Origin of the sequence: Bifidobacterium aquikefiri, assembly GCF_002259795.1 — a bacterium.
GTDB lineage: Bacteria > Actinomycetota > Actinomycetes > Actinomycetales > Bifidobacteriaceae > Bombiscardovia > Bombiscardovia aquikefiri.
In genome coordinates this window covers 57,672-139,193 of sequence record NZ_MWXA01000009.1, presented here as the reverse complement: position 1 = coordinate 139,193, position 81,522 = coordinate 57,672, and the positions used below count along the sequence as shown (strand labels likewise).

Genomic DNA, 81,522 nt, shown 5'->3' with positions numbered 1-81,522 from the left:
TCTCGCGGCTGATGCTCGACGTGCTACGGCCCAGCATGGCGGCGATCGCCCGGACCGTGGCGCCGTTGCCCACCTGGATCTGGATGACCTGCCTTTCCTCCTCACCGATATGCGAATACACTCGTGACATGGGTGCGACACCTTCCTCCCGCGGAAACCTAGACAATCTCCAATGGTATAAGGTGTTGCACTTCAATCTAGACAACGGGGAGCGCTTTGTACTCACAGATGTGGGATAATGTAGAGTCAGGCAGTCGATTCTCGTTCAGAAAATGTTCAGCGTTTTCCTCTAGAGTCTTCTAGAGTTGAATATGGCAATACAACGACTGATATATAAGGGGAACTGGTTGTGAAAGGATTTTTCCACAATATCTCGTGGGCGCAGATATTCGCAGGTGCCTTGGCTGCTGTCACGGCGTTTCTGCTTTCTGCAAAGATTGGTATTGCGGGCTCGGTCATTGGCGTTGCTGTTGGCTCCATCGTCTCAACGGTGGCGACGCAGATTTATCAGCGCGTACTTGATGAATCAAGCAAGAAAATCCAAAAAACGGTTGTCAGCGTACATTACAACCCGAATCGTTCCGAAAACAATGATGGGAATGATCAGACCGCTGGGAATGATCAGCCAGATTTGGAAGAAACGCGAGTAATTTCAAGTGCCGATGAAACGGCGCAGGTGAATTCTCTCAATCCCCAGCAGACGCAGACCATGCCTCGTGTGGAAGAAAAGGATGTAGACAGCGATGCTACGGCACCGCTCGCGTCTGCCGCACCACAACCAAGGACCATAAGTGGCAAAGCGCATACAGCGCAGACCACGAGTGCAGCATCGAAGAGTGCTGGAAAGCAGGCGATCAGCAATTCGGCGCATGCGAAGGGGGCAGACACATCGAAGATTTCGCTTTTCGACAGGCGAAAGCGAAAGGTATTGATTGTTGCCATAGTCAGTGCAATCTTGGCGTTTGGTGGCACGGCTGGCATTATCTATGCTGTGACGAATGGCCAGGGTACCGATCAGGTGGTTCGCAACATCGTGAGCCCAAGCAAAACCGCTGCACCAACACCTTCACAGTCAAATACGAATTCGAGCAGCCCCAGTGCAAGCCATTCCAGTGGAGTAACGAGTGAACCTGAACCATCACAAAGCTCGCAGTCAAGTGATGCAGGGGATAGCGGTGAATCTACTTCCTCGCCGTCTTCAAGCTCATCTCAGAGTTCTGGAAGCACATCATCCCCATCGGCATCTTCCAGCAGTCCAAGCTCATCAGCATCATCGAGCAGCTCGAGCAGTGTTTCACCGTCTGCGTCGGCAAGCACATCGACCGCTCAGCCCGAGGCAGGATCAACCAGCTCTACCGACTGAAATATGATGTGCAACATAGTCATGTTGCAGTGATTCATGGTTGGCGATACGCTCTGTGTGTATGTGAGAGAGTACAGCGGTTTCGCAGAGATCACTGCAGGGAGAATCATGAAGGTTGCCTTAGAGAGTAATGCCATTTTTATGGGCATAGAATATCTTGCGGTATTCTGCTCGGGGCTGGCAGGTGGTCTTGCGGCCGTTCGCAAGCATTATGACATCTTTTCCATTCTCATAATCGCATGGGTGACTGCATTGGGCGGCGGCATAGTCCGCGACATTCTCTTGGGGGCGGTTCCACCGGCTGGTATAACCGATAGAGGACTCGTCCTTTCAGCACTCGCATCTGGAATCGTTGTGGCGCTTGCCTATCTCGAAATCAGCCATTTTACCTGGACTCTGATCATCGTCGACGCGATGGCATTGGGCCTTTTCGCGGTCAACGGTACGGCAAAGGCCATGGCATACAATACTTCAGGCATGACAGCGGTGTTTATGGGAATGATTACCGCGCTCGCAGGAGGGCTTATCCGCGACATTCTCATCAACGAAGTTCCCATCATCATTCGAGACAAGCACTGGTATGCAGTTCCGTCGTTCTTCGGCTGTGTGCTGACCGTCATCGTGGGCAAGTTTGTCAAGGCTCATATGCTGAACATCACTCAGGAGATGGTATTCGATATTCTTATCGTCGTGATTGTGGTGGCAATGAGAATTCTTTCCATAAAGTTCAACATCGTGCTTCCCGGAGCTGCAAAGCGTACTCACATGCATCTCATCACGCAAACCCGCTATCTTCGTAGACCTGTTATTCATCCCAACGTTTCGGTTCGCGAAGCTCCTGATGATTCTTCCACAGAGGCGCACACTTCTGCGCATCCATCACAGAAGTGATGGATGCCGCGTGCACCGCTTGTAGAGCGTTCACATCTCAGCAAGATATAAAGGAATCAACGTGTAGACAAGTGCTGGGGAAATCAGCGCTATTATGTCCCTGCAACTTTTCGATTGCGTATTTCCACAGCTCTGCACCCTATGACTCTATGCTTCGGGCCACTTCCTGCGGAAGAGGGATTGAGGGATCAATATAAGGATTATTCATGTGGGTATGTGTGAAGGCTGCGCGATAGCTAGTAGGGGTCATTCCGATGGAATGCTTGAACTGCTTCATGAAATTGCGAACATCTTGGAAATACGCATAATGGGCGACCTTGCTGACTGGATATTGAGTCCTGGTGAGCAGCACTTTTGCGGTTTCCATGCGAAGATTGATCAGATATTGCCTTACGGTCACGCCCTGCTCCTGTTTGAACACTCGGGTGAGATAGTCTGGATTCATCTCAAAATGCTGGGCAACGGCGGCAACGCTCATATCGGTTGACATGTGTGCACGTAGCCATTCAACGATTCGCCCGGTTTTGACATCAGGGCTTATCGCGTTGGTTGTCTGCGCCAAATAACTGTTGCTCAACTCTATGAGACACACCTGTGTCAGCAGATCATTCTCGTGCTGGCTATACCGGTATGAGTTTGCGCAGGAGAGTAGGTTGCGCACGGAAAGCAAGACATTGTTGAACTCTTCAAGATGAAAGCGTTCGGGCAGAATCACCAGATCGTTGAATTCACGGCAGAATTCGCGTCGTTTGACTTGCAAGAGGCTTTCGGCAACTGAAGGTCGGATTGTGACACTTAAATCAGGTACAATGACACTTCTATGCCATTCGGCGATAAAGTGAAACCACAGAAAGTCAATCGAATCTGAACTCTCATTCACGCCTTCAATCGTGGTGTTGGGAGGTATTACCACGCATGTTGCTGGCAGTATCAGAACGACATGGGTGGGTTCATTCGCCGTCGAGATTTGTATGTTGAAAGATCCTTTAAGACCAATAATTATCTCAAAGTCGTCGCTATGGTGCATGCTCTTATGCTTCCAGCCTGCCTTGGCTGCAAATTCGCCGGCCTTGTAGTAATAGAGCGGATGAGAAAGTTCGATGGCAAAGCAATCGGTCAAGATGCACCCCCAAGTTTGTGCTGTCCAAGAATGTTTGACCAAATTTGTTACCTATGGTAACGCAAAGTCGGAAAATGACACAATTGTCATAGATTAATCGATCTTTTTGACAAAATTATGAGCCTACCATCGAACCAACGAAGAGATGGAGCTCTTCGATTCAATGTTTTTTCGAAAAACCGTTGATGCCCAAAACGGTGCTTTCGAAAATGATCATGCAATATGAAAGGCTGTGTAAAGATGCACACCAATGAGACGCCGACGCCTGTAATAGCGCGCTCAATGAGCTTACCATTTCGTCGAAAAGTAACCTATGCCTTCACTGATTTATCAGGAAACCTGCTGTACTGCATCATCAGTTCCTATGCACTGTATTATTTCACCGAGGTATATGGGCTGTCAGTCGGTGCCGCAGGAACAATCCTATTGGTCGCCCGCTTCTTCGATGGTTTCGATGCCCCAATTTGGGGCATCATCATTGATCACACTCGTACCAAATGGGGGCAGAGCCGACCATGGTTCCTCTGGATGGCTGCGCCGTTCGCACTCTTTGTTTGGCTGCTCTTCACCGTTCCGCCCATTTCGGATCCCACGGCACGAACCATCTATGCAGGTGTGATCTATGTGCTTGCGGGCATCTCATACACGGGTATGTCAACGCCAATCACTTCCGTGCTGCCTAACCTGACCTCTGACACCAACGATCGAACCGTTGCCAATACCTTCCGCATGGTTGGTGGCAATATCGGCAACTTCTTCGCTGTGACCTTTATTCTGCCTCTTGCAACGAAGATTGGTGGAGCGAGCAACTCACGATTCGGCTGGTCTGTGGGTGTCGGCATCTATGCAGTGATTGCCGTTGTGTTGCTTGTCATTGCGTTTGTGGATATGCGCGAGCAGAACATCACCAAGATCAAGCCAATTACGATTCGTGAGAGCTTCAAGGCTGCGAAGCGCAATTGGCCGTGGATGCTCATTGTGCTTGCCAATTGCATCTTCTGGATGGGATTGACGGCTCGTACATCGACCCTGCCATATTTTGCGCAATATAATCTGAACAATAAGAATCTGATCTCCACGTTGAACGGTATTTCCATCATTCAGGTTGTTGGCATGGCAACAGTGCCCTTCCTGGTGAGGTACATGCATAAATTCGGCAGCACCATATTTGGATTTGCCGTTGCCATTGTCGGTCAGATCGGCCTTGCCGTTTCCACTGGGAACCTGGCGCTGTTCATAGTCTTCTGGTGTGTTTCCTGCATAGGTACGGGCATTGCATGCTCGCTCTTCTTCGAGATGGTCGGTGACACCGTTGACTTTGGCGAGTGGAGAAACAATGTTCGCGCATCAGGATTTCTCACTGCAATCGGAAGTTCCTTCTGCATCAAGATGGGCGCCGGCATTGGTGCATTCATTCCTGCACAGATTATGAATGCTTTCGGATACGTCGATAACAAGGCACAGACCGCAACCTCGCTGAGTGGCATCGAATTCTCATTCATTTGGGTTCCTCTCATCATCTTCGCCTTGGGGATCCTCCCGATGGTGATCTACCGTTACTTCGAACGTAATGAAAGCAAGGTGACTGCCGATTTGAAGGCTCGTCACGCCATCGGTGCATGAGCCAGAGGGATCGAGAGAGATCAACGCAACGAAGAATCGATATAGAGGTGAATGATCAGATGAATACCACGTTTATGAAGCATGCAACCACGCCGAGCAGCCATCAGCCGACTGTGAGGTTGAAGTCAACCTTCTGGAAGCATTATCAGGAGCTTATTGCCCAGGAGGTTCTGCCTTACCAGTGGGCAGTTATGAGTGATGAGACAGGTGTCAGCATGGCTGACGATCCTGGCGGCAACAATGAATTCGGCAGGGAAAAAAGTCATGTTCTCGCTAACCTTCGCATTGCAGCCGGCCTGGAGACGGGGGAGCACTATGGTTTTCCCTTCCAGGACACCGATCTGTACAAGTGGATTGAAGCTGCCGCCTATATCATGCGACAGCGTGAGGAGCCGCAGTTGCGGCGATTGGTCGACAGCGCCATCGACCTGATTGCGAAGGCCCAGTGCAGTGATGGTTATCTCGACAGCTTTATTCAGATCACCGCGCCCACTCGGCGATTCGCTCGATTACGCGAATCGCATGAACTCTATACGATGGGACACTTCATCGAGGCAGCCGTCGCCTGCCACGAGTCAACGGGGTATGACAAGGCGCTGAATGTCGCCATTCGCATGGCAGATTGCATTGACAGGGCCTTTGGGCCTGAAGATGGCAAGATTCATGGAAGCGACGGTCATCCTGAGATTGAACTGGCACTTTCCAGGTTGTATGAAGTCACGGGGGAGCAGCGCTATATCGATCTTGCACGGTATCTGTTGGATGTTCGTGGTCAAGACCCCGACTTCTACGACAGGCAGGACAAGGCAGACGGCTCAAAACCATTCATTCCCGGGATGTCTCAGTTCCCGAAAAGCTACTATCAGGCAGCTGAGCCAATTCGTGAACAAAAGCACGCTGATGGCCATGCAGTAAGGGTCGGCTATCTTTGCACAGGTCTCGCAAATGTTGCGCGTTTGACCGGTGACGCTGAGCTAGCCGATGTCGCCCGACGATTGTGGGATGACATCATCCGCAAGCGCATGTATATCACTGGCAATGTCGGCTCGACCAGAGTCGGTGAATCCTTTACCTACGATTATGATTTGCCGAATGAGACCATGTATGGGGAGTCCTGCGCATCGGTTTCCATGGCATTCTTTGCTCGCAGCATGATGAACCTGCAGCCAGCCGGTCTCTATGGCGATATCGTGGAGAAGGAGCTTTTCAATGGTGCATTGGCTGGAATGTCACTCGACGGCAAGCATTTCTTCTATGTGAATCCACTGGAGGCCGACCCGCAGGCCAGCGCCATCGACGGAAATCCAGACAGACACCATGTATTGTGCCAGAGAGCTGACTGGTTCGGCTGTGCGTGCTGCCCTTCGAACATTGCACGTTTGATTGCGTCGGTTGAGGACTATATCTATACGACTAAGCTCAGCCACAACGGTGACATTCTGACCATATATTCCAGCCAGTTCATCGCAAATTCTGCGAGTTTCGAAGACGGAATTGCTGTGGATCAGAGGAGTGATTTTCCATGGAACGGTCACATCGAGTATTCGATCAGCGTTCCAGCAGCAGCGACCTCTGTTGATTTTGCCATCCGCATTCCTCAGTGGTCGCAGAGTGAAGCGTCTGCTGTAGTGAGCGTTGATGGTTCCGTCATTGACGCTACTCCGGGGATTGATGGTTTTGTCCACGTTTCCGTTGCATCGGGCGCCACGGTGCATATCGAATGCGATGTTGACATGCGTGTGAAATTGATGGAGGCATCAACGCGTGTTCGACACGATATAGGCAAGGTTGCAGTGATGCGCGGACCGATTGTATTCTGTGCCGAAGAGGCAGACAATCAGGGCCCATTGTGGCTGCACAGGATTTCTGTTGATTCGTGGGCAAAGATGCTGGAAACGAATAAGGTCGACGAGCATTATGATGAGGATCTTCTCGATGGAGTGGAGGTGATCAGCATGCCAGACCAGATGAGAACCTTGAGCTCGACAGAAGATGACCTGTATCAGCCTGTGAGCAATGATACCGATTCTGAGACCTCGTTTGCGGATTCACGACTTACTCTGATTCCATATTATTCATGGGCGAATCGTGGCAGGGGCAGGATGCAGGTCTGGTTTGATTCCAATCGTTGAGAAGAGGACTAGGAATTCCAAGAATCAGGAATCACAAACCAACCTGGCAATGACTCTGGGAATGATTGAATCAGGCATCCGTCATATTGAGCACACCTCAATCCGACGGATGCTTGATTCGTTGCTGACATGGATCATATGTGTCAGTCGGCTCATGCATGAGGCTTATTTGATCAAGCGGCAGCACGCACCATTTCAATACCTGGATGTGCACCATGGTGGTGGGATAATGAGAGCACTCGGTGTAAGTGCAGGTAATCAATGCAGCAAAGCGGGGGGGAATTATGCCAAACGTATGGAGCCGTAAAGATGAAAAGCAATATAGGCATGTCACGGACAGCGAGCTTGATAAAGGGCATGACAAAGATCGCGCGAAGGAGATTGCCGCTGCAACGGTGAATAAGCGACGTGAGAAAGAGGGAAGAACGGAGGGAGAAAAAAAGAAGAAGGGCTGAAGAGAAGAATAGGTGAGCGCTACGCCATCGAATGATGTCGACGGACATTGCATCATTGCGATTCTCACGGCTTCGTCAGACATGCGGGGCGGTGGGTTTGCCGCATCTCCTATTGAATCATTGATAACGTGAAATGAGAGATGCCTCACAATACTCACGAAAAATGGTACTGAAGCAAAGAACAGGGATTAAGATGACCGTTCGGTATCACATCAATTCGAGATAGGTACGGTAATGAGGTTCATTGAAAACTGAGACTTCGGCACTGCAGTCTGCACGCAGGTGTGAAGACATGGTAGGATCGAATGTTGATTTTTGTTCCTATACGGTCGAATCTGGGGTTTATGGGTACTCAAATCCGGGATCTATTTTTTGCGAAGGGGTTTATTGTGAAAACGATTGCAGTCCTTGGTGGTGGTTACGCAGGCCTACGCTTAGTGAAGTGTCTGACTCACAGAAAAGTCGATGCACACATCGTGTTGATCAACAACAACAAATATCACTATGAATCCACACAATTGCATGAAGTGGCCGTTGGCAACAAGGAACCTTCAGACATCAGCTTTGACATTCGTGCAGTGTTGCCGGATTCAGTTGATTTCATCGTCGATACCGTTACCTCCATCGACAGGGAAAGCCAACAGGTCAAGCTCAAGAATTCTCAGCCTGTGGCATACGACTATTTGGTGAATGCATTGGGCTTTGAAAGCGAAAGCTTCGGTATCAAGGGCGTTGAAGAATACTCACTTTCATTCAATAACATTGATTCTGCTCTAGCAGTGCGAGACCGGATTGAGCACACGCTTGCCAATTACGCGACAAGTCACGATGAGAATGACTTGCACATCATCGTCTGTGGTGCTGGATTTACTGGCATTGAACTGCTCGGTGAATTGGTTGAGCGCATTCCTGTGTGGAACAAACAATATAACCTTCCCGAAGATGGCATCACCGTGGATTGCATTGAAGCTGGAAAGGCCATTCTTCCCATGCTTCCCGATAATCTTTCTGCGTGGGCGGTGAAATTCCTTACCGATCATGGCATAAGAATGCATAGTGGCACACCAATAACCGAGGTCAGGCAGCATTCGGTGATGAGCAGCGACAAGGAATTCGGTGGGAATATCATTATCTGGACGACGGGTATTCAGGGCAGTCACGTTATCTGCGAATCTGGCTATGCTCAGAAGCGTAATCGTGTCGTTGTCGAGAACAATCTGGCCGTGAAGGGACATCCCAATGAATTCTTGATCGGTGATGTTGCGGCTGTGCCAAATCCCGATTCTGGACGTTTTTACCCAACAACGGCACAGATCGCAGTCGCACAGGCTGACTGTGCAGCGAAAAATATCGCAGCGCTTCTGCTCGGCAAGCCGACGCATGACTTCCAATTCTCCAGTGTCGGAACCGTCTGTTCACTTGGATCCGGTTCTGGGGTAGCGCAAATCGACGAGATGGGTCACTGGAAGTTGAAGGGTCACAAGGTTGGTCTACTCAAACGTCTGGTAAATGATCGTTCTGTGTTGGAGTTGGCACACTTTAAGGAAATGCTTGCCAGTCGTTGAGACTGGCATCATTACGTAATTGATGTAAGTGCAAGAAAGGAAGTGCACACGTGAATATCTTGGGTCTATCTCGTTTTCAGTTCGCGATGACAACGATATTCCACTTCTTCTACGTGCCGTTGTCGATTGGCCTAGCCCTGTGCGTGGCTGTCATGGAGACAATCTACGTGTTCAAGAAAGATGAAATTTATCTGAAAATGGCAAGGTTCTGGGGCAAGATCTTCTTATTGAGCTTCGCCGTCGGTGTCGTAACAGGAATTATTCAGGAATTCCAATTCGGCATGAACTGGTCCAATTATTCGCGCTTCATGGGAGATATATTTGGCGCTCCTCTTGCAATCGAGGCGTTGCTCGCGTTCTTCCTTGAATCCGTGTTCATTGGCGCGTGGATGTTTACGTGGAACCGTTTCAAGCCAGGCATTCATGCAATGTTCATGTGGCTTACCTGCCTGGGTTCGATTCTTTCAGCAATCTGGATACTTGCTGCAAACAGCTTCATGCAGCATCCGACCGGATTCGAGATCGATACCAAGACCGGCCATGTTCGACTGAGAAACTTCTGGGATGTGCTGGGCAACCCTCAGTTGTGGAGGCAGTTCCCGCATGTCCTTTTTGCTGCAGTCTTGACTGGAGCCATGGTCATTTTGGGCATGGCCGCATTTGGTTTGCTCCACAAGAAGACACAGAGCAGTGAGTCTGATCGTGTCTTCTATACAAAGTCGGTGAGATTCAGTGCAGTGGTGGCGCTTATCGGTGCCATACTTTCCATCTATGCCGGGGACTTGCAGACTCAGTTCGTCGTTCATGATCAACCAATGAAGTTTGCTGCCACCGAGGCGTTGTACAAGGATTCAGGCGATCCTGCATCGTGGTCGGTGATATCGCTGATCAACGAGAAGGACAAGACATCCCATGGCATCGAAGTGCCATACATGCTTTCGTTGCTGACATATCACCAGACAACCGGCTCGGTTAAGGGCATGAATACAATCAACAAGGAACTGCATGCGAAGTATGACAGCAAATTCGGCAAGGACATGAACTATTATGTTCCCGTCAATGTCTTGTTCTGGAGCTTCCGATTCATGGCTGCTGTTGGTTTTGCCGCCGCTTTGGTGTCGATACTGGCGCTATGGGGAACGAGAAAGAACAAGAATACCTTGTACAAGACGAAGTGGCTGCTGTGGATCATTGGTGTCTGTACGTTCCTGCCTTTCATTGGCAATACCGGTGGTTGGCTGATCACTGAGCTCGGGCGTTATCCATGGTTGGTCTATGGCATGTTGACCATTGCCGACGGCGTTTCACCAACGGCGACCGTTCCCAGTCTTTTCTTCACCAATCTTGTCTACTTCCTGCTGTTTCTGGTCATTGGTGCCGTTATGATCACATACTCCCGCAGAGTGTTGTATCAGGGACCAGATGGCGATGGAAAGATTCCGGCACGGAAGGGTTCGTTGATCTCCGATGTGGAGTCCGAGCAAAGCAAACTTGCCAATAGGAGTGTGAGCCTCGCATGAGTGTGTTACAGATTATATGGTTCTGCGTTGTAGCGCTGTTGTTTGCCGTGTTCCTTCTGCTCGAGGGATTCGATTTCGGCGTTGGCATGGCTACCCGCTTCATGGCAGAGAATGATACGGAACGTCAGCTCTATCTGAGATCCATTGGTCCTCACTGGGATGGCAATGAAGTGTGGTTGATCACTGCTGGTGGTGCCATGTTTGCGGCATTTCCCATGTGGTATGCAAGCCTGTTCTCAGGATATTACATTCCGCTTTTCCTGGTTCTGGTTGCGCTGATTCTTCGTGGTGTATCCTTTGAGTTTGCCAGTCATGCACTCACTGTTCGTGAACGGAGCCTGTGGCAGTGGGCAAATTTTGTGGGGAGCATGTTTGCACCGTTCTTTCTCGGTATGATGCTGACGAGTCTGATTCAGGGTGTACCGATGGATGCACAAGGTAATGCCTGGCTCGGATTCTTCGATATCGTGAACGGGCTTTCCGTCGTTGGTGGCATTGCCGTTGTGTACTTCTCGCTCCTGCATGGGCTGCATTTCTTGAGTCTTAAACTGGAAAAGGATCATGCACGCCACATGCTCAACGCATCCAGCAAGCTGTATTGGATTGCGTATCCTGCCCTTGTTGCCTTTGTTGTGCTGGCACTGATCTTTACCGACTTCTATCGCGTTCATTCCATCACGACGTGGCTGATCACGGCAATCATTCTGGCATCCACTATCTATGGCCATTACTCTGCCGTGAAGGACGATGGAGTATCTGCCTTCATTTCTTCGGGCGTGACTTTGGTGGGCATCATCGCCTTCATCTTCAATGGCATGTTCCCAAGAGTCATGGTCTCTGCAGGTGGTGTCCATGATCTTCTTGTCAAGGATGCGTCGGCATCCCCGTTGACCTTGGAGATCATGACTGGTGTCTTGTGTGTATTGCTGCCCATTGTTCTTGGTTACATCATCTGGAGCTATGTCATGCAGCGAGGCCGCGTGAGCACACAGACACTTGAACACTCTCCTTATGTCGGTTAGGTTCTGATTATTGTATCGAGTTGAAGTCCCAAGAATGGTGGATTGACTGTTGTGATTGACAAAAAACTATTCGAATTTCAAGGATTCCGTACCAGAATGGGGTTTCTGGCGCTCCTATCCACGATCCAGGCGGTGGCAACGGTTGGTCAGGCTTATGGGCTGACTCGCGCCCTGGTCCAGATATGGGGTCTTCGTTCCTTGAACTCAATAGCAATGCCGGTGATCATTTTTGTCATGGCTTTCATTGCTCGACAACTCTGCGAGGTGGGCAAGAAACAGGTTGCTTCGCATTTTGCCGATCAGGTTGTCAATGATCTGCGTCCACAGGTGCAGAACAAGCTTTTCAAGGCAGGTCCGGCTGCCATGGCGCAACGGGGAACTGGCGCGACCGTTACGATGTTGCTCGATGGCCTGGATCAGACCAAGACCTATATTCAAACCATCATGCCGAAGATGCTGGATATGGGCATTATTCCCGTGGTGATTCTTGTGGTCGTATGGTGGGAGAATACGCTTGCAGGAATTGTACTGCTCGTTGTTTTTCCCATGCTCATGTTCTTCATGGCAATTCTGGGAATCGCAGCTCGCGATAAATCCGATAAGCAGTATGGTGCATTCCAGAATCTCAACAATCGTTTTGTCGATACGATTCTTGGCCTTCCCACGCTCAAGATGCTCGGTGTGAGCGACAACTATGAAGATGAGATGTATCAGGTCAGCGAACGATTCCGCAAACGTACGATGAGTGTCATCATGGTTGCGATGTCTTCGTCCTTTGCCCTGGACTTTTTCACCACATTGAGCATCGCAGTGGTCGCTGTGTTTCTTGGTGTCAATCTGATAAACGCGAGCGTAACGCTGTTCCCGGCATTGTTCGTATTGATTCTTGCTCCAGAGTACTTTCTGCCAATTCGACAGTTTGGCAATGATTATCATGCCACGCTCAATGGTAAGAATGCCCTGGGCGACATTACTGCCGTTCTGCAAACACAGGATCCCGCTCGCGATGAAGATCTCATCCTCAATGCATGGAACGAAAGCAGCGATCTCGAACTCTCTCATGTCAGCTTTGCATACGATGTATCGCGCGAGCATGAGTCTGACGGGAAAACCCAGTCACAATCCAAGAAGTCTCGGCGGTCACGACAAGACACACAGGTACAGGGCAAGGCAAAGCATGATGCCAGAGCGACTGAGGAAATACAGGCTGGAGTGGATTCAGAAAAAACGGACATGTCACAGCCTGCACTTCAGGATATCTCATTGGATTTCCAAGGTTATGAGAGTGTTGCCATCGTAGGCCGGTCAGGTTCGGGTAAATCAAGCCTTATCGATATGCTCGCGGGTTTTCATGCACCTCAGGCGGGAAACATCGTTGTGGATGGTATCTCGACGCAGCACTTGAACATTGCATCCTGGCAGGATCATATTTGGTATATTCCACAGAAGCCATACATTTTCCATGGCACCATCGCCGATAACATACGCTTCTATATGCCAACCGCCTCTGATGAAGAGATTCAGTCAGCCGCCATGAAGGCTGGCCTTGGTGACTGGCTCAGCACCTTGCATGATGGCCTGGATACGTCTATCGGCGAGGGCAACCGGGCAATCAGCGGCGGTCAGGCTCAGCGCATTGCATTGGCTCGTGTGACACTTGATAGCAGTCGTGAAATTCTGCTCTTTGATGAGCCAACTGCTCACCTTGACATTGAGACGGAATATGAGTTGAAACAGACGCTCGTGCCGATAATGCGTCACCATCTTGTCATATTTGCCACCCATCGTCTGCACTGGCTTGACAGCGTTGACAAGGTTATTGTTTTGGACAAGGGCAGGGTCGTACAGACCGGAGTTCCCAGGGAATTGCTGACGAAGGCCGGACCACTGCAGGCTTTGATCGGTGAGATGGGTGGCGATCACATTGACGACTGATTCAAATGGCGACGATGGGCGTGCTGTGAATGTCGGCATGAACAATGTCATTTCCGCGAGAGGCTCTGAAACGAATGAGTCATCGGCGCATCATGGTCTGGGAAGTTATCTGGAGGCGTGGCATCATGACCACTGGTTCTGGCCGTATCTGCGACAGAATCGCTGGCATCTGGCGTTGATCTTCTGTATGGGTGCACTCACCTTCGTGTGTGCCGCAGGACTGATGTTTACCTCCGGGTATCTGATCAGCCGCTCTGCTCGACATCCATACAATGTCTTGATGGTGTATGTGCCCATTGTGCTTACACGTGCCTTTGGATTGGGAAGGCCGACCTTCAGTTACCTGGAGCGAATACTGAGCCACGATTGGGTGCTGCATGTTGTTTCGAAGCTGAGAGTCAATCTATACAAGACTCTCGCCAAGGATGCCTCATTCCTCAATGAGCATGAGCAGACTGGCAGTGTGCTTGGAGTGCTTGCCGATGATCTGGACCATCTGGAAAACTTCTATCTGCGCACCATATTTCCAACAATCGTCGCATTCATAGTCTGGCTGCTCGTCGCTATCTCCATGGGCGTCTTCTCATGGCAGACATGCCTGCTGATTCTGTGCATCTTTGCCTTGGTGCTGCTGCTTGCACCCAGGGTCTCGCTGCAATTTGCCGATATCCACTATCATCGCGAAAAAGCCGCCCGCAACGCCGAATACACCAAAGTGGCGGAGGAATATCTTGGGCTGAGCGACTGGGTGATCACCCACCGTTCAGAGCAATTTGTGAGCACAGGAGGGCATGAATTCGACACGATTGCCAAGAGTGCCCGTTCTCGGGAATCGTTTGAGCGGTGGCGTGACTTCTGCATTCAGCTAGCCTTTGCGGGTGCCACCGTGGTACTCATGATTGCGTCCATGCTGGTGTTGACCACATCAACGTCTCTGGCGAATTATGCCGCCGCGGTCGTACTCTCGATCTTTCCCCTCATTGATTGCTTCATCGTAGTTGCTCAGGCCGTTGAGGAGGTGCCATTGTATAGCGAATCTTTAGCGCATCTCAATGGTTTGAGTGCTCGAGTTGAAGCCGATCAGTTGCCTGCATTGCCGCAGCAGCCGCTTGACGATGAGATAGAATCCATTGACTTCGATCATGTCACCTTCCGGTATGGCCCGGAGGAGACGCTGCTCCTTGATGACTTCTCGCTGCACATCACGGCAGGTCAGAAGGTTGCATTGCTGGGTCCGAGCGGTGAGGGCAAGACCACGATTCTGCAATTGCTTCTTGGCGATTTGATTCCTACGAGTGGCGAGATCCGCATCAATGGAATTCCCGTTCGAGCCCTGCAGGATGCAAGAAAACATCTCTTTGGCTACCTCAATCAAGATCCATTCATATTCCGGGCCAGCATTGGCAACAACATTCGTCTGGGCAACGCAAAGGCAACAGATGAAGACGTTTGGAACGCATTGAAAACCGTGGAATTGGATGAAATGGTCCGCCAGCTGCCTGATGGGTTGAATACCCTGGTCGGCGAGATGGGAAGCACCCTCTCGGGAGGGCAGCGTGAGCGGCTGGCATTGGCCAGGATCCTTGTCAAGGACACACCGATTGTGCTGCTCGATGAGCCAACGATTGGATTGGATCCGATTACCGAGCGACATCTGATGTCGACGATATTCCAAGCGAATGAGCGCAGGACGCTATTGTGGGTCACACATCATCTGCAGGGGTTGGAACATGCCGACTGGATGGTCTTTCTTGAGCATGGACATATTCTGATGCAGGGTCACCCCAATGAACTCTATAGAAGCAACACAAGATTCAGAACACTCTACCGCATGGATATAGCCGATATGTGAGCGCATGGCTCGATTGTTGGGCAGTAGCAAAGGAGCGGCAGCATCGCTAGATGACTGCACTGAAACGGTTGAGCATGGACACGAGAAGCTCTCGGATTCCCTGCTCTATCGACATCTCGTCGAGGAGCTCTTCTGCCTGCGCAACGTGTTTCTTTGCCACGGATTTGCTTGCGTCCATAACCTGCGGGTTATTGTGCAAATAATCAAGAACGGCATACACGTCATTATCACGAAGCATTTGCGTGATTCGTGGATTCTCATCTCGCGCGATGAGAACAGGAAGTGTGAAGATACCGTCGGAAATGTCTTCGAGCTTGGGCTTGCCGGTGTCATCTGCAAGATTGAAATCCTCAATGTCGTCGGCAATCTGGAACGCAATGCCGAGATGTCTGCCAAACTTCGCGGCTGCTTCAATCATTGATTGATTCGGGTGATTATCGGTGCTCAGACGCAATCCCGTGATGCATGAATGTTCAAACAATACGGCAGTCTTGCCCGTGATCGAACCGATATAGTGATCGATGGTTGTTGCTGTATGGTGTCTTGCCGATTCCTGACCGAGTTCGCCGTTGAGGATCTTGCCGAGAATCGATGCCTGCTCGTGCATGAAATCCAAGTCAGGTGCAATCTCGGTCATGATTTCAATGTACCGAGACAAAATCAGGTCACCCAGATAGATAGCAGCCTTGTTGCCGACGATGGTCTGCACTGTTGGCTTGTTTCGGCGTATATCTGCATCATCCACGACATCATCGTGAACCAGTGTAGCCAGATGCAGCATCTCGATGCATGCCGCTCCAGTGATGACTGAATCATCGAGACGAGTCGCCGCTCCACGCTGCATTCGTGCAAACAGGATTACCAGTGAGCCTCTGAGCATTTTGCCATGGTTATCAAGAAGGGCACGGTATTGATTGGCATATGGTTCAACGGCACTCTGCTCGTCATGGAGTCTGCTTTTGACCCGTTGCAAATCCTGCGCGAGTATGGCTTCCTGCTTCAATGGCATTCCCTTTTTCCCAACCTCAAGTAACAGTCCCACTAAAGTGTACCCATATTGGCTTACCTGCGGGAGTATCGAGTTCCGTTACATGCGTCACATACGTCACACGCGTCATAATGACTGCGCAAGGGGTGCCCACTGATGTCATCGTGAATCTGAAGTGCAGGGAATTGACGCATTCACCCGTTTCTGCCATTACATTGGCGTTTGGTTTATTACGGGACTTGCTGAGAGCAAGCCTGTGCAGACCTAGGGCAAGGGATGGGACATGGTCTACCGGACTACGGTTGGCGCATCCTTTGTTGAAGGATCGGCAATGCCGATAGTTTCGCGTTCATACAGAGTCGGTGTTTCCACTATCTTGAGAATCGCGTCGGCCATGCTTTTTCTCGATCCTGAACCGCCAACGAACAGTTCACCCTTCTTGGTGATTTGGTATGCAATCTCATCCCTGTCGTTCAACCAAGCAAAACGAAGAGTAGTGAAATCGATGTCAGATTTGCGCAGCATCTCATCTTCAATCCGAATTGGTGGTAGATAGTCCTTCAAGGTTCGCTGATTCCATTCCCGGAACTTCTGGTTTGGCTCCTCCTGATAAATACCGATTGAGCTTGCAGCGAGCAGCCTATGTACACCTTGAGCATGCATGGCATCGATGACATTCTTGGTTATCACGTTTGTCGGGCTTGTGTCGACTGTTGCCAGAAAGACCATGTCTTGGCCGGCTAATGCTGCGTTTGCAGCTTTTTTATTTTCAAGATCGCCCTCAATGAGGGTGACTCTCGGATTGTCTTTCATATCGTTCAACCGAGAGCTGCGTTTCAGTAGAAGCGTCAGCTCTATGTCTTGGAAACGATCCTCATTGAGGATTCGTTCTTCCACGATTCGTGCAATCCGCCCATGGGCACCAAGAATTGCTAATTTCATATGAAACCTTCTCTGGCTTAAACGTTGACTGTTTCAACAGCCTTGAACAATTTCAGCCTAACTGCGTTCAAGGTAACGGCATGGAAGAAACCCCATAATTTAAGCGCTGAGAACAAGTATCTCCTGAGATGGCGCATTCGAAGCCAGTGGTGGCAAACTCAGCAAGCTCGCCGTGTGATGTACCATGGCTGAGCTGGAATAGGCAACTGCATGGGACTGCACGCCGACAAGGGGAAAATATATGAGTAGAAGGCATCGAGTGCCGAGACGCAAGAACAGTCCGGTATCTTGGCTCGCGGCCCTCATTATCGTGGTTCTGATTGCCGCTTGGCAAGGCTTTGGGCATACAGGCAGTGCTTCGAGTGAAGCCGGTGGATCGTCGAACGAATCTGCCTCTCAGCACGCGGCTCCAAGCATCTCAGACACATCGTCTGCGCATGCCGAGAGCACTGTTGCACCGGCATTCAAGGCACCAGTCTCTTATGCAATCGCTCTTGGATATGCCAGGCAAGAGGTCGTAGCAGTGCCGCATGTACAGGGTTACAGCCGAAACAGTCAATTTGGGGACTGGCGGCAGAGCGGTTCCCTGTGTGGGTATGGAACAACGCGAGATTATGTGTTGAAACGGGATTTGACCAATGTCGCCATGAACCAATATTGCAAGGTAGAGTCCGGCGACTTCAGCAATCCATACACTGGCAGGAGCATGCATTTTCTCAAAGGGCCACAGACGAGTGATGAAGTTCAGATTGACCATATTGTGGCCGTTCAGGATGCTTGGGCATCAGGTCTATGGCAATCATCCAGAGTGGGGGAGCGAGTTAGCTATTACAATGACCCACAAGTGCTGCAGGCATCTGACGCGTCCAGCAATGAGGCAAAGGGTGCGGGTGTAGATTGGGATGCTGCCACGAATCCTGTATGGCTTCCGTCGAACGTAGCCTGGCGCTGTGATTACATGGCCAAGCGCGCCTACATCAAGCACAAGTACCAGCTCACCATGAGTCAGGCAGAAAAGACGCAGACGGTGAATTTCCTGGCACAGTGTGCACATGGATGAATGGGTTATGAGATTCTGTCACGATGTTGTGCGGATTCTTTTGAAGCTTGCTCATGTATAATTGCAATCGAATGTTTTCATCTGACTTTGTGAAAACTCAAGGATTATGATATTGTTAACTGTGTTAATGTGTGCGACCTGTTAACATATCAAGATTGTTAACATTAACATTGTTAATTTGATTTTTTTGCTCATTGTGACATGAGATCGAGGGGGATCATTATGGCGATTCGCGATTATCTTAACGGTGTTCAGCATGTAGGTATTCCGACTACTGACCTAGATGGAACAATCGAATACTATGGAAAACTAGGGTTCGAAACAGCGGGGATTTTCCCGAACGGAGATAGCAGATGTGCATTTCTTCGGCTCAAGAATCTCACCCTTGAAGTATGGACAGTGGATTCAACTCCTGGCACTACGGGAGCCATCAATCATTTTGCACTCGATACGCCTGACATTGAGAAGGCATTCGAGGCGGCGAAGCAGCTCGATCTGAATTTCGTGGAAGGTTCAATCCAACACATTCCAACATTCTGGAAGCAGGGCATTAAATACTTCAATGTTCTCGGACCGAACGGCGAGACCATCGAGTTCTGCCAGATACTGTGACGCAGTGATTTCACGGCAATACACACAGGGCTTATGCCGACGTCATAAGCCTGGCTTCGCTTTACCTATGCTCTGAACACCCTGGGTTTTTCGAGAATTCAGCCATAGCGCAAGCAGTGAGGAAAATCATGACAAGTAAAAAAGAAACACATCCTTGGATAGAACTTCCCGATGGATATTTGAACCGTACTCCAGTCTTCCAGTTCATCTTGGTTTCAGTGTTATTCGCTATGTGGGCAATCGCGTCAAGTCTGAACGACATACTCATTACACAATTCAAGGCTGTGTTTAATCTAAGTGATCTTGCCACGGCTTTCGTGCAGAGCGCCTTCTATGGCGGGTATTTCATCATTGCAATTCCCGCCTCGCTATTCATCAAGAAGTCAAGCTACAAGATGGGCATCATCGCCGGACTGGCGTGCTTCGCTGCAGGATGCTTCATCTTCTTCCCAGCTTCGACCATGGCGACCTATGCTCCATTCCTCTTTGCCATCTTCGTTGAAGCCATTGGCCTGAGTTTCTTGGAAACCTCCGCCGACACGTACGCGACCTTGCTCGGACCGAAGCGACTCGGAACAGTTCGCCTCAATGTTGCACAGGTGATGAATGCGTTCGGTCTGATTGTGGGCATCCTCCTGGGCAAGTATCTGGTCTTCCAGAATTCGAACCTTAAGACAGAGATGGCGAAGATGGCACCCGCTGCAGCTCATGCGTACGGCGTGCAGCAGCTCGGCAGAACACTTGCACCATACAAGTATGTGCTCATTGTGCTGGTGCTGCTCATCATTGCCTTTGCCGTCACCAAGTTCCCCTCAGCGCGTCCAAAAACGGCCGTGGGTACGGTTGATCGAGCGACCTTCGGTGAGACCATCACCTATCTATTGCATAATCGCCGTTACTGGGGTGGGGTTGCCAGTCAGTTCATCTATATTGGAGCGCAGACGGGTATTTGGTCATTTACCATGAGACTCGCCCTCAACATGTTCCCGGACTTTACAGATAGAGATGCCTCCGACTTTATGCTTTGGAGTTATGGTCTCTTCCTTGTCGGCAGATTTATAGCCAGCTATCTGCTGACAAAATTCCGAGAGACCCGACTGCTTGCCGTCTACATGGTTCTCGGAACGATTATGCTTATTGGAACGGTTTCACTCCATAGCATTGCAGCGGTATGGATGGCTGCTGGAGTAAGTCTGTTCCTTGGTCCTGGGTGGCCAACGATTTATTCCCGCACTCTGGAAACTGTCGAGAACCGTCGATACACCGAAACGGCAGGTGCCATCATCGTCATGGCGATAGTTGGCGGAGCAGTTCTGCCGATGTTGCAGGGTGCCTTGTCGGATGCGACGAACATGCAGCTCTCGTTCATTCTTCCAGCCATTGAACTCTTCATTGTGGCAATGTACTTCTGCACCGAGATGAAGCATGACAAGAAGACACCAAAGCAAAAACGCATTGAGGCTGAACGAGAGGTAGTGGTTGAATCTCCAACCGTGTGAGTAATTCCGTCGGGCGTGCTCATAGTCGGCGTGCCCGTTCACTTCTCAAGAATCCGTGAGCGTGTGGTGTGAATGATGATTCACACCACACGCTCATTCAATTCGTGAGGAGCTCTGATAGATAAATTGGGCCGAATCACGTTCGACGATAGAGCAATCTATGGTGGTTCTTCGTGCTGGACCACTGTAGCCGTGTATTCGCTCAATAAGCATGTCCAGGACTCTCTCAACGTAGTCATCCAGATTGGGATCCACCGTGGTCAATGAGGGAGTGGAGTATTCTGCCTCAGGAACATTGTCGAATCCCGTTACCTGTACGTCCGCCGGCACTTGTAACCCCTTGCGCTGCAATTCATGAATGGCGGCAAGGGCCAATGCATCATTCATGCACAATATGGCATCTGGACAATCATGCACAGCCAGAAAACTCCGCAACGACTCAATGCCGTCTCGTTCACGCAACTTTTTGCAGGGGATAAGCATCGACCAATCCACTGCAACATGTAATTCCTTCAAGGCATCGAGATACCCTTTGATACGGAGCCAAGCCGTGCCTTCCTGGGCTGATTCGAAGTCTTCGCGGCGAGGATTGCCCGTTGGACTTCCCAAAACCGCTATTTTGGTACATCCTGAAACATGGAGTCTTTTTGTCACGAGTTTGATCGGTTCATAGTTTTGCATGGTGACGGAATCGACTTTGTCGTATGTCAGATAATCGCCGGCAACTACAATCGGATACGGCTGTTCGAGAATTTCCCCCTCATGGGTCAGAGGTTGATCATTGAAGTATATCCATCCTGCTGCTGACACTTCCTGGTTCCTTCTGATGATTTCGGCAATGCCGCTTTCCTCACTTTCATATGTACTGATGATTACTCCATATCCCTTCCTTCTTGCGGCTTCAATGACCTTGTCCGCGAAGTATGGCGCAAAAGGCTGGGCGAAGTCGAATATGCCGAGACCAATCAGATTGGTGACGCCAGTTTTTAATGAACGCGCGGAAATGTTGACCTGATAACCAAGATGCTTCATTGATCTCTTGACACGTTCACGCGTTTCCGGTCGCATGCTTCCGCTGTGATTAACAACATTGGAAACGGTCTTTATGGAAACATTGGCGTCTCGCGCCACGTCCTTGATGGTCACTCTGCGTGTCATAGCTCTCACTTCAGTAAATCAGTAATCAGGCAAACCTTGATCTGAACGTATAAGGTTTATGTGCAATTTCTCAAGTAAAGTATCGCGAAGTTCGTACGATATCGATCCAAGGCTACACCACGATGACGGTTATACGTGAAGTCACATCAAGCATACTGCGTCACGCTTTTACCGATCCTGTTGCCAGACCTCCAACCCAGTAGCGTTGCAGGAAGATGAAGGCGAGAACCATAGGTATGACTGAAATGAACGCTCCCGATGTCAGGAGGTTCCAGATCTGTTCGGCCGCTGAACCGGCAGTGCTTCTTGCCTGCCATTGGGATAGGCCAACGGTGATGGGGAAGAGATTTGGATTCGTCAGTACGACTGATGGAAGAAAGAAGTTGTTCCATGCCCCGACAATTGAGAGCAAAAACACGGTCGTTATGGCAGGTGTCATAATGGGAAGCGCAACCTGGAAGAAAGTTCTGAATTCACCGGAGCCATCAACTCTGGCGGCTTCGAGCATCTCATCAGGCAGCGATTGCGAACAGTAGATTCTCATCAGATACACGCCAAATGGGTTGAGTAGCACTGGCAGCAACACCGCCCAGTAGGTGTCCGTAAGATTGATATCAGACATCAGCAGGAAAGTTGGAATCACCAGAGCGGTGGCTGGAATCATAAGTGCGCCGAGGATGATGTTGAAATAGAGTGTCTTCCCACGGAATCTGTACTTGGCAAAGCCATATCCGGCCATCACGGATATTGCCGTTGCACCGAAACCTCCGACCAGAGCGTAGAGAAGCGTGTTTGCGAACCACCTCCAGTAGATTCCATCCTGGTACGTACCCAGTTGCTTGAGGTTGTCCCAGAAAGCATTGGTGCTGTCAAACCACATTGAGCCATGAATGCCATTGAATAGCCCACTGTTGGTCTTCGTCGAAGCGATGATAAGCCACCAAACTGGCAGCAGAAAATAGCAGCAGCAGAGGATAAGCACAACATAGGTGAAAATTCTAGGGTTACCTTGAATGCGATGCTCCGTGCCCTTACGAGTGTGTTCAATCGTTGTCATGTTAATCACCCAATCCATTCGAACGACGTGTTAACCTCATGAATATTATTGAGAAGATAACGACGATGAGTCCAAGAGAGAAAGAAACGGTTGCGGAATAGTTGGTCTGGTTGTATCCGAATGCCAAAGCCTGGGCATACATGTTTGGTGTGTATTCGGCAGGTATTACCGTCGGAGCCTGATTGCGCAGGATTGTTGGTTCAGTAAAGAACTGCAATGTTCCGATAAGTGAAAATATCGTGCACATGATCATCGACCCAGAAACCATGGGAACCTTGATATGCAATGCTATCTTCGCCTCATTCGCACCATCGATCCGTGCAGACTCATAGAGTTCGCTCGGGATGGATTGCAATGCAGAATATAGGATAATCATGTAATATCCTGTCCACTGCCATGTCACAACATTGACGAGCGAGCCGAATATCCCACCGGCACTCAAAAAGTCGGGTGCCTGAAGCCCGAATAACGAGAACAGGGTCGTAAATGGTCCCATAAGTTTGGAATACATGAATCCCCACATCAATGCTCCAATCACCGCAGGGATTGCATAGGGCAGAAATATTACCACTCGGGAGAATGATGCAAACTTCTTCTTGAAAGAATCAAGAAGCAGAGCGAGTCCCAATGCCAAGCCAAGTTGAATCGGTACCATAACCGCTGTATAGAGAATGACGCGTAACAGGCCTGTCGCGAATACGGAATCCTTTACTACTCTGATGTAGTTGGCGAAGCCGGAAAAATATGTGCCAGAGATCTGTGTGTATGTAAACAGTGACATGTAGAAAGCGTAGACAAGGGGAATAACGAGAAAAAGGATGAATATGACGGCGAATGGCCCTGTAAAGATCCAGCCCCAAAGATTATCCTTGCCGATTCTTCTTTTGGGTTTCGACTGGGTTGAACGGTGCGACATAAGAAACCTCCTTGTGGTTGGAGAGCATATGGAACGCTCTCCAACCACAGATTCTTTAAACGGATTATTTCACTGATTCGATGGTGAAGCCCTGCTGCTCTGCATAGCTTCGGAGTGAGGAGGTGAGTGAAGAGACACCAGAATCAACCGAGGTCCCAGATTTCACCATGCTTGCGAATGCCTTTTGCTGGGCATCATAGGCATAGGTTTGGAATGGAAGGAACTGATCACCTTTCCATCCTTTTGCCACCGGTGCGATGATTTCATTGGCCTTCTGATTGTTCAGATAAGGGTAGGTCTGGGTGATGAATTCAGAAGACGAAAGCAGCTTCGTCCATGTGGGGAAGAGACCACCATCAGTGACGCCACTGTTCTGGGCATAATCATCCCCATACAATTCTCGAGCGACAGATGCGGCCGCTTTCGTATCTTTGGCCTGATACGTCACGGCGAACGCTGAGCCTCCTTGATTTACATCGGGAGTAGAGTCATTCCATTTCGGAGCTTCATAGATTTTAAATGGAGAATCTGTGGCGGTCTTGAAGGCACCCTTGACGTAATAACCAATGAACCAGGATGCCTGCACATATGTCGCATAGTCACCAGCCCCAAACTTCTTCATGGTGTCAGTCGAGCTCTGATCGGCTGTGTCGATCAACCCTTCCTTTGCAAGATTCTGCCAATACTTCAGCACCTGCTTGACGCTGGTCTGGTTGAAGTCGATTCCCACCTTTGTGGGATCAGACGCTGTATATTTATATACCTGTGCACCCTTCTGAGCGAAGAGTGCGATGTTCACGGCAGTTCCATCCGTTTGCCAGTTGGTCAGCTTTCCCGTATAACCCTTTGCCTTCAGATCCTTCCCTGCCTGTTCGAATTCTGCCCAGGTCGTCGGCACCTTGATGCCATATTTGTCGAATACGGCCTGATTGACATACATGACAAACGGCCCTGCGTCAACTGGGACTGCATATATGGATGAGGAACTGCCAAACGTGACCGAATTCCATGCGCCTGCAGTGTAATCGGACTTATATGCCTTCATGCCGTAATCGGCGAGGTCAACAAGATATTTCTGCTTTCCGGCAACAAATTGCGGCATTGCTTCATATTCGAGTTGTATGACATCCGGAGCGCCCTTGCCGGCCTTGATCGTATTCTGGAATCTGGTGTATTCGGATCCACCCTGGCCCCCGTTGTTCCAACAGACCTGAACGTTGCTATGTGTCTGGTTGAAATGATCGACTATCTTTTGGAAGCCTGGATACCAGGCCCAGACTGTAACCTTCTCTGCACTTGCATGAACAACCTTGTTCGTGCAGGATGCGTTATCGTTTGCGTGCTTATCGGCACTTGCGCTTGCAGTGCCAGTGCTATTTGATCCTCCGCAAGCCGCCAGGCTCATGCTCACAGCAACGGTGGCTAGAACTGACAAGATCTTCTTTGCTTGAAACATCGTTCACCTGTCTCCTTTGACAATATGTATTGGTTAATTAGATGGTTGCAATGTGGCTTATGACGAATTTCAATGCATTCCCTTCTGTGTGTTGATGGTGATTGCCGACCACGATGTCGGTGGAAGCTCTACCACGACGACATCGTTTTCAAGAACTATCGTGTTGTTGGTATGGAGTGCAACTCTGTTCTGATGTTCTTTCGTGTTTGTTGCAAAAATATCATCCTCATACAGTGTGCTCGCTGAAGCTTCGGTAAAATTCCCCTCTGGCAGCTTTATGACGAAATTGGCAGCGTCATGCAGTGATCTGTTCACGGCGAATACAGCAAGTGAACCGTCCTCTCGTTGCACTGCCACGGCATTGACTGTGTCAACCATTCCATATTTCTGGGTATGGTGCTGCATTGATGCCTGTTTGGGCTCGAATACGGTTCCTCCCTTTGCCAACTGCGCTGTGAGTGCAAATGGGAAGAAGGTTGTCTGCCGCCATGCTGGACCTTGAGGCTCGGTCATGATCGGTGCGATCACATTCACCAATTGAGCGAGCGACGCTGCATGCACGCGGTCCGCGTTCTTCAGCAGCGTTATCAATAAATCGCCAAATACGACCGCATCGAGCGCAGAATATGTGTCTTCCAGCAGGTGGGGCGCGATTGGCCAGTTGTCTATTCCCTCCGGGCTGTGCGATGGCTCTGCACCTTGATACCAGACGTTCCACTCATCGAAAGATATGAAGACGCTATGCTCCGATTTCAATTGTGCAGCTGTGGCATCGATTATGCTGGCAACATGTTTGATAAATGAGTCCATATCTGCGCCTGAGGCGAGGAAACTTTCCAAATCACCGTCTTCGGGTTGATAGTATGCATGACAGGAGATGAAGTTGATGTCTTCGAAGGTCTCCTTGAGAACTGTCTGCTCCCATGTTCCGAAAGTTGGCATTGAATGCGATGATGAACCGCAGACCACGAGCTCAAGATCAGGATCGATCTGCCGCATCCCCGCTGCTGTCATTGCCGCCAATCGTGCGTATTCATAAGCTGTCTTATGACCAAGCTGCCAGGGGCCATCCATCTCATTGCCGAGACACCACATCCTGATATTGAAGGGCTTTGGCGCACCATTCTTACGTCGTTCTTCCGATAAGGCGGTGCCGTTGGCAACATTACTGTATTCCAGTAGTCGCAATGCATCTTCAATGCTCCGGGTTCCCAGATTTATGGCTTCCATAAGTTCGTTTCCGCCGAGTTTTTCCAGCCAATGTGTCATTTCATGGAGGCCGAATTCATTGGTTTCCGTCGAATGCCATGCGGTGTCCAGACGGTGGGGGCGTTGCCTGCCTACTCCGTCTTCCCAACGGTATCCCGATACAAAATTACCCCCCGGGTAGCGAATCGTGGTGACTCCAAGCTCCTTGACCAAATCAATCACATCTTGGCGAAAACCCTGCTCGTCCGCTTGAGGATGACCGGGCTCATAGATTCCCGTGTAGACGCATCGGCCTAGATGCTCAACGAAGGAACCAAAAATACGATCATCGATTGGTGTGCTCAAGAAGTCCCTGTCGGCCGTCAATCGAGCTGTCACGGCAAGTGGCTTGGTCATGAATTGTCTCCATTCATATCGATATGTGCTGTGTGTCATACGTTGATACAACGATAAACTTTATGAAGAATAATTATCTTAAAATATACTGCAATTATTGGGGTACAACTTAGTACTAAAGTTACTATACATCATCATGAAGCTTTCATCAACCGAGTGCAGGTAACCTAGACTTGCGATGAATCAGATGCATCGTTTCATCCCGTTCTGATGTAGTGAGTTCCTCAACGGCATACAGGCTCTGGCGAGTGCATCGATGCGCTGTTCTGCGAACAAGCTCGGAGAAGAACGTTGTCATCGGGCAATATACAATGAGACTGAAGAATCTGGATATGCCGAGTTGCAGGAACAACCTGTTTGGGAAGATTGAAGAGTCTTTTGCCTTTTCGGATTCAGTGAATCCAACACGATCAATTATCAAGGGCAGTGGTCGGGTATGGGTTTGCGATTCACATTTTTTTCAGTCAGCACGATCTCGAAGAAGAGAAGGATTACGAGCAATGAGTGGAGCAACAATGCCTGTAGACAATGCAATCGATGAATTATCGGAAACATTGTTGAAGAATTTTCGGAAGAGTCAGGGACAATTCGCAATGTTCGGTCATCAAGACGATCTCTCATGTCACAAAAATGACAAGATGCCTTCAGATGTTTTGCAGGCCACAGGAACATATCCTGCCGTGTTCGGCTTTGACCTAGGAGGAATCGAGAAATATGGGAGGGCTGGTTACGATTCGCGCTATTTCTCGGAGCAACGCGAGCAGATCATGTACGCCTTTTCAAAGGGTGCGGTTATCACATTGAGCTGGCATTCGGTAAATCCAATAACCGCGGGCGGCTACGGTGACAATTGTGCTCCTGACTCCGTTGCAGCCGTGTTGCCGGGTGGCAACAGGCATGAGGACTTCATCCGATGGTTGGATGGAGTCGCAGCGTTTGCTCACAGTTTGGTCGATCCCGATGGGCGCACCATTCCTGTAGTGTTCCGGCCTTTTCATGAGCACAATGGTGATTGGTTCTGGTGGTGCATCGGCAGCCGTGACGGTCAGACTGATACGAGCGAAGCCATGTTTATCGAGTTGTGGCAGTTTGTTGTGTCATATCTGCGCGATGAGCAAGGGGTCCATGATTTCCTGTACGCATATTCGCCCGACCGGAGCTGCTTCAGCATCGAGGATTTTGACACGGCATATTACCGTGGGTATCCAGGCGATGATTTCGTTGATATATTCGGTCTTGATGATTATATCGACGTTGGTCGCTTCGACAATCTGAAATCTCCTGAAGCGATTGTTGCAGACTTTCAAACAGTGCTGCGCAAGCTGGTTCACAACGCCGACGGACGAAACAAAGTGGCGGCGTTCACCGAGGTCGGCACGCCGAACAAGCTGGCAGGTGCTGAGCTTCATCCCTGGACTGACTTTTTGGAAAAGTCGGCTCGTGCCGATGAATGGACTCACAGAGTATTGTGGTATTTGACATGGCGCAACTCCATGACCTCGGAAGAAACCAACGTGTATGGAACGCCGCTATCGGAAGATGTCACGGGAGCAGACTTCAAAGAATTTTCGAAAGGATACATACGCTTTTTGAATCGGATAGAGCCTATGTATGTCTGAGACGGCAGTTTCTGGCAGTGTTTCGTCGCTCATCTGAAAACGTTGATTTCGTTGGGTTGCGTTGATGCGATGGCGACTTGTAGACAAAAATGTGTGTCTGTTTTTGGCTGTGGGGTGTTGTTGGGCGGTGTCCAGGCCCTCACGCGTTTCCTGCAGCCGTCCCATGAAACGCAATGGCATAGCCAGTGCGGGCATGACTCGCTGGCGAACGAATGTTGCTCAGGTTGTGCTTTTGAAGTCGCTTTTCACCCAGATTTTCTCGAAAAACGACTTCCAAAGCGTAACCTTCGCAACCTTCAGTGGGTAACGACCGGACACGATTTTGAGGCTTTGGAATGTTCCGCGTCAGTGCATACGCTGCCACATCGTCAGTTCATGCAGTGCCTTGTCAAAAAGAGTTTCGCGTTTGGAATCTACAGTGATTGCAATCTCTGGTTCACGTATGACATCGCCCGAGCATAGGCATCGTGGTTGGGAAGATGCTCGACGAACACGGTAGTGTCTTCCGGCAATTTGGCAATGTGCCGAACAACCATGTCGCAATCAATCCCGCCCTCGCCGGGTTGAACTTCGACGATTGCAGTGGGAAGGCTGGCCAGCAGCTTGGCATCCTTGACATGTACGCTGAGTATGCGATTTCCCAGAAGGCTGAAGCATCGTTCGATGAATTGGTCTCTACTGCGCCAACGTTCTATCCCATTCATCATGTTCGTATAGTCAAGGTGAACCGAGAAGGCTGGCCGATCGACATCGTCAATGAGCTGCAGATACTGTTCAGGAGAGTCTGGGATCATCCAAGGCATGCACTCCATTGCGTATGTGGTGTGCTGGGGATTGACGGCATCGATGATGCGTTGTGTAGTTTCGACGATGCGATCGTAGGTTTCAGGAAGATAGCTCTCTGCACTATATTGGTCCCAATCCCCGAAACCGGCATTGCCTGAGATGTTCACGCAGCAACGGGCATGGATGTCTTCTGCCAGGGCGAGTTGTTCCTGCACGTATGCAATGTTTGATTCACGCTCGCTGATCTGCGCAGACATGACGTTTTTCCATGCGCCAACTTCACCGATACGCAGATCGTGCGATTGTGCCTGATCAAGGTATGCTCGTCTGAGCGCCGGTGATGTTGTACAGTCGAAAGGGCTGACTGCAGCGGTGCACCCCATGGCTACGAGGTCATCAGCCCATTCCTGAGGGTTATCATGATCGAGCGTGGTTCCAATTCCTAGTCTCATGTGTATCAAGCCTCGCTCTCGGCATTGTCGCAGACACCACTCTCCACACTGCGTTCAATGGCTGCCTTCGCTGCATTGATGGAGCGAATGGCCACTATGTCGACCTTGGGCATGCGATCGTAGTTGTATATTCCATTGCACTCCTGCTCTACATCGTAGAGCTGCGTAAAACAGAAGCCAAATATCCTGGGGTTGCTTAGCAGTGTGTTGGTCAAACCACGATACCTGCTGATAAATTCGTCCTCGCTGTTGGCCTGCTGCCCATACCCCCATGCCGAAGACTCCTCGGCGTGCGAGGGATCCCACTTTATTCCTCCATATTCGCTGATGAAGAAGGGCATTATTCCTTCGCAATGCTGGCGGTCTGGATACAGCTCCGGGATAGGAGCATTCCCGGCCCCCCAGTCATCGTAGCGTTGAGAAAAGTTATCGATGTCCTGCTCATAATCGTGCAGATCGTAGATATCGGTGACGACATGATAATGACCACTGGTATCGATGCAAGGTCGTTCGGGATCGTATGCCTTGGTGACCTGATAAGCAAGGCGCAATACATCATCGTTTTGACGTCTTCCATTGAAGTCCCATGTTTCGTTGAAGGGGCACCATCCAATGATGGCCGGGTGGTTGACATCACGTTGAAGAATCTGCAACCATTCTGGTATGAAGATGTCAAAGCTGGATTCCTTGCTGATATCGAAACCCCAACTCGCCATTTCGCCCCAGGCTAGGTAGCCGTGCAGATCGCAGTAATACAGATATAACGGTTCAAATGCGCGCTCGTGCAAGCGTGCACCGTTGAAGCCTGCCTGCTGGGAGAGCATGATGTCTTGTTCGAGATCTGCAGCAGTGGGTGCGGTATATATGCCACGTGGATAAAATCCCTGGTCGAGAACCAGGCGCTGGAACACGGACTTGCCGTTGATCAGGAACCGGTATCCATCGAGTCGGATCTCACGTAGACCGACGTAGCTCTTGACGTGATCGTCACCATAGCTCAGGGTGATGTCATACAAATTGCCGATTCCTGGCTCCCACAGATGCGTTTGAGAGAGTGGGAGAGTAAGCGTGCAGGTTCCGCCATCACTTGCAACGCTGACGGAGCCGCAGAGCGCACCTTTGAAGGAAGCTGCAACGTGCAGTGTCGCAGTGCCGTGCAACGTGGCTTCGATGGTGATCGTGGCATTGTGAATATTCGTGTGATACCTGGCCTGTTCAATATACGTTTCAGGTACGAATTCCAACCAGACTGTCTGCCAGATTCCGGTTGTTCGCGTGTACAGGCACGAATACGAACTGAATTGGTCGCACTGCTTTCCGGTTGGCTGCTGCTGACCTCTGGTATCGTCTGTGGCACAGACCACAATCACGTTTTCCCCTGTGTGAACGCTGTGCGTGATGTCGAGTGAGAACGATGCGTATCCGCCCTTATGGGTGCCCGCCTCTACGCCATTGACATAGACGTGTGCAAGATAATCGACTGCTCCAAAATGGAGCAGTACCCGACCCGTGAGCTCGGTTTCGGTGAGCGATACGGTGCGTCGATACCAGCAGCACGGAATGAAATCGGTGAATCCAATCCCGCTGAGCTCGCTTTCTGGACAGAATGGGACGGTTATGGTGGTCGAATAATCGTGCTGATCGAACCAACGCTGATCTATGCCGCTCGCTGACATGTCGAAATCAAAATCCCAGCTGCCATTCAGATTCATCCATGTCGATCGCTGCCATTGTGGATTGGGATGTTCTGGGCGAGGAATGTCAATTGCTGGGTATGTCTGTTCTGTATTCATATGTTGATGGCACCTTCCTTGTGTCGAGCATCAAGATGGAAATTATCCCTTCGTGAATACGTTATAGTATAAAAACAACGCAAAAATTAGGATAAAATTCGATTATCCAATCACAAATGTGAGGAATACGCGCATGGAACATGTGGTTAACGTTCTTCCGGGAGCTTTTTCCCGCCCTGAACGATTCCGTATTCAGATGGCAGGCATCACCTATCCCGATCGGTCATATCATATCGTGCGTGAAGACTCGGATATCTATTGCATGGAATATGTGATCGATGGCAAGGGCGACGTCACCTGCGACGATCGCCGTGTGTTTCCCGTTGGGGGAGATGCATACATATTGCCACCGCACACTGCGCACGACTATCGCTCTTCGATGAATCAACCGTACAAGAAAATCTGGGTGAACATGAGCGGTTTGCTCTGTGATGCCCTGTATCGCGAATATCACCTCAATGATTCGATTCTGTTCGCACAAGTTCCTGTTCGTCCACTGTTTCAGGAGCTGCTCGAGCTGTGTGAGCGTAACAGCGGTTCGCAACCGCAAGACATCGAACGAGCTTCATCGCTCTTGATCCATGATATTTTTGCCCGACTGGCTGAGAGGCACATTGATGAGCAACTGTCTTCAACGCAAAATCGCTATGCAAAAATAATCAAGGACATGCTTGACCGCAAGGTGGAAGACAACATCACTCTTGATAATGTTTCACGAGAAATCGGGATATCCGTCTCACAGATATCCAGGATTTTCAGACATGCGTATGGGCAGTCAGCGTATCGCTATTACCTCATGCAACGAATGCAGCTTGCCAGAGAGCTCTTGAACAATACTGGAATGCGAATCAAGGAAATAGCTTCTCGCTTGGCGTATGCGGATGCTCATTACTTCTCGACGCAGTTTCGTATGTTCACAGGCGAGTCCCCAAGGCACTATCGCAATCAACACGCAACCGATTAAGTATTTTCAGAGATTGACATAAAGTTTTCGGGGCTTTTTTCTATGGTACATCTCCAATAAAAATGGTTGTATTCCAGCATTCCTACTCGTTCTGAGAAGGCAGGCTCTGGAGCATTGCTTCACTGAAATCAACTTAACCGGTTGACATAACGATTCAGTGACTGTTTTCTAAAGTTGAACTTGCTTAGAGGGGACTCACACATCGGCGAGCTACGGGCCGTGCAACGAAATTCAACAACGACTGTTGAAACGTTGCACGAGCTTCGACATACATTGTTTTTTCAATGAGGCAATACAAGGTATGAGGAGATTGGAACTATGAAAGCGTTACAAAAAGTTGCCGCGATGGCCATTTCGGCTGTCTGCGTCGTCAGCATGGCTGCATGTGGCGGAACTGGCTCATCCAGCAAGGCCACTTCGTTGACGTATCCAAGCATCAAGCTGGGCGATACAGGGAAGGACATCACCGCGTCGATCAAGTTGTTCTCAAACCGGACCGACATGACCCAGGCATCCTATTCGGGGAAGAACTGGAAGGCATACATTGCCGATTTCAACAAGATGTATCCCAATATCAAGGTCACCATTGAAACCAGCACCAATTATGACAGCGATGCCCTGACTCGTATCCAGAGCAAGGACTGGGGCGATATCATGCTCATTCCAGCCGTCGACAGTACAGAACTGAGCAATTACTTCATTCCCTATGGAACATACTCAGCGATGAACAAAGTGGTTAACTTTGCAGCCGTTCAGCAATATGACAACACGGTATATGGTGTCTCTGGCGGTGGCGATGCCGGTGGTGTCGTGTATAACAAGGCTATTTTCAAGGAGGCGGGGATCACCAAGCTGCCAAAAACGCCTTCTCAATTCATTGCCGATCTCAAGCTGATCAAGGAGAAGACGAGCGCCACACCACTGTATACGAATTATGCCGCAGGATGGACCATGGGTGCGTGGGACGCATACATTGGCGGCAATGCCACGGGCAATGCAGATTATATGACCTCGATTCTTCCTCATACAAAGGACCCGTTCTCAAATCCGCACGATGGCACGCATGCCTACAACGTATACAAAATCCTATATGATGCGGTTGCCGACAAATTGACTGAAGACGATTACTCCACAACGGATTGGGAGGGGAGCAAGTCTCAGATGAACCAAGGCAAGATCGCGACCATGGTGTTGGGTTCCTGGGCGGTGCAGCAGATTCAGGCAGCGGGTGATCATGCAGATGACATTGGATACATGCCATTCCCGATCAGTATCAAGGGGAAGCAATACGCGGCTCCTGGTGGCGGATATGCGTATGGCATCAACAAGAATTCCTCGTCAGACAACCAGGAGGCTGCAATGATCTTCGTCAAGTGGCTTACCGAAAAATCGAAGTTCGCATACAACGAGGGTGGCCTGCCAGTCGCCAAGTCAGAGAAAAAACTGCCGGCATTGTTCAGCGAATTCAACGATGTCACGTTCCTGGAAGGCAAGCCAGTGAGCAAGGATGAGTCTGATCTTTTCAACGACTTGAATACCGATTCCGAGCTTGCGATCAACAGCGGTGGCGCTTCACGAGTCCAGGCAATCGTCGAGGCAGCCGCGACAAAGAGCAAAGCATTTAACGAAATCATGAATGAATGGAACGATAAGTGGAATGCTGCGCTGAAAACAGAGAATGTCGACATCAAGTACACCACGGTCCAGAAATAATCGGTGAATGTTGATTCGGCGTTGCAGATGCTCATGCCTCGCACACTGTGCGACGGGGAGCGGGCATCTGCAACGCGGTTCTACTGCCGAGCTTCTGGCAAGGCATGCAAGACAATCCATGGTTCGAAAAGGGTGAGGAAATGACAGCAGCAACGAAAGGTGTCGTAGATCTTCCAGATACGATACCTGTCAATAGACAGCCAAGGAATTGGCGTAAGGCCGGGATAATTGTTGCTTTTTGCGCAATTCCCGTAACGATACTCGTTGTTTTTACATACTTTCCATTCGCAAGTATGGTCGGGTACAGTTTTTTCAGAATGAAATATATCGGCCCACGTGAATGGGTTGGTCTGCAGAATTACATAGACGTCTTTTCAAGGCCAGGTACATTGTCATCGCTGAAGCTGAGCCTGTATTATATGGTTGGTGCAATTCTCCAAGTCGTCGTGGCATTGTATCTGTCAACGGTTCTTGCCTTCAAGGTTCGTGGTGGCAATGTCTTCAAGGCGATCTATTTCTTCCCATATTTGATCAATGGCATTGCAGTTGGCTTTATTTTCAAGTTCTTCTTCACCAGAGGTTTCGTGTTTGATACCGTGTTGCAATGGTGCGGTTTCCAACTTAACCAGTTGCCCTATTGGCTCAGGGACCAGGCTATTAACAATTGGTCGTTGGTGGGAGCCTCAATCTGGCGATACTTGGGCCAAACGGTAATTTTATTTATCGGATCGATCATGTCTATCGATCAGTCGCTGTACGAGGCGGCAGAAATCGATGGCGCGAACAAGTTCCAACAGTTCCTGCACATCATTCTTCCCGGCATCAAGACCATTCTTGTTTTGAACATCATTTTATCCATAACCGGTTCTCTCTCTGCCTTTGAAGGTCCGTATGTCATTACCAGCGGTGCAAATGGCACAGCCACGTTGTTTGTACTTATGGACCGTTTGGCACATGTGAATCAGAAGGTTGGGTTGGCATCTGCGATGGCAATCGTGCTGCTCCTCATCATTCTGGTGTTTGCGATCCTCCAGCAGGTGTTCTTCAAGTTCGTTTTCCGGGATGCTGGCGATGGCGTTGCCGAGGCGAGGAAGAAAGCCAAGCGAATGCAAAGGCAGCGCAACCGCGTTGCCGTGAAGCGGACTTCGGTGTTTCGTAATGGTTCGCGAATTGGGAAAGAAAGGTCAGTGAAATGACAGCAAATTCATCTTCTCCCGCGCATGGTGCGATTGTGAAGAAGCCACATGTTTCTTGGTACAGTGCAAAAAACGGTTTCTTCACGCTGTTCAAATATCTCAGCCTGATTTTCATTTCATTCTGGATGCTGCTGCCACTGGTCATCAATTTTGTTACTGCAGCCAAAACCAGCGATGAATATCAGAGCACCAATGTCATGGACATGCCAAAGAACTGGTTGAACCTTCATAATTATGTCGAAGCCTTTCAAGCATCAAACATGGCGGTTGCATTCCGCAATTCGTTCATCATCCTGATTGCCGTCCTTTTTGTGACGACCATCATCGGGACACAGCTGGCATATGTTCTTAGCCGTTTCACGTTTCCTGGCAATGGGTTGATCCGCGGTCTGTTCACCATGGCCGCATTGCTCCCCGGCATCGCCATGCAGGTTGCATTATATAAATTGATGGTTGATCTCAACGCAGTGAACACGCTCTGGGGTTACATTCTGATGATGTGTGGCACCGATGTCATCTCGATATATGTCTTCATCCAGTATTTTGAGAACATCCCGATCTCTCTGGACGAATCGGCGATCGTCGATGGAGCTTCATATTTCACCGTCTATTCGAAGATACTGCTACCCCTCTTGAAACCGGCAATCGTGACATGCATGATCTTGAAGGGAGTCGGAGTCTACAACGAGTACTATGCCTCCAATCTGTATCTGCAAGACAACGATTTAAAGACAGTGGCCATAGCGTTGTATTCCTTTACCGGACCAATGGGCAGCAAATATAACCTCATCTGCGCAGGCGTGATCATCACCCTGCTGCCCATGCTCATTCTCTTCCTCATATTCCAAAAGCAGATCTACAACGGTATTGCAGCAGGATCCGTGAAGGAATAGGAACAACCAACAACCGTCACCGTCTCAGCATCGCACTGGTGAGACTACATAATTTCGTCATCAAACAAAGGAGTCCTGATGACAGCTTTACCGCAAACATTCGTATCACTCGACGAGAAGTGGACCGTCAGAGCGCTCAATACGGGTGCAGTGCCCGAAGCCTTGCGCGAGCGACTTGGACTCGGTATCCCTGCTCAGGTGCCAGGTGAGGTCTCACTCGATTTGCTGCGCGCTCGCCTGATCGACGATCCTTTCGATGGCGACAATGAGACACTGCAACAGTGGATTGGCGACGTTGACTGGCAATATCAATGTGAATTTGTATGGCACGATGACAACGAGGAAAGGCATGATCTTCTTGCGTATGGCCTTGATACCGTCACCCAGGTTCTCCTGAATGACCGGCCAATAGCCTCGACGAACAACTATCATCGATCCTATCGTTGGGACGTCGATGGCATATTGCAGGAAGGTGAGAATAGACTCACGATCAATCTTGCCTCACCAGTTCGCGAATCGGATGTGCGAGAACACCGACTTGGATATTATCCGCATACGGAACACCATGCATTTAACCAAATACGCAAGCCCTCCTATCAGTTTGGATGGGATTGGGGCATAGACGTCGCCGGCGTGGGTATATGCCGTCCGATAGGCATTGACTCGTGGTCAGGGTCCAGAATAGTAGAGGTCAGGCCGCTCGTTCATGTGGATTCTCAAGGCGTTGGCATTGTGGATACGACCATCGTTATTGAAAGAGCCGATACCAGCAGGGTCACATCCCCATCCGCCGCGCATACAGGCAGTGCAGTTCCCATAGAGATCATGCTTGAGGGGCACGATGCGCATGTGAGCGTAACGGGGGAGATCAAGTCTGACCGGAACGCAGCCGAACTTCGTGTGACAATTCCCGATGCTCATCTTTGGTGGCCCGTGGGATACGGCGATCAGCCGCTCTACCAGATTCGAGTCACTATTGGCGATGGTCGACAGGGACTGTGGCAACGATGCATCGGCTTCAGGAACGTCAGGGTCGATACGACTGCGGATGCGATAGGCAGACCTTTCCAGATATATGTCAACGAAGTGCCGGTGCATTGCCGTGGTTACAATTGGGTTCCGGTTGATGCCTTCATGTCTCGAGCCGGCCAAGCGCAATATGACCACCTGTTTGACGATCTTGTCGAATCCCATTCCAACATGATTCGCGCCTGGGGTGGCGGCATTTATGAATCAGACCATTTCTACGAACTTGCTGACCAGCTGGGAATCATGGTCTGGCAAGATTTTGCCCTGGCTTGCGCAGCATATCCAGAAGACACCCAGACGCAGGCAGAGATTGAAGCTGAAGCGCGCGAACACATCGCTCGACTGAGTTCACACCCAAGTCTTGTGGTGTGGAACGGATCCAACGAAAACTTCGTTGCATACGCGGACTGGGCTGGATTCAAGCAGTCATTGCGCGAGAACGACGGCAAGCCAAACGCGTTCGGATATGGCGAAAAGGGGTGGGGAAACTACTATTACTCAACCATGTTTCCCAAACTGCTCAAAGAATTGGACCCTACGAGGATTTATCTTCCAAGTTCTCCCATGAGCTTTACGCCTCATGTCGATGCGAACAGAGACACCGACGGAACCATGCATATTTGGGATGTATGGAACCGGAGTGATTATCGCGATTATGCAAGATATACCCCCCGGTTTGCCGATGAGTTTGGATATCAGGCGCCTCCTGCATGGAGCACATTGACAGCGGTGGTCCATGACAGGCGACTTGAGCCTTTTGGCGCACAGATGCTCGTGCACCAAAAGGCTGCAGGCGGTAACTACAAACTTGCGCGGGGCATGCGCTCGCATTTGACGCCAGGGCATATCAATGATGTGAGCTACCGTTCAGATGGGTCTCGGGACTGGCTCATTGACAGTGACCATTGGGATGACATTGAGGATTGGCATTGGGCCTGCCAATTGCAGCAGGCTCAAGCCATTCGTTTCGGCGTGGAACATATGCGTTCACTCGAACCTGTGAACGCAGGCATCCTGATCTGGCAATTGAATGATGACTGGCCTGTCGTTTCCTGGTCCGCCGTCGATTACGATGGGCGCAGAAAGCCATTATGGTATGCGTCGCGCGACTTTTTCTCACCGCAATTCGCCACAATACAACCAAGGGTTTCACAACAGGCCATGGATGATCTCTCATGGGAAGGGGTCAAGCCAGCGTGCGATGCACTGGCATTGATTGTCTGTAACGATACCTTGGAGACATGGAAGGGAAGTTGGAGCATCGAGCGGCGCACGCTTGAAGGTGAAGTGCTCGCCTCGCAGCACATTGATCTGTCACTTTCAGCTCTTGAACACAGGAGCATCGTGATTGATGAACAGCTTGCATCATGGGGAGACAATAGACGCGAGATAATCGTGGCAACACCTTCCGATAGCCATTTTGAGCGGGTCATATGCAACGGATGCGACGTTGTGGATCAGTACCTCGATCCCGAGCCATTCGACGCCAGTATCCAACCATCCGGCTCTGGTTATGAGTTGACGCTTCATGCGCGTTCGTATGCGAGAGACATTTTCTGCATGGTTGATAAAGTTGATTCAGCAGCTACGATTGATTGCGGAATGGTGACATTATTACCTGGTGAAAGTGCGACCTGGCATATCACTGCACGCAAGCACTGCGATGTTCGTGCCCTCATCGCTCGCAACGTGCTACGATGTGCCAATGATCTCAGGCGATAACCGACAATAAGGCATCGGGTTATTGACGATTCGGTGCCACATTGCAGACCGTCTGTAGGATTTGCAACGCTATCGAGGGATGAGGATGCAATCATGAATTCTGAAAGAAACAGAGTCACCATTTCAGATGTTGCGAAAGCCTCAGGTGTTTCCAATAGTGCCGTATCGTATGCCTTAAACGGTAAAGCCGGAGTCTCGTCTGATACGCGCCAGCAGGTTCTTGCTGTAGCCCAGCGCATGGGATGGCGTCCAAACAGCGCTGCAAAAGCCTTGTCTGATGCTGCAACGCATAGCGTGGGAATGATTCTGACATACGCCATGAGCGTTCTTTCCGTTGAATCGTATACGACGGAACTGATGGCAGGCTTGACCGCTGAGTTGGAGAGAAAAGGCTATTCGCTGCTGATCCGATCATCATCGAGTCATGAGTATGAGCTCACTGTGCTGCAGGAGTGGATTGCTTCTGGGGCGGTAGATGCAGTGTTGGTGCTCAACGTTGAACTTAATGATCCAAGAATCTCTTTGTTGCAAAGCCAGCATCGGATTCCTGCGCTAGCACTGTGCAACCCGATGTTTTCACAGGGCTTGCCGTCATTGTCCAGCAATGAGTCCGATGCCGCGCATCTCATTATCGATTACCTGCATGAACTTGGCCATACAAGGATTGCTCGAGTCGCTGGTCCTGAGCGACTCGGACATACCTTCATCAGAGACAATGCTTTTATGGAGGAAGCTGCTGCACTTGGCTTGCAATACAGCTGTTTACATGCAGACTATTCGCCTGAGGATGGCCTGCGCTGTACGAAGCGGCTCCTGTCGCTGCCGCATGCTCCGACTGCGATCGTCTATGACAATGACGTTATGGCTTTGTCTGCATTAAAGGCTTCGAACGATATGGGCATTGCAGTGCCTGAAGCACTGTCGATCGTTTCCTGGGACGATTCCTTCATGTGTGAGGTTAGCGTTCCGAGCATCACTGCCTTGAATCGTAATGTGGTGGGAACCGGTAGGCTTGCGGCTCAATTGATACTGCAACTCATTGAAGGCAAGGATGTAGATTCCGTCTCAGAAACGGATAATGAACTGGTATTTCGCGAATCAAGCGGTCCAGTGCACAAATGATGCTCATATGCTTGCACGCTTTTCTTGGATGTCAGAGTCGATAAGTGAATCATCGCGCACAGCGCGATGATTCATGCCATGAGTTGACGGTTTCAGGATCATTACCGTTGTGCAATGATCGAGTAGCGCACCATGAGTGCGACGATAATCCATGCGCTGATCGCGGAAAACAACAGTCCCCAGAAAAATATGACGAATGCAACGCCCCCTGGAATTACAAGAGAGATAACGATTGGTGTTGCGTTCAACGCGGTGATGATAATCGCGATGCAGGGGTGTCGAAGAGATACGGATGCTGATTGTCGTATCTGCGAGCCCACCGACAATCGGCTCCTGCCAGATAAGGGGAAAATGAAACTGGAAGCCAGAAGAATAAGAATGGCTACGGTTGCTACACAACCGTAGCTGATTGCCCCAAAGGTCGTGTTGCCCATGGTGGAGCTGAGATAGTGCAGATCGAAGAATGATAGGCAGAAAAAGGCGATGTAGATCAACGTCAACACTAGATTCTTTGCAAAATTATGTCTCAGTTGACCCGTGAAGCGGCGAATGAGATGCGTATCTTGGCCTTCCTGGATTTGCCGCGTCATCTCAAACAGTGCAGAGGTCGATGCACCAAGCGTTACGATGGGTAGTGAGCAGACGACCCACACCATGTTGAGGATTGCATAGTCGCCGATCCTTGACATAAGGTCATTGAAACGGTTTTGTGATGGTAATGGTTGCATGTCCCCGTCCATTCTCAATCTTTATTCTATCGAGTGCGTGTTCGCAGTGGTTGTGCATCGCCGCGTTTTCAAGCGTCATCTCCATAGTTGCCTGCCCTGTGGGTGATGGTTGAATCAGGGTGAGCAGAGGAAATCAACGAATGATTGGACTGAAGCTGAGTTCCTGGTATTTTGTGCGATGCCAAGAATGTCCTGTTTGTGCTGCTGCGGTGCTATTTCTTTCCATTGTGCAAGATTGGATATGTTCAAGCCGTATGGTCGTTGCACCCCTTTGCCTGAGCTATCATAGAAAGCATCCTTATGCTCGGAAGAGTCAAAGCCATGAAAATTCACATAGTCTTTGGAAAGATCTGCAGATTGACTGTTCGTTCTGAGCTTGGATGAAAGGGGTGCAAAATAGCCGTATCCGCTCAGTTGTGAAAAAGATGAACGATCAGCGATGACGATATCGATTTCATGGTTGCTGAGCATGGTCTGCAAAGCGCTGAGACCATCTTGACGCAAATCAAAACGGGAGGATACCATGACACCGCCTTTTCTGCTCGGCGAAAGATGCAGCGCTGCCGCGCTAATCCTCTGCAGCTCGTCGCTCTGAGAGCTGCTCAGCGCATTGTCGATAATGGCGACATAGAGCTTTGGTGCAGGGGAGGGAGTGAGGATGTGTATGAGCAGGAAGACGACGATACAGAGCGCAGCCAGGATGGCAAGACATCGCTTCAGTAATTGGTCTTTAAAGTATTCCCAGCGTTGAGCGCGAGGCAAGGAACGAAGGATGCCGATTCGGGACCCGCGCGTAAGCGCCTGTGGCATGAGATCTGCACCGGAACCTGATACGGCACCGGCGTGTGTGTCGGCTGTTTCGTCTGGCCTGGTGCAGGGTTTCTCGCTGCCCGTCTCGTTGCTGACGTACGGTGTCTGATGGTTGTTATGCCCTTCCATGGTTGTCAAGTATAGTGACTGATACGAGGATATGTTAACCGATTAAGTATTCTGTCGCGATAGACTTGGTCGTTACTCGCCGATGCATGAGAAAGTAATCGCGATGAGCATGATTCCACGGGATGGGCCATGCCACAATCTCTGTTTTTCTGCATGATGTTGGTTGTCTTTCATAGCGTCGCGGGGTGACCGGGACGGTCTGGCGCAAACGACTGACTGGGTGGGAAGCCGCTTGCTTTGATCGCATGCACTGGATCTTGGCTGAAGCGGTGCATACTTCAGTGCACGGCTCCGCCGCTGATGTCGTCGGCTTCCGTGGCTCCTCGCCCTGAAGGAAGGTAAGGACGGCATTGCGGCAGAGTTTATGACTGCCTGGGATACTTGTAGAAACCTTCACCTGAGGCAATCCCAAACTTGCCTTTGTCAAGGTAGTTCTCCTTGATGTATTGCGAGAGCCTTGCACTTTTCTCGTCCCCTGCCTTGCCCGCAGTCGCAATAATGTTATATGCCGTCTTCAATCCAACGACATCGTAGATTTCAAAGGGGCCCAGAGGTGAGTCTGTTGCAATTTTCCATGTCTTGTCAACGGTTTCCGGGTCTGCATATCCTTCGGAGACCAAGAATCCTGCAGCATTGAGAAGTGGTATCAGCAGTGAGTTAAGAACATATCCTGACTTCTCCTTGTTCAGTACGATAGGCACCATGCCGATGTTCTTTGCGAATTCGATAACCTTGTCCTTCGTCTGGCGGGATGTCTGATCCGTTCCCATTATCTCTGCTGTGTTATGGATCCAGATCGTATTGGCAAAGTGCAAAGCAATAAAGCGATCTTGCCTACCGGTTGATGGTGCAAGAGTGCTGGGCAGCAGCGTGGAGGAATTTGTGGCAAGGATGGCATGTTCGGGCGCAAGACTTGCGATTTGAGCATAGAGTTTTTGCTTCAGCTCGATGATTTCAGGAGCTGTCTCGATGATGAGATCGGCTTCCTTGCACGCCTGCGAGAGGTCGGAAGTGGTACTGATGCGGTCGAGGGTGGCCTGCGTTGCTGTGCGGGTGGTTCCGGGAAGTTCCTTGAGATAGACTTCGGCGAGGTGCGAGAAACTTTGTTTGGCTTGAGTGATCAGGTCGTCGGAGATGTCGTAGGTGGTGACGTGAAAGCCTTTGAAAGCAGTTTGAAAAATAATTTGCGCTCCCAGAATCCCTGTTCCAAGAACGGTGACTTGATTGATTGAAGACATGAGTATCCCTTCCATGAAAAGTCAATGATTCCTTGAATGCTTCATTGCAACGAACATGAAAAAAGAATGGTGTTGCATCGACCACCCCCATTGGTAGCACGAACACAATTGCCTACATCATAACAGGTTTTGGGAAAGATGGGGGGGACAATGCTGTGTGCCAGGCATGTGCGTCTTTGGGAACACGTGATCAAGCATGCAGCATTTCCGTCACATCGGTGACGGGTTGAAACGCTCATGCCTTGCTTTGGGCAGTGGGGTACATTATCTTCTCCAGCGTAAGTGAAGGGCAAAATTGACTTGAAGTTCACTTCAAGATCTATGTTTGATGTACTTGAGTATGTTCATTGAGCTTTTTATGGAAGGAGCTTGTCATGCGTGGAGTGGTTATGGAATCGGCGGGCGATGTGCGTGTCGAGGATGTTGATAGCCCGAGGATTGAAAGGCCGACTGATGCGATCATCAAGCTCACGGCTGCCTGCATCTGCGGATCCGATCTGTGGCCATATCGTGGTGCTCAACCGGTTGACCATCAGAGCATGGGACATGAATACGTTGGTGTCGTGAGTGAGGTCGGTGCAGATGTGCAATCTGTGAAGCCAGGCGATTTTGTGGTCGGCTCGTTCTGTATTTCCGATGGCACCTGCGAAATATGCAAGGATGGTTATCCTTCGCGCTGTGTCAACGGTGGTTTCATGTCTGGTGCGCAGGCTGAATATGCTCGCGTCCCATTGGCTGACGGCACCTTGGTCAAGACACCCGGCGTGCCTGACGATTCGCTCGTTCCTTCGCTGCTGGCTGCCTCCGACGTATTGGGAACGGGCTGGTTCGGCGCTGTTGCGGCTCACGCTGGACCAGGCAAGACGGTTGCAGTGGTTGGCGACGGGGCAGTGGGTCTGATGGCGATTCTGGCTGCGAAGCAGCTCGGGGCATCACGCATCATTGCCATGTCGCGTCATGCATCCCGCCAGAAGTTGGCTCGTGAATTTGGTGCGACTGACATCGTTGAGGAGCGAGGCGATGCGGGTGTGCAGGCCGTCAAGAAGCTCACGGATGGATACGGTGCGCATAGCATTGTCGAGGCGGTCGGCTTGCAGGAGTCCATGATGCAGGCGATTCATTCCGCACGGTCCGGCGGTTATGTCGGGTTTGTCGGTGTTTCTCATGGTGTTAGCATTCCAGGCAGTGACCTGTTTGCCAAAGAAGTGCATCTCATGGGTGGTCCGGCTCCGGTCCGCCTGTTCCTGCCCAATTTGATCCGACTCATCTGGGAGCACAAGATTGATCCGGGCAAGGTCTTCGACCTGACCTTGCCGCTTGACAAGGCTGCAGAAGGATACAAGGCCATGGACGAACGCAAGGCCATCAAGGTGCTGCTTCGTCCATGAACGCATGAGTGCTGTCTTTGAGCGGTCGGCCCATGCATGAATCTATTCTTCTATTCTGCTCACATTTGCTCGTAATGCCCCCGAGCGCGCGTGAAGTTCAGCTCAACTGTTCTTGTGCAGGTCAGCAGGCATTGCAATGCTCGCAAGTGGAATTCGTGCCTCTGCCGAGTATCCGGGGTTTCGGTGATGTTATGCATCCGAGATTGATCGAGGCACCATTGCGAACGCCAAATCGTATGTTTATGGCGTTCAATCCTTCCAATCCCACCAATTCGGCTTGCCTTCCGGCAACTGACCGTTGTGATCAGCAAAATAGCAGGCCAGCCTATAGCTGTACAAGGCACAGCGATCGACCTGAAAACCCTGTGCAAGGCAGTCCTTGGCATACACCTCGTCGGGGTCTTGCATTTTGAGGGATTCGACACTGGGGTATCCGGCAAGGGCCAGATGCTGTGCCATTTTCTTCCCGATGCCGGGGATTCGCGTTACATCAGTCATGGTTTTCATCCTCGTTCCTTGTGGAAGATAACGCATTTCGCTTTTCATGATATTCGAATGTCGAAGCTGGTAACGATCCTGATCGGATGCTGTCTGCGCAACTTTCGTTCGCCTTCATGTCTATAGCATCCCATCTGGAATTGGCTGATGGCGCTGAAGTAGATTGGAACGATTTGCAAGTGGATCATTTTTCGTTCCGGCTATTCCTCCGCTTACTATCTAGTTACTGCCTAGGGTCCGCTCATAAACCTAAGTGGGTGATCAGAGGTAAGCCGGGCATGTCTCAGCCACTCAGCAGTGCGGTGAGCATTGATTGCGCCTCATTGTTGATTGCGCGAACGGCCGTTGAGGACCTTAGTTTGTGGAGAGCAGGCAGACCGTGCATCGCTTCGCTGTGGTCTTCGCCGGAAAGGCCTGTGAAGATGGCATAGGACAGATCGGTCAACGCACCTGGATCTGGCGATCGGTGATGCAGATACTCGTGATGCATGAGTTCATAGGCCCCACCCTGCCCTGCAACGACTGCCTGTTCGATGTGTGGTTCAAGAGCGTCTTGATCGTTCACAAACGATGACCACATCGCAATAGGCACGCTCGTTTCGCCTGAAAGTTCTCTATGACGGGCTTGAACCGAGGTTCGTGCAATCCACATGATTTCCGTATCAATCATTCTTTCAGTAAGTTTGCGACTGGCTACAATGTCTTTGGTGATTGGCTCCATGGACACATTTTGAGTGAGCAGATTAAAGTGGAGAAATCCTATGACATAGAGCTGTTCAAGCGAATCGATCTTTCGAGGCATGGTGGCGCCGCTCATGGCGGATTCTATGAGTTCAAAGAGAGATCTCATGAGGAGGTTCGCCAGCAGCTCCTTTTTGGGAGCATGGTATTGGACGAGTGTCTTGGTGGTGTTGCATGCCTTCGCTATGTCTGACATGGTTGTCTTGTTGTATCCCCGCTTGGCAAAAAGCATGAAGGCATTCCTATATATCATCTCGCGCGTGGTGCGCTTGTGAATGCGCTGGGATTCATCTCGATGAGGGGTGCCTGCTGCGTGGGATAGACCACTCTCTTTCATCGCAGCGCTCCTTTCATTGCTGTGCTCCATACTACTTGACGCTTGAGGGCAACAAAATAGACATGCAAGAAAGTTCGTCGCAGAAGATACTATACTAGTATAGTGCACACTGTTCGCTCACTTCATATATGAGCGTGGAAAGGGAAGCTGCCAAGACGATATGACAATCAACTCAGTCGGCGCGTTCATCATTGGTCATCGCGAGCACTGCTGGCGGCATTCTGTGATCGCTGCCAGTTTTCGCACTATCCAGGTGATTGACGTGTTTCACATTTTCGAAGAGAGGCTTTAGGGATGTTTCTTGCAATGCAGGAGATCCGGTTTTCCAAATGGCGCTATGCCTTGGTCGGAGGAATCATACTGCTCGTGGCCTATATGGTCTTTATGCTGTCTGGTCTGGCTTCAGGCTTGCAGACGGGGCACACCAAGGCGATACGGGACTGGCATGCTGACAGTGTCGTGCTTGCGCAGGATGCGAACGGAGTCTTCGGTGCTTCGCAGATGACGCAAGGCGATCTGCAGCGCGTGTCAGCGGGCAGCAAGTCTGCGATCGGCCTGTATCAGGGTTCTGCGAGCCTGGCGAATGCGTCGGGCGACAAGCACAATGTGTCGGTCATCGGGTCGGCTGCGGGTTCCTTCACCACGCCGTCCGTCATTCGGGGCAGCAACTATTCGAAGAAGTATCAGGTCACCATTTCGCAGAATCTTGCCGACGATGGTTTTGGCATAGGTGATAGGATCACGGTCGGCAGCCTCAACCATGCACTGACGGTGACGGGCATCGTTCCAGCCACCACATACAGCATTGTTCCCGTGATCTATACGTCGCTGGATACATGGACTGAGCTCAAATATGGTGGTCAACCCTTCTCATCCGAATCAGGCAAGCCCATCAATGCCATCGTAGTGAGAGGTGCGATTCGTTCCCTGAGCAATCCTACTGGCAAGACAAAGCTCCAGAATCTTGACATGAACACTTTCATCGACAATATTCCCGGGGTCTCTGCTGAACAGCTCACGTTCAAGGGCATGATAGGTCTGCTCATCGTTATTACAGCGGCCATCGTCGGCATGTTCATGTATGTCGTGACTTTGCAGAAAATGCCGGTGTTCGGCGTGATGAAGGCTCAGGGGATACCAACCCGATTCATGGCACGATCGATTGTGGCGCAGGCGTTCATCATTGGATTGGCTTCCATCGTGGTTGCCTTCATGCTTGCGTGGCTTTCAAGCCTTGCACTGCCATCGGCGATGCCGTTCACTGCCGATACGGGACAGTGGTGTGTCTATGGAGTCGCATTGCTGCTGGTGACGGTTCTTGGAGGTGTGTTCTCGGTGAGAACGGTTTCGAAGGTCGATCCCATTACCGCGATGGGTGAGGAGTAGAGCATGGTTGATGAAATTCTGGTTATGACGCATGTCACGAAAACCTTCGGTCAGGGTCATACCGCCCTGACGGCGATTGACGATGCTACGCTCACGGTATCCAGAGGACGGTTCATCAGTATCGTGGGGCCATCCGGTTCCGGGAAAAGCACCCTGCTGACCATAGCGGGTGGCTTGCAGCGCCCGAGCTCTGGGCATGTGCAGGTCAACGGGATCGAACTGACTGACCTGAGCAACGCTCAGGTGACCGCAACGCGATTCCACCAGATTGGCTTCGTCCTGCAACGCTCGAATCTGATCCCCTATCTCACGGTCTACCAGCAGCTTGCTTTGGTTGATAGAGTCGCCAGACGAGGGGAGCGCAAGCAGAAGATTCACGATCTGCTCGATTCACTGGATATCCTCGCTCTTGTCGACAAGTATCCCAAGGATCTCTCTGGTGGCGAACGTCAGCGGGCTGCCATGGCAAGGGCACTGTATGGAGAGCCAAGTCTGATCCTTGCCGACGAGCCGACCGCAAGCCTGGACACCGGTCATGCGTATGACGTGGTCAGGCTGCTTGCAGAACAGACCAAGAAGTATCGCAAGGCCACCGTGATGGTGACACACGATATGCGAATGACCGAGTCATGCGACACAGTCTATCGAATGAAAGACGGGAAACTCTCCAGACAATGATCGGATGCCACGCGCTGCGGGGTGTTTTTATATGAACTTGTCTGATACTGCTTGTGTGCTCATCTAGCACGAGGTTTTGTCCGTTAAGTGTGAGCATCCGGTTGCATCTTTCTGCTGCTGTGAGCTGAATGGTTGCGTGTTGAGGCTTTTTCTGTTGACAAACAATGTCACCGGATACATGATTACCGTGGATATAGTTTGTCACTGGATAAGGTCTGTATGCAATGAAAATGAAAAAAAGTCTGGAGCAGGCTGCCTGCGTGCTACTGCTGCTTTCGCTTCAAAAGGGGCATAAACCCGTCAAGAGCGCCGTCATCAGCCGTCGGCTTGATGTATCAGCCTCATATCTGAAAAAGATCATGCCGCATTTGGTCTCTGAGGGGCTTGTCATTTCTGATGCGAGTAAGGACGGTGGCTATGCGCTTGCACGCTCCGTCGATAACATCACGATGCTTGACGTGTTTTATGCGATTGAAGGGCATGGGCATTTCTACGAACTGTCGCATTTCGCCCAGAAAATCTTTCTCCGAGGCGATCGTGTGTTGCAGAGCGAGCACGAGATCATGGATGTCATGTCTCGCGCGGAACAGATGTTTCTTGGGGAACTGAGCAGATATCCGCTTTCCAAGGCGCTCGAAGGGATCGATTATATGAACGGAACCGTTGACTGGAGCGAAGTTGCCCTGGATCAGAGTGCATGCCCGCAACGTGAGGAGACACACCATGAAGAACGCTAAGACAATGGGGCGTGGGTTCGCATTAATAGTCATTGCAGCAGTCAGTTTGATTCCTGCGCTATACAATCTCATCTTCCTCAGTTCCATGTGGGATCCGTATGGAAACGTCGCAAACCTTCCGGTTGCGGTCGTCAATCAAGACAAGAGCGCAACGGTCTCCGGAAAGTCACTGGCGCTCGGTGATCAGATTATGAAGTCCTTGAAGAAGTAGAAGAGTCTGGACTATCATTTCGTTTCCGCACAGCATGCGACGAGCGGTCTGGCGAATGGTGACTATTACATGGTGGTCACGCTGCCAGGCGATCTCTCCAAGGATGCAGGAACGCTTCTGGGAGACAATCCAACGACGCCGACCGTGCGCTATTCCATTTCAGAAGGTCATAACTTCACGGCGTCCAAGATGGTTACCAGCGCGGCGAACGCCTTGAAAAGCAGCGTAGCGCAGCAGATCACCCAGATTTACGTGAAGACCCTGCTCACGCAGTTCTCCAACACCGGCAAGGCCTTCACGACCGCCAACGAGGCGACGGTGAAGCTCCATGACGGCACCGTACAGATCGCCAAGGGGACGGACACGCTCTCGACCAATCTGCTGAAGCTCTCCAAGGGAGCGGTCGAGTTCTCGAATGGCGCTGACACGCTCAATGTCGGCGTATCGACATACACGCAGGCAGTGTCCAAGGTCAATGCGGGCGTCGGCAAGCTGCAGTCGGGCAGCACGGCACTGTCGAATGGTGCGGGACAGCTCACGGCAAAGGGCTCCGAGCTCGTCTCTGGGCTTTCGACGCTGTCTTCCTCCAGCAAGAGCGGTGCACAGAAGCTCGAGTCCGCCAACGCAAGCCTCACCGCGGGAATGCAGACATTGTCATCGTCGCTCACACTCAGCGATGCCCAGACGAAGCAGATGCAGCAGTTGACCGGCGGCTTGCCTAAGCTGAACGCTGCGATTCAACAATTAAATGCTGTCATTCAGAAGATCGACATGGGTTCTCAGATTGAGCCAGCCATCACGGCAAGCGAGACGGTTCAGAGCATCGCGTCAACAATGCAGAGCCAACTCAACGCACTCGTTGCAGCGCAGGAAGCGGCCGCTGTGAGCAATCTTAACGGGACGGAGGCATACAAGCAGCTGAGCTCTGCCCAACAGCAGGAGATTCTTTCCGCCGTCAACACAGGCATTGAGTCTGGCGACGGTAAGACTGTCTCGGTGACAACTCTCAGCAAGGAAGTGAACGGTCTTGTAAGTGGATCAACTCAGCTGCATGCTGAGCTGCAGGAGGCAAGCGATACGGCCACGCAAAACATGGGCGCCCTGCAATCCGGCTCACAGCAGATAGCGACGCAATCCGCTCAGGCACTGCCCGGATCAGCGCAGGCCATCACCAGCCTGTCGAATGGCCTGGCACAGGCCAAGCAGGGCGTTGACAGCAAGCTGATTCCGGGATCGCAACAGATCGGTGCAGGCATCCAGACCTATGGTTCGGCGGTTTCCAAAGGCGCGAGCACTCTCGCGAAGGGTTCGAGGACCTATGTCAACGGGGTGGGGACGCTCGGCTCGGGCATCAGCACTCTCGGCTCGGGCATCTCGACGCTCGGCCAGGGCACGGCGACGCTCTCAGCTCAGGGAAGCAAGCTGGTCTCGGGAACGCAGCAGCTCGTAAGCGCGTCACATACCATCACCCAGGGTTCGCAGCAGCTCGCAACCGGCGAAGGCACGGTGTCGAACGCGTTGACCAAGGTCACCTCCGGCCTGTTCTCAATGTCAGGGAAATTCAAGGGAGCGTCAGACGCAATCGGTGCCGTCAACACTTCGGACAAGGCTGCGAAGGCCGTGTCCGCACCGGTGAATCTCAAGCAGAGGGAAACCGCCGCCGTGCCCAACAATGGCACTGCGATGGCGCCCTACATGATGTCAGTGGCTCTATTCGTCGGAGCGCTTGCATTCAACATGATGTTCGAGGCCGGAGTCCCGCGGTATCGTCCGCGCTCTGGATTCCACTGGTGGATGCAGAAGATGCCGACCTTCCTTGTGGTTTCCATCGCCCAGGCGACCTTCGTGTTCGCAGCGGTGATGCTTCTCGGCCTGAATCCTCTCCATCCCGGTAGCGTCCTACTGCTCCTGATTTTCGAGGCATTGACATATATGTCATTGATCACCTTCTTCAACGTGCTTTTCGGCAAGGTGGGAGCATTCCTGATGCTGCTATTCCTCATGCTTCAGCTGGCAGGATCGGGAGGAACCTATCCCATCGTGCTGTCCAACGGCTTCTACAAGGCAATAAACCCATGGCTGCCCATGACCCACGCGATTGACGGACTTCGACAGGCCATCTCCATAGGAGGCGGCATTGGTAGTCAACTGTCATTGTTCATCATCTTGAGCATCATCACGAACATCCTCATACTGATCATCTTCACCATTCGGCGCAGGAGCATTCTTGTTGAGCCGAGCTCATCCCGAATTCCTGGAAGCAACGGAGCCGCGGGCACGACTGCGCGCAGCGTCGCACAGGCCGTTCAGGCAAAGGTACGAACATCATCCTCACGACCATAAAGGAGAACAACAATGAAGGTAGTCATCATCGGTGCGACTGGCAATGTGGGATCACGAACCATGAACTCTGCAGTTCGGGCAGGGCATGAGGTCACCGCATATGTTCGCAGGCCAGAAGCCGTGGCCGCGAGCAAGGGAATCAGAATCGTCAAGGGAAATGCGGAGGACACCGTCGCGCTCACGGAGGCGGCCAAAGGCTCTGACGCCATCATCGTTGCAATAACGGGCGCTATCAAAGATACCTCGTTCATGCAGCGCAATATTGCATCGATAGTCAAGGCCGCGAAGGCCGCACATGTCAGGCGCATCATATTGGTATCCGCATTCGGTGCGGGTGACACTGCCGACAAGGCGGCATGGTTCATGAAACTCGCATACCGAACGGTACTGGGAAAGTTCTTCCGAGACAAGGCAGCCGCGGACGCCTTCCTCGAGCAATCCGGTCTGGACTACACGATCGTCTATCCGGTGAATCTCAAGGATGCGCCAGCGAGTTTCAACGTGATTGCCAAGCCGCTTGCGGAAGTCGCGAAGGTTCCAGGTATGCCAACGCTTCCGTTCGCCAGTGTCGCGCAGGAGATCGTCGCGATTCTTTCCGACCCTCACAGCATTGGGCAACGCATGCTCATCACCACAGCAAGAGGTTGGACGCCGAGGCAGTGAAAGTGATCCATCTGGAATTGCTTCGGTGATGCCTTTGCCCATGGCAGACTTGCGCTTCTCGTTCTTGGGTCTGGGTCTCTATGAGCCCGTTGCCCATTGATGTCTGGAGTGTACCTGCTCATGGTCTTTGCGGGTGCAGCATTGTGGGGGAGATATGGGAAATGGTGCCAGCGCTAGCTTTCGTCGAGCGTGTCTTCGTCGATGCCCAGCTGGCTCACGAACCAGCGTTTTCCTGTTGTGGTGACGCGGAGCGCCCTTCTTGGTGTGTTTCGGCGTATGACGCTGAGATCCATGAGACGAGAGCACAATGCGCTTCCTGCGCTGCCGCCGATATGCATGCGTCGTTCGGTCCAGTCGAGGCATCCCTTGATGCGTGGAGTCTTGCGCAGCTGAGATTCCGGCATGCCGTTGTTGGCGAACCAGAGCGTGCCCTTGTCTGTCAGGCGGATTGAATCGTCTCGAAGGTCTATGAGTCCACGCGTTTGCATTGCGGTGGTGATGAGAATTGCCAGGTGTCCGGCAATGTGGTTGTAGCAGGTTCGGGCGTATCGGAGTCGTCGGTCGGCTCGAACCTGCCGGTATCCTATTACACGGGTCTGCGTGGTTTCTGCCACGATTCCCATGAATTCGATGATCTGTGCCGTATGCTCGTCGCAGAGTCTGACATAGCGGTGTCTGCCCTGCCTCATTCGTGTGATCAGATGTGACTCTTCCAACTTGGAAAGGCATGATGTCATCGCCTGGGGACTGACTCTCGTCTGCCTTGCCAGTTCACTCGCTGTCCATGCGCAGCCGTCCATGAGGGTTGCGCAGACATTCGCGCGGGTGGGATCGGCAAGGGTCGAAGCCAGGCGGGCGATGTCGCTTCCAGTATCGAATGTGCACACGGATATCTAGGTTACATCGTCGAAGCTTCCACATGGATGGAATCGTTCGCATGCGATGCTTGTGCCATGAACATGAAATCATCAACCACTCATATCAATGTACGACCCAGCATTCTCTATTATGGCAATACTGTCGTTCTGCTGAGCACCACGAATCCCGATGGCTCGACGAACATCGCTCCGATGAGCAGTTCGTGGGCGCTGGGTGACACGATTGTTCTTGGCATGGGCCTTGGCAGTCGCACGGCTGAGAACCTCGCCGCGAGAGGGGAGGCAGTGCTCAATCTGCCTGGGCCGGAACTCTTCAGGCAGGTCGAACGGCTCGGAGACATGACCGGAGTTGAGCATGCGTGCAGCCAGCATGGGCATGGCAGCATGCAGGTGACGGACAAATTCGCGGCGGTGGGGCTTACCCCGGAGCCGTGCGAGCATGTCTCATGCGACGGCATTCGCGAATGCAGGCTTCAGATAGAGGTCAAAGTGGTCCATTGCGAGCAGGATGTGGGACACAACTTCCTTGTCGTTCAGGCGCATGTGCTGCAGGTGCATGCCGACCCGGCGATCGTGGTGGCGGGCACATCGCATATCGATCCGACCGCTTGGAAGCCGCTGATATACAATTTCCGCCACTATCACACGCTCACTCCACAGATCGGCGAAAGTGCAATCACCGAGACGCCCGCGCAAGTGCGATAGGCGAATGCAGTTTCTGGTTGGATTCTTTGTTTACGAATCGTTGTTTACGAATCGTTGTTTTGTAGATGATGTTTGGTAATCCTTCCATTGCGGTTGCAGATGACATCGCCGTGTGCTCATGTTTTCTGGTGTTGGCTGTGATGCTTGTCTCGGTATTGGGTTGGCGTTACGCCGATCTGCAGTTTGAAGGTGTGGCTGTAATGGCTTGTGGTTGCGAACCCACAATGTTGTGCTATTTCGCTGACGGGTGCGTTGCTTTCCTCGAGCATGGTGATGCTTGTCCTGATGCGTGTGTCGATGAGGTATTTGTTTGGGGTTGATTGCGTGAATCAATGGAAGATCTGGAAGCATGTGCTTCGCCCGACTGTCCCTGCGTGAGCTATGTCCTGAACGGTGATGTGCAGATGGTGGTGCCGCTCAATGAATGCTGCCATCCGTTGGAATGCGATCTCGTCGGGGTCGTTGAGAGTGTGCGGATGCTGTTCGCCCGCATGGTTGAGTGCCTGGATGCCGATATGCGTTGCAAGATCCATGATTTCGAGCGGCGGAGGTGTCTGGATGGAGGCCATCGCGTTGAGCTGACTGATGTTTCTGATGAGGTGCTCCTGCCACTCGATGAATGGTGACAAAAGATAGAAGTCGCTGCGATTCCGTGCGGTTTGCCTGCCGAGGGCATCCTGTGCCGCCGGAAGACCGGCCGTGATCAGGCTGGGGTGTATGACGGTGGCGATGAACGTGCAGTCAGCATGCTTGTGGGAGAATCCGAAATGCAGGCGTCGGGAGTTGACGAAGATGCCATGTCCGGCGGGAATGGTGACGATCGTGCCGTTCACGGAATATTGCATGATTCCCGAGAGGACCACAATGAGTTCAAGGTCTGGATGCCAGTGGACTTTTGCGGCATAGCCGTATCGGCGCAGCCGGTCTCTCAGGGAATACACGGGCAGTCCTGTAATGTTGTAGTGCACCTTTTCCGACATGTCAGACATGACTTCGAGCACATCCATGCTCAGCCCGCCTTCCTGAGGTTCGTACGATTGTGACAGAGAACCGTACAATAACGCTACTGCATCCTCGCCGTATCAATATAATTGTCTGTGTATCTATTGCAGTGCTTCCAAGGATGATGTGGGAATGGGGCATGGTCAGAATTCATTCCGGCGTTAGTGCAGCGATGCATTATCGCGACAATCCTGGCTTCGAACCGTTCGGAATGACCGGTGCGAATCCGAAACGGCCCATCACCTGCGGGGGCATGCCGGCTGGCATGCCATCGTCATCAGGTGTCTTACGGATACGTCTGTCGGATCAGTCAGGCGGCAGGAACAATGTGGAGGGGAAACATGGATAATGTGGCACGCAGAGCGCAGGAACTCCCTTATCATTACGACGATCCCGCCATCATGGGCGATCAGTTGGCCTGTCAGGAGGAACTCTACCGGTTCAACCAGCTGCATCCCATGGATGTGCATGGCAAGGACGAGCAGCTGCGGCGCATGTTTGCCGCGATTGGCGATGGATGCCATGTCGAGGTGCCGGCACACTCGAACTGGGGTTTCCACCACGTGCGCATGGGCAGAGGCGTGTATTGCAACGTGAACTTCACCTGCGTGGACGATGCCGACATCACCATTGGCGATTGGTGCCTGTTCGGTCCGAATGTGGTCATCGCCACTGCAGGCCATTCGATCCTGCCGATCCTGCGTGAGCACCATTACACATATGCCATTCCTGTGTCCATCGGCAGCAATGTGTGGGTGGGGGCGAACGTGTCGATACTGCCAGGAGCCACCATTGGCGACAATGTGGTGATCGGTGCGGGATCCGTGGTTGACCGTGACATACCCTCAGATGTCGTGGCGGTTGGTGTTCCCTGCAAGGTGCTGCGGCCCATCGGGCAGAAGGATAGGGACTACTACTACAGAGAGCGCAGACTCGATGTACACGAATAGCGACCCATAAAGATATAAAGGATATTCACATAGCGAGCAATTTCTGTAGGAGTTGTTCGTGATGGGCGCGCGACGGTGCAGATAGTGAAGTTGTCTGGTATCAGAGTTCGTTGCGGAAGTGGTGGGAACTGATGTGGAAGTCATTGTCCATGTAGAATCTGTGCGCTGCGAATCGTTGCACGCCTGAATCAAGGTCAATGGCGTGGGCTCCCAGTTCGATTGCACGTCGCTTGAGCTCATCAATGAATAGGTGACCATAATGTTGAGAGCGGCGGGAGGCATCGACGCATAGATCGTCAACGTAGAGCACTCGCTTGAGATGCGTGTTGGCGAATAGTCGCCATCCAGCGATGGCAACACAAGTCTGAGCGTCGAACATTGCGGTGAATCTCAGACCCTGAGGTGTTCCTTCATCTATGACTGTCTGCAATTCTTCGCGTGTCAGGGTGTCGCGCAGTTGAATCAGTATTGCGAACGCCTGATCCCATGATGGGTCGTGAAATCCTTGCATGTCATGGAATGAGACGTTACCCATTGATGTTTCCTCTTTACGTTTTTCGCCTGTATTGCAAGCAGATGCTAGCACAATGGACTCATGAGCATGTCATTGGTGGGAACCCCGTGTGAGGAAGGCAATTTCTCCGCGAGGGCTTGAGAAGGAACATGAAATCAAGCGTGCACGATTTTTTGTAATTTGTAGGAACAACGATTTTGTGCTTATGAGCGCGTATGTCCGTCATATCGTTTCTGCCACAAGGCTGAAGGGACCTGACCATAGCCCAGTTTCCTATAGAAGCCGGTCACCGTTTCGTTATCGTTGCGTATCAGCAGCTGTATCGCAGGTGCGCCCTTGTTTACGAGCCATTGTTCACCCTGTTCAAGAAGGAGGGTTCCTATCCCATCGTGTCGGTGGCGATCGCTGACGCAGAGAAACGATATCCAGCCTCGATGTCCATCCCATTGAGTAACAACGCTTCCAGCTATGTCCGACTGTTCTTCTTTCCTCTGAGCGACCAGAACATGCGCCTGAGCGAAGTCAAGAAGACGATTCAAGTCAGCTTCTGGGTCGTTCCATGGGCGTGTCAAGCCACACTCTTTCCAAAGCCGGATGATATCGTCGGTATCCGTTGATGCAGCTGGTCTTATCAGAACAGAAGCTTGAACCATATCTGGAATCTACTCCTTGAACCGAATCTTTCCGACAGATTCGATGATGTGCTCAGTCGGATGAATCGTGATTGTAAGTGCATGCTCTGGTGTTGGCTGGGTTGTCTTGGTGTCAGTGAACCTGGACTTGCAGCGTTGTGATTCTATTGTCGTTGTTGAGGGTGTCTGTGGGAGTGTCCATTTGTCGCTTTCCTTTTTCCTGGGTGCTATCGGCTTTCATCGTATGTCTTGGATGGTTTTCGTCTGGGGTCTATACGGTGAGCTGATCCAGGTTCTACCGGCTGTGATTGGGGATCTGCCAATACGTGGGTTGGAATAAGGAAGGACAAAACTGGGCTGAGAAAAGCTCATTGTTGCTCGAGGGGAGAGCTTGGGGAAGGCACGAAGTTCAACTGGTCAATGATTTTCTGGACGGCAGTTGGTGCTTGTGGGTGTCGAAGAATCGTCGATCGAAGGTCTGCGGAACTGTTGGAAAGGTGACTCGGTGATGGGTTGAGCAGCACGTGCGCGATTCGTCCGCCTTCAGGAAGCCTTTCGGTATGCCATTGATAGGTAATGAGGATCCCTTTGAGTTCGCCGACTGTCACGGTGAAGTGGTCATATCGCAGAAGTAGTGCTGTGTATTCCTCCGGGCATTGTGCGCTCAGCGCTGTCGGATCGTTGCACTCCCAGAATCTCATGTGCGTTCTTCCTCAATGGTCGCGATGCATCCTAGTCTACAGGTGCGGATCTCTTGATGCGGAGGTGCGGGGAGTAGGCTTGTGAACAAACATCTGGTTGGAGGGGTCCCACTCATGAAACGTACATATCCGTTCGCGCAGGTCGATGTCTTCTCGGACACACCATATAGGGGCAATCCTTTGGCAGTGGTGCTGGATGCCGAGGACATCAGCGATGACGAGATGTTGCTCATCGCTCGCTGGACGAATCTTTCGGAGACGACCTTCGTTCTTCCTCCATCGGATTCCAACGCGGATTATCGCTTGCGAATATTCACGCCGGCTAAGGAGATTCCGTTTGCTGGGCATCCGACGCTTGGCTCTGCACACGCATGGCTGGAAAACGGGGGCGCTCCTCGGCGGCGGGGGAGAATCGTTCAGGAATGCGGTGCGGGTCTGGTGGAGCTGAAGCAGGATGGCGATCTTCTCTCGTTCGCCGCTCCGCCAATTCTGCATGCAGGGCCCCTCGAAGCTGACTATCTCAACAGGGTCGCGGATGCGTTGGGTGTGGGCATGGAACGGATAGTTGATTCGCAGTGGGTGGATAACGGTCCAGGATGGATGGCCGTCATGCTGGACTCGGCACAGAGCGTCCTTTCCTTGAATCCAGACTTCAGCGAGATTCCGCAGGCGATGGTTGGTGTCATCGGACCCTATGCAGAAGGCTCGCGACATCTCTTTGAGCTGCGAGCCTTTGCGCCGGGGGGTCCATGTGGCGGAAGATCCGGTGACGGGCAGTCTGAATGCATCTGTGGCGCAATGGTTGATTCGAACTGGGAAGGCGCCTGACCATTACGTTGCTGCACAAGGTACGAGACTCGGAAGGTCTGGCGAGATCGTCGTTGACTTCGATGGCGAACATGTCTGGATTGGTGGTGAGAGCACCATCTGCTTCAAGGGAACCGCCACAGTCTGAGGCGCTCTCTCCTTCGCAAAGCCGATTCGTTGGACTATGCCAGGTCGATTGCCGAAAGGGCGCATGCCATAAGCGTATCTTGGCATTCCGCATTATTGATGTGAATTTCCAAAGTAAGCTTTTGGAATGGCGAGTGTATTGACAGATTTCCCCGGGCTGCTCTGTATCGTCAAGGATGTGAAAGATGCTGCCAAGGCTGCTGCGATGATGTCGCAGATTGAGACAGCAATTGAAATCAGACAGCCATGATATCGACCGTGTCAACAATCGTCATCAGCATGACTATCGTCAAGTCAAGTGAATGCGATTCACAAGACAGGGCTGGCGCAGATGCTGTCGGAGGCCAGCCATTGGACGGTTCTTCCACAGCGTTGTTTTATGCCAAGGGGGTTTTGATTGATTCCTGAAGGGGAACTTCATGCTGGGATCGTAGCATATCTAAAAAGTGTCCCTTTGCCAACGGACTGGATTGTAGCGTTCATGGGGGGCTCAGACATGTGTGCCATTCATATACTGGAAGTCAGTGTAAGGGGGCACGTCGATGACATTTGAAGTTGAGAAACCGTTGATCAACCGTCTCACTCATCATCGCGGATATGTTTCTGGATTGGAACTGTCAAAGATGCTTTGTGTCTCGACGAAGACGATTTACCGAACTGTGAAAGAAATTAATGGACATGCTCAGGATGGTGCGGTCATTGAATCTCGCAGAGGCAGAGGATACAGGCTTATTGCCGAGAATTTGCACCTCTCAGATGAGCTTCCACGTTTGGCAACATCGCAATCATGCTGCCGATGATCACTTCAGTGCAAGAAGTTCAGGATGCTCGAGCGATCATCGAAGAGGTCAAGACGGCTTTGAACGGTGAGGATGTGAAGTTCAAGCATGATATTCAAGTGGGCATAATGATCGAGACTCCAGCGTCGGTGATCATGGCTGAAGAATTGGCGCAAGTGGTTGATTTCTTCTCAATCGGAACGAATGATCTCACCCAATACACCCTGGCATGCGATCGCCAGAACGCTCATCTCAAACGCTTTGCAGACCCGCATTCGCCAGCTGTGCTTCGCATGATAGAGATGGCCGTCACGGCGGCACATCGTCACCACATCTGGTGCGGCATATGCGGAGAACTTGGAGAGGATCCTTCCCTGACTGAGACTTTTCTTAAGATCGGGGTCGATGAACTGTCGGTGTCTCCTGGCAGCATCCTTCCCTTGAGAAATGCCATCATGCAAGCGTGATTGTTGCCCTGCTGAATATAAGCATTGCGAGTAAGGTAAATGTTCAGGCAACGCGGCAAGGAGGATGTCATGGGCGATACTGGCGGTTCACAAGACAATCATCGGCAACGGAACCCGCAACATACCAGACAGGCTCTGCTCAAGGCGGCTTGCAGGCTCTTCTCCACTCATGGGTTCTCTTCGACGACCATGCGTCAGATTGCCGAAACGGACACGAGTCACAGGGTGTTATTTCTTACGATTTATGGTGATTGTGTGCCGTGTTGTCGAGAGTCACAGCTTGCAGTAGCTGTCTGATTGTTGCTGCAGTGGTCCGACAATCCTCATCGGTTACCTTGCCGGTCAGGGAGCGGCAGATACGTTCGCGGTAGTCCTCTACTAATGTTGAGCGGCATCGTTTACCACTTGGGGTGAGGGTGACTTCCACACCGCGACCATCCGTTTTGCTGCCGTCCTTTCCCAGATATCCCATGTCACTGAGTTCGTTAATCATCTTGGTGACGCTGGGCGTGCTGATGTGCAGGAATTCGCTGATCTCACCGACCCGTGCTGGACCTGACTGCCCAATGACGTGGACTGCATCAAGAACGCTGATGTGCCTAGGACGCATGCCCTGAGGAAGTTCAGGAAGCAGTTCGGTGATCTTGCGGGCCTGCCAACATGCGTCGAATAATTCTCGGAAGGTGTCAGAAGTGACCGCGTCGCTGTTGAACAAAGTAGCCTCTTTTCTGTTACCGCTCAGACCTGTACCATCGCTCGGGGATGAGGTCTATGTGAGCATTATGAACATCCTATGAGGACATCGGGTATTCCGATAGGACATGCGGAACAGGATCCGTCGCCCAAGGTAGTTACTATAGGTAACAATCCTATCTGCAAGGTTGATTGCGCCAATCCGGATGGTGGAAGATGGGCAGACTTCGTCTGAATCCACGGGTTTCTGTGTACGGCACGGAATTGGCAAGCGTTCCAGGCAGTTATATAGGTTGTCGAAATACAAGGACTTATACGTGGAGAAGACCACAAGGACCCCATCAATCGATTGTAGATTACTGTGGTCCGTCATCTCTATGGCAATGCTGACTTTCCTTGGCATTCTGTCCGAGACCTCATTGAACATTGCTTACTCGTCACTGATGAGGCAATATGGCATTGAAGCCTCCGTGGTGCAATGGCTCACCACGGGATACCTGCTGGTGCTGGCCATCGTGATTCCATCCTCGACGTATCTGGTACGCCGCTTCTCGACGGTCAGACTCTTCCAGTGTGCGGTAACAATCTTTACGTTGGGGACGATTCTGGGGGCGTGCGCACCAACATTTCCGGTGCTGTTGTGCGCGCGTCTGATTATGGCCATTGGCACGGGAATCTCCCTGCCGTTGATGACGAATGTGGTCCTGGAAAAGGCCGAATTTCACCAACGCGGCATGCTGATGGGCGTCGTGTCATTGGTGATCAGTGCAGGGCCCGCGATTGGTCCGGTATATGGCGGCATCATCATGCAGTACCTCACTTGGCACTACATCTTTATCATCATGATCCCCTTCCTGCTGATCGCCATCGTCATAGGCACAGTGTCTCTCTCCGATATCAGTCGAAAAGCCGAAGCGAGCATTTCAATGCCATCCATGTTGTTGACGGCACTGGGTCTTGGAAGCATTATGATTGCCTGCAGCTTCGCCTATGAATGGCAAGCGGATTGGCGTTTCTGGCTGTTGCTAGCCTTCGGAGTGCTGATGATGGTGATATTCGTCTTGTTGCAGTTTCGACTTGAACGCCCGCTCGTCAATGTCAGGGTATTCACCCATGCGGGTTTCTCCACTGGGATCGGTACCATCATGATCTCCCAGGCGTGTGTGTTGGGAATCAATTTCATGCTTCCGCTGCTGTTGATCAATGGTCTCCATCACAACAGTATGATGGCGGCGTTGATTCTTCTGCCGGGAGCGGCCATCGGCAGCATCGTCTCGCCCAAGGTTGGCTCGGCGCTAAGATTCCATTTCGCGCCCAACCTGATGGTTACCGGATTCTTCGGCATGATTGTGGCAGCTGTCCTGATGACGGTGCTGCAGAAGCAGTCTCTCATTATTCTCGTAATCTATGTTTTCTTCATGACCGGAGCCAGCTTGGTGGCGACACCAGGGCAGACCCATTCGCTGAATCAACTGCCTGCATCGATGAACGCGGACGGCTCGGCGGTGCTCAACACCCTGCAGCAGCTTTCGGGGGCGGTTGGTACGGCGGTGGCCTCGATCTTGATGACTGCCTTCCAACAGCGTGCAACCCGGTCGGGCGCTAATTTCGCCACTTCCTGTGCCAGTGCGTTCTCAAACAGCATGCCCTTGTTCATTGTGCTCATGGCGGTGGCCATTCTACTGGCCATGATGCTACGTCGATTCGGCAAATCCAAAGTCTCATGAGAATCCACCGAAGTGTGAATACAGTGTTGTGAATACAGTGTGTTGAGTAGAAGGATCAATTGAACCTGGCAGTAGCACAATGTTGATCAAATCTATTGCAGGTGAGTCATGTCGTGCAGTGGGACTTCACTTTGACGATTGCCAATGGTTGCGGACCGTTGCTTTCGTTCAGACTGCTATGACCGCCGTGGCGGCTCAACTCGGCTTACCTGTGATGCCCATGTAAGGGCCTTGCGTTTACAGTGTATGATCTTGCTGCGTTTGTTGCCATTTCCGTTCCCCCATGTATCAATCCACACGTGCGAATCGACTTTCAGGGCACAACAGTGGAGTCACTGAGCATTGATTTATATGGTGAAATGGTTGTCTGCCAACAGGGTCGATTCGCGGACTCGAATGGCAGCGAATGCCGCGACGACCATCAGTGCGATCATCACGCTCAGCGAGACGACCATTGACTTGTTCGGCAGCTGAAGTCCATACATCAGCAGAATGAAGAGAATCCCCGTCACCTGACCCGATCCCATGAGCAGACCATATGAGGTGGACTCTGGTATGGGATAGGCGATCTCTGTGCCGTATTCGAAGATGAGCGGCCCCGCGCCCATGATGAAGAATCCAGCGAACGCGCCACACGCCACCAGCAACGGATATGCGCTCATATAGGAGAGTCCTGCGATGGCTGCGATCGCAATCCCCATCGAGAATACGATGAACATCTTACGATGACCTGTTTGGTCGCTGACAAGCGGCAGCACCACGCCGCCGATGATGCCGGCGATGATGATGGCAGTTCCGATGACACCGCTTTGATTGCTGTCTATGCCGTGCGAGACGAACATGTCTGATATTGCGGTGAGCAATGCGTTGAAGACACCGAGTGCGATCATCACGGCGACAAGCAGCAGCATATAGTCGTGATTGTGCCGCAGCGCCATTGCGTCGCGAAGGGAAAATCTGCCGTCACGTTGCGCCTTCGGACCTGCGGGGACCTTGGGCTCCTCCTTCATCAGTGCCACGAGCAGCAAGGAACACGCCACTGCGGCATATCCCATGCCCCTGAGCATGCCTCCCATCCCCAGCGAGCGATACAGTTCCGGAGTCGTTGCGGTCGCCACAGCGATGCCGACGTACCCTGCCACCGAGCCGATGCCGGTTACTGTGGCACGCTGGTTAACCGGGAACCAGTTTGCGGCCAGCTTGGTCAAGGGATTCATAACGAATGGCTGGGCGATGGCCAAGCCCAATTGGCTGAGAACCACCAGTGGGAAGCTCCAATACAGCAGTCCGCGCGTCAAGGCGAAGACCGATGTCAGCAGCGCTGCCAGTGCGAAGCAGGCGCGGATGCCCCTCCGATCGCAAAGCATCGACGCTGGCATGGAGAATATGATGTAGGCGATCATGTAGCTCATCGACAGTGAGGCGATGGCCAGGGGAGTGGTGTGATAGAAGGCAGCTGCCTGCGGGGAGATGGTCGAGAAGGTCAGCCAGTACATCTGCGTGATGGCGAACATCGGTATTGCCGCGATGAGCACGACCCATCGATAGGGAGAGGTCGCATAGGCGGTTTCGCCCGGTCTGCCCGTTGTGTCCGCTGTGGCGTAATTCGTGGTGGCCGCCGACGGATTGGACGCGATGCCGGCTTCATATGCTCTCGATGTCATGCGATACCATCTCCTCCATTGCTGTCGCGGTGTTTCATGCATGTCTTGGATGCGTGAGACGAACCGGCAGTGTCAATCGCTGCAGCGCATTCATCGAGAGGAACGACGAGACAGTGCGATGAAATCCCGCTGATCGCGATTCAAATGAATCCAATTTGATTGTGTGCGATTGAAACTGGAGTATACACATGAAAGACATCGGCAAAGCGCACTGTGTTTCCGCGACGTAACACCGTCGTGGGTACCCAAGGATTGGGATCTGCGATGCCGGATGACCGGGCATGCGTGGTTGCCGCACTGTCGGGAATCTCGAGGCGATGCAGTTGGGCGTGGAGCGCCGACCGAGTGAGGAATCCGCTACTCGGAAAGATTGCTCAACGACTTGCGTAGCAATCGGAAGAGTGTCACGGCCTCGCTCTGTGTAAGTCCCACCCTGGAAAGAATCTGACCGGAGATGCCGATGGTCTTCGCACGCAGCGTCAGACCCTTGGCGGTCAGCTCGACGTTTACGCTGCGCTCGTCGACCTTCGAGCGCCGACGTGTGATGAATCCCTCGGCTTCGAGTTTCTTGAGCAGGGGAGTGAGCGTCCCTGAATCAAGATACAGAGTCGTTCCAAGCTCCTTCACATTGGGAGCCCCGCCTTCGCGGCTCTTGTCGCGATCGTGTCCTTTGCGATCGTCTCCTTCTCCGTCGTAGGCATCCCAGAGCGCAATCATCGTCAGGTATTGCGTATAGGTGAGATTGAGCGGCTCGAGGTATGGAGTGTATGCCTTGATGATTTCCTTTGAGCATATGTACATGTAGCGGGGCAGCTGTCGTGGATCGTCGAGAATGTCGAATTCGTTGAAGGTGTGGGTCTGCGTCATGAGTCTGCTCCATCTGCTTTTTCCGTACCAATAGTACGTAAGGGGTGCCAATTGCTCGAATCCAGGTGCCAGCGTGGCATTTCGAATGGTGTGTGGTTGTCGTAACCCCTCGTTTACGGGGATGATATCGGGAGGACTCACGTCATCGCTATTATAGATTGTATACAATTTAATAGTATGATATGTGGTACGTTCTCCAGAATGATGGCAGTTCAACGTGCGACTCATCACGAGGTTTCCTAGGAGGGTCTATGATATCGGCAGCACAGCAGCACTTCAACGAACTGCCTCTTGAGCGCCAGAAGGCCCACTTCTTTGACGTCGCCTCCAGAGCGTTGTCTCGCTGGGGATACGATGTGCAATCATGTGAGGTCACGCTCCTCAACCTCACGGAAAACGCCACATTCCGGATTGACGGCCATCGTAGCGAGAGCGGGCTTGACCAGCGCTTCGTCATGCGCGTGCATCGGCTTGACTACGCGCAGAGCGACTCCATCGAGGTCGAACTCCAATGGATCGAGGAATTGCGAAAGATCACGGAGCTGCGACTTGCCACGCCGATTCCCGGGCTCGACGGCAATTGCATACAGAGCATCGACTGCCCTGATATCGGCACTCAGCGCAATGTGGTCTGCTTCACCTTCGTGTCAGGAAGCGCACCACGCGATTCAACGGATGACACCGAATCGCTCAGCAAGCTGATGCTTCGACTTGCATCGATGCCTGATTCACTGACCATTCCGCTCACCCGTGGCGCTGCGATGCTCTACGATGCGATCGGGACGCGAGGTAAGTTCAACATCGCCACGACGGCCGGAGGCAATGCAACGGCCCTCTCGCCGAATGACGAGAGGCTGTATCGTTCCATCGGTGCAATTGCAGCGATTCTCCGCCGCGACTCCCTCTCATGGACCCCAACTCATCGTGCCGACATCGCGCATCGCATCGAATGGAATTGGGATGCGACCTTCGGGGAGCAATGGAACAACTTTTATGGAAGCCATTATTGGGACATTGACAGCATGCTCAGCAGACATGACATCGAGGCGATTGACCGCTGCCGCGATCTCATGAAGCGACGTCTGAAGGTCTTCGGCACATCGCCCGAGCGCTATGGGATCATACATAGCGATCTGCGTCCGGCAAACCTGCTCGATGACGACGGCAACCTCGCCGTATTGGATTTCGACGATTGTGGCATGGGCTGGTACATGACAGACATCGCTGGCATCGTCGGATTCATGGAACATCGACCTGATCTGCCAGCCGTATTGGATGCGATCGTGAGAGGGTATCGCACGGTGTATCCGCTTGACGAGCAGGAGGAACGGGAGATACCGACCTTCATCATGATCCGCAGGATCGGTCTGTTCGAATCCCTGCTCTATCACATGACCAACGCGGATCCGGGAAGCAACGAGGCGACCACCATCACACCGGAGCTTGTTGCATTCGTTGGCAAGGGAACCGCGATTCTGGCAAGGAAATATGTGCGACACCACCGTCTGGATGATCGATCAGGGGCTCGGTAGCCTTCCTCGTGGGGCCTTCATCCCATAACCATGCAAATTCGCTGACAAGGAGCATCATCATGAACCCAAATACCACCGATACAGTCCTTTCCACACAGACATCCGGGGAAGGTCTTGACGCTTCGGGGCAGGAGGCAACCGAAGCTATCTATGACAAGGCGCGTGAGGAATGGAATCCCTCACGGGTGGACCTGTTCCGCAAATATGGCCTTGAGATTGTGCTCGGGCACCGGCATGGATACGAATTCGAGGATCTTGCGTCCGGTCGCACGATCATCAACATGCATATAAACGGGGGCGTCTTCAATCTTGGCCACTGCAATCCTGAGGTTCGGCAGGCCCTCGTCAAGGGATCGGAACGCTATGATGCGGGAAATCATTATTTCCCCTCGCAGGTCAAGATGGACTTCGTCGATGCACTCCTGAAGGTCTCTCCCGATTACATGCGCTATGTGAATGTCAATACCGGTGGTGGCGAATCCATCGATTCGGCCATCAAATTCGCCCGCCATGCCACGGGGCGCAGGCGGGTCATCACCGTGCACGGCTGCTTCCATGGAGCAACGGGCTTCGCCATGCAGGCAGGGCCGCAGGATCAGGCGGCATTTTTCAATTCGATCCCGAACCCGGACGAATTCAGCCAGATCGACTATGACGATCTTGACCAGCTTGAAGGGGCGCTGCGTCAGAACGACACCGCATGCGTGCTGCTGGAGAGTCTGCCTGCCACCGCGGGATTCCCCATTCCTCATGAAGGATACTTCAAGGCTGTCACCGAGCTGACACATCGCTATGGTGCCCTGTATGTCGCGGATGAAGTGCAGACCGGTCTCATGCGAAGCGGCACCATGTGGTGTTCCGTCGGCTATGGCGCCGAACCGGACATGATCGTCACCGGAAAAGGTCTGTCGGGAGGCTACTATCCGATAAGCGCAGTTATTATGAATGACCGTGCCGGGCAATGGCTCAAGGATGACGGCTTCGCACAGACCACCTCGTTCAGCACTTCGGAGCTCGGCTGCTATGTGGGAACCAAGGTTCTTGATATCACTTCGCGTGATTCCACCCGACGCAACGTGAGCAGACTAAGCGAACTGTTTTCGAACCGTCTGGCTGAAATCCAGTCTCGCCATCGCTTCCTTGCAGGCGTGCGGCAACGTGGTGTGATCATGGGGCTTGTGACCGCTCATCCTGAAGGCTCGACCGCACTGATGGCTGCACTCTACCGCAACGGGGTGTGGGCAATGCGGGCCAACTTTGACCAGCGGGTGCTGCAGTTCAAGGCAGGTCTGCTGATGAACGACGACATGGCAAACACAGTGCTTGATGCCTTGGACGTGTCACTGGGACAGGCCGCTGCCATGCTCGGCGTGGAGGACTGACGCGCTCATGGGCCCAGCCACCGACGTTCTGTGTGCCATCTTTAATCCATGATCGAAGCGGGTCGCCATGGTGGTCGGCCTCGTCTTCAGGCAGTGTGGAGTATGCGAAGACTATTGGAAAACAATGGGGCAGGCATCGAACTGGCATCGGACGCACTTGGGATATGGCGGGCTCGGGCCGGAGTGTCAGACAAGAGTTCCACGTCAGTGCCAGCGCACCATTGCTAGACGACCTTGCTTGAAGACGTTTGCGATGCGCACTGCCCATGTATTGCGGGGTTATAGGCATAGAAGTGTGGGTTTTTGGTCTTTGCTGGTGTACTGGCGTGTAATTCGTTCCAGTCGATGCCCTGCTCCTCTCCCGTCATTCCGAGTGAGCGGAGCGAGTCGATCGTATGAACTTGTCAAAGCTGTATGTACCATCGTCATCCCGAGTGAGCGGAGCGAGTCGAGGGATCTTGGCTGTTGATGCTTGCAAGGGTGAGATCTCTCGACTCGCTCCGCTCACTCGAGATGACAAGGGAGGTGTAATTCGCTCGAGATGACATTCGGTCGAGATGACAAGAGAGGTGAGGATAGCAAGGGAGGTGGGGATGGCGGGCATCGACATTGGGTCGTTCCTGCTCTCGTGGGTTCTGTTGCGATGCATGATGGTGCCGCAATACGGACACAGGTTGCTTTCATGCATCCCAGGTCAAATAGGATTATCAACCAGCCCAAACCCCAGTCGGAAGAACGCATCACGGCATGTTTCACACACTTTCATGCCGTGCCGTTATCACGGCGTAAAAATTATCAAACAGGAGCAACACCCACTCCCACAAGGGCTAGGAAACGATTTCCCACACGCTTTTGTGCCTATAACCCGCAATGGCAACAAAAAGGTCACTCCAATCGGAGTGACCTTTTCTATATTCGTGGAGCTGCCAGGAATTGACTATTACCCCCAAAATATGTCGATATCATAAGCCTTTGTGGATACTAATTTTTCGTTGCCACTCCAATTGCCACTTCAAAATTGAAATATTTGTACTGCATCCATCGGGTCTATCTCGTTAAGTGTGTAACTGGTGGTTTTCATTATTGTTCCCTGCCGTCTGGCCAGCGGTCGGCGAAGGGGAAACGCGAATGCGTTTAAGGCGGGTTTCCATCGTGTGACCCATCGTACCTGGCCCTTGCCGGTGGGGTCGAGCGACCGTATGGTCAGGTAGAGGCATTTCGTTGCCTGGAGTAGTCTGTGCATTGCAATGTCTCCATGGCACATTCAGGTATTCAGTCATGCTCAGACGTCTCTTCGCTTGGTGACTTGTATGGCAATGGCAGCAAATATCGCGGCATAGGCAATGAGTATGATGAATGCGAGCCAGGGGGCAAGGGTTATTGAGCTTTGGGGTGTGATGGCACTGAAAACCTGATCGCTGCCACCTGAAGATGATCCATAGAGTGCCGAGCCTACCGTGGATGGCATGAATGCGGCGACTATGCCGGCGATTGATGCTGGAAGCATCACTGCCGAGCCTGGCAGGGCCCAGAGGATGAGCAGGATCACCGATATGGATCCTGTGCTCTTTCGTATCACCGCTCCTACCATGAGCGAGATTATGGTGATGAAGGCCATGTAGAGCGGGGCTCCTATGTACATGCGCAGAATGTCAAGCGTGAAGTAGCCGAAGGAGAGGCCTCGACCACTCAATATATGTGCGACGATCAGCGAAACGGTGATTGAGGCGAATGTGAGAATGAAGCTTGCAATTGCAACGGTGGTGGCCTTTGCGGCAAGAACAGGGATTCGTTTTGGGACTGCATTGAAGGTGGTGCGTATCTGTCCGGTGTGGTATTCGTCGGATATGGCGAACACGCCGAGGAGCATGGCGCAGAATTGAGCGCCAACCACGCCACCTGTCGCCATGGTCATGACGGATGATGCGCTGACGTTTCCACCTATGGATTGGATGGCGGAGGTGACTGCCATGGCGATCATCATGATGATGCCGATGCCGCCCAGCCAATACGTTGAGACTCTGGTGCGCATTTTAATCCACTCGCTTGTTATGAGACCTTGCCAGGTGAGGCGAGTATGGCCTACGAGCGGCAGTATGGTTGTCGTTCCAAGATGCGATGTTGTCTTGGGTGAGGTTGCTATTGAGATGCTCATGCGGTTGCTCCGCTCTTGTATTCGACGGCGTCTGCTGTCAGGTTGAGGTATGCGTCTTCGAGTGATGACGCGATTGGTGCCAGTTCGAATAGGATGAATCGGTGTGCGGCTGCGATGCGGCCAACTTCCTCTATCTTCACTCCTGCGATTATGGCGCAGTCATGTTCGCGAGATTGCGCCTGGATTCCGCGACTTGCGAGCAGTTCCAGCAATTCGGGCATTTGGGGGCTGCGCACTCGGATGAAGCCTTTCCCGGATATGATTTCATCGACGGGGGCGTCGGCAAGAATCCTGCCTTTGCCGATGACGATGATGTGGTCGGCTGTCTGTGCCATTTCTGCCATCAGATGGCTTGAAATCAGAATGGTTCGTCCTTCGGATGCGAGCGTTTTCAATGTTTCTCGCACCCATCGCACGCCTTCGGGGTCCAGGCCGTTGATCGGCTCGTCAAGGATGAGTACCTGGGGGTCTGCGAGCAGTGCGTTCGCCATGCCTAGGCGTTGCGACATGCCTAGAGAGAATCCGCCGATTTCCTTGTCGGCGACCTTGGATAGCCCTGTAAGACGCAGAATGGCTTTGACCCGGCTTTCACCAAGCCCGTGGGTGGCTGCCTGGGCGAGAAGATATTGGTGTGGAGTGTTACGTGGATTGAAGGCCTTCGCGTCCAAGAGGCTGCCGACTATCTGCAGGGGGTTGTCAAAGGAGGTGAGTGGCTTACCGTCAAAGAGGACATTGCCGCCGTCAGGTCGATGCAAGCCGAGAAGCATGCGCATCGTGGTGGATTTCCCCGCGCCGTTCGGACCGAGGAATCCTGTGACCTTCCCGTCGTGCACGGTGAAGCTTGCGTTATCGACGACGAGTTTCTTGCCATAGTGTTTGCTGAGGTTCTGTGCTGTAATGTGCATATGTCGATTCTGGAACATGCAGCAACGATATGAATCGTACGGATGGACCTGCCTTCCTACTCCAGATGCAGTAGTTTTCGCGATTCATCCTGTTGTGCAAGCATTTCCGCTCAGACCCTCAAGGTTCGTGGAACATGATTGGCTCCATGCAATTCGAAACGAAAGACTTGGCGCACTGCCCGTTCATGCACGCAATGCGGTTTGCATATGCAGCGGTCTCATAACACGGCGCATTCATATCCCGTTGGGCAATATTCCGGCTTGGATGGCATATGAGACGAGTTGTGCCCTGTCCCTGGCATTGACTTTCATCATGGTGCGGTTGGCATGAGTCTTCACGGTGAAGGGTGAGATGAAGATCTTTCGGCTGATCTGTGCATTGTCGAGGCCATTGACGATGAGTTGCACGATCTCCAATTCACGAGGTGTCAGCAGTTTGAATAGGGCGGCTCTATCGGGGTCTGCGATCGCGGGTTTGGGATTCTTGGTGTTGTTGACCACTGCGTTCAAGGCTCGTGGTGACAGGGCATGTTCCCCTTGTGCGCTTCGCAGGATGCCGTCAGCCAACTCCGTAGGGCTGGCCGCCTTGCCGAGGAATCCGTCGGCTCCTGCCTTCAATGCTGCGAGAACGTTTTCGTCACCGTCAAAGGTAGTGAGTACCAGGATGCGTATGTTCGCATATTGTGGATTCTGCCGTATTCTCCGTGTGGTCTCGACGCCGTCGATGCCTGGCATGTTCAAGTCCATCAGTATCACGTCCACCGCGGTGTTCGTCAACGTGCTCAGTGCGCCTATTCCGTCACTTGCCTCGGCGACGATCTCTATCTCCTTGTTTGCATTGAGGATGACGCGCAGACCTGCACGCAGCATTTCCTGGTCATCGACCAGCATGACTCGCACCATGGTTCATTTCCTTCCTGACAGTGGCAGGGACGCGACTATTCTGAACAATGGCGGTTCGGAGTGGATTTGCAATGATCCGCCGACCGATTCGGCTCGCTCTCGCATTCCGACCAGTCCGTTTCCTCCTCCGGGTTCCGAGGATCTGTTGCGTGAACCGTATCCGTTGATGATTTCCATATATACGCGGTTTTTCTGAACATCGCGCTTCACGGTGATGGAGGCTATGCCATCGCCATAGCGGTGAGCGTTCGTCAATGCCTCCTGGACGATGCGATACGCGGCGATGCTGACCTGCGGGTCAACGTCTTCTCCCAGACTTTCAACATGGCTTTCGATGCTCAAGCCGCCAGTGCGATATGACTCGATGAGATGGGTGATGAGCTCATGGCCAGGGGTTGCCTCGAGCTGCTGTTCGTCGCGTCCGACATTGAGGATTGCAAGTATCTGTTGCGTTTCCTTGAGTACTTCCTTCACTGATTCGCGAGCGGATTGAAGGCTTGCACGGACTGTGCGCTCATCGGGTGGCAGTGAGACTTCCGCAGCGCCCAGATGCATGTTGACCATGGCAATCTGATGCCCCACGCTGTCGTGCAGGTCTCGAGCGATGCGCAATCGTTCCTGGGCGATGCTACGGTCCACGGCCGCTCTACGCGCTGTCTGCTCTTGCTGGATCCTCAGCTGCACTTCGCGATGATATTGTTCATTGCCCCGGATGGAACCGCCGATTACCGCACCCATGGCGGCAGCGAAGGCGAATATTGAAGGGCTTGGATCGATGGAAACGTCTATGGTACCAATCGACAGGCCAGCGGAAACGAAAACGCTCAACGCAAGCAAAGGTGCGACTGAAAGGGTGGGCAGCCCGCGCAAGGTCAGCAGGAAGCCGGCGAAGCACACCATGGACCATGCTGCGACCGCGTCAACGTTTGAGAGCAGAGTGATGAAGGGGACGATGGCAATCAATGCCAGACCAACCCAGGGGAATCGGTAGCCGATGGTCACGCCAAGAAGCAAAATGGAGGGCGCTGCATACGCCTGCCATGGGCCATGCGAAGAGGCGAGCGTGTAAAAATCGACAAGACCCGCCAGCAGGATGACCACCACCAGCGACACTTCTACGATTCGTGGCGTCAGCCGCCACATCGGAGCTCGTTCGTGACTGCTGCGACTCATGCCGTTCTGCAAGGATTGCTTCCCTTCTCTCATGGTGTGAATGTTCAACGTGCCTCTACTGCGATTGCAGTAGTGGACTCGGTTCACACAGATGATTCATTTTCCCGCAAGTTGGATGAAGATAATCATACAAGCCGCAGATGAGTGAAATCATCCGGCAGACACATTGCGACCACAACCTAGGAGCACGACATGAGCAACGCAACATCAGCAAACAATCTTCAGCAAACTAGCTACGCAGGATACGAATATACCAAGGTCCGTGCGCCACTGCAGTTGGAGCCTCTCTACCGTGATGCATACCGCAATTTCGGATGGAACCTTGAAAGCTCGGAGGTTCGTCCCCCAATCAGGCCGCTTCCCCTGCTCCCAGCGATACGTTCGAACATGACCACGTTGAGTTTCAGACGCGATCGCAGAATCAAGAACAAGCCTCTGCTCCAGGAATTGCAGCGCAAGGCCGACTACTCCCTGGATTCGATCGCTCGTATGGAACGCTCCAAGAGGAGCATCGCAACCAGCATCGCAGTGGTGCTTGGCATCATTGGTGCAGTCTTCCTCGCAGTGTCCCTCTTCATGGGGGCTCTGGGAGCGTTCCCCATCATCGTCGGAGCGATAGGACTCGTGGCATGGGCTGGTGGTGCGATCGCCTACTTCGGCATCAGGGCATCGCGAACGGCCCAACTCAATCCTCTCATTGAACAGGAACAAGAACAAGTTTTCCAGACTGGTGAACAGGCTGCCCGCCTGATTCACTGAACAATAACAAACAACAACCAAGAACAATAACCAGGAGGAAATACCATGAAAATAGCAACCGCCATCATCACCGTCATCTGCGCAACAGTCGGAATCGTCCTGTGGAAGGCGCGGGAAACGCCACCCCAGTGAACCGTTCTGATGGAACGGTCACATCACACCAATGCAAGCCAAAGGAAAGCCGTTCATGAAACGTCACATTCAATCAGCATGGAACACCTACCGAGCGATGGCCGTCATAGACAAGTCGATACTTGCCGCCACGGTTTCGGTCGCGAGTGGGATAGGTATGGCACTGGTCAAGCTTGCCCTTGGCATCATGACCAATTCCATGCTGTTCATCGTGAACGCGGCTTACTACGTCGTCCTGTGCGTCTCACGGTTCATCATCGTGCGAAAGCACCAGAGCCTGCGCAGGGTGGACGATGTACTCAGCAGACTCGCCAGCGAGATGACCGTCTACCATAGGACGGGACTGCTGCTGGGGGTCATTGGAGTTTCATATGCCGCGTTCTCGGCCATCATGTTCATGAATGACAAGGCCAAATCCTATAACCAGATCATAGCCATCACCGTGGCAACCATCACCGTCACCAAGATCGGCATCGCTGTTCGAGGACTCGTTGTCTCACGAAGAGAGCGTAACCCCATGGACTCAGCAATCAAGCTCATCTCCTTCACCGACGCTCTCCTGTCCGTGGTCGTCATGCAGAACGTGCTCTTGGAATCTACCCAATCGCAGCACGCCAATCAAAGTTCAGGACTGTTCGGCATGGCACTCGGACTCGGCGTCATCATTGCCGGAGGCATCATGTTTGCCCAAAAGGATGCCGGAAACGCATTCAGGCAGAAAGCCCTCGAAGAAATCTCATCAAGCAAGAAATAAACCTCGCCAATACAAGAATGGTCGGGGAACCCTTGCTTTTGAATGAGTTACGCACAGGAAGGCAAGGGGTCAAGTTGATACGAATAAATTTCTCAAAGAAGCACAAAATCGTGGCTCTCACGCTTTTCGCATCGATGATTTGCGCCTTCATCTATGCCAGCATGATCGCAATATCGCCTTCGACATCTGACCTACGCTTTGATTTGGAACAGACGCGATGGCTTATCAGCGGTTTTTCACTTGCAGTTGTCAGCATGGTGCCTGCATCGGTGTTCCTGATGAGAAGATTCAGCACCAGATTACTGTTCATCTGTGGTCTCAGTTTCCTTGTGCTCGGGCTGCCCACGGCTGCACTTGCTTCCAGTTTCACGCTGCTCATGGTTTTGCTCATTGTCCAGGCGATTGGGTGTGGACTGATGCTATCCATATGCCAGATGATTTTGCTGGCGCTGTTTCCAAACTCAGCATCGGGAACTGTCATGGGCATGTTCGGACTCTCCGTGGCAGTGTCTACGCTGATAGCGACCTTGATAACACAAAATCTGACCGCATCCATGGGTTGGAAGCCACTGTTCTGGGGATTGCTTGCCATCGTCATTGCAGTGCTGCTCTGCAGCATGAACATCATGGATGACGTGCTCGATACGGAACCCGTGCTCCTTGATGTTCCATCATTGGGATTGTGCTGCGCAGGTCTGGCTGGAATCCAATATTGCATTCTCAACGTCGAATATTTTGGGTTACGAAATCCACAAATAGCCGGAACGCTCATGCTCTCGGCAATGGCGCTGATCGCATTCTGGGCCAGACAACGCAATAGCGCAAGCCCTCTCATCAATTTTCAGCTACTGAGAAACCGGAGTTTTCTTCCCTCCATCATCCTCGTAGGCGTAATTTCCATGATCGCTGCTGCTGGATTCTTCGCAGTCCGAGCGTACATGCTGCAAGTCGTGGGATTCTCCACGTCTCAGGTCAACGCGATTCTCATACTGGGATTGCTCGTCTTCGGTCTCGCCAACCCGCTCGGAGGCAAACTGCTCGACATCTTCGGCCCCAAGACCGTGGTCATAGGTTCCATGTCCGCTCTCACGCTGAGCTCGCTGTGTTTTGGCATTCTCGGTGTTTCGACATCCATATGGTACGTATCAGTCATCTATTTCGTCCACTGTCTGATAACCGGTCTCTCCATAATGCCGACATTCACCTGGGGCATTGTCTCGGTTAAGAAACAGTATCAGCCGGGAGCCAACGCATTAATGATGTCATTGCGCAGCATTGCAGGGACGCTGATACCTGCCGTTTCTGTGTTCGTGCTTGTCGGCACAAGTCCACATGCCACGGCAATTTCCTCACAAGCTTCTGAAACGCCAAGCGCCATGGGAACCTCCATCATATTCGCGAGCATGATACTCATGTCTCTTCTTGGATTGGTCATTGCAATTGTCTCGTTTCGTACAAAAAGCACAGGCAAGCAGGTCACATCTTGACATTGCAGAGCGCGATCGAAGAAACATCATTGTCGAACACATGCCATGAAAGTCAAATGAAAGCGATAAACACATGAAAAAAATACGTTCAGGACAATCCTTCCTCTACAGGGCGCAAGGGTACAAGGGCACTGTGTTGGAAGCACGAATGAAAGATAGAGTAGACGGCAAGGCACTGCAAACCGCCCTGGACCATACCGTTAGGCGCTTCCCGGACCTGACCCAACAACTGGTGCTGAAAGGCGCAGACTACTATCTGGCCGCTGACCAGGCTCCTATGAAGGCAACTGAAACCCTTGATCTTCGACCATTGGGAGGAGCACAGGTTGACTATCATCTGGTTGACGTCACCTTCACCGTGAACGCCATCAGAATATCATTTCATCATGCTTTATGCGATGGCAGAGGAATCAAGCCATTCATGGAAACATTGCTGTTCTACTACTGCTCGCTTAAATACAACACTCGCTTCAGCGCGGAGGGCATCCACACCGTCAACGAATTCCCCGATAGCTCAGAGACGCAGGAGCCAATCAGTACATTGCGGCGTCCCGTGGATTCGAGAAAGCTGATTCCTGTAATTACGGACGGCTTTCAACTTCCCGAAGCCACAGCAACGCCGAATGATTGCCGATGTACGGAGATTCAAGTAGATCAAAACAATTTTGTGCGCTATGCGAAGGAGCATGGGGCGACGCCAGCGATCATGGTAGCAATGATGCTTTCGCATGCGATATGGAAGTTGCATTCGAATACTGCCAGACCAATCGTATGCAGCATGGCGGTCGATCTGCGAGCAGCAGCAGGATTCGAGCACACGCGTCGAAACTGCACCGGATCCTTCTACCTGCCATATTCGACTCAGGTCGCACACTCCGATCAAGATGAGACATCTCAAGAATATCGTTCGCTCATCGCCGCTCAACGCTCGCCAAACATGGTGAACAAGTCATTAAACATGCAGACAGAACTGTTCAACAAGCTCGACAGTCTGCCAACCTTCACACAGAAGCAACAGTTCATGAGCATGTTCGATCATCTGATCATCAACACCTATGTCCTGAGCTATGTCGGACGCATGCAATGCAATGACTTCGCAACCCACATCGATTCCGTGCATCTATACAGCAGCGATGTCAAGGGAATGACCGTCAACATGACTGCCGCAGCAGACACCATTTCATTCGACGTGCTGCAAGGCTTCCGCAACGACGCATATGCGAAAGCGTTCATCGAAGAATTGGAACAGGCAGGGATCGCCACTCAATCCACAGCAACATTCTCATTCGACACAGGCCACGACGAGAGCTGCGTTACCGCATCAAGCCATTTGCAGCATGTATGAGTCAATGGATTGCTGCTCTGACAATGCCGTATAAGATGAAGGCCTTCTCCAGGCCAAAGCGGATCATATGGTCTTCGGCAAATAAGTCGAAACAACCTTTGATATAACAGCACTAGTGGTATTGACGACTTCGATGGGGTGCACAGGCTGGGAATTAGAGAACTGCCTTGTGCTTATGAGATTCTGGCATTTTCTGCTCGCTCGTAGCCGATTGGATGTTGCTCGTCCGACACCCACCCAAACGATCGCAGCGTTGGATCTATTTACAGCTGATGGGCACTATATCTTTTTTATGGCCGCGGCAGTGTCTTCGTCACAGAGGAGCGGACCTTCTATCCCAACGATGCTGGCGGACTATCAGTCTCATATACGAACAACAACGAAGAGTACCGGGCATGGATTGTGGTACAGAGAATATCCCGATGTGGATGCAGTCGAGTATTGCCTGGCATTGCGGCTATATGACGAATAGAACTTATGTCAAGATCGAGTAGTGGCTTATGATGAGTTTGGTCGAAATAATGCATACCGTGAATCTACTCATTCAGTGCTCAGTCGGATGAATCGTGATTGTAAGTGCATGCTCTGGTGTTGGCTGGGTTGTCTTGGTGTCAGTGAACCTGGACTTGCAGCGTTGTGATTCTATTGTCGTTGTCGAGGGTTGCCGTGTCCGTTCCTGTGATGGCGAAGACTTTTCCTGCTGCGCTGCATCCCGCTACAGCCTAGTCAACGGCATATTGTGTTGAATTGACGCGTCGGGTGTTCCATACGTGGTGGAGTTCAGTGTTGCGGGCGAAGAAGGTGTGGAAGAAGCTGTTGATCTTGTCGATTCCATTTGCTGTTTCGCCTCGTCCGGATGTGAGGGTTGCATCTGGGGCGAAGAGCTCGATCAGTTCCGTGAAGTCCCGCCCGTTCTGGCCTGCGGTGTTTGACAGTGAGAAATATTGGGATGCAATTCACTTCAGTCAGTGTCTGTTATGCCGTGAGTTCATTGTGATGGTGTAGTGTCGGCTGTAGCGGCCATGCTGTTAGGCCGTTAGAGCCCCACAGCCAGCCCGATGTTACAGTGGGTTGGCATAATAACGTTTGCGGGGCTCGCCACAACGAAGATTTGGTAGACGCTGTGGTTCATCGGGTACGCCGCCCAAAGTTCTTTGGAGGCGATCATTTGAGAGTACATTCTTTTCACTCGCATCTGGCCCTGTTCTATCACGACAATGACGACTGTCCGTTCGGGCAGACGATCAAGCCTTTGTCACGCCGTCCCGGGAAGGCAGGTCTTGGCCTGTGCATGCTGTGCCGCAAGCTCGACAAAGAAGATGAGGACGCGAACAGCAGCATGGTTCACGAAGCACAATTGGAAGACTAGGAGAACATATGTCAGAAAGTGAACATAACAAGCAGGAGGGCAAGCTGGAACGCTCCTTCATGAAGCAAAACTTCGGCCCACATCCCGGACGTGACATGCAGGGCGATGCCGTGCCGGACGAGGAGCAGGAGCTGATCGACAAGGATTTGAAGCATCTGCACAACCAGTCCGATGACGCGCGAGGCTCGGGAGAGTAGAAGCACGAGGCGATGAGATGCATCAATGGAAGGGGTGCTACCCATGGGTATCTATGCGATTAACTACACATTGAGGTCTCCAAAGGAGGATCATCAGAGTTTGGTGATCATGCTCAGGTCATTCCCTCTGTTCTGCCACGTACAGAACGGGTTCTGGATCGTGCAATCTCCGCTGGACAAGGATGCCATATTCCAGAAGCTTGCTTCCGTGCTGGTTCCCGGTGACAAGCTGTTCATCATGGTCTACACCAATGGCGGAGCGACATGGACAGGGAATCAGAACGAATCACTGGCGAAACTGCAAGACATGCTCTTCGACCCAAAGCATGAACGACCTTCCCGCAAGGAATGAAGTAGCTTTGTGTGCCACTCCTTTCCGGTTGTGTTTCGGTTGAATAAGTGGGTTATAGATCAACAGGGGCTTCGGACTGTTTTCTGGTTGATTTAGTCCGTTGATGTTGATTCTAGCTGTTTCGGTATTCGCGAATGGTGATGCCGCCCAGCCTGGTTTTGATACGGCGGTTGTTATATAGAAGTCCATGTACTGATGGATCGCAGTCTCCAGTTCGCTCGTGGTGTTTCATGGGGTTTGCTGCAATGTTGCTTGGCCAAACGCACCAATTCGGCGGCGGCATCCATCTCCGCGGAACGTTCATTCTCGGATTCTTCCCTCTTGGTTGCCATACCAGCCATTATCTCAGTCGGCATGTTCACCGGCTCCTTCTCATCCCTCCATAAGATCAGCGATCAAAGCCAGTTACACACTTTCCAAGACAGTCCCGAGCGCCAGACGACGCGTGCGATGCTCCTGCACATCGCACGGCCTGTGAACTGACTATATCTATATCGTGGAAAAATGAAGTCAAGATTGAGAAGAGTCGGTGGGTGCGTCTGCTGCAGCAGTATCGGATCCTTGCATTGGGGGATGGGTGTCAAGAACAATCTGGTGGGCATTAGGAAGAACACGTTAAGCGCAGCGCACATGCCGCTGAAGGAATGGCCAAGCAATTACGGAGGGTTTACCATTATTCTTTCGATGCCGTGCGCGAGTGGAAAGACCCTGAGAGGTTGAGCTGTGTTTCCTCTCTGTCTGTGCTCTGAAGTCTTGTGTCAGTGACTAGTGGCAGGAAGATCGTGTCGACGATGTCCACGATTGTTTCGTCGGGCACTCGGTTGAGGTTCATGATGATTTCCTGGCGGAGCAAATCTGTAGGCAATCTGACGATGCGAGGTGGGATGTCGCCTGTGGGTAATTCGCCGCGATCGACTGCGTGGCGGAGAATTTCGGTCAGGGCACGGCTTTGGTCGCCGAGTAAGGCTGTCCGCAATCGTTCCGGAGTGAGTGATATCTCACCGCTGAAATAGGCGCTGAGGATGGTGCTGAGGAGTATGGCCGCGCGTTCGCTTCGTTGATTTGCCGTTCGCAGGAGCGCCAGGAGGTCTTCCCGTAAGGAGCCCATATCAGGAATGTCTGACGGGGCTCCAAAGCCCTGGCGTTTGATTACTGCCAGAAGCAGCTTCTCCTTGTCTGGCCAGCGTCGATAGATTACTGATTTGCCTGTTTCGGCGCGTTCGGCAATGGCTTCGAAGGTGAACGAGGTATAGCCACCCTTGATGAGTTGGTTCCATCCTGCGTCGAGTATTGCCGCTTCCAACGCTTGACCGCGTCGTCGTGTCGATGTCATGTCACTCTCCACCCTATAAGTAACGCTTGCGTTTTCTATTTTATCAGTCTATCGTATGTGAAAGGCAATATTAGAGACGTATACGTACCTTATTGGAGGTTATTGTGCTACACAGACAAAAAAGACCATCGACATCGCCTCAGTCGCTCGCTGGACTCATGGCAGCGCTGATCGTCGGAGGAATCACGGCGATTATAGACACGACAATCGTGGCGATTGGCCTGCACACGCTCATCGTGCAGCTGCATGCGTCCGTCTCCACGATCCAATGGGTCAGCACTGGGTACCTGCTTGCATTGGCAATTGCGATTCCATTTGTGAGCTGGGCGCAGGAGAAGTTCGGGGGCAAGCGATTATGGCTGTTTGCCCTTGGCTTGTTCGTACTCGGCTCGGCCGCTTGCGCGGGCGCGTGGAACGTGGATGCGTTGATTGTCTTCCGCATACTGCAGGGATTGGGAGCCGGCATCATGATGCCGCTCATGCAGACTCTCGTGGTGCAGAACATCGATCGAGAACACATGACAACCGCAATCGCAAACGTGAGCCTTCCAGCGGCACTCGGACCAATTCTGGGACCTGTGCTCGGTGGCGTGGTGCTCAACTGGCTTTCATGGCACTGGCTGTTCCTCATCAATGTTCCGATAGGGGTTATCGGGTGGATTCTCGCTTTCAAGTTCATCAACGACGACCATCCAAGTTCTCACGCCTCTCGCGAGCATCTCGATGTGCTCGGTGGTTTGCTCCTAGCCCCTGCGTTAGCCGGACTATTATATGGGCTTTCCAACGTCTATGCTGATGGAGGGTTCGCCCGTGCTGATGTCCTGATTCCAGGCGTTGGCGGTGCGGTTCTATTGACGTGCTTCACGATATGGGCGATACGCCGGCATGATGCGGCTCTCGTCGATGTGAGGCTGCTCGCAGTGCGCTCCGTGCGTATCTCGTCCGTCGCGCTCACGTTCGCAGGAGCCGCCCTATTCGCCGCCAATTTCCTGCTGCCGCTTTACTTCCAGTCGCTGCGTGGCTACAGCGTTCTGGATGCTGCATTCCTGCTGATACCTCAAGGCATCGGCGCGTTTCTTGCCCGGTTCATTGTCGGGAGACTGGTCGAAAGGTTCGGTTCCCGTTTCGTCACCGTTGTCGGCTCGCTTGTCATGGCTGCAGCGACAATACCATTCGCCTTCGCAGATGCTTCTTCGAATCTGTGGATTCTCGGCGTTGCATTGTTCATCAGGGGAGTTGGACAGGGAATCGTGCTCATCCCCAT

At 51.9% G+C, this 81,522-nt stretch carries 79 protein-coding genes and 1 pseudogene (1 of these 80 cut by a window edge); 48 read left to right on the top strand and 32 right to left on the bottom strand.

Features of this window, described 5'->3' with window-relative positions; all coding sequences use genetic code 11:
- Positions 1 to 130, bottom strand: a 130-nt coding sequence (locus BAQU_RS09715; protein WP_244568524.1) for a helix-turn-helix domain-containing protein, incomplete at its 3' end; no start/stop codon positions are given.
- A 219-nt stretch (positions 131 to 349) separates the two neighbouring features.
- On the opposite strand from BAQU_RS09715, the gene BAQU_RS09710 reads away from it, so the two are divergent.
- Positions 350 to 1,363, top strand: a complete 1,014-nt coding sequence (locus BAQU_RS09710) for a hypothetical protein (protein WP_094695138.1) — start codon at positions 350 to 352, stop codon at positions 1,361 to 1,363.
- 108 nt (positions 1,364 to 1,471) lie between these two features.
- Positions 1,472 to 2,254 (top strand): trimeric intracellular cation channel family protein, encoded by a 783-nt coding sequence (locus tag BAQU_RS09705; protein WP_094695174.1) that lies wholly within the window; start codon positions 1,472 to 1,474, stop codon positions 2,252 to 2,254.
- A gap of 139 nt (positions 2,255 to 2,393) precedes the next feature.
- Here the strand turns inward: BAQU_RS09705 and BAQU_RS09700 are convergent, their stop codons facing one another.
- Positions 2,394 to 3,374: an AraC family transcriptional regulator gene (locus tag BAQU_RS09700; RefSeq protein ID WP_094695136.1), complete on the bottom strand. Its 981-nt coding sequence runs from the start codon at positions 3,372 to 3,374 to the stop codon at positions 2,394 to 2,396.
- A 282-nt stretch (positions 3,375 to 3,656) separates the two neighbouring features.
- Between BAQU_RS09700 and BAQU_RS09695 the strand changes: the two genes are divergently transcribed.
- The 8 genes from BAQU_RS09695 (at position 3,657) to cydC (ending at position 15,478) form a co-directional block, all read left to right on the top strand.
- The gene (locus BAQU_RS09695) at positions 3,657 to 4,997 is read left to right on the top strand and encodes an MFS transporter (RefSeq protein WP_211277164.1); all 1,341 of its coding nucleotides are present in this window, start codon (positions 3,657 to 3,659) and stop codon (positions 4,995 to 4,997) included.
- A 59-nt stretch (positions 4,998 to 5,056) separates the two neighbouring features.
- Positions 5,057 to 7,129 (top strand): glycoside hydrolase family 127 protein, encoded by a 2,073-nt coding sequence (locus BAQU_RS09690; protein ID WP_244568519.1) that lies wholly within the window; start codon positions 5,057 to 5,059, stop codon positions 7,127 to 7,129.
- Between the two features lie 248 nt (positions 7,130 to 7,377).
- Positions 7,378 to 7,584, top strand: coding sequence for a hypothetical protein (locus BAQU_RS10315; protein ID WP_143242007.1), 207 nt, complete (start codon positions 7,378 to 7,380; stop codon positions 7,582 to 7,584).
- 389 nt (positions 7,585 to 7,973) lie between these two features.
- On the top strand, positions 7,974 to 9,149 hold the full coding sequence (locus tag BAQU_RS09680) for an NAD(P)/FAD-dependent oxidoreductase (RefSeq protein WP_094695130.1): 1,176 nt from the start codon (positions 7,974 to 7,976) through the stop codon (positions 9,147 to 9,149).
- A gap of 50 nt (positions 9,150 to 9,199) precedes the next feature.
- Positions 9,200 to 10,669, top strand: a complete 1,470-nt coding sequence (locus BAQU_RS09675) for a cytochrome ubiquinol oxidase subunit I (protein ID WP_094695128.1) — start codon at positions 9,200 to 9,202, stop codon at positions 10,667 to 10,669.
- On the top strand, positions 10,666 to 11,691 hold the full coding sequence (gene cydB / locus BAQU_RS09670) for a cytochrome d ubiquinol oxidase subunit II (protein ID WP_094695126.1): 1,026 nt from the start codon (positions 10,666 to 10,668) through the stop codon (positions 11,689 to 11,691). The genes BAQU_RS09675 and cydB overlap by 4 nt, the downstream gene beginning before the upstream one ends.
- A gap of 96 nt (positions 11,692 to 11,787) precedes the next feature.
- Positions 11,788 to 13,626 carry an ABC transporter ATP-binding protein/permease gene (locus BAQU_RS09665; protein WP_094695123.1) on the top strand — a complete coding sequence of 613 codons (1,839 nt, stop codon included), beginning with the start codon at positions 11,788 to 11,790 and terminating at the stop codon, positions 13,624 to 13,626.
- Complete coding sequence (gene cydC, locus BAQU_RS09660; RefSeq protein WP_244568518.1) at positions 13,616 to 15,478, top strand: thiol reductant ABC exporter subunit CydC; 1,863 nt, start codon at positions 13,616 to 13,618, stop codon at positions 15,476 to 15,478. The genes BAQU_RS09665 and cydC overlap by 11 nt, the downstream gene beginning before the upstream one ends.
- 46 nt (positions 15,479 to 15,524) lie before the next feature.
- Here the strand turns inward: cydC and BAQU_RS09655 are convergent, their stop codons facing one another.
- Both BAQU_RS09655 and BAQU_RS09650 read right to left on the bottom strand, forming a co-directional pair.
- Positions 15,525 to 16,487, bottom strand: coding sequence for a polyprenyl synthetase family protein (locus BAQU_RS09655; RefSeq protein WP_094695121.1), 963 nt, complete (start codon positions 16,485 to 16,487; stop codon positions 15,525 to 15,527).
- A gap of 267 nt (positions 16,488 to 16,754) precedes the next feature.
- The gene (locus BAQU_RS09650; RefSeq protein ID WP_094695119.1) at positions 16,755 to 17,408 is read right to left on the bottom strand and encodes an NAD(P)H-binding protein; all 654 of its coding nucleotides are present in this window, start codon (positions 17,406 to 17,408) and stop codon (positions 16,755 to 16,757) included.
- A 241-nt stretch (positions 17,409 to 17,649) separates the two neighbouring features.
- Between BAQU_RS09650 and BAQU_RS09645 the strand changes: the two genes are divergently transcribed.
- From BAQU_RS09645 to fucP, 3 genes are all read left to right on the top strand, one after another.
- Positions 17,650 to 18,468 (top strand): HNH endonuclease, encoded by an 819-nt coding sequence (locus BAQU_RS09645; RefSeq protein WP_143242006.1) that lies wholly within the window; start codon positions 17,650 to 17,652, stop codon positions 18,466 to 18,468.
- Positions 18,469 to 18,690: 222 nt separating this feature from the next.
- Complete coding sequence (locus tag BAQU_RS09640; protein ID WP_094695116.1) at positions 18,691 to 19,080, top strand: VOC family protein; 390 nt, start codon at positions 18,691 to 18,693, stop codon at positions 19,078 to 19,080.
- Positions 19,081 to 19,208: 128 nt separating this feature from the next.
- Positions 19,209 to 20,579, top strand: coding sequence for an L-fucose:H+ symporter permease (gene fucP / locus BAQU_RS09635; protein ID WP_094695114.1), 1,371 nt, complete (start codon positions 19,209 to 19,211; stop codon positions 20,577 to 20,579).
- A gap of 93 nt (positions 20,580 to 20,672) precedes the next feature.
- On the opposite strand, the gene BAQU_RS09630 is transcribed toward fucP, so the two are convergent.
- The 5 genes from BAQU_RS09630 to arfA all read right to left on the bottom strand — a co-directional run bounded on the left by BAQU_RS09630 (position 20,673) and on the right by arfA (position 26,771).
- Positions 20,673 to 21,737: a LacI family DNA-binding transcriptional regulator gene (locus tag BAQU_RS09630; RefSeq protein WP_094695112.1), complete on the bottom strand. Its 1,065-nt coding sequence runs from the start codon at positions 21,735 to 21,737 to the stop codon at positions 20,673 to 20,675.
- Positions 21,738 to 21,897: 160 nt separating this feature from the next.
- Positions 21,898 to 22,794: a carbohydrate ABC transporter permease gene (locus BAQU_RS09625; protein WP_094695110.1), complete on the bottom strand. Its 897-nt coding sequence runs from the start codon at positions 22,792 to 22,794 to the stop codon at positions 21,898 to 21,900.
- Between the two features lies 1 nt (position 22,795).
- On the bottom strand, positions 22,796 to 23,710 hold the full coding sequence (locus BAQU_RS09620; RefSeq protein ID WP_094695108.1) for a carbohydrate ABC transporter permease: 915 nt from the start codon (positions 23,708 to 23,710) through the stop codon (positions 22,796 to 22,798).
- A gap of 64 nt (positions 23,711 to 23,774) precedes the next feature.
- Entirely contained in the window at positions 23,775 to 25,166 is a 1,392-nt protein-coding gene (locus tag BAQU_RS09615) for an ABC transporter substrate-binding protein (RefSeq protein ID WP_094695106.1), read from the bottom strand.
- Positions 25,167 to 25,235: 69 nt separating this feature from the next.
- Positions 25,236 to 26,771, bottom strand: coding sequence for an arabinosylfuranosidase ArfA (arfA, locus tag BAQU_RS09610; RefSeq protein ID WP_094695104.1), 1,536 nt, complete (start codon positions 26,769 to 26,771; stop codon positions 25,236 to 25,238).
- A 500-nt stretch (positions 26,772 to 27,271) separates the two neighbouring features.
- Here arfA and BAQU_RS09605 point away from each other — a divergent pair, with 500 nt between their 5' ends.
- Entirely contained in the window at positions 27,272 to 28,390 is a 1,119-nt protein-coding gene (locus BAQU_RS09605; RefSeq protein ID WP_158215697.1) for a glycoside hydrolase family 26 protein, read from the top strand.
- A 413-nt stretch (positions 28,391 to 28,803) separates the two neighbouring features.
- On the opposite strand, the gene BAQU_RS09600 is transcribed toward BAQU_RS09605, so the two are convergent.
- Both BAQU_RS09600 and BAQU_RS09595 read right to left on the bottom strand, forming a co-directional pair.
- Positions 28,804 to 29,628, bottom strand: coding sequence for a sugar phosphate isomerase/epimerase family protein (locus tag BAQU_RS09600; RefSeq protein WP_094695100.1), 825 nt, complete (start codon positions 29,626 to 29,628; stop codon positions 28,804 to 28,806).
- A 5-nt stretch (positions 29,629 to 29,633) separates the two neighbouring features.
- Positions 29,634 to 31,421, bottom strand: coding sequence for a glycoside hydrolase family 2 protein (locus BAQU_RS09595; protein ID WP_094695098.1), 1,788 nt, complete (start codon positions 31,419 to 31,421; stop codon positions 29,634 to 29,636).
- A gap of 133 nt (positions 31,422 to 31,554) precedes the next feature.
- On the opposite strand from BAQU_RS09595, the gene BAQU_RS09590 reads away from it, so the two are divergent.
- The 6 genes from BAQU_RS09590 (at position 31,555) to BAQU_RS09565 (ending at position 40,060) form a co-directional block, all read left to right on the top strand.
- Positions 31,555 to 32,385 carry an AraC family transcriptional regulator gene (locus BAQU_RS09590; RefSeq protein ID WP_094695096.1) on the top strand — a complete coding sequence of 277 codons (831 nt, stop codon included), beginning with the start codon at positions 31,555 to 31,557 and terminating at the stop codon, positions 32,383 to 32,385.
- A 318-nt stretch (positions 32,386 to 32,703) separates the two neighbouring features.
- The gene (locus BAQU_RS09585; protein ID WP_094695094.1) at positions 32,704 to 34,098 is read left to right on the top strand and encodes an ABC transporter substrate-binding protein; all 1,395 of its coding nucleotides are present in this window, start codon (positions 32,704 to 32,706) and stop codon (positions 34,096 to 34,098) included.
- A gap of 317 nt (positions 34,099 to 34,415) precedes the next feature.
- Positions 34,416 to 35,294 carry a carbohydrate ABC transporter permease gene (locus BAQU_RS09580; protein WP_244568517.1) on the top strand — a complete coding sequence of 293 codons (879 nt, stop codon included), beginning with the start codon at positions 34,416 to 34,418 and terminating at the stop codon, positions 35,292 to 35,294.
- Positions 35,291 to 36,187, top strand: a complete 897-nt coding sequence (locus tag BAQU_RS09575) for a carbohydrate ABC transporter permease (protein WP_094695092.1) — start codon at positions 35,291 to 35,293, stop codon at positions 36,185 to 36,187. The genes BAQU_RS09580 and BAQU_RS09575 overlap by 4 nt, the downstream gene beginning before the upstream one ends.
- 78 nt (positions 36,188 to 36,265) lie before the next feature.
- Positions 36,266 to 38,938 (top strand): glycoside hydrolase family 2 protein, encoded by a 2,673-nt coding sequence (locus BAQU_RS09570; RefSeq protein WP_094695090.1) that lies wholly within the window; start codon positions 36,266 to 36,268, stop codon positions 38,936 to 38,938.
- Between the two features lie 93 nt (positions 38,939 to 39,031).
- Complete coding sequence (locus BAQU_RS09565; protein ID WP_094695088.1) at positions 39,032 to 40,060, top strand: LacI family DNA-binding transcriptional regulator; 1,029 nt, start codon at positions 39,032 to 39,034, stop codon at positions 40,058 to 40,060.
- A gap of 101 nt (positions 40,061 to 40,161) precedes the next feature.
- Here BAQU_RS09565 and BAQU_RS09560 read toward each other — a convergent pair whose 3' ends face one another.
- The 3 genes from BAQU_RS09560 to BAQU_RS09550 form a co-directional block, all read right to left on the bottom strand.
- Positions 40,162 to 40,749 (bottom strand): DUF624 domain-containing protein, encoded by a 588-nt coding sequence (locus BAQU_RS09560; RefSeq protein ID WP_158215696.1) that lies wholly within the window; start codon positions 40,747 to 40,749, stop codon positions 40,162 to 40,164.
- A 153-nt stretch (positions 40,750 to 40,902) separates the two neighbouring features.
- Positions 40,903 to 41,727, bottom strand: coding sequence for a hypothetical protein (locus BAQU_RS09555; RefSeq protein ID WP_094695084.1), 825 nt, complete (start codon positions 41,725 to 41,727; stop codon positions 40,903 to 40,905).
- Between the two features lie 362 nt (positions 41,728 to 42,089).
- Positions 42,090 to 42,980 (bottom strand): 3-hydroxyacyl-CoA dehydrogenase, encoded by an 891-nt coding sequence (locus BAQU_RS09550; protein WP_275542247.1) that lies wholly within the window; start codon positions 42,978 to 42,980, stop codon positions 42,090 to 42,092.
- 359 nt (positions 42,981 to 43,339) lie between these two features.
- On the opposite strand from BAQU_RS09550, the gene BAQU_RS09545 reads away from it, so the two are divergent.
- Positions 43,340 to 44,353 carry a zinc-dependent alcohol dehydrogenase family protein gene (locus tag BAQU_RS09545; protein ID WP_211277163.1) on the top strand — a complete coding sequence of 338 codons (1,014 nt, stop codon included), beginning with the start codon at positions 43,340 to 43,342 and terminating at the stop codon, positions 44,351 to 44,353.
- A gap of 249 nt (positions 44,354 to 44,602) precedes the next feature.
- Here BAQU_RS09545 and BAQU_RS09540 read toward each other — a convergent pair whose 3' ends face one another.
- Together BAQU_RS09540 and BAQU_RS09535 are read right to left on the bottom strand one after the other, a co-directional pair.
- Entirely contained in the window at positions 44,603 to 44,860 is a 258-nt protein-coding gene (locus tag BAQU_RS09540; protein ID WP_211277162.1) for a helix-hairpin-helix domain-containing protein, read from the bottom strand.
- Between the two features lie 274 nt (positions 44,861 to 45,134).
- The gene (locus BAQU_RS09535; RefSeq protein ID WP_158215695.1) at positions 45,135 to 45,929 is read right to left on the bottom strand and encodes a TetR/AcrR family transcriptional regulator; all 795 of its coding nucleotides are present in this window, start codon (positions 45,927 to 45,929) and stop codon (positions 45,135 to 45,137) included.
- 306 nt (positions 45,930 to 46,235) lie between these two features.
- Between BAQU_RS09535 and BAQU_RS09530 the strand changes: the two genes are divergently transcribed.
- From BAQU_RS09530 to BAQU_RS09505, 6 genes are all read left to right on the top strand, one after another.
- Complete coding sequence (locus tag BAQU_RS09530; protein ID WP_211277161.1) at positions 46,236 to 47,315, top strand: ABC transporter permease; 1,080 nt, start codon at positions 46,236 to 46,238, stop codon at positions 47,313 to 47,315.
- Between the two features lie 3 nt (positions 47,316 to 47,318).
- Entirely contained in the window at positions 47,319 to 47,993 is a 675-nt protein-coding gene (locus BAQU_RS09525; RefSeq protein ID WP_094695076.1) for an ABC transporter ATP-binding protein, read from the top strand.
- A gap of 224 nt (positions 47,994 to 48,217) precedes the next feature.
- Positions 48,218 to 48,730 carry an RrF2 family transcriptional regulator gene (locus tag BAQU_RS09520; protein WP_094695074.1) on the top strand — a complete coding sequence of 171 codons (513 nt, stop codon included), beginning with the start codon at positions 48,218 to 48,220 and terminating at the stop codon, positions 48,728 to 48,730.
- Positions 48,717 to 48,941: a YhgE/Pip domain-containing protein gene (locus BAQU_RS09515; RefSeq protein ID WP_143242004.1), complete on the top strand. Its 225-nt coding sequence runs from the start codon at positions 48,717 to 48,719 to the stop codon at positions 48,939 to 48,941. Before BAQU_RS09520 ends, BAQU_RS09515 begins: the two co-directional genes overlap by 14 nt.
- Positions 48,942 to 49,010: 69 nt before the next feature.
- Entirely contained in the window at positions 49,011 to 51,284 is a 2,274-nt protein-coding gene (locus tag BAQU_RS09510) for a YhgE/Pip family protein (RefSeq protein WP_094695070.1), read from the top strand.
- Positions 51,285 to 51,296: 12 nt separating this feature from the next.
- The gene (locus BAQU_RS09505; RefSeq protein WP_094695068.1) at positions 51,297 to 51,947 is read left to right on the top strand and encodes an NAD(P)-dependent oxidoreductase; all 651 of its coding nucleotides are present in this window, start codon (positions 51,297 to 51,299) and stop codon (positions 51,945 to 51,947) included.
- A gap of 173 nt (positions 51,948 to 52,120) precedes the next feature.
- Here BAQU_RS09505 and BAQU_RS09500 read toward each other — a convergent pair whose 3' ends face one another.
- Positions 52,121 to 52,834, bottom strand: a complete 714-nt coding sequence (locus BAQU_RS09500) for an ArsR/SmtB family transcription factor (protein WP_158215694.1) — start codon at positions 52,832 to 52,834, stop codon at positions 52,121 to 52,123.
- A 72-nt stretch (positions 52,835 to 52,906) separates the two neighbouring features.
- Here BAQU_RS09500 and BAQU_RS09495 point away from each other — a divergent pair, with 72 nt between their 5' ends.
- Positions 52,907 to 53,530, top strand: a complete 624-nt coding sequence (locus tag BAQU_RS09495) for a flavin reductase family protein (RefSeq protein ID WP_211277160.1) — start codon at positions 52,907 to 52,909, stop codon at positions 53,528 to 53,530.
- A gap of 116 nt (positions 53,531 to 53,646) precedes the next feature.
- Here the strand turns inward: BAQU_RS09495 and BAQU_RS10805 are convergent, their stop codons facing one another.
- Both BAQU_RS10805 and BAQU_RS09485 read right to left on the bottom strand, forming a co-directional pair.
- Positions 53,647 to 53,799 carry a helix-turn-helix domain-containing protein gene (locus tag BAQU_RS10805; RefSeq protein WP_415447774.1) on the bottom strand — a complete coding sequence of 51 codons (153 nt, stop codon included), beginning with the start codon at positions 53,797 to 53,799 and terminating at the stop codon, positions 53,647 to 53,649.
- A 60-nt stretch (positions 53,800 to 53,859) separates the two neighbouring features.
- The gene (locus BAQU_RS09485) at positions 53,860 to 54,537 is read right to left on the bottom strand and encodes an AraC family ligand binding domain-containing protein (RefSeq protein WP_094695060.1); all 678 of its coding nucleotides are present in this window, start codon (positions 54,535 to 54,537) and stop codon (positions 53,860 to 53,862) included.
- 134 nt (positions 54,538 to 54,671) lie between these two features.
- On the opposite strand from BAQU_RS09485, the gene BAQU_RS09480 reads away from it, so the two are divergent.
- Together BAQU_RS09480 and BAQU_RS10705 are read left to right on the top strand one after the other, a co-directional pair.
- A complete protein-coding gene (locus BAQU_RS09480) occupies positions 54,672 to 54,881 on the top strand; it encodes a hypothetical protein (RefSeq protein WP_143242003.1) in 210 nt (69 codons plus the stop codon).
- A complete protein-coding gene (locus tag BAQU_RS10705) occupies positions 54,874 to 55,482 on the top strand; it encodes a sugar O-acetyltransferase (RefSeq protein WP_094695056.1) in 609 nt (202 codons plus the stop codon). Before BAQU_RS09480 ends, BAQU_RS10705 begins: the two co-directional genes overlap by 8 nt.
- A 100-nt stretch (positions 55,483 to 55,582) precedes the next feature.
- On the opposite strand, the gene BAQU_RS09470 is transcribed toward BAQU_RS10705, so the two are convergent.
- The 3 genes from BAQU_RS09470 to BAQU_RS09460 all read right to left on the bottom strand — a co-directional run bounded on the left by BAQU_RS09470 (position 55,583) and on the right by BAQU_RS09460 (position 57,329).
- The gene (locus BAQU_RS09470; protein WP_211277158.1) at positions 55,583 to 56,017 is read right to left on the bottom strand and encodes a GNAT family N-acetyltransferase; all 435 of its coding nucleotides are present in this window, start codon (positions 56,015 to 56,017) and stop codon (positions 55,583 to 55,585) included.
- 182 nt (positions 56,018 to 56,199) lie between these two features.
- Positions 56,200 to 56,649, bottom strand: a complete 450-nt coding sequence (locus BAQU_RS09465; protein ID WP_094695054.1) for a GNAT family acetyltransferase — start codon at positions 56,647 to 56,649, stop codon at positions 56,200 to 56,202.
- A 347-nt stretch (positions 56,650 to 56,996) separates the two neighbouring features.
- The gene (locus BAQU_RS09460) at positions 56,997 to 57,329 is read right to left on the bottom strand and encodes a hypothetical protein (protein ID WP_094695052.1); all 333 of its coding nucleotides are present in this window, start codon (positions 57,327 to 57,329) and stop codon (positions 56,997 to 56,999) included.
- A gap of 114 nt (positions 57,330 to 57,443) precedes the next feature.
- On the opposite strand from BAQU_RS09460, the gene BAQU_RS09455 reads away from it, so the two are divergent.
- The 5 genes from BAQU_RS09455 to BAQU_RS10800 all read left to right on the top strand — a co-directional run bounded on the left by BAQU_RS09455 (position 57,444) and on the right by BAQU_RS10800 (position 59,826).
- Positions 57,444 to 58,157 carry a PhzF family phenazine biosynthesis protein gene (locus BAQU_RS09455; RefSeq protein ID WP_275542246.1) on the top strand — a complete coding sequence of 238 codons (714 nt, stop codon included), beginning with the start codon at positions 57,444 to 57,446 and terminating at the stop codon, positions 58,155 to 58,157.
- A complete protein-coding gene (locus BAQU_RS10700) occupies positions 58,132 to 58,284 on the top strand; it encodes a hypothetical protein (protein ID WP_275542245.1) in 153 nt (50 codons plus the stop codon). The genes BAQU_RS09455 and BAQU_RS10700 overlap by 26 nt, the downstream gene beginning before the upstream one ends.
- A 541-nt stretch (positions 58,285 to 58,825) precedes the next feature.
- Positions 58,826 to 59,083 (top strand): helix-turn-helix domain-containing protein, encoded by a 258-nt coding sequence (locus BAQU_RS09450; RefSeq protein WP_094695050.1) that lies wholly within the window; start codon positions 58,826 to 58,828, stop codon positions 59,081 to 59,083.
- A complete protein-coding gene (locus tag BAQU_RS09445) occupies positions 59,080 to 59,529 on the top strand; it encodes a putative PEP-binding protein (protein ID WP_244568515.1) in 450 nt (149 codons plus the stop codon). The genes BAQU_RS09450 and BAQU_RS09445 overlap by 4 nt, the downstream gene beginning before the upstream one ends.
- Before the next feature lie 39 nt (positions 59,530 to 59,568).
- Complete coding sequence (locus BAQU_RS10800; protein ID WP_094695046.1) at positions 59,569 to 59,826, top strand: TetR/AcrR family transcriptional regulator; 258 nt, start codon at positions 59,569 to 59,571, stop codon at positions 59,824 to 59,826.
- On the opposite strand, the gene BAQU_RS09435 is transcribed toward BAQU_RS10800, so the two are convergent.
- On the bottom strand, positions 59,765 to 60,244 hold the full coding sequence (locus BAQU_RS09435) for a MarR family winged helix-turn-helix transcriptional regulator (RefSeq protein ID WP_094695044.1): 480 nt from the start codon (positions 60,242 to 60,244) through the stop codon (positions 59,765 to 59,767). The two genes, BAQU_RS10800 and BAQU_RS09435, sit on opposite strands and share 62 nt — an antisense overlap.
- Positions 60,245 to 60,428: 184 nt before the next feature.
- Here BAQU_RS09435 and BAQU_RS09430 point away from each other — a divergent pair, with 184 nt between their 5' ends.
- Complete coding sequence (locus BAQU_RS09430; RefSeq protein ID WP_094695042.1) at positions 60,429 to 61,949, top strand: MFS transporter; 1,521 nt, start codon at positions 60,429 to 60,431, stop codon at positions 61,947 to 61,949.
- A gap of 347 nt (positions 61,950 to 62,296) precedes the next feature.
- On the opposite strand, the gene BAQU_RS09425 is transcribed toward BAQU_RS09430, so the two are convergent.
- Both BAQU_RS09425 and BAQU_RS09420 read right to left on the bottom strand, forming a co-directional pair.
- A complete protein-coding gene (locus BAQU_RS09425; protein WP_158215691.1) occupies positions 62,297 to 63,613 on the bottom strand; it encodes an MFS transporter in 1,317 nt (438 codons plus the stop codon).
- Positions 63,614 to 63,970: 357 nt separating this feature from the next.
- Complete coding sequence (locus tag BAQU_RS09420) at positions 63,971 to 64,480, bottom strand: MarR family winged helix-turn-helix transcriptional regulator (protein ID WP_094695038.1); 510 nt, start codon at positions 64,478 to 64,480, stop codon at positions 63,971 to 63,973.
- 251 nt (positions 64,481 to 64,731) lie between these two features.
- Between BAQU_RS09420 and BAQU_RS09415 the strand changes: the two genes are divergently transcribed.
- Both BAQU_RS09415 and BAQU_RS09410 read left to right on the top strand, forming a co-directional pair.
- Complete coding sequence (locus BAQU_RS09415) at positions 64,732 to 66,012, top strand: phosphotransferase enzyme family protein (RefSeq protein ID WP_158215690.1); 1,281 nt, start codon at positions 64,732 to 64,734, stop codon at positions 66,010 to 66,012.
- A gap of 59 nt (positions 66,013 to 66,071) precedes the next feature.
- Positions 66,072 to 67,394: an aminotransferase class III-fold pyridoxal phosphate-dependent enzyme gene (locus tag BAQU_RS09410; protein WP_094695034.1), complete on the top strand. Its 1,323-nt coding sequence runs from the start codon at positions 66,072 to 66,074 to the stop codon at positions 67,392 to 67,394.
- A 1,080-nt stretch (positions 67,395 to 68,474) separates the two neighbouring features.
- Here BAQU_RS09410 and BAQU_RS09405 read toward each other — a convergent pair.
- The 5 genes and pseudogenes from BAQU_RS09405 to BAQU_RS09385 all read right to left on the bottom strand — a co-directional run.
- Positions 68,475 to 68,619, bottom strand: a pseudogene (locus BAQU_RS09405) (IS256 family transposase); the annotation flags it as partial.
- Between the two features lie 57 nt (positions 68,620 to 68,676).
- Positions 68,677 to 69,549, bottom strand: coding sequence for a hypothetical protein (locus BAQU_RS09400; protein WP_094695033.1), 873 nt, complete (start codon positions 69,547 to 69,549; stop codon positions 68,677 to 68,679).
- Positions 69,546 to 70,454 carry an ABC transporter ATP-binding protein gene (locus BAQU_RS09395; RefSeq protein ID WP_094695160.1) on the bottom strand — a complete coding sequence of 303 codons (909 nt, stop codon included), beginning with the start codon at positions 70,452 to 70,454 and terminating at the stop codon, positions 69,546 to 69,548. The genes BAQU_RS09400 and BAQU_RS09395 overlap by 4 nt, the downstream gene beginning before the upstream one ends.
- Before the next feature lie 234 nt (positions 70,455 to 70,688).
- Complete coding sequence (locus BAQU_RS09390) at positions 70,689 to 71,357, bottom strand: response regulator (RefSeq protein WP_094695031.1); 669 nt, start codon at positions 71,355 to 71,357, stop codon at positions 70,689 to 70,691.
- 3 nt (positions 71,358 to 71,360) lie between these two features.
- Positions 71,361 to 72,563 (bottom strand): sensor histidine kinase, encoded by a 1,203-nt coding sequence (locus BAQU_RS09385; protein ID WP_094695029.1) that lies wholly within the window; start codon positions 72,561 to 72,563, stop codon positions 71,361 to 71,363.
- Between the two features lie 159 nt (positions 72,564 to 72,722).
- Here BAQU_RS09385 and BAQU_RS09380 point away from each other — a divergent pair, with 159 nt between their 5' ends.
- From BAQU_RS09380 to BAQU_RS10470, 5 genes are all read left to right on the top strand, one after another.
- On the top strand, positions 72,723 to 73,289 hold the full coding sequence (locus BAQU_RS09380) for a hypothetical protein (RefSeq protein WP_094695027.1): 567 nt from the start codon (positions 72,723 to 72,725) through the stop codon (positions 73,287 to 73,289).
- 187 nt (positions 73,290 to 73,476) lie between these two features.
- Positions 73,477 to 74,175, top strand: coding sequence for a hypothetical protein (locus tag BAQU_RS10540; protein ID WP_211277157.1), 699 nt, complete (start codon positions 73,477 to 73,479; stop codon positions 74,173 to 74,175).
- Positions 74,176 to 74,285: 110 nt separating this feature from the next.
- Positions 74,286 to 75,662 (top strand): MFS transporter, encoded by a 1,377-nt coding sequence (locus BAQU_RS09370; RefSeq protein ID WP_158215689.1) that lies wholly within the window; start codon positions 74,286 to 74,288, stop codon positions 75,660 to 75,662.
- Between the two features lie 148 nt (positions 75,663 to 75,810).
- On the top strand, positions 75,811 to 77,007 hold the full coding sequence (locus tag BAQU_RS09365; RefSeq protein WP_094695021.1) for a hypothetical protein: 1,197 nt from the start codon (positions 75,811 to 75,813) through the stop codon (positions 77,005 to 77,007).
- 175 nt (positions 77,008 to 77,182) lie between these two features.
- Positions 77,183 to 77,479, top strand: coding sequence for a hypothetical protein (locus BAQU_RS10470; protein WP_158215688.1), 297 nt, complete (start codon positions 77,183 to 77,185; stop codon positions 77,477 to 77,479).
- 250 nt (positions 77,480 to 77,729) lie between these two features.
- On the opposite strand, the gene BAQU_RS10795 is transcribed toward BAQU_RS10470, so the two are convergent.
- Positions 77,730 to 77,942, bottom strand: a complete 213-nt coding sequence (locus BAQU_RS10795) for a nuclear transport factor 2 family protein (protein WP_415447709.1) — start codon at positions 77,940 to 77,942, stop codon at positions 77,730 to 77,732.
- 233 nt (positions 77,943 to 78,175) lie between these two features.
- On the opposite strand from BAQU_RS10795, the gene BAQU_RS09355 reads away from it, so the two are divergent.
- The 4 genes from BAQU_RS09355 (at position 78,176) to BAQU_RS09340 (ending at position 79,408) form a co-directional block, all read left to right on the top strand.
- The gene (locus BAQU_RS09355) at positions 78,176 to 78,376 is read left to right on the top strand and encodes a hypothetical protein (RefSeq protein WP_094695017.1); all 201 of its coding nucleotides are present in this window, start codon (positions 78,176 to 78,178) and stop codon (positions 78,374 to 78,376) included.
- Positions 78,377 to 78,384: 8 nt separating this feature from the next.
- Positions 78,385 to 78,573, top strand: coding sequence for a hypothetical protein (locus tag BAQU_RS09350; RefSeq protein WP_094695015.1), 189 nt, complete (start codon positions 78,385 to 78,387; stop codon positions 78,571 to 78,573).
- 25 nt (positions 78,574 to 78,598) lie between these two features.
- Positions 78,599 to 78,925, top strand: a complete 327-nt coding sequence (locus BAQU_RS09345) for a hypothetical protein (RefSeq protein WP_143242001.1) — start codon at positions 78,599 to 78,601, stop codon at positions 78,923 to 78,925.
- A gap of 195 nt (positions 78,926 to 79,120) precedes the next feature.
- The gene (locus tag BAQU_RS09340) at positions 79,121 to 79,408 is read left to right on the top strand and encodes a hypothetical protein (protein ID WP_094695011.1); all 288 of its coding nucleotides are present in this window, start codon (positions 79,121 to 79,123) and stop codon (positions 79,406 to 79,408) included.
- A 190-nt stretch (positions 79,409 to 79,598) separates the two neighbouring features.
- Here BAQU_RS09340 and BAQU_RS09335 read toward each other — a convergent pair whose 3' ends face one another.
- Positions 79,599 to 80,258, bottom strand: a complete 660-nt coding sequence (locus BAQU_RS09335) for a TetR/AcrR family transcriptional regulator (protein ID WP_094695009.1) — start codon at positions 80,256 to 80,258, stop codon at positions 79,599 to 79,601.
- A gap of 104 nt (positions 80,259 to 80,362) precedes the next feature.
- Here BAQU_RS09335 and BAQU_RS09330 point away from each other — a divergent pair, with 104 nt between their 5' ends.
- Positions 80,363 to 81,522, top strand: partial view of an MDR family MFS transporter gene (locus BAQU_RS09330; protein ID WP_211277156.1) — the 5' portion only. 265 nt of this gene lie beyond the right edge of the window; 1,160 of the gene's 1,425 nt are visible here — the first part of the coding sequence; the start codon lies at positions 80,363 to 80,365; its stop codon lies beyond the right edge, outside the window.

Excerpts from the sequence above, each read along its gene's own strand:
- BAQU_RS09705 (WP_094695174.1), top strand. The coding sequence starts at position 1,472 with ATGAAGGTTGCCTTAGAGAGTAATGCCATTTTTATGGGCATAGAATAT.
- BAQU_RS09695 (WP_211277164.1), top strand. The coding sequence starts at position 3,657 with ATGAGCTTACCATTTCGTCGAAAAGTAACCTATGCCTTCACTGATTTA.
- BAQU_RS09690 (WP_244568519.1), top strand. The coding sequence starts at position 5,057 with ATGAATACCACGTTTATGAAGCATGCAACCACGCCGAGCAGCCATCAG.
- cydB (WP_094695126.1), top strand. The coding sequence starts at position 10,666 with ATGAGTGTGTTACAGATTATATGGTTCTGCGTTGTAGCGCTGTTGTTT.
- BAQU_RS09665 (WP_094695123.1), top strand. The coding sequence starts at position 11,788 with ATGGGGTTTCTGGCGCTCCTATCCACGATCCAGGCGGTGGCAACGGTT.
- BAQU_RS09655 (WP_094695121.1), bottom strand. The coding sequence starts at position 16,487 with ATGCCATTGAAGCAGGAAGCCATACTCGCGCAGGATTTGCAACGGGTC.
- BAQU_RS09650 (WP_094695119.1), bottom strand. The coding sequence starts at position 17,408 with ATGAAATTAGCAATTCTTGGTGCCCATGGGCGGATTGCACGAATCGTG.
- BAQU_RS09645 (WP_143242006.1), top strand. The coding sequence starts at position 17,650 with ATGAGTAGAAGGCATCGAGTGCCGAGACGCAAGAACAGTCCGGTATCT.
- BAQU_RS09640 (WP_094695116.1), top strand. The coding sequence starts at position 18,691 with ATGGCGATTCGCGATTATCTTAACGGTGTTCAGCATGTAGGTATTCCG.
- fucP (WP_094695114.1), top strand. The coding sequence starts at position 19,209 with ATGACAAGTAAAAAAGAAACACATCCTTGGATAGAACTTCCCGATGGA.
- BAQU_RS09630 (WP_094695112.1), bottom strand. The coding sequence starts at position 21,737 with ATGACACGCAGAGTGACCATCAAGGACGTGGCGCGAGACGCCAATGTT.
- BAQU_RS09625 (WP_094695110.1), bottom strand. The coding sequence starts at position 22,794 with ATGACAACGATTGAACACACTCGTAAGGGCACGGAGCATCGCATTCAA.
- BAQU_RS09620 (WP_094695108.1), bottom strand. The coding sequence starts at position 23,710 with ATGTCGCACCGTTCAACCCAGTCGAAACCCAAAAGAAGAATCGGCAAG.
- BAQU_RS09615 (WP_094695106.1), bottom strand. The coding sequence starts at position 25,166 with ATGTTTCAAGCAAAGAAGATCTTGTCAGTTCTAGCCACCGTTGCTGTG.
- arfA (WP_094695104.1), bottom strand. The coding sequence starts at position 26,771 with ATGACCAAGCCACTTGCCGTGACAGCTCGATTGACGGCCGACAGGGAC.
- BAQU_RS09605 (WP_158215697.1), top strand. The coding sequence starts at position 27,272 with ATGAGTGGAGCAACAATGCCTGTAGACAATGCAATCGATGAATTATCG.
- BAQU_RS09600 (WP_094695100.1), bottom strand. The coding sequence starts at position 29,628 with ATGAGACTAGGAATTGGAACCACGCTCGATCATGATAACCCTCAGGAA.
- BAQU_RS09595 (WP_094695098.1), bottom strand. The coding sequence starts at position 31,421 with ATGAATACAGAACAGACATACCCAGCAATTGACATTCCTCGCCCAGAA.
- BAQU_RS09590 (WP_094695096.1), top strand. The coding sequence starts at position 31,555 with ATGGAACATGTGGTTAACGTTCTTCCGGGAGCTTTTTCCCGCCCTGAA.
- BAQU_RS09585 (WP_094695094.1), top strand. The coding sequence starts at position 32,704 with ATGAAAGCGTTACAAAAAGTTGCCGCGATGGCCATTTCGGCTGTCTGC.
- BAQU_RS09580 (WP_244568517.1), top strand. The coding sequence starts at position 34,416 with ATGAAATATATCGGCCCACGTGAATGGGTTGGTCTGCAGAATTACATA.
- BAQU_RS09575 (WP_094695092.1), top strand. The coding sequence starts at position 35,291 with ATGACAGCAAATTCATCTTCTCCCGCGCATGGTGCGATTGTGAAGAAG.
- BAQU_RS09570 (WP_094695090.1), top strand. The coding sequence starts at position 36,266 with ATGACAGCTTTACCGCAAACATTCGTATCACTCGACGAGAAGTGGACC.
- BAQU_RS09565 (WP_094695088.1), top strand. The coding sequence starts at position 39,032 with ATGAATTCTGAAAGAAACAGAGTCACCATTTCAGATGTTGCGAAAGCC.
- BAQU_RS09560 (WP_158215696.1), bottom strand. The coding sequence starts at position 40,749 with ATGTCAAGGATCGGCGACTATGCAATCCTCAACATGGTGTGGGTCGTC.
- BAQU_RS09555 (WP_094695084.1), bottom strand. The coding sequence starts at position 41,727 with ATGGAAGGGCATAACAACCATCAGACACCGTACGTCAGCAACGAGACG.
- BAQU_RS09550 (WP_275542247.1), bottom strand. The coding sequence starts at position 42,980 with ATGGAAGGGATACTCATGTCTTCAATCAATCAAGTCACCGTTCTTGGA.
- BAQU_RS09545 (WP_211277163.1), top strand. The coding sequence starts at position 43,340 with ATGCGTGGAGTGGTTATGGAATCGGCGGGCGATGTGCGTGTCGAGGAT.
- BAQU_RS09540 (WP_211277162.1), bottom strand. The coding sequence starts at position 44,860 with ATGAAAACCATGACTGATGTAACGCGAATCCCCGGCATCGGGAAGAAA.
- BAQU_RS09535 (WP_158215695.1), bottom strand. The coding sequence starts at position 45,929 with ATGAAAGAGAGTGGTCTATCCCACGCAGCAGGCACCCCTCATCGAGAT.
- BAQU_RS09530 (WP_211277161.1), top strand. The coding sequence starts at position 46,236 with ATGCAGGAGATCCGGTTTTCCAAATGGCGCTATGCCTTGGTCGGAGGA.
- BAQU_RS09525 (WP_094695076.1), top strand. The coding sequence starts at position 47,319 with ATGGTTGATGAAATTCTGGTTATGACGCATGTCACGAAAACCTTCGGT.
- BAQU_RS09520 (WP_094695074.1), top strand. The coding sequence starts at position 48,218 with ATGAAAATGAAAAAAAGTCTGGAGCAGGCTGCCTGCGTGCTACTGCTG.
- BAQU_RS09515 (WP_143242004.1), top strand. The coding sequence starts at position 48,717 with ATGAAGAACGCTAAGACAATGGGGCGTGGGTTCGCATTAATAGTCATT.
- BAQU_RS09510 (WP_094695070.1), top strand. The coding sequence starts at position 49,011 with ATGGTGGTCACGCTGCCAGGCGATCTCTCCAAGGATGCAGGAACGCTT.
- BAQU_RS09505 (WP_094695068.1), top strand. The coding sequence starts at position 51,297 with ATGAAGGTAGTCATCATCGGTGCGACTGGCAATGTGGGATCACGAACC.
- BAQU_RS09495 (WP_211277160.1), top strand. The coding sequence starts at position 52,907 with ATGAAATCATCAACCACTCATATCAATGTACGACCCAGCATTCTCTAT.
- BAQU_RS10805 (WP_415447774.1), bottom strand. The coding sequence starts at position 53,799 with ATGCTCGAGGAAAGCAACGCACCCGTCAGCGAAATAGCACAACATTGT.
- BAQU_RS09485 (WP_094695060.1), bottom strand. The coding sequence starts at position 54,537 with ATGGATGTGCTCGAAGTCATGTCTGACATGTCGGAAAAGGTGCACTAC.
- BAQU_RS09480 (WP_143242003.1), top strand. The coding sequence starts at position 54,672 with ATGGTCAGAATTCATTCCGGCGTTAGTGCAGCGATGCATTATCGCGAC.
- BAQU_RS10705 (WP_094695056.1), top strand. The coding sequence starts at position 54,874 with ATGGATAATGTGGCACGCAGAGCGCAGGAACTCCCTTATCATTACGAC.
- BAQU_RS09470 (WP_211277158.1), bottom strand. The coding sequence starts at position 56,017 with ATGGGTAACGTCTCATTCCATGACATGCAAGGATTTCACGACCCATCA.
- BAQU_RS09465 (WP_094695054.1), bottom strand. The coding sequence starts at position 56,649 with ATGGTTCAAGCTTCTGTTCTGATAAGACCAGCTGCATCAACGGATACC.
- BAQU_RS09460 (WP_094695052.1), bottom strand. The coding sequence starts at position 57,329 with ATGAGATTCTGGGAGTGCAACGATCCGACAGCGCTGAGCGCACAATGC.
- BAQU_RS09455 (WP_275542246.1), top strand. The coding sequence starts at position 57,444 with ATGAAACGTACATATCCGTTCGCGCAGGTCGATGTCTTCTCGGACACA.
- BAQU_RS09450 (WP_094695050.1), top strand. The coding sequence starts at position 58,826 with ATGACATTTGAAGTTGAGAAACCGTTGATCAACCGTCTCACTCATCAT.
- BAQU_RS09445 (WP_244568515.1), top strand. The coding sequence starts at position 59,080 with ATGATCACTTCAGTGCAAGAAGTTCAGGATGCTCGAGCGATCATCGAA.
- BAQU_RS10800 (WP_094695046.1), top strand. The coding sequence starts at position 59,569 with ATGTTCAGGCAACGCGGCAAGGAGGATGTCATGGGCGATACTGGCGGT.
- BAQU_RS09430 (WP_094695042.1), top strand. The coding sequence starts at position 60,429 with ATGGTGGAAGATGGGCAGACTTCGTCTGAATCCACGGGTTTCTGTGTA.
- BAQU_RS09425 (WP_158215691.1), bottom strand. The coding sequence starts at position 63,613 with ATGACATCGAGAGCATATGAAGCCGGCATCGCGTCCAATCCGTCGGCG.
- BAQU_RS09420 (WP_094695038.1), bottom strand. The coding sequence starts at position 64,480 with ATGACGCAGACCCACACCTTCAACGAATTCGACATTCTCGACGATCCA.
- BAQU_RS09415 (WP_158215690.1), top strand. The coding sequence starts at position 64,732 with ATGATATCGGCAGCACAGCAGCACTTCAACGAACTGCCTCTTGAGCGC.
- BAQU_RS09410 (WP_094695034.1), top strand. The coding sequence starts at position 66,072 with ATGAACCCAAATACCACCGATACAGTCCTTTCCACACAGACATCCGGG.
- BAQU_RS09400 (WP_094695033.1), bottom strand. The coding sequence starts at position 69,549 with ATGAGCATCTCAATAGCAACCTCACCCAAGACAACATCGCATCTTGGA.
- BAQU_RS09395 (WP_094695160.1), bottom strand. The coding sequence starts at position 70,454 with ATGCACATTACAGCACAGAACCTCAGCAAACACTATGGCAAGAAACTC.
- BAQU_RS09390 (WP_094695031.1), bottom strand. The coding sequence starts at position 71,357 with ATGGTGCGAGTCATGCTGGTCGATGACCAGGAAATGCTGCGTGCAGGT.
- BAQU_RS09385 (WP_094695029.1), bottom strand. The coding sequence starts at position 72,563 with ATGAGAGAAGGGAAGCAATCCTTGCAGAACGGCATGAGTCGCAGCAGT.
- BAQU_RS09380 (WP_094695027.1), top strand. The coding sequence starts at position 72,723 with ATGAGCAACGCAACATCAGCAAACAATCTTCAGCAAACTAGCTACGCA.
- BAQU_RS10540 (WP_211277157.1), top strand. The coding sequence starts at position 73,477 with ATGAAACGTCACATTCAATCAGCATGGAACACCTACCGAGCGATGGCC.
- BAQU_RS09365 (WP_094695021.1), top strand. The coding sequence starts at position 75,811 with ATGAAAGATAGAGTAGACGGCAAGGCACTGCAAACCGCCCTGGACCAT.
- BAQU_RS10470 (WP_158215688.1), top strand. The coding sequence starts at position 77,183 with ATGAGATTCTGGCATTTTCTGCTCGCTCGTAGCCGATTGGATGTTGCT.
- BAQU_RS09350 (WP_094695015.1), top strand. The coding sequence starts at position 78,385 with ATGTCAGAAAGTGAACATAACAAGCAGGAGGGCAAGCTGGAACGCTCC.
- BAQU_RS09345 (WP_143242001.1), top strand. The coding sequence starts at position 78,599 with ATGGAAGGGGTGCTACCCATGGGTATCTATGCGATTAACTACACATTG.
- BAQU_RS09340 (WP_094695011.1), top strand. The coding sequence starts at position 79,121 with ATGGATCGCAGTCTCCAGTTCGCTCGTGGTGTTTCATGGGGTTTGCTG.
- BAQU_RS09335 (WP_094695009.1), bottom strand. The coding sequence starts at position 80,258 with ATGACATCGACACGACGACGCGGTCAAGCGTTGGAAGCGGCAATACTC.